This window comes from Acidisoma sp. 7E03 (assembly GCF_054665075.1).
Map to the genome: position 1 here is coordinate 164486 of NZ_BAAFHE010000002.1, position 112848 is coordinate 277333.

Here is a 112848-nt window from a genome sequence, read left to right on the forward strand (position 1 = left end):
CACGATCGAAATCGATCAGAGGATCAGAACTGTTCGAAATATTGGCATCCAGAAGCGCCAGACGCAACGCGTTGTAGATGCGCATCAAGGAAGGCCCGAGGGTGCTCCCGGGCCCAAGTTCCAAAATGCCACTCATGATGTTGAGAAGCTGATCCGCGCGGCTGATCATCTCGGCTTTCTGGGCTGTGTCGCCTGTGTCGATCGCGAGCTTCGCCTTCTGGGCATAGAGCCGGAGGGCGCGCCAACCCGGGCGCAGCCAGGAGACGTCGGCTTCGCCGTCGAACATCGTCGCGCGGTAGGAGACGGTCATGTCCATGATGTCACGCCGATCCCGTGCTGGAGCCGCTGGTAAGGAAGACGTTCAGATAGGACTGGCTGATCTGTGCTTTGGTCGCGGCGGATTCCGCAAGCGTGTACTGACTGATCAAAATCTGAAGCGCCGCGTTGTTCTGCTTCGTTAACTGCGTTATCTGTGAATTGATCGTGGTGACCTGGCTGTTCAGCGAGGTGGTCTGCGCACCGATGCTGCCGCTGCCATGGTCTCCGCCCGTCGCCAGCGTCGTGGTGGTGTTGAGGCTGTCGTAGATCTTGCCGATCAGCGCCTGCACGGCATTGGGGTTGCTGGCATAGGCCGAACTGAACTTGGTGCTGTCGAAGGTGATCTTGCCGTCACTCGTGACGCCGAGACCGATGCTATTCGCGCTGACGCCGCTGGCCGCGGCCCCCGAGACGGCATTGATGAGGTTGTAGGAGATGTTCGTGGCCGTGAAATTGCCCAGCAGAGGTCCTACCTGCGCCTTGGTGGCGGTCGAGCCGCTGCCCGAACCAGGAACGTATTTGGTTTGCGCCTGGATGCTGGAGATCGCGGTGTTGAGCGAGGAGGTGATCGAGGTGATCGCGTTGGTCAGCGCGGCATTGGTTTTGTTGACCTGAATGGTGCTGCTGCCGGAGCTGAGCAGGGACAGGGAAACACCCGGGACGGCATTCGCGAGCGAGTTCGTCGCATTGGAAATGGGCACGCCATTGATCTTCAGGCTGGCATTGCGTGCGCCCTGCGCCTCGGTCCAGGAACCTGTGTTGCTGGAGCTCGGATTGTAGGTAAAGCTCGACAAGCCGCCCGTACCTTTGACGGTGAAAGCCTGTGCACTGCCCGTGCTGCTGCTTTGCAGAACCAGCCGGGCGCCCCCGGTCGTGTTGACGATCGACGCGACGACGCCATCCTTCGCCTTGTTGATGGCGGCCGCGACGCCGTTCAGCGTCAAGCTGCCGGAGCCGACGGAAATCGTCTCGGTCTTGCCGTTCTGGACGAAGGTGAGAGATCCGGCACTGGCGCCGATCGAGGCGGAGGGGCTGCTCTTGATCCCAGAGTAGATGGTCTCGCCTTTGGCGAGCGAGATATTGGTCAGCGCATAGGTTCCGGTGGTCGCGTCATTGCTTGCGGTTGCCGTCACGGTGCTGCTGCTCGTCGACGTCACGCTGCGGCTCGACAGGCTGGCGACGTCGCTGATCTTGGCCAAAGCGGTCGCCAGGCTCGACATATTGCCCTTGATCGTACCCCAGGCGGAAATCTGCGCCGTATCCGTCGTGATCTGGGACTTCAGCGAGGTGATGGGTGCCTGCAGACGCGCCTGGTAGAGCGCAAGCTGGCTTTGGATCGCCGCAGAGCTCAAGGAACTGACCGTCATCAAAACACCTCATCGCCTGGAACGTGCCGGCCGGGACGCAGTGTCCCGGCCGGTGCCGTCATTACGGCAGCAGCGACAGATAGGACTGTTGCAGCGTCGTCGAGCTCTTCAGCGCCGCCACCCCGGCCTGCGCCTGGATCTGCGCCTGGGTGAGCTGGTTGCTGACCTGCGGGATGTTCGCATCCTGCACCACGCCGAGCGCGCTAGTGACGTTCTGGCTGCTCGTGTTGAGGTTGGCGATCGTCGCGGTGAGTCGCTGCTGCGCCGCGCCGAGAACACCGCCCTGGTTGTTCAGACCCTGGAGCGCGAACTTGACGACGTTGATCGCGTTGTTCGCGCCCGTGGAGGTCGTCACGTCGATCTGGGAGAGCGAGGTCAAGGTCGATTTGGCGTTGAGGCCGATGCTGGTACCGCCGGAGAGGCTGAAGGCGGCGCTGCCCTGGAATTCGACCTGGCCCTGGATCAGGCCACTCGCGGTGCCGGCGCCGCTCTTCAGCGTCGTCGCCGTGCCCTGGCCGGAGGCGGTGAGGCTGCCAGAGGAGACGGAGGTGATCTTGATGTTCTTGCCGTTCGCCTGGGTGAGCGTTACCGAGCCGCCGCCGGAGGAGACGGTCGCAGAAATACCCGTCGTGCCGGTCTGGCCGTTGATCTGGGCGGCAAGCGCCGAGACGGTCGCGGCGTTGATGGTCTGCGTCGTGCTGCCGCTGCCCTGGATCTTGAAGGCGAAGCCATTGGTGCCAGCCGTTGCCTTCAGGGTCGCCGTATTGACCGCTTGAGCTTCGACGCCGGTCTTCGAGGACAGGGCGTTGATGCTGGTGGCAAGGTTCGCGGCCGAGCTGTTGGCGGCCACCGTGAGCGAGCCGGTATTGCCGTTGTTGCCCGTGAACTTCACGGTGCCGGCGGTAAAGGCACCGGTGGTGGCGGCGGCCGAGGCAAGGGTGGAGAGCACGCCCTTCTGGGTCTTGAACAGGGTCGCCGAGGCGGTCGACTGGTTGATGCCGATCGCATTGGCCGAGGTATTGGCGATGGAGAGGCTCAGCGTCTGCCCTGAATAGGCCCCGACCTGGAACTGCACGCCGCTGAAGGTGCCATCGAGCAGGTTGACGCCGTTGAACTGGGTCTGCGCGGCCGTGTTGGTGATCTGCGTATTGAGCTGCGTGACCAGCGACTGCAGGGACTGACGGTCCGAAGCGCTCTGCGTGCCGTTCGCGGCCTGCACGGCGATAGAGTTAAGCTGCTGCGTCACGCCGATCTGCTGCTGCAGCGCGCCCTGCGCGGTTTGCAGCAGGCTGATGCCCTGGTTCGCGTTCGATGTCGCCTGGGTCAGGCCATTCAGCTGGGAGGTGAAGCCCTGCGCCGTGATGTAGCCCGCCGGATTGTCGGCCGGAGAATTGATGGAAAGGCCGCTGGACAGCTGCTGTTCCAGATTATTGTTGGTACTCGCCGTATGGGTAATCGAGTTCAGGGCATTCAGGGCGCCCTGGTTCGTCAGGATTGAGCCGATGGCCGACATCGAAAGCTCCTTCGTTCGGGTTGTCGTGCCCATTCATTCGCGGGCGCCGCCGAGACTTTTCCGAAAACCTCCTCTACCGCCCGAGCTGGACAACTGCGCCGGCGGCCGTGACCTCCGCCTGGAAGTGCTTCCCGCTGGAGAGGTTGGTGACGCTAATGCGGTCTCCGAGACGGCCGGCTTGATCCGCCCGGGCATCGAGCGTGACGTCCACGCCGCCGATGATGACGTCCACCATCAGGACCTGTCCGGCTTGCACCAAGAAGGGCCGCTGGATGGCAGTGCCGGTGATGATCGTGCCGGGCGATAAGGTCAGAACCGCCGTGGTGCCCGCCAGGTCGGCCGTGCTGTAGAAGACACGCCGGCCGGCATAGAGTGACAGCGGCTCCTCCTGCAGGGTGAGATCGGCCTCGCTGATGCTTTGCCCCGCCGGTATCGGCCGCGCGGCAACGACGACCGCCATTTTCGCGTCGACCGTGACGCTCACATAGAGCCGCCAGTTCGGCTCTGGGCAGGTTGCCACGGCTTGGAGATAGGGCTGCTGTCCGGTCACGGTGACGGCAAGTGGTCGAGCGCAAGCGGGCATGTGGGCGGCGCCTGCCACCGGGCCCAAGGTGATCGCGGCGTTGGCGGGGGCGGTTGCAGCCACCGCTTGATGCACCGCGGCCGCCACGACTGCCGGATCTTGGAAGCCGGAGGGTGGAGGGATGGGGGCTGCGGCCGATGCGGAGCCTGTCATTGTCGCGGTCAGGCTGGCCAGGATCAGGGCGCCGCGCCCGGGGCACCGCGGCACCGCGGGTGTCATTCCGCCGCCTGCTGACCGCTGCCGCTGCCAGGAGAGAGCTCCAGCCCGGCCCAGGGCGGCACCGCATCCTCCAACGCAGGCAGAGCGAGGCAGGCCTCCCGCGCTTTCTGGCCGGCGGCGATGGTGCCGTGCAGATCCTCGATGGCATGGCGCACGGCCCGCTGCCAGGCGGCATAGCGATTGGGCAGCCGTAGCGCGCCGAGCGTCGGCGGGCAGTCGAGACGTTCGTCGATCAGCAAGTGGCAGCCGGCGGCGGCGGCCAGCAGACAGCGATAGTGATCGGCGACGGCATCGGCATCGCGATCGACCGGGCGAATGCAGAGATGGGGCGCGAGCGCCGCGAGTTCGCTCGCCCAGCCTTGTTCGCTGCCCGGCGGCCGCATGCAGGTGACGGAGCCGCCATAGGTCGCGCCTGGCTTCTCAACCACGATCCACAAGACCTGCTGCATCGTCTCGTTGATGAGATCCACCAGCCAGGGCGGCGTGATGCCTTCGTCCATCCAGAGGATGCGCGGACGGCTGTTGATGCCAGCGCCGGCCGTGAAGTCGCGCCAGAGAGCACGGGAGAGCGCGGGCCGCCATAGCGTGACGGGATTCTGGGGCGGAAGGACCTTGCGCAGCGTCCCGACGAGGCCCGGCGAGGTGGCGTAGAGCGCCTGTGCGGCCGCCAGGGTGGGCTTGGCGTCGGGCGCCGGCGGCCGTGTGTAGATCGCGGCATAGCCATAGGTATCCCCCAGATCCACGGCAGCGGGATTGACCTTGAGCCAGAGCTGCGGCGCGCGTCGGCCGACCTGCCCGGGCATCACGACCTCCGGCGTCCAGCTCGCTTCGATGAGCCCTGCGGTGCGGAGCGCACGGGCGGCATTGAAGATCGCAAGCCCTGCCTCTGGGGGGCCGCTGAGCAGCAGGCTGTGGGGATCCGCCGGCGCCGGCCTAACCAAGCCCGGATAGGGCTCGGCGGCGAGCAGATCGCCGTGCAGTGAAAGCGCTGGGTGGTGATAAGGGTCTTCCCAGGGAAGCGCGTGTGCGATGTCGCTGCCCTTGCGGAACTGGCCTTCGAAGTCGGGCCGGATGGTCTGGCCGGGGATGGCGAAGGAGACGTCCGGCGTCCAGACCAGCGCGTGGCCCGCGGCACGAAGCTGCGCGCCGATATCGATCCATAGAGCATCGCCGGAGAGTTTGGGCAGACGGCAGGCGGCGAGTGCGGCGCTTCGTGCCAGCAGGGCAGGAGGGGCAAGGGCGCTCGCTTCCTGATCCACCGCCAGCCAGCCGCCGGGTCCCGGATCGTCCGCAAGATGGCCACCCCCCATCCGGGCATCGGCGCCGATGACGATGGGACCCTGCACCGTGAAGCGCGTGGCATCGCCGAGCAGAGGGGCGAGACCCCTGGCACTGACGAGCGCGACGCGCGGATCGGCGAGGCGCGCCCGCAGCTCCGGCTGCCAATCGCCGCTGAAGGGCCGCCCCCGTGCGTCCAGCACGAGCACATGAGGGGTCGTGACGCGCTCCAGCGCGAGGGCCAGAGCGTCGCCCGTCTCCTGCCCCTCGGCTGGCGGTACGGCCAGCACCTTGTGTTCCAGTGCCTCGATTTTCTCGATGACCTGGGTGAAGTAGCTCACCACCTGCGGGCCGAGCTTCGCGCCGGCCAGAATGATCGGGCCGGTGAGGACCGAGGTCGAAAGCAGCTCGCGCAGCCAGAGATCGATGTTCGCGATCTCGGCCTCGTCGCACAACAGAATCGTCGTCGTGCCGGGGTCGGCGACCTGCCGCACATGGCGGTAGAGGCCCTGATACTGGCGCGATTCGACGTCCGCTTCCTGGCCGATGCGTGCAAGGTGCCGGGCGATGGCCTCTGCCGCGCGATTGACGAAGATGGTCGAGGGGATGTTGTCCCGCCGGCTGAGAGGGCTGCGGTTGAACACCGCCTCGGGCAGGCGCACGACCTTGGCGTCTGCTTCCGCGAGCCGCAACTGGAGATCGTATTCCTCCGCTCCGGCGGCGGCAGGGTCGAAGCCGCCGATCCGGCGCAGCGTTTCCATGCGGTACCAGACCCAATCGCCGAGATAGGGCGACTGGCGCAGTCGCGTCGCTTCCCAGGCCGGCTTGTGGCGGATCCAGGGACCGGTATCCCGCTGGACGATCTCGTCCGTATAAATGAGGTCTGCTGCGCTCGCCTTGGCTTCGATGGCGAGGCGCAGACAGGCATCGGGGGCCAGGATGTCTCCGGCATTGAGAAGGGCGACATAGTCGAACCCTTCGGGCACCGCGTTCGCCGCGGCGCAGAGACGAGCCGTCAATGCGCCTGCGGCTGGTTCTACGCGAATGGTCGGCAGATCGGGCAAGTCCAGCTCCTCAGCGGTGATGAGTTCGATGGAGCTGGGCGCCAGCCATTGGCCGCGTAGGGACTGCAGGGTTTCACTGACCGCATGCGCGCGGCTTGGTGGCGCCGCGATGAAGACGGCGACGCGAGGGAGCGGACCTTGCGCGGCTTCCACCGCCGCCTGGCGTGCCTCCAGCCGGGCCCGCGCTCCGGCATCGAGGCGTTCCGCGGGCCGCAGGCTGGCCGAGCCCGCCGCAGCGTCCCCTTGTGCCGCCGCACCCTGCTGCGCTGTCCAGGGCATGACGGAGCCCTTGCTTTGCGCGAGTTCCGCCACGAAGCCGACAAGACCGGCGCAGGCAGTCGCGAACTCGTCCCACAGAGCCGGTGCGGTCTCTCGGTCCTGCAGAGCCTGCCAGACCCGCGCCACCAGATTATCCAGTTCAGGCAGCAGCCCTTCGCGTGGCAGCGGCCGGCTGCGGTCGAGCTGGGAGGTAAGAAAGGTTTTAGCCTGAGTAATCCCCCCTGGCTTGCGGTTGACGAGCGGAAGACCGAGCTCCGCCTCGACGCGCCGGATCGCGTGGACCGGTTCCTTCAGCAGCTCCCGATAGGTCAGCCAACTGCGTGGCAGGTGCCGGGCGTTGCGCTCGGCCGACACCATGTAGGACACCCAGAGCAGCAGCGCATGGGCGCGCGAGAGGCCGTTCTTGCGTTGCTGGCTGTCTGCGACCGTCCAAGGGTCGCGACTGATATGGATGACGTGGATGCGGTGGCCCGCCTGCCGCGCCGCTTGTTCGTAGATCGGCAGCAGACGGCAGATATGCGGATGCTTGACGCCCCAAAGCGGCTCTGCCTGAAAGCGACGACGCAGGATCTCATCCAACCGGGAGAGAAAGCCCGCCATATCCGCCCGCTCGTGCCATCCCTCGTCGAGCGGACGCAGGTCCGTCCATTGTCGGCCAAAGCGGTTGAAGAGTTCGACGTCGAATTCGATCAGCTCGGGAATTTCGAAGAAGCCACGCGGGTTGTGTTCGTTCGGATCCGCGTCGTTGTGCAGGGTGACGCCGAGCCTCTGCAGCGTTCCGGAGAGCGCCGAAGTGCCACTGCGGTAGTAGCCGACGACGAAGATCGCATCCGACAAAGGTTCGTCCTCAGATATATTGAAAGAGGCTGAGATTCTGGACGGCGCTGAAGGCCTTTGCCGCCGCCTGAACGGCCGTGATCGTCTGGTTCAGTTCGGTGATCGCGCTCGGCATGTTCGTGCCGATCGCCGTCTGCACCGTCACCTGCAACGCAGTGCTTTGATTGGTGTTGCTGCTGCCGGCATTGCTGATGGCTTGCAGCGTGACGCCATTTTGCGCCTGCGCGGTCAGCAGCGTTTGCTGATATTGCGCGAGTGTTGCCAAGCCGTTGGTCAAGGTCTGCGTCAGCTGCGCCTTGCTGGCCGAGGAACTGACGGCGGTCGAGAGGGAAGAGGAAAGGCCCTGCAGCATGCCGAAGACGCTCTGTGGCCGGCTGGGGCTGATCGTGAAGCTGTCGCCCGCCGCAGGAGTGCCGTTGAGCTGGAAACTTTGTCCGGCAAGCTGAATTGAGGCGCCGTCGGTCGCAGCCCCCGTGGCGATCGTCGTGCCATTCTGCGTCGCCGTATAGGTCAATCCGGTTGCACCGTCTGCGAAGCTGAGGACGATGGCGGCCGAGCCCGCCTGAAAGGCCGCGGCCGTCTGCGGCTGAGTGACGCCCTGCGACAGGAGGGTGCCGGACCCTGCATTGGCGCCGTCTGCGGTCGCGACGCTATAGCCGTCGCCCGCCAGCGCGCTGACGAAAATCGTGCCGGAGGCGAGCGTTCCCGCTGTGGTGTTGGGCGTGATGGCGGCTTGGCTCTGCCCACCATCGCCGAGATAGACCACCTGCCCATTGCTCCCGGTCTGGAAGGGCGTGAGGCTGGTACGCGATCCGCCAAAGAGGAAGCTGCCGTCTGGCGCGGTGCTGTTCGCCAGCCCCACGAGCTGCTGGGAGAAGGACTGGATTTGCGAGGAGAAGGTCTGCAACTGCTGCGGACTGGTGGTGCCGTTCAGCGCCTGTTCGATGACCGCCTGCACGTTGTTGTACAGGGTCGAGACCGAAGCATAGGCATTGGTCACGCTCGCGAGCTTGGTCTGAACCGTGGCCTGTGTCGCATTCTGGTTGGTCAGCGCATCGATCTGGTTCTGCGCGATGGTCGCGGTTTCGAATGCGGAGGGATTCTGGCTCGGCGTCTGAACGGCGAAGCCGCTCGCGATCTGCTGCTCCAGAAGGTTGATGCGAGATTCCTGCAGGCCGAGGGTGGCCGAGAAATTGGTGAAGAGAGAGGCGCTCATGCGTTCCTCGTCCGATGCATGGGGGGCGAAAAGGGCCAGACGCTCCTATTCGCATCGACCCCCTGCAGCTTTGCCTGTGCGGTGGCGGCCACGCGGCTAGCCTCGCGGCCGCGTGCCGGGCAGAACCTGCGCCCGTTCCTGGCGCCGGTCAGCCTGCCGCTCCTCGTTCAGTCTGAGGCCGCGCCGTGCTTCGGCCAGATTGGCGCGATGCTCCTGCGCATGGGCAAAGCCGGCCTGCGCGGTTTGCAGCGCCTCTGTCGCCTGTGCCTCCATCCGCGCGATCTGCCGCACCGCATTGTCCGACGCGGCGATGAAGGCATTCGCCCGCCGTGCGCTGGCCGCGTCGATCACCGCGCCGCTCCGCCAGCTTTGCGCCAGCTTGTCGCGATAGCCGGAAAGAAGATCGCGCTGTCGCGCGGCCTGCTCCAGCAGACCGCTCTGTCGTGCGATCTCGTCCAGAAGGCGCATCTCCTGCGTCGCCGTCAGCAGATCGAGCCGTTCGATGGTCTTGCTCTTCATGGTCCAGCCTCCGCAAAGACCGCCTCTAGCAGACCAAGGCTTTGCAAAAGATTGACTGGCTCGTGCGCATTCTGCCGCACCAGCCGTTCCATCAGGGGGGCCCGGCGGATGGCCTCGTCGAGCACGGGATCCCGGCCCGGCGCATAGGCACCGAGGTCGATGATGTCTTGCTTCTCCTGGCGGCGGGCCCAAAGCAGGCGCACCCGTGACGCGAGACGGAGATGGGCCTTGCTCACCAGCCCAGGCATCGGTCGCGACAGCGAGGCGGCGACATCGATCGGCGGGTAGAGGGCAGCCTCGGACAAGGCGCGTGACAGCACGATGTGCCCATCAAGGATCGAGCGGGCTGTATCGGCGACCGGATCGCCGACGTGATCATCCCCCTCGACGAGCACGGTATAGATTGCGGTGATGGAGCCCTGGCCGTCGGCGCCGTTGCCGGCGCGCTCGACATAGGCGGCCAGGGCACCGAAGACCGAGGGGGGATAGCCTTTGGTGGCCGGCGGCTCGCCCACCGCGAGGCCGATTTCGCGGAGCGCCATGGCGAGGCGCGTGAGCGAATCGACCACGAGCAGGACGTGCCGGCCCTGGGCGCGCCAGAATTCGGCGATGGCGGCCGCGCGATAGGCGCCGTGCACGCGGCCGAGGGCGGTATCGTCCGCGGCCGAGGCGACGACGACGCTTCGCCCGCGTGCGCCGCCCAGGTGATCCTCGATGAATTCGCGGATTTCGCGACCCCGCTCGCCGATCATGCCGACGACGACGACATCTGCCTCGGCATGTTGCGCCATCATGCCGAGCAGCGTGGTTTTGCCGACACCGCTACCGGCAAAGAGGCCGATGCGCATCCCTCGACCCATGGTGGCCAGGCTATTGATGGCGGACACGCCGACGTCGAAGACCCGCGTGATTCGCGCACGCGCCATTGGGTTGATCGGCTGCCCGAGGAGAGGCCAGGGATGGCTGAGATCGGGGGCCGGACCTCCGTCCAGCGGTTGGCCACGCGCGTCCAGAACCCGGCCGAGCAAAGCCTCGCCCATCAAGGGCGCGGCAGACTCGCTCTGGACGTGCACGCGCGCACCGCGGGTGATGCCGCGCATGCCCTGCTCTGGCATGATGAGCAGAGTGCCGGCTTGGAAGCCGACCACTTCCGCGGGCCGGGCGGTGGCATCGCCAGTGTCGATGAGGCAGCGCGCCCCGATCGGCGCGCGAATGCCGCTCGCATGCAGCACTTCGCCATTGGAGCGGACGATGCGGCCGAAGCGGAGCACCGGGTCCCGCGCCAGGGCCGGGCGCAGCCGCGTTTCCGCTTCCGCCCTGAGACGGTCGAGGGAGATCACGCCGCTTCCGTCCGCTCGGCGGCCATCGTCGGCGTCATAGGCGGGCGCCGGGTTGCCGGTGGCAGGTCCATGGCCGGCTCGTCCTCACTGCCGAGCAAGGTCCGCCGTAGAGTCTCGATACGGCTGCCGAGTTGCGCGTCCCACTCGACCTTGTCGATGGGATCGCCGTCCTGGGTCAGCAACTCCACGAGCGTACCGCCGCGTTCGATTTGGGAGTCGGCGAGCAGATGCACCTGCGGCAGGTCGAACTGTGGTGCGATGGTCGCATGGTCCCGCGGATGCAGACGCACGATGATCGTCTGCCCCGCGTGGCGCTCCCGGGTCGCCTCCTCGAGCAGATCGGCGACGAGTGCCTGCACGCTGTCTGACCGCAGGGTCACCTCCTGGCGGACGACGTGCGCGGCCAGCAGGAAGGCCAGTTCCGTCACGAGGGCCGCCAGTTCCTGCTCTTTGCGCGCGAGAGGCGCCGTCAGTTCGGCGGTCGCTGCCGAGAGGGCCGAGACTGCAGCGGCCACCGCCGTTTCCCGTTCGATCCGAGCGGCTTCCGCGGCCACCCGCGCTTGGGCTTCGCCTGCGGCGCGACCTTCCGCCTCGGCCGCGCTGCGCATGGCCGCGACGGCCTCCCGCACGCGGTCATCCATCTCGCGCGCCAGAGCCGCGCTAGCTGCTGCCTCCTCCTCCGTGGCCGTGGGGACAGGTGCATCGGGGATCTTGCGCACGAGGATGAAACTCAAGACTCGTCCTCACGCGCTGGCCGGTGCCTCTGGACGCTGAGCAGCAAAATCCCGGCGCCGAGCTTCATGACTGGCTCCATCACCGCGAAGGCCGCGCGCGCGAGCAAGGCGACGGTCACCATTCCGAGGGTCCAGATGAGGGTCGAGGCAGGGGTGAACGAGTCCGGCTGATGGCCGGCGGCCCAAAGGATGGCGACGGCCAGAACGACCAAGCCCCGGCGGATGACGCGGGTCTTGCTGGGAGAGGCGCTCTTCTTGCCGGCAGGTTTTGCCATGGCGGTTCCTCAATGGATATGGGACCCGCGGCCTGCATGGGCATGCGCCGCGGCGGGTGGCGGCGTGCTCGGCGTGGCCGGGGGCGCCGCAGTTGGATGGTCCGGTGCCGCCGCCGCGGCGGGTGCCGATGCGGGCCCCTGGGGCGCGGGGGTAGGTTCCGCAGGCGGTGTGGCGGGCATGGGCATGGAGGGCGGCGGGGTGATGGCGTCAGGCGCCGCCGTCTCGCTGGTGGACCGCACATCGGGCGCGCGGATGACGATGACGACGCGGCGGTTCTTGGCCCGCCCCGCCTCCGTCGCATTGTCAGCGACCGGCACGTATTCGCCGAAGCCCTGGGCGGAGAGCCGATCGCCATCGATCCCCTGTTGGCTGAAGAGGTCGACCACACTGACCGCGCGTTCGGCCGAGAGAGACCAGTTGGAGGGAAACTGCGCCGTCGCGATCGGCTGGTTATCGGTGTAGCCCTGAAGGTTGATCGAGAAGGGGCGCGGCAAGGTCTTCAGGCTCTGCGCCACATTGTCGAGCAGATCCCTCGCCTGGGGCAGGAGCGTCGCCTGGCCGGAATCGAAGAGGACTGCGGCGTCCAGGCTGATGGTGAGCGTCAGCGGGGTTGCGTCGATCGTGACCTGATGGCCCGAGGTCAGCGGGCTCAGCATGCCCTCCAACTGTTGCTTCACCTTCTCGAGGGCCAGCGCCTCGGCCGCCAGCTGCTGAGACATCGCCTGGCTGAGCATCGGCTTGGTCGGGCGGGGGTTCGGCGGCGGCATGGGCTGCGCCGGTTTGGGAGAAATCTTCTCGGCATGCGGCTTCGGTGGCACCGGAAGCTGCTTCGGCGCCACCTGCTTCGGCTTCGTCACATCATGTGGCGTTCGCGAGGCTGGATGTTCCGTCGGCCGCGGCACGGGCGACGGCTGATGCTGCATCACCCCGTTGTTCGACCCCGTGTTCCGCATGATCGCCGGCGTCACGTTGCGGAAGGCCGCCACCATCCCCTTCGCCTCTTCCTCGAGCTTTGCCCGGTTTCGGGACGAGGAGGCGAACAGAACCACAAAGAGCGCGAAGAGGAGCGTCATGAAGTCGGCGTAGCTGATGACCCAACGTTCGTGGTTCGGGGGCTTCTCGCCATCACCCGCGCTGCTCATGCTGCCTGCTCCGCCGCTTCGCCGAGATCAGCCTCGGCACCTTTGCCCGCAGCCTTCTCCTTCTTCTTGTCTGTCACGAAGCTTTGCAGATTCTGTCGGATGAGTGTGCCCGACTTGCCTTCGGAGAGCAGAAGAAAGCCCTGGATGACGATGTGCCGTTCCTGCTTGCGCGCCTTGGCGTAGGCCGCGATGTGCATGCCGAGAGGCAGGAACACCATATTGGCGAAGCCGACGCCGTAGACCGTCGCGATGAAGGCGGTCGCGATGCCGGCGCCCAGCTCGTCCGGATGGTCGAGCCGCGTCATGACGTGGATCAGTCCGAGCACCGCGCCGAGCACGCCGATGGTGGGGGAATAGCCGCCTGCCGCTTCCCAAAATTCGGCCGCCTTCATGTCAGCGCGATAGTCGTTGTCCGACAGGATGCCGAAGATCGTGTGCAGATCTTCCTGACTGGTATTGTCGATGATCATCTGAAGCCCCTTTTTCTGGAAGGGGTCCGGTGTGCTTTCGAGCACTGCTTCGAGCGCGAGAGACCCCTGCGCGCGGGCGAGGTTCGACCAGTTTCCGATGTTCTCGATAAAGCCTGGAATGTCCGTCTTGGGCGGCTTGAGCAGGGTCATCGCACCCTTGATGCCGACACCGATGCGGCCAAGGCCGAATTGCGTGATCACCGCTCCTGTCGTGCCGCCGAGCACGATCATCGCTGCGGAGACGCCGATCAGCTCTGTCGGACTGTCGCCGTCCATGATGACCGCGAACAGGATGAAGCCGAAGGAGACGACGATCCCGATGATTATCGACATGATGCGGTCACTCCAGATGCGGCGGTGAGCCGGGCGGCAAGATCCTCCAGGGCGCGTTTGCGGATCCGCGAAGCATAGCCCTCGCTGATGTTGAGGATGGCGGCGATTTCCCGGTTGTTCATGTCCTCGTAAAAATGCAGGGCGAGGACGCGGTATTCGAGCGGTGGCAGGGTCTTGAGCGCAGCGGCGATCTGCTTCTTGTCATCGGCACGACTGAGTTGGAGCAGAGGATCTTCCGGTGAATCGCCGGATTGCACGGCGGCCACCTCCACCACTTCCGTGTCAAAGACCGTCTCGCCGCGCTGGATGGCGCCTTCGCGCCGCAGCCCGTCGATCATCGCGCCGCGGATGCGCCGCGCACAGAACGCCTGAAAATCGATGCCGCGCGTCTGGTCAAAGCGCTGCAAGGCTTCGAGCATGCCGACGGCACCAAGTTGTAACAGCTCATCGAGATCCGCCCAGGGCATGCGGGCCTTGAGCATGAGGGCCGTGCGCTTCACCCAATTGCCGTAGAGCTGGCGTAGAGACGCATCATCCGGCAGAAGAGGGCGCTGTTCACTCATCGGTCTGGCCCGGTCCAGCGGTGTAGATGACCTGCAGGGCCGTCGCTTCGGGAATTTCTTCGATCGCGATCACGAGAATGATCGGCATGACGGCGCGCGCGACGACCCGCCTCAAGCTGCCTTGAATGACGAGCACCGGCTTGCGGTTGAGCGCGCTGAGCGCCCGCACCGCATTCTGTGCGGCCTGCCGCAGATGCAGGGTGGTCTCCGCCTCGACTTCGTGGCCGATGCCGGATTCCCGCGATGCGCGCAGGCTTTTGGCGACGAGTTCTTCCAGACCCTGCTGAAGCACCGCAACGCGTAGCGTCAGATCCGGACCGAGAAAGGGGGTGACGAGAAAGCGGCCGAGGCGGATGCGGACGGCCGCGAGCAGGGCCTCCATCTCCTTCGCCGGTCCCGTGGACGCGTCCACCAGCGCCTCGGCGATACGCTCGAAGTCGCGGATGGGAACCTCTTCCTGCAGGAGCGCCTGCAGCACCTGGCGGATGACGCCGAGCGCCAGATTGGTGCGAAGATCTTCAGCCAGGCGGGGCTGGGTCTCGGCCAAGCGGGCGATCAGGCTTTCGACCTGCGGGCGACCGAGCAACTCCGCCCCATGACGTTTCAGCACTTCCGCGAAATGGGTGGCGATCGCGCTGGCCGCGTCCACCACGGTATAGCCGCGCTCCTCTGCCATCGGGATGGCCGATTGCGCGATCCACAGGGCGGGCTGGCCGAAGGCCGGGTCGCGCACGGCGCGACCCACGGCCAGCGGCTCCGTGACGAGACTGCCGGCAATCGCGAGCCACTGGCCCGGCCAGACCTCGCCTTGACCGACGGCGGCGCCGCGCAAGGCGAAGCGATAGCCATGGGGCGTAAGTTCGCTGCTGTCGCGGATATGGACGGCGGGCACCAGAAAGCCCATTTGCCGGCCATAGCGCTGGCGCACCGCGGTGAGCCGGTTGAGCAGCTTGCCTTCGCCCGGCGCCACCAGCGGGGTCAGCGCATAGCCGATGCTCATGCCCACAGGGTCGACGCCGGTGACGTCCCCCACCGTATCGATCTTTGGCTCGACCGGTGCGGCCACCTCGCCTTGCGGTACGGTCGCCGCCGCCCCCTCCTTCGGGGTTGCGCGCATCTGCCGCCAGGCGAGGCCACCGAGTAGGCCACCAATCAGGAGGAATGGCAGATGCGCCATGCCGGGCATGAGGCCGATCGCCGCCATGATGGCGCCGCCGATCGCCTGGGCTTGCGGATAGCGCCCCATCTGAGCGCGGATCTGCTGGCCGAGATCCTCGTGCGATGCGACGCGCGTGACGACGAGACCGGCAGCGATGGAAATGGTGAGCGAGGGGATTTGCGCGGCAACGCCATCGCCCACCGTCAACAGGATATAGGTGCGCGCGGCATCAGCCAGCGGCAGCCCTGCCTGCAGCGTGCCGATGACCAGGCCGCCGATCATGTTGATGGCGAGAATGATCATCGCCGCCACCACGTCTCCGCGAACGAATTTGGAGGCGCCATCCATAGCGCCGAAGAAATCGGCTTCCCGGCGGAGGGAGTCGCGCTTCTTCTCGGCGGCCTGGGGCGTCAGCATGCCCGCATTGATCTCGGCATCGATCGCGAGCTGCCGCCCTGGCAGGCTGTCCAGCATGAAGCGGGCGCTGACTTCGGCGACGCGACTGGCGCCGCGCGTGACGACGACGAAATTGATGATGATGAGAATGAAGAAGACGATGGCACCGACGACGTAGTTGCCGCCAACCACGAATTCGCCGAAGGCTTCGATCACCCGCCCGGCGGCGCCCGGCCCGCTTGCACCGTTGAGGAGGATCGCCCGTGCCGTCGCGACGTTCAGGGCCAGACGCATGAGCGTGGTCGCCAGCAGCACCGACGGGAAGGCAGAGAATTCGGCAGGCGAGGCGATGTAGAGGCTGGCCGCAAGGATGACGAGGCCGGCCGAGATGTTCAGGGCAAAGAGGAAGGAGATGGCGGCGGGCGGCAGCGGTACCACCAGCATGACGAGCACGAGCAGGATGACGAGCGGGCCGGCCAGTTCGACCAGGAGAATCCGCCGTGGCGGACGCAGGGCGAGCGCGTCAGCCATGGAGCAGCGCCGGGATCGCGAGCAGCAACCGCGTCGCGTAGCGCTCCACGCCCGCCATCATGAAGCCGCCGACGAAGGTGCAGAGCAGGGCGACGCCGATGACCTTGACGATGAAGGGCAGCGAAGAATCACGCAATTGGGTCGCCGTCTGCAGAATGCCGACGGCGATGCCGAGCACGAACATGAGCAGGATCACCGGCCCGCAGAGCTGGGCGAAAGCGAGCCAGGCATCACGATCGACGGTGGCTGCGGTCACAGGAAGGCATCCCCCGCCTGATCGCCGTCCTCCACCACCCCGACGACACGCACGCCATAGCGCGTCTCTGAAATCGAGACGATTTCTCCGGCCGCGATCTTCTGTCCATTCGCATAGATGCCGAAGGCTTCGCCGATCGTCTTGTCCAGCCCGACGATCTGCCCTTTGCGGAGATTCTTGAGTTCCTTGACCGAAACGGTGGTGCGGCCGAGTTCGACAGTGAGGACGATGGGCAGCCGCTCGACCAAGGCCTGGCTCGTGATGGCCGGGGCATCGCTTGGCACGGGCTGCATCGGCTCCAATTCGACGCGTTCGCCGCCAGATGTCTCCGCGGAGGCCGCCATTCACAGAAATCCTTGTTGGTAGAACGATGTTAGGCGACGGCCCGTGCACCACGGAGACCGTCCTTCTGCCCGGCTCCATCCGCCTCGAGGGCAGGAAGCGGTGTGACCATGGCGGGCGTGAATCTGTTCCTCCCTCCTTCCTGTCCCTGGGCGTTACCGCCGGTGCCACCGCCGATCTGCGCTTGGCCGAGGCTGAGGCCTGCAGCGGCCAGAGCATGGTGCAGATCCTGGATGGCGCCGTGGATCAGCTGCGCCGTTTGTGGAACCGTCGGCACGAAAACCACGTTAACAGTGGCGTCGCCGGCGAGAGCGACATGCACCGACAGCGAGCCGAGATTGGCAGGGGTGAGATGCAGCACCGTTGAGGACTGCCCGTTCTGTGACAGGGCGATGACCGTCGCGGCCAGTGCGCTCGACGGGGTGGACAGCCCGCTCGGATCCCCGGGTGCGCTCGCGAGTGGCATGCTGCCTGCGGTCGGCACCGCGAGGGCGGAGGCGTGACCGAGTCCCTGCCCGGGGATCGCCCCTCCCATCATCGGCGCGCCGCTGCCGAACAGGCCGGATGAACCCGCGCTGCCAAGCACGGCGCTCTCTGTCAGGCTCTTATGACCGGAGGCAGCGGCCGCAGGGATCCCGAGGCTCGGGATCGCGAGATGCAGAGCGCCATCCGCCGTCGCGGTAACGCCGGACGACGCCGCATCAGCCTGGGGCGCTGCGGTGCGGATCGCAAAGCGAGGCACCGTATCCGCGTCCCTATCCTGCGCGGCAGATGCCAAGCTGGGCATCCTGACGGGACGGCTTTCCGAGGCGCCGGCAGATGCAACGGCTCCGGCGCTCGTCGCCGGTGCCCAGGAGAGGGCGGGTGCGGGTCGCCGGTCAAGCTGGTCAGCGCTTGCCTTCACCGGCCCATCGGAGCCTGTCGTCGCTCCGCCGCCCGCCTCATCCTGCACTGGCGTGGCCAGGGAGCTGGGTGAGGATTGGGCAGGAGCGGCAGGAGCAGAAGCAGGAGCAGGAGCAGGAGCAGGAGCAGGAGCAGGAGCGGCAGGAGTAGGAGGCGCGCCCGGTGCGGCTTGCACTACCGTCGTCCTTGGCGGCGCGTCTGCGTTCCGGGGCAGCGCTGCGGCTCTTGGGACGGCAGCGCTGGCCGTCGGCGACGTCACTGGCTTCGGAGCGGTGGAACCGGCCACAGGGGCGGAGTTCTCGTCGGTCCGGACGGTGGCTGAGGGCGTTTTCGAGGGGATGACAGCCGTGCCAGTTCCCGCGGACCTCGCGACGGATGATACCGGCGCAGACACTTGGTCCGACAAGGACGGTGGCGGCGGGGAAGACACGCCATCGCGCCTTTGGCGCTCCGAGGTCGCGACGTGAGTGCCCTCCGTCACCGGCAGAGGTGACCGCGCATCCTGCGGCGATGCCTCGGTCGTCGTCGTCGACTGGGCGGCCGCCGGTGGCTGAGGCGTGCCGTCATCGGGTTCGCCGCCAAGCGTCGTCCCCGTTGTGCGGCTTAGGATTGGCGCCGTCTGCACGGGGTTAGCACCCGCTTGGGGAACGGCACTGGGCGGGCTCGCCACCGGGGGAGTTGCAGGCTGCGCCTGGAGCGCGCGGCCGAGTGCCGGCGGCTGGACCTGTACGCCGGCTGCTGCAGACGAGGTGGGCTCTGCCTGCTCGCGCGTCGGTGCCGGCGGGCGGTCTGCATCGACGTGTGGGTCCGTTGCCACGGCGACCAGCGGTGCCGCGTCATGGAGCGGAAGGGGATGACCGCGGTGCTCGTCCCGCCTGGGGGCAACCCCGCCATGGCTTCGAACCGGGCCATCGACCGTCGTCTGAAGACCGTCGGTTAGGTCCGGGGTGGGTTGGTGCAGCTCCGCTTGTGGCGCGTCCGCTGGCGGAGGCTCTGCCTGTTGCGGATCCGTCGGGGCTGCCGGCACGGTTTCGGCGAGCAGCGTCGGATCCACCTGCGCCGTCGGACCAACGGTTGGAGCGGCAGATGAGGGCAGCGCCGGCTCCGCGGCCGCGGCTGCGCTTGCGTCGCTCTGCACCGCGGGCCCGCTTCCGGGCGCCTCGGGAGCGGCGGTCGTCTCCGCATCGGCAAGAGCAGACAAGGGGGCGGCGAGAGGCTGCAGTGCCACGAGGGCACTCAAGACCTTTCCGTCATCGGACAACTGGAGCGTGTCAGGGGGCGCCTGCTGGCCCGCTGTGGTGGCCTCTTCAAGCGCTGCCGACCCCGACGTGGTCTCGGGGACAGGCCCGCCTTCCGCTCGCCCCGGTGTCGCGGGCTCGATCGGTGCGGCAGGCCTAGGCGTGGGCAGCACCCCCGCCTCCAGCAATGCTCTTGCCCAATCATCCGTTCGTGTTTGAAGCGCGGCGCCGGAAGACGCGGTCGTCAGGACGATTTGGCTGAGGGCCGGAGGTGTGATCGTCTGCGCCATTAGATCATGTCTTCCGAGGCGCTGATCACGATGCGGCCCTCGCTCGCGAGTTTCAGCGCGGCTGCGACGATCTCGGTCTGTGCCGCCAGAGCGTCCGACCGCCGCAGGGGTGGCCCATTCGCCAGCTCCTCCTTGAGAAGATCGACCATGCGCTTCGACATGTTGGTGAAGAACTTCTCGCGCAGCGGCTCGTCCACCAGACGCAGGGCGATGACCAGTCTCTCGCTGGGCACTTCGCGCAGCAGGATCTGGATGGCGCGATCGCTGAGCTTAAGAAGATCGAGGAAGGTGAAGAGATTTTCGCGGATCTTGTCGGCCGTCTCGCTGTCGCGCTCGGTGATGGCCGCCATCACGCGCTCGGATAGACTCGTCTGCAGCAGATTCAGGATGTCTGCCGCCTGGCGCGGGCCGCCGAGATCGGCGAATTGCCGTGCACCGCCTTCCGCTTGATTGGCGATGATCTCGTCCAGCATTTCCCGGAGTTCCTTAACCGCCCCGGGGGACACGGTATCGAGCAAGGTGTAGCGATAGAGCGCGTCCGTCGCCAGTTCCTCCGGCAGATAGGACAACATCGCGGCGCCAGTCTCATGCGGCACATGGGCCAGCAGAAGCGCCAGGGTCTGCGGCCGCTCGTTGCCCATCTGCATCGCAAGCGTCTGCGCGTCGATCTTCTGGAAGGAGGATTCGCGGTCTGCGCGGGACAGCTGCTCGAGGATGGCGCGTGCCTGCGTCTCACCCAACGCCGCCGTCAGCACCGAGGTGAGGAACTGCATGCCATCCGAGCCGAGATCGGCCATGCCGAAATCCTGCGCGAAGGCGTGGATGATCTCGTCGCGTAGGCTGAAGGTGACCTTGGGCAGGGTCGCCATCGCCAGGGAGATCTTGGTGATGGCCGATTCATCCATGTGGCGCAGGATGTCGACCGCGAGGGGCTCACCGAGTTCCCGCAGAACGACGGCCGCCCGCTCGGCGCCGCTGAGCGGCTGGTCGAGGCTGACCTTCTCACTCATGGCGCTCAGCCCAATCCTGCAGCAGACGGGCGACGCCGGCGACGTTCTTGGCCGCCTCTTCCCGCAGCCCCGTATATTCGACGCGGGATGGCACGATGGGGCCCGCGATCTGCTCGGCGGCCGCGATGGCTGCCGCCGGAATGGCGGAGGACGCGGCCGCCGGCAAAGCCAGCAAGCGGCGCGGCGGCGTCAGGCTGCCGATACGGCGGCCGAGCGGCAAAGCGAGACCGAAGAGCAGCGCCAGCGCCGCGAGCACTTCCAGGATAGCCTGCGACAATGGCCCGATGCTCTGCTGCAACTGGAACGGTTGCGCAAGCGCCGAGGTGCGGCCGAAGGGCGCAACCAGAACATGCACGGCAACCTTCGGATAAGAGAAGGCCGCGGCGATGAGCGCCCTGATCTGCTCCGGATCGGTCCCTTTCAGGGCGGCTTGATCCAGCACTGCCGAGATCGCAAGGCCGCTGACGCGCCATTCCGGTGGATTGATGTCGCTGACACGCGTATCCGTCAGATAGGCCTGAGAGGACGAAGACGTGGTGCGCCGAGGTTCAGGGGGCGTTTCCGGCTTGGTCACCGTCGCCGCCGCGGTCCCGGCCGCGCCGGTGGTTCCGGCCGGCGGCGTCGGCGTCGCGGGCGGCGGCTGTGCCGTGGTCGGCGGAATGGTGGGGGCCGTTGCCGCCGTTGCCGCCGGCGGCTCGTTTGACAAGGCACCCGGAATGCCCATGGCGAGATCTGGCGCACCGATCTGCGTACTGTCCCTGCGATCTTCGCGGGACACCATCTGGCCGGGGCCATAGAGGGTCTCGTGGGTCTGGCTCTGGGTGAAATCGACGTCGGCCGAGGCTGCGATGCGATAGTGCCCAGTTCCGAGGATGGGGGCGAGCAGGCGAGAGACCCTTTGGCTCGCATCACTCTCCACCAGGGCAATGGTGGAGAACTGCGTGGCGGTCGAGGTCTTGCTGTCGTTGACAGGATAGGCGCGGACCCCATTGGTCGTGGTCACGCTGATCTGCGCCGGCTCGAGACCTGGCACCGCGCCGGCGACCAGATGCGCGATCGCGGGTCCGAGCGTCTCCGCATCGGAATCCGCCGCATCGATGATGACCGCCGCGCTCGGTTTCGGCTGATCAGCGAGGAAGGGCGTATCGCGGGGCGTCGCCAAAAAGACCTCCGCGCTGCGCACACCGTTGAGGCCCTCGATCGTCGCCTGAAGCGAGGCCTGTAAGGCCTGTGTCGCCATCGTCGTCTGGGCCAGGTCGGAGGCCGTCATCGGTGCCGACTCAACCTTGTCCCAGGCGCTGGCTGCCGTGGTGCCCGGCAGTTGCTGAGCACCGAGCTGCAGCCGTGCGGCCGCCAGTTGGTCGCTCGGCACCAGGATGATGTTGCCGGCTGCTCGCAATTGGTAGGGAATGCCCAGCTTCTGGAGTGCCGCGATGACCTTGCCGCCCTCCGCCGGGGTGAGGCCTTCGTAGAGGGCGGCATAGCCCGGTCCGCTCATCTCGAGATAGAGCGTGAGGGCCAGAGCGAGCCCGACCACCCCGCCAGCTGCCCAGGCCAGCCGCGGAACACGTGCGGCGAAGCCCTGGATCTGGGCCAGAAATTTCCGCCAGTCGGGCATTAGAACTGCATGCTCATGATCGACTGGTAGGCCGAGACGATCTCATTGCGTACGGCCACGGTGGCGTTCCAGCCAACCTCCGCCCGGTCGCTTGCGACCAAAGCCTGTGCCAGGGTTGCGCCCGGTGCGCCTGTGACGAAGCGGGACTGAGCGCCGGCCGCTTCATTCTGGTCCGCGCTGACGGTGCGGAGGGCCGCATCCACCATGCCCAGAAAGTCGCTGGCCGTGCTCGCGCCCGGCACTGCAGGCGTCGAGCTGCCGGCATCGCCTGCGGTGCCGACGATGGCGGACAGAGAGGGAATTCCGCTGCTCAGCATGACACCGTACCGGTCAGAGCGACGAGACGTCGGCAGGCATGGCATAGAGATGTAAGGTCAATCGCGCCATCGCCGCCCTCCCAAAAACTGCTGCTATATGCGGGAGCGTCTTCTTAAGCCTGCAGAGATGAACAAATGGTTTCCAATGAAAATTCATGCACATTCATGCGATCATTCCGGTTGAAAATCGCCCAAGACCGTGCCTATGAAAGAGGCGGAATGCATGAATATTGCTGAACTATGAATGCCACCGACGGCCACCTAAATTCGGACGGATGATGAGTAAATTGTAAAGCAAGATCGACGCACGATGCCCGGTAAGAGGATATCGGCGGATGGTTCAGGTGCGGACAGAGGCGTGATGATGCAGGTCAGTTTCATCGACTTTTACGGCGGTGTTCTCGATGCCGGGCAGCAGCGTGCTACGCTTGTCGCCAACAACATCGCGAATGCCGATACGCCCGGATTCAAGGCGCGCGACATCGACTTTACCGCTGCCTTGGCAGGCATGCTGGACGGCAGCCTCACCTCGGCCAGTGCAGTGGATCCCCTCTATCGGCAAGCGAGTACCGTCACCCTTGACGGCAACGACGTCTCGCTCGATGGCGAGCGAATCGAGGCTGCACAGAATGCCGAGCGCATGACAGGCGCGGCCATCTTCCTGCATCAATCCACGGCGGATCTCATCGGTGCGCTTCGGCCGAACCCGGGAGGCGTGTGACATGGCGGATATCTATTCGATCGTCGGGTCCTCGCTTGCGGCGCAGAACGCCCGCATCGGCGTCATCGCCTCGAATCTCGCCAATGTGGATTCCGTTGCGATGCCGGGGCAGCAACCCTATCGCGCGCATGAACTTGTCTTCCAGGCGGCCCCGGTCGGCACCCAGGCGACGCAGGAGGTCGCGTTCGAGCCCGGAGCGGGTGCCGGGTCGGACGCAAGTGGCCTCGGCGTTCGTATCGCTGGTACGGTGTTGAGCAATGCGCCGCCGGTGCGCAACTACGAACCCGGCAGTCCTTATGCGGATGCGAGCGGCTATGTCACCGGTTCGAACGTCTCCCAAGTCGGGCAGATGGTCGATCTCATCAATTCCTCCAACAGCTATGCTGCTTCGGTCGCCGTTCTCCAACAGGCGAGCCGCGTCGATCAGCAGATGCTGAACAGCTTTCAGGTGTCCTGATGGTCAGTCTCGCGGTTCCATCCGCCAGCACGGCGGCTTCGATGACCGCCAATACGAGCGGCAGCACGGCCGGCGCAGGCTCGGCCGCCGCCTCTCTTACGCAGACGGATTTTCTGCAGCTGCTGACGGCACAGCTCAAATCGCAATCGCCGACCTCTCCGGCGGATCCGACGCAGCTCGCCTCGGAGTTCGCGCAGATTTCCACCGTCACCGGCATCAACCAGCTGAACGCGACCGTCAGCACGATTCAGACCAGCGCGGCGGCGGCGCAGCTTGCGCAGTCGGCGGTGCTCGTCGGCAAGCAGGTGGCGGTCAATGGCAACGATCTCGTGCCGAATGGCGGTGGCCAGGCGACCGGTGCCTTCAGCCTGGCGGGCGCGGCCAAAACGGTGACGGTGACCATCCTGGCGCCAGACGGGACGGTCGCTGCAACCAAGCATCTCGGCGCCCTGCAGGCAGGCCAGCAGAGCTTCAGCTGGGGCGGTGGCACGGCCGGCACGACCTATAGCTATCAGATCAGCGCCGCGGCGGCCGACGGCTCCGTCGTCTCCGCCACCCCCTACACCGTCTACACGGTGGCCGGCGTCAATGCCGCAGGATCGACCACCAGCCTCAATCTTCAAGAGCAAGCGAGCCCCATTCCCTTGTCCTCCGTTCAATCCGTACTGGGAGCCAGCACGTCATGAGTTTGGACACCGCCTTTTCGGGCCTGACCGCGGCTCAGACCGGTCTCAACGTCGTTTCCAACAACTTGGCGAACGCCAACACGACCGCGTTCAAAGGGCAGCTCGCGCTGTTCTCGACCATCTACCCGGTCAATCAGAGAAACGTGCCGGGGCTCGGCGTGCAATCTTCTGGGATCGACACGAACTTCACCCAGGGAACCGATGTGCAGACGGGGAACAGCCTGGACACGGCGATTCAGGGGGATGGTTTCTTCGTCATCAACAACAACGGGACGACGCAGTATACCCGCGATGGCTCCTTCCAGCTGAATTCCTCTGGTCAGTTGGTGACGGCGACGGGGGCCACGGTGCTCGGCTATGCCGCGAGCTCGACCGGGGGGCAGACGGGGGGATTGCAGGGGATCACCGTCAATACCGGCGCCATTGCGGCGAACGCCACGGCGAAGCTCGGACTCACCGTCAATCTCGACTCCGCCGACAGCACCTTCGCCACGCCGGTGACGCCGGTGCCCGGCGATACCACGACCTATAACGAGACGACCTCCGTCGTCACCTACGATTCCCTCGGCAATGCCAATTCGGTCAATCTCTACTTCCAGCAGGAGGCCCCTGCCACCGCCGGCGGGACACCGAGTTGGAACGTCTATGCCGAGCCAGTGTCTTCCGCGGGCACGGTCATCAGCGCGCCGGCGCTGCTCACCAACCTGACCTTCAGCAGCAGCGGCGCGCTGACCGGTGGCAGCCCGGCGACCCTCGCCGTCAACTGGAACAATGGCTCTGCGGCGTCCTCAGTCGCCTTCAATTTCACAGGCACGACGCTCGGCGCGCAGAGCTTCGCCATCGCCGGCACGACGAATGATGGCTATGCGCCGGGCAATTATACCGGCGCCACCATCTCTGCGAATGGCGAGGTGCAGGCGACCTATAGCAATGGCCAGACCAAGTCCGCCGGAACCCTCGGCCTTGCGAACTTCATCAATCCGCAGGGGCTGCAATCGCTGACGGGCAATCTCTATGGCGAGACGACGACGTCCGGGACGGCGGTCGTCAACGTGCCGGGTGCCGGTCAGGCCGGCACATTGCTGAGCAACAATCTCGAGCGATCGAATGTCTCGACCTCGGATTCACTGGTCGACCTCATCCAGTATCAGCAGGCCTATCAGGCCAATGCGACGGAGCTGCAGGCCGAACAGCAGAACTTCACCAAGCTGACGCAGATCTAAGCCATGAGCATGGACGCCTATTACACCGCCATGGCGGGGTTGCAGGCGATCGGCGCCCGCATGGATGCGCTGTCGGCCAATCTCGCCAATATCCAGACCACCGGCTATCAGGCGGTGCAGGCGATGACCGAGGCGGCACCTTATGTGGGCGGCAACGCCCCTTCTGGGGCCGACGTCGTGGCGCTCACACCCGGCCCGAACACCCAGCCAGGCGCGCTCGTCAAGACCGGAGATCCGCTCAATCTCGGTCTCGGTGGCGACGCCTGGCTCGCTGTGCAGACTCCTCGGGGGCTGGCACTGACGCGGGATGGGGCTCTGCAGCTTTCCGTGGACGGTCTACTGACGGACAGTCGCGGCAACCCCGTTCTGGGTGCCAATGGCGCGCCGGTCAGCCTGCCGGCGCTATCGAGCATGACGATCGGGTCCGATGGGACGATTTCCGGCATCTCGCCGACCCAGCCGGGGCAGACGCAGAGCTACGGACAGATTTTCCTCGTCGCGACGCCCCCCGGAACCCTGACGGCGTTGGGCGGGGCTCTCTTCGCGCCCCCTGATCCCAACCGGCTGCAACCTGCGACGAAAGGCAGCGTCGCACAGGGCTATCTCAATGGCAGCAATGTCGATCCCGTGCGCGGCATGGTCGATATGATCGATGCCAACCGCTCCTATCAGCTGCAGACGCAGCTCATGAAGAGCTATGCCTCGGATAGCTCGGCTCTCAACACCCTGCTCGCTCAAGGATAACCGGCATGGACCACGCGCTCGATACGATGGCGACGGGGCTGCAAGCCAGCCAGCTGATGATGGACACCATCGCCGACAACCTCTCCAATGTGAACACCACCGGCTTCAAGGCCGAGACGCCGCTGTTCCAGACATTGCTGTATCAAAACGGGATTCAGCCGGGCGCCCAGTCCACGGGACAGACGGTCTATCCGTCCGGCCTCGAACTCGGCACCGGGGTGAAGGCGGCGGCCATCGCGGCCGTGCTGACCCAAGGCTCTCTCACTAGCACGGGGAACCCGCTGAATCTTGCGATCAACGGGTCCGGATATTTTCAGATCGTTCTGCCGAGCGGGGAGACTGCCTATACCCGCGATGGCAGCTTCCAGCTCAACCAGAGCGGACAGCTCGTGACTTCGAGTGGCTATCAGGTTCTGCCGAACATCACCATCCCGTCCAATGCGACGAGTGTAACGATCGGCACGGATGGCACGGTCTCCGTCACCTTGCCAGGTTCCCAGACGGCGAGCCAGCTTGGCCAGCTTCAGCTGGCAAGCTTCGTCAATCCCCAAGGGCTGCAGCCGCTGGGTGACAACCTGTTCGCCGCCACGACCTCGAGCGGCACGGCGACGGCGGGCGCGCCGCAAAGCAACGGCCTCGGCTCGATCAATCAGAACTACCTCGAAGCCTCCAACGTCGACGTGGTGCGCGCCATGGTCAACATGATTTCGGCCGAACGCGCCTACCAGCTCGGCACGCAGGTGGTCGGCGCCGTCGACAATCAGCTCTCCTATCTGGCGCAAGCCGCGGCTGGCGCGTGAAGGCTCTGAGCGGTGTCGTCCGGCCACGTCTCCTTGTGGCGGCCTATGGTCGCGTTCTGCGGCGCAGCCCTCCTGGCAGGATGCGCGACGCAGGCGCCGAGCAACCGGTCTCTCGTGCCGGCGACGCAGTTTCCGATCGCCGCGTCTCGCGGGCCGGTGGCGGAGAACGGTTCCATTTTCCCTGTCGGCAGTTCAGGCTCGCTCTACGAGCCCAAACGCGACTGGCGGCCGGGCGATTTGGTGGCGATCGACATCGTCACGACCACGACGGCTTCGAACAACGACGCGACCACGCTCAGCCGTAGCGGCACGGTGTCGAACTCCGTTACCAGCTTCTTTGGTGTGCCGCTCAACTTCGGCAGCCTGGCAGGGACGCCCTTCTCGCCGACCATCACCACCTCTTCCGCCAATAAATATACCGGGACGGGTACGGAAGCCGCGAGCAATGCAATTTCCGGCTCGATCGAGGCGGTGGTCACCCGCGTCGATCCCAATGGAATCCTGGCGCTCGAAGGACGGACGAACGTCAACATCAACGGAAACGTTACGGCCATCGTGGTAACCGGCTACGCGAGCCCGCAGGATATTACCGCAAACGCGACGATCAGCTCGAACAACGTCGCCGGAATGAATGTTCAGTATGTCGGGAATGGTCCCGTCAACGATGCGCATCAGGTGCCGCTATTACAACAAGTCCTCGACAAAATCTGGCCTTTCTGACCGGCATGGCACTGGCGTTGATGCTGCTCGGGCGAATGCCCGCGCAGGCGGCGCCCGTCACCACCGTCGGCTCCCTCGTCAAGGTTGCGGGCGCGCCCTCCAACCAGCTCTACGGCTATGGGCTGGTGGTCGGGCTCGCCGGAACGGGAGACCAGACAACCCAGGTGCCCTATACGCAGCAGACGATCCTCAACATGCTGCGCAACATGGGCATCACGCTGACCAACGTCAATTTCATGCAGCCGAACGACGTCGCCTCCGTCATGGTGACGGCCGAGGTGCCGCCCTTCACGGCGGCGGGGCAGCATGTGGACGTGGTGGTTTCCGCTGTCGGGAATGCCGCCTCTCTCCATGGCGGAGTCTTGCTTCCCACTCCGCTGCGCGGCGGCAACGGCCAGGTCTTCGCCCAGGCGCAGGGTCCGCTTCTGGTCAGCGGCTTTGCCGCCAGTTCCAATGGCAATAGCACGACGACCAACGTGCCAACGGTCGGCTCCGTGCCTGGGGGCGCCATCATGTCGGTGGCGATTCCGGCGAGCTATGCACGCGCCGGCCAGACGCAGCTCATTCTCGATTCACCCGGCTACCAGCAGGCCCAAACGATCGCGGACGTGATCAATCGGCGCTTCGGCTACGGCACGGCGAGTGCCGTGTCGCCTGGCGAGGTGGATCTGCAGAATGGGGACGCCAGCAGCGTCGGCTTCATCGCGCAGGTCTTGTCGTTGCCGATCGTGCCGGTCAGCGAAGAGCCGACCATCGTGGTGGATGCTCAAAGTGGCACCATCGTCATGAATGCGGGTGTCGAACTCGGGCCGGCTGTGGTCTCGCACGGCAATCTGACCGTGAGCATTCAGAACCAGAATGCGGTGAGCCAGCCGGGACCCTTCAGCAATGGCACCACGCAGGCAGTGCAGAACACCGTGGTGCAGGCAGGACAGGGCAAGGCGAACGTCGTCTATCTGCCAAAGCGCGCCACCTTGGCGGAGGTCGCCCAGGCGCTCAATGCAGTGGGTGCGACGCCGACGGACCTCATCGCCATCATCGAAGCGCTCAAACTGGCGGGTGCGATCAACGGCAAGGTCAAGGTCTTCTGATGACGGCCGTGCAGCCAGCTGGTGCGTCCGCTACGTCGCTGCAAAGCCAGGCTGGGGTGGCGCCTATGGATGCGCGGGCCGCGCAGGCCCGCCGCATGGTTGGCATGCTGTGGTACAACATGCTCTCCGAGATGAGCAAAAACGGCTTGGACTCAGCGTCGCTCGGACCTGGGGGCGACACTTACGGCGGCATGTTCCTGTGGGAGATTGCGCAGTCCGACTTCGGGAAATACAGCGGTGGTCTGGTGGACGCGGTCTTGCGCCAGCTCGATCATGGCGCCGCGGCGCCAGCCCTCGATCACCCGCTTCTGCCTCTGGCTTTGGGGCATGGTGCACCGGGTACGGCCACTGCTACTTCCGCGCAGGAGGATGGACTCAAGATCGCGCCTCCCGATATCGAGACGATCCGCAGCGCCGAGGATCTCACTCGTGCTGCTTGGCCTGCCATCAAGATCGCGGCTTCGCTGCTCGACGTGCCCGCCATCGGCGTGCTGGCTCAGACGGCGCTGGAGACCGGTTGGGGCTCGGCCTCTCCCGGCAACAACCTTTTCGGCATCAAGTCCGATGGCAGCGAGGCTTCCAGCCTGCGGGCGACCCATGAAGTGGTGAACGGCGTGCTGGTGCCGCAGACTGCGCAGTTCCGCGATTATGCAAATGCGCAAGGCGGCATTGCCGATTACGTGCGCCTCATTCGTGAAAATTTTCCAAACGTCCTGGGCCAGAAGACGGTCGAAGGTTTCGCTCATGCCTTGCAGGCTGGGGGCTACGCGACTGACACGGCCTATGCCGCGAAAATCGTGTCCATCGCTCGGTCATCTCTCATGAGTAAAATGTTAAGCGCGATCGGCGAGAATGACGCGCTGATGGCACCCTGATCCACGTCAGGTCCGCCTGGCTGCCTTCGAATGAAGGGATGTGGTGAAGGGAGGCTGCGTATGAGCGGTTTGATCGGGGCGATCGACATTGCCCAGACAGGTGTCCAGGCTTTTGAGCAGGGCATCGCGACGGTGTCGCAGAACGTTGCCAATCAGACGACGGTTGGCTATGCGGTGCAGAGCGTCGCGACGACGACTCTCGTCAACCATACGCCGGGTAGCCCGGGCAATGGTGTCCAATCCGCGATCAGCCGGGCGGCGGACGCTTTTGCCGCAGGCGTCCTGCGCAATGCCACCAGCGCGGCGCAAGCGGCCAGCGTGTCCTCCACGGCGCTCACCAACATCTCCAATGCCGTCACCAACAACGGTAACGTCCAGAGCCGGATCAACCAGTTCTTTCTGGACATGAGCACGCTGGCGGGAAGCCCGACGAGCGCTGCCCAGCGGCAAACCGTCCTTTCGGATGCTCAGACGGTGTCGGGCGCCTTCCAAAGCGCCACTGCCTCCATCCAGACGGTTCAGAGTGGCGCGGTCACCGCTCTGCAGGGCAACGTCTCCCAGGTCAACGGGCTGCTCGCCCAACTCGCCTCGATCAACAAAGGTCTCGTGACCAGCCCCAACAATCCCGGCCTCCTGGATCAGCAGGAGGCGGCGCTCGGTAGCCTCTCCAACCTCCTGCCGGTCAACGTCGTGTCTCTGGGGGGCAGCGGCCAGGTGATGGTCGCCGCAGGGGGCACCGTGCTGCTGAACCAGGCTGGCGCGCAAAGCCTGACGCTGAATGCCGGCACCCCGAGCACGGCGCCAAGCATAACCGTGGGCACGGGCAAATCGCCCCTGACGGTCGAGGCTGAGGATGGGCAAATCGGCGCCAATCTTGCGGCCTGGCAATCGGGCGCCGCGGCGCAGCAGAGCCTCAACGGTCTCGCAGTCGTCTTCGCAAGCGAAGTCAATACCGCTCAAGCGCAGGGTTTGACGCCGAGCGGCGCACAAGGGGCGGCTTTGTTTTCGATTCCTGCACCGAGCGTCACCGCGGCCGTCAGCAATGGCGGTACGGCGGCCGTGACCGCGCAAATCAGCGATCCCGCAAGCCTCCCCGCGGATGGTGGCCCCTTCACGCTCACCTATAGCAGCAGTGGTGGCTGGACCGCCCTCGATCAGGCGAGCCAGCAAAGCTACACGCTCGGCACCGGCAGCAGCCTGAGCTTCGCCGGGATGACCCTGTCGGTCTCCGGCGCACCTGCCAACGGAGACAGCTTCCAACTCGATCCCGCGCCTGCCGCGGCTTCGGCCATCTCCGTCGCGACTGCCGACGTCAACGCCATTGCGGCGGCCGATCCCTATGTCGGGACCCCTGGGCAGCTGCAAGCCAACGGAACCGTGGTCAACAGCAACGGGGGCACGCTGAGCACGGGTAGCAGCAGCGTGACGGCAAGTCCGGCCAGTGGGGCGACGACGATCCCGGCGAGCTACTTCGGCCAGAGCCTGCAACTGGTCTTCACCTCGGCGACGAATTTCAACGTGACGACGACGGCCGACCCGTCAACGGTGATCACGAGCGGCAGTCTCAGCGGCACCAATCCGACGACGACGCTCGCCATCGCCTATCCCAGCACTAGCGCTGCGGCAGGAACCTATTGGCAACTGCCCGTGTCAGGATCGCCCGTCGCGGGGGATGTGCTGACGTTGACGACGGGCGGCTCCGGCAGCGGCAGCAACGCGACGCGCATGCAGTCGCTGTGGACGGCTGGCCAAGGCACCAGCCAAGGCTCGATGCAACAGGCTTTTGTCAATCTGACGAGCGACCTCGGTACCCAAGCGAATCAGGCGACGCAAATCAAGGCGGCGACCACGGCCCAGGTGACGACGGCGACGACCAATCTGCAAGCGGTTGCCGGTGTCGATCTCAACCAGCAGGCGGTGTTGCTCACGCAGTATCAGCAAGCCTTCCAGGCGAGTGCGCAGGTGATCGCCAGTGTCAGAACGATGTTTCAGAGCCTGCTCCAGGCGGTGCAATGAGGCGGCGCGAGCGGTGGCCAAGCGGCTGGACGGGATGAGAAGACGATGAAAAAAATCCTGCCTCTTCTCCTGACGGCCATCATCGCCATTCTGATCGGGGCGGGTGGCGCCATCGGCTTCATGAAGTTCATCGGCGGCGCCGCACCCCATGGAGGGGCGGCTGCGCCGGCCAAGGTGGAGGTCAAGAAGGAACCGGAGAAGAAGATCCTCTTTGCCGACCTTTCAGACGTCACCGTCAGCCTGCCGCCGCAGCCGGGTGCCGCGGCAACCTCCTATGTCAGCTTTTCCATCAAATTCTCCACCTTCGATCAGGCCGCCATCCTCTCTTTCGCGGAACTCCAGCCCATCATCAAATCGGCCATCATCACGCGGCTGATGAACGAGACGACGCAGAGCCTGCAGGACCAGCGCAGCCGCGTCGATCTGACCAAGAGCTGCTTGACCATCGTCAACACCGTCATGGTGCAGAATGGCAGTCTCAGCACGGCGCCCTTCACTGCGGCTTACATCACCAATCTGGTGACGCAGGATTGAGCATGGCGGGAAGCGAGGCCAGCGCCGCTCTCTCGTCCGTCCTTTCGCTCGCGGCGGTGTTGGCTGTCCTCGGCGTGGCCTTCCTCCTCGCGCGGCGTCTGCAACGAAACGGACGGCTGGCAAGCGGTGTCTTCGGCAAGGGCGGGGAGGGGCCGGCGATCCGCCTGCTGTCGAGCCGCGTCCTTGGCGCGCAGACGTCCTTGCAACTGGTCGAGGTGGACGGGCGGCGTTTCCTCATCGGCGTCAACCGGTCGGGCCTCACGCGGCTTGGCGTCTGGCCTTCGCCCGCGCCGTCTGCCGAGACCGCAGCGTCGATCTCCGAGCGCAGAGCATGAGGCGGCCGCTGCCCGTGTCTCGCTTGGGTTGTCTGGCCAAGCTGGGTCGGATCATCTGCGTCGGCCTGACGGCGCTGCTGCTCCTGCTGCCGCTCATCCCCGCTCAGGCGCAGGCACTGTCCCAGACGACGGAGCAGAGTCAGGCGGCGCAGACGCCTGCGGCTGAACCGGCGCCCTCCTTTCCGACGGTAGACGGCATTCCCCTGCTAACGGCGACGCCCAACGGCAAGGGCGATACCTACTCGCTCAACGTCCAAACTCTACTGATCATCACCGGGCTCGCCTTCCTGCCCGGCATCCTGCTGCTGATGACCGCCTTCACCCGGATCATCATCGTGCTCTCGATCTTTCGGCAGGCGCTCGGCCTGCAGAGCACGCCGCCCAACATGGTGCTGGCCGCCCTGGCCTTGGCGCTGACCGTCTTCGTCATGCGCGGCGTGATCGCGGAGGAGCAGAGAGAGGTCATCCAGCCCTATCTTGCCGGAGAGATGAACTTTCAGTCTGCGGTGCAGGCAGCGGTACCGCCCATCCAGAAATTCATGTTGGACCAGACGAGAAAGCAGCCGCTGCATCTCTTCGTCGATCTCAGTGGCCGACGTTTCGCGAGCCCGCAGGACGTCCCGCTGACCATCCTGGTGCCGGCCTTCGCCACCTCCGAGCTCGAAACTGCCTTTCAAATCGGCTTTCTGATCTACGTCCCCTTCGTCCTGGTCGACCTCGCCGTCGCCTCCATCCTCATGTCTCTCGGCATGATCATGGTCTCGCCAACGTTGATCTCTCTCCCTCTCAAGCTGCTGATGTTCGTCTCCATCCATGGCTGGACGCTGCTACTTGGGTCAGTCGCGCATAGTTTCCTCGGGGTGGGAGGCTGACCGATGCCGCTCTATCTGACGCTGTTCAGCCAGGCCCTTGCGACTATGCTGGCTGCGGTCACGCCCATCATCGTCCTGCTGTTGGTGACGGCGATCCTCATTGCCGCCGTGCAGGCCGTGCTCCAGTTGGAAGACATGGCGCTCAGCCTCCTGCCGCGCACCCTCCTCGTCATCTTGCTCGCGCTCACCGGCGCCTTCGGCGCCTTCACGCGGATGAGCCACCTGGCCGCGGTCTGGATCGGGAATGCAGGCGCGTTCGTGCATCAGACATGGAACTGACCGCGCATCAGGTGCTGACCTGGCTCGGGGCCTTCCTCTGGCCCTTCCTGCGACTGACCGGACTGTTCCTGACCGCCCCGCTGTTTAACTCGGCGCTCATTCCGGCACAGGTGAAAGCCGCGATGGTCCTGGGCTGTGCCGCCGCCTTGGCAGTCTGGTTGCCCGACCTGCCGCCCTTCCCGGGCGCGCCGGCGCCGGCGATCCTGCAGGGCTTGATTCAGATCGCGGTCGGCGCCACCATCGGTCTCACCGGGCAGATCGTGATAAGTGCGATTGCAGCCGTAGGAGAGATCGCCGGGCTCTCGATCGGCCTCAGCTTCGCCGTCCTCCAGTTCCGGGAGGCGGAGGGACAGACGCAAGCGCTGTATGACCTCATGTTCTGGCTCGGGCTGATCGGCTTCGTGATGCTGGGCGGTCCGCTCTGGCTCTTCGCGGCGGTCGCGCACTCCTTTCAAGGGGGCACCGCTGGTCTTGCCTTCACTGGCTGGGCGCAGCTGGCGCAGTTCGGTGGCGTGATCATCGCGAGTGGGGTGACCCTGGTCGCTCCCGTTCTCGCCATGGCACTCTGCGTCAATCTCACCGTCGGACTAATGACGGTCTTTGCCCCGCAGCTCAATCTTCTCACCATCGGCTTTCCCGCCCTCATCCTGGCAGGGCTCGCAACCCTGGCGGCCTCGCTGGTAGCCTTTCAGGGAGCCGTTCAGCGCCTCTCGGATGTCGCCGCGCGCGCCGTCGCGGCGATGCTGGGTCATGGCTGAAGGATCGGACGAAGAACGGAAGCACGCGCCAACGGAGCGGCGCCTGCGCCAGGCGGCGGAGCGGGGCGATGTTCTCCGCTCCGTCGACCTGCCGCGTGCTGCCACCATCATTCTGGTGGTGACGGCGGCGCTTAACCTCGCGGCCGTCGTGGGCGGCGACATTCGGCTGGTGGTGCAAACGGCGCTCACCCAAGCCGGTAGCGGCAATCTCACCCTCGCCCGCGGCTGGGCGATCGCCGTGATGAGTCATCTTTTTCCGATCCTGGGTTTGATCGCCGGCTTGTCGATTCTCGTCGGCGGGCTCTTCGGTGGCTGGACCTTTTCCGTCGCGGCACTGATGCCGAAGTTCGAGAAAATTCTGTCCTTCGCCGGGCTGGGCGAGCTCTTCGCCGCCTCTGGTCTGACGGAGACGGCCAAATCCCTGATCAAGTTCGTGGCCATTGGCGCCATTGCGGCAGTGAGCCTGCAGTCGGAGCAGGTTGCCTTCGTCTCGCTGGCCGCCTACCGGCAGGGTGTGGGTCAAGCGGTTATCGCCACGTCCCTGCACGTGCTTACCAATGTCGCTGTCGTTCTGGCCTTCATTGCGGCTGCGGACCTGGCGTTGCAGATCTGGCTGTTCCGGCGGCGCCACCGCATGTCCGACCAGGAGTTGCGGGACGAGATGAAGGAGGCGGTGGGCAATCCCCACATCAAACAGCGGCAGCGCGCGGCCGCGCGCCGGATTGCCCGCAGCCGGCAGATGCGGCGGCTCCCCGAAGCCTCGGTCGTCGTCACCAATCCCACGCATATCGCCGTGGCCCTGCGCTTCCGGCGCGGGCAGGATGCGGTGCCCGTTCTGCTCGCCAAAGGCGCTGATCTCTTGGCGTTGGAGATTCTGTCCAAGGCACGTAGCTACGGCATTCCCATCGTCGAGGCGCCACCCCTCGCGCGCGCCGTCTACCGTTACGTGGAGCCGGACGAGCACATTCCCGTCGCCCTCTACCGTGCCTGTGCGGAAGTGCTCGCCTATGTGTGGCGGCTGCAGCAGTGGCGCGCGCAGCGCGGGGAAGGGGAGAAGCCACGGCCACCGCGGCTGAGCGACATCGACATGGCCAAGGCTGCGGAAGACGCCGCATCTTCGGCTGGATCGGCGGCCGCATGAACTGCGCGCCTGCGCCCGGCAGGTCGATTTCGGTGAATCGATCATTTTTCGGAAAACTCTGCGGCAGCGCCTCGAAGATAGAGTTGGATATCTGAACACCGAGAGGAGACCACCGTGCGGAGGAATGAGGAATCCGATTGCCGCCCGCTCTCTGACGCTCAGACGGGTGGCGCCGATTCTCCCGTCATGGTCGCGGAAAGCGACGCGGCGGAGGACGGTGCCCGGCGGAAACGCCAGACGATCACGCAATTCCCCATGCAAATTCTCGTGCCGGAAGAGACGAGGGATGCTCTGCGACAGAGGTCAGCGGAGACCGGCGCCTCGATCCGTCATATCATCCTGCGCTCCCTGGCCGCGGATGGCTTCCCCGTCCCGAAGCTGAGCCGCTGGCGCGATTGAGTGGCGCTTCGCGCCACCGTCTGGCGCGGCTTCAGCTTCCGTCAAGGCGTCTTCGCTAGGCTGCAGCTGCGGCGGGCGATACCCGGACGCTGCGTCGTGTGGAGACGACATGACACGTCCTACCATCCTCCAATTGTGTGTCTTCGCCATGTGCTTGGCCGGAGCGCCGGTTGCCGCCGCCGCGATGGATACCACTTGTGGCCAGGCGATCGAGCGGATCCACTATCACCCGACGATCGAAGCCAACAGCGTCCTTGCGGTCGTCGTCGGGACGTGGCGCAGCATGGACCAGCAGACCATGGCGAGCGGCCATCCGCCGATCACCGACCGGATGCTGGCCTCGTCCCAGGCGGTGAACGGCCTCGTGCGTCAGTGTGAGGACAATCCGGGACAAAGCCTCGAGGCGGCGGCCAGCGCCATCTACCGTCTGGCCCGGCAGGATCTGGACGGGTACTGACCCGTCATCGCTCCTACCGTCAGGCGGCTGGCGGCGGGTCTGCCTCCGTCGTCTCCAGCGCAAGAATCCAGTCGCGGAAGAGCCGCGCCTGCCGCCGCAGCGGATGCGCCGCTGGCATGATGAGATAGAAAATTCCGATGATCTCCAGTGGGCTCGGGAAGGGACGGACGAGACGCCCGGTCTCCAGCAAGGACGCCACCAGCGACGCATGGGCTAAGGTGACGCCGAGTCCCTGTTCGGCGAAGGCAAGAGCCGTAGGCAGGGATTCCACCTCGATGAGCGGTGTCGCCGGGCGCGTGGTGATGCCCGAGAGCCGAAACCATTCCGCCCAGTTCTCTCCATCGCCTGGCTGGTGCAGAAGGCGCTGATGAAGGATGTCCTCCGGCTTGTGGAGCGCCGCAGCAAGGGCGGGTCCGCAGACGGGAAAGATGGTGTCACCCACGAGAACGATGGCATCGACGCCGGCGGCGCGGTCGCGCTCCTGGCTGATTTCGAGGTCGTATTCGTCCCAATCCGTGTCCACCCCGCCGATGGTGGGCGAGACATGCAGCGCGATATCGGGAAATTCGGCAAGGAATCCGCCCAGACGCGGCGCCAGCCAGTAGGCAGCGAATCCCGGGTCAACGCGGAGACGGACGCGCCCCTCTTCGCCAGGTCCGAAAATATCCGAAGTGCCGAATTTCAGACGGTCGAGGCTTTCGCGCACCACCCGCAGATAGGCCTCACCCGCATCCGTCAGGCGCACGGCGCGGGGTAGCCGGGTGAAGAGCCGCTCCCCCAACTGTTCCTCAAGCATCCGGATGTGCTGGCTGACCCCGGCCTGGGTCAGAGTCAATTCCTGTGCCGCCTTGGTGAAACTGAGCAGGCGTGCGGATGCCTCGAAGCTGCGAATCCAGTTGAGATTGAGGCTGCGCCGCAAGAGGGTGCTCCGCTCCGCTACAGGCCGCGAGAACAGGCGGCGGCGGGCAGATAGCCACGGCAGCCCGCTTCTGCGCAAGAGGGGAGGCTAGCGGAGCGGCCCGCCCCGATCAGCTTGCTTTGGCAATGGGGGTGGCGCTTGGCGTGCGATAGCCCTGCGGGTGGCTTTCCCGCCACGCGAACGCAGTCCGCACCAAATCGTCGAGCTTTGTATAAGCAGGCACCCAACCGGTTTCGGCACGCAGCGTGTCGGCACCCGCGACCAGGATCGCAGGGTCGCCGGCCCGGCGTGGCGCGAGGGTGGCGGGGACCGGCCGCCCGGCGATCCGGCCGACCGAGGCGATGATGTCCTTCACCGAATGGCCGCGCCCAGTTCCGACATTGTAGCGCACGCTGCGGTGATCGAGTGCGTCCAGGACGCGGATATGCGCATCCGCCAGATCCTCGACATGGACATAGTCGCGGATGCAGGTGCCATCCGGCGTCTCGTAATCATCCCCGAAGATGGCGAGGGGCGGGCGGCGGCCGAGGACGGCATCGATTGCGAGCGGGATGAGATGGGTCTCGGGATCGTGATCTTCACCGAGCCGGCCGCGCGCGTCGGCGCCTGCGGCATTGAAGTAGCGCAGGCAGGCGCTACGCAGCCCATGCAGCGCGTCGGCCCAGTGCAGCGCCCGCTCGATCATCGCCTTGCTCTCTCCATAGGGCGAGTGCGGATCGATCCGGCAACTGGCGTCGATCGGGATGCGATCTGGCGTGCCGAACAGGTTGGCGGTCGACGAGAGCACGAAGCGCGGAATCCGGTGACGGACGCAGGCTTCCACGAGACGAATGCCAAACAGGCCATTTTCAAGGAGGTAGCGGAAGGGCTGGCGCATGCTCTCGCCCACGAGCGACAGCGACGCGAAATGGAACACGGCATCCCAGGGACCGTCAGCGAGCAGAGCGTCCACCGCCGCTTGATCGCCGAGATCGGCGACCACCAGCCGTGCGCCGGGCAGAACCGCTTCGGCATGGCCGAGCGAGAGATTGTCGAGCACGACAACCTCCGCCTGCTGATCCAGCAGGGCAGCAACGACGTGGCTGCCGACGAACCCCGCTCCACCGGTCACGAGGTAGCGCTTGCGTGCCATGGGGTCTCAGTCCTCCAGGAATTCACGACCTATGTAGCGATGCGCCCAGGGGCCAGCAAATCCATGGAAGGATCAGCGGGGCCACTCCTTTCGGTGATCGCCTCCGCCGAAAGGAGGGGATCAGGCGACACCCGTTCGGCTGGGGCGTGCGGCGGTTGCAGCCTGGGCCGCGCGCCGGACGTTCTCCAGCCGTACGGGAATGCCGTTCGCGTCGAAGAATGCGAGCCAGTGATACTGCTCCGGCGAGAGTTGGTCGTTTTCCGACTTCACCTCCACGAAGCTGTACTCCTCGTCGCGCCACAGCAAGAGATCGGGGAAGCCACGGCTGTGATGGCGGTAATCCTGCGCCATGCGCCGCAACACGGCGGCAAGCGCCGCGGGTTCCAGCCGAGCAAGGGCGAGATCCAGAACGTCACCCAGTTCCGCGCTCCAGCTCAGGAAGGGATTGGCGATGCCCGCCTTCTCATCCAGGCGTTGCGCGACCAGTCGCCGGCTATGCCGGCGATCGGCGATGGCGATGAGGCGCGCCTCGATCGCCTCCTGCCGGCGCGCATAGAAGCCGCGGTCGTAGAGATCGGCCGGCGCCACCTGCAGCGGCGAATGGAACGTGCCCATGCTGGGATCGTAAATGATGTCCCACAGCACGCTGCCGAAGAGCGCGTTCCACAGCCAGTTCTCGCTGTGGATGCCGCTCCAGCCTGTGCGCGCGTAATGGGACAGTGTTGCCTGCTCTACGCTGCCGTCCGTGGTGGTGAGACGGGTGACGCGGCCATCCTTCTGTCGGGCGCGGGCCGGGCTACGGCCCGCATGGCCCGCCATGCGGCGCAGGAGTTCCGAGGCGACGTAGGCTTCGTGCGGGCTCGTCGGGTCCGCCGTCATCCTGGACAGTAGCGCCTGGGCTTCCTCTGTCGCACCTTGCTTGATGAGAAGCCGGGCCAAGCGTTCCCGGGCAGGCGCTTGTGGGCTGGTCCGATACAGGGCGATGGCCTCGCACACTGCCCCCGCACGTTCCAGCCGTCGCCCAAGCCGTTCGACCAGGCGGTCGAGGATAAGCTGGCCTGCCGTCAAGGCTTCTCTCTGCACGCCCTGCGCTTGCCACCAGAGCAGAGTGTCCTCGGCGGGCTGCATGTCCCGCAGGTTGCGAAAGCGCTCGTAAAGACAGGCCATGCGGTAGGCATCGAGCGCAGCCCTGCGATTCGGAAAAATAGGGGCGAGTTGCGCGGTCGCGATCGCCTCGGGAACCACGTAGCCGAGTTCCTTGACGACCAAGTCGGACAGATTGTCGCGTAACGCACCGAAAAAGAGGAAGCGCAGAAAGGGCCAGGGGTCCTCGGGATGCAGCCGGATCACCGGATGATCCCGCAGCAGCTCTGCCCGCCACGGGGGGTGATCCGGCCATGCCGCGAGGTGGCCGAGGAGGTCTGCCCGCCGGAGACCCTGTGGCGCGACACCACGAGGCAGCCGTGCCTGCAACTCGGAGAGGGTGAAGCAAGCCAGCGCTTCCTCTTCCTCGGCGCCGCAGGCCAGCACCAACCCCTCCGCCTGAAGGCTGCCCACGGCCTCGGCGACGGACGGGATTTCCGAGTAGACGAGCTTGTCGAGGCGGAAGAAAGGGCCTCGGCGGTTGACGAGGCGCGCATAGAGCTGGCGGGCCGGACGCTCCAGCTGTGTCACGCGGCGCATATGGGTCTGCTCGGTCTCGTCCAGCAGGAAGCCGTAGCGTTCCGTCACCCCAGCCAGGACCTGCGTGAAGTGGTCCAGATAATAGGGTGGTGGCATGGCGAGGGTCGCCGCACGAGCCTCGGTTTGGTCCGGCGCCTTTTGCTCAGGTTGCATCATGATCGTCCGCCCTCATCCCAGCGCCCTTAGCCTGCTCTTCATCCTGCGAGGGTCCATCCTCAAGGCTATTGCGGGAGAACTCGCGGCCGTCTGTGTCCTCGCCGCCGGTGTGGTGCTGTTGCATGCTTGGCGGCCGGACCTGTTCTCAGGCCTCTCATTGCCGGCCTTTACCGTCCTAGGGCTTGCTCTCTCCATCTTCCTCGGGTTCCGCAACAATGTCTGTTATCAGCGCTGGTGGGAAGCGCGCCGGCAGTGGGGGCAGCTCATCGCGGAGGCGAGGTCCTTTCTGCGGGACGCGGCGGCGCTGCTGCCGGAGGATGCCGAGGTGGCACGCCGCATGGGCTACCGCACGGTTGCCTTCGCTCATGCCCTGCGAAGCCAGTTGCGCAAGCAGGACCCCATTGCTGCCGAGGCATGGCTGCCAGCGATGGAGTGGCAGGCGCTGAAGGGTTGGCGAGGCATGGCGGATGGCGTTCTGCGCTATCAATCCGCGGAGCTTGCCGCCGCTCTCCGGCGGGGGCGGCTGAGCGACATTCTCTATCGCCTCTTCTCGGATCGGTTGAAGGCGATGACGGACATCCAGGCGGCGTGCGAGCGGTTGGACAGTACGCCCACACCCTTCGCCTATACGCTGCTGCTGCATCGCACGGCCTGGCTCTTTTGCCTGCTGCTGCCCTTTGGTCTCGTCACGTCGCTGGGAGTCGCGACCCCCGTTGTGGCGGTGATCGTCGCTTACGCCTTCTTCGGCCTCGACAGCTTGGGTCAGGAGCTGCAGGCGCCTTTCGCGGAAACGGACAATGCTATTCCCCTCGATGCGCTGGTGCGCATCATCGAAATCTCGGTGCTCGAGGTGGTGGGCGGAAAAGCGGTGCCGGAGCCACTGACGCCGGAGAATTATCTCTTGCTATAGGCGAATCGCGGAGCCTGGTCCGAGCGACTGGACGGAACGCTTTCGCCCACTGCGACGGTCGGTCCTGGTCGGGGCCGCCTTGGGTACGCTGACAGGCTGAGACCGCAACGGTAGGCCGCGCTCAGCCTGTCCTCATCCTGAAACGGATCAGACGTCCTTCTTGAGCGAGGGGCTCGCCTTGAAGCGGACGGTCTTGCCGGCCTTCACCTTCACCGGCTCACCGGTGCGCGGGTTCAGAGCCTTGCGGGCCTTCGTCTTCTTCACCGTGAAGGTGCCAAAGGACGGGAGGGTGAAGCCACCCGTCGTCTTCAGCTGATGCACGATGGCATCGACCAGGGCGGTCGCGGCGCGGTTCGCGGCGACGCCCGTGCAGTCGAGGGATTCCTGAAGAACGGAGGCAAGGAAAGCTTTGCTCATAACTCGTGTCCTGGGTTCAATGGACGCCGCCCGTAATGCAGATTCTCAGTCTTCGCAAGCCCCGTCGGCGAGTCTCAAGACACTTACCCTGCAAAACCGGTCTGAGGAAAACTGAGGGCGGCTGGGCCGGTTGTCGCCCCTCAACCGGATGCGGTGCTACGGCACACCCGTCCGATGCGGCGAGCCCTCGGGAGGGTTTCACCGGCAAGGCAGGATCAATTTGCTAAAACAATAAAAAACCCCGCCTCCAGCGGAGGCGGGGTGGAGATCGACGGCCGCGCGTCAGCGGCCGGCTTCGGCCTCGTAGTCCGAAATGGCGGCAACCTTTGCCGCGGAGGCGGAGGTCTCGTCGAACCGGTGTGCAAGCCATTCCTTGACCAGAGCACGGGCGAGCTCAAGGCCGATCACCCGTTCCCCCAGGCACAGCACTTGGGCGTTGTTGCTCAGAACTGCCCGCTGGACGGAGTAGACGTCGTGTGCCGTCACGGCGCGGATGCCGGGCACCTTGTTGGCGCTGATGGCGACGCCGAGGCCCGTGCCACAGATCAGCAGAGCGCGGTCGGCCTTGCCTTCCTGAACCATCCGGGCAGCCGTGACCGCGATATGCGGATAGGCGGTCGTTTCGTTATGGGCGACGCCGACGTCGATGACCGCGGCGACGCGGGGATCCTTGCGCAGGTCGGCGCCGAGCGCGTCACGGAATCGGATGCCGGCGTCATCGCATCCAAGGACGATGGTGAAGGGTGTGTCAGACATCGGTCTCTCCAATCTGTTTCATGACGACGCGGCTGCAGAGCGCGAAGGAGACGGCGCCGGCATCGCGATGGCCCCGGCTCCGTTCGGCGAGCGGCCGCGCACGGCCGAGGCGCGGTAGCAGCGCCGCCGTCTCCTCGGCACCGCGGGTCGCGGCCTCCGCGGCTTGTGCCCAGGCCACGGCAACTGGGGTGCCCTGCGCCAAAGCCGCACAAAGGCAGGTGACGAAGGGATGAAAAGCGTCGACGAGCGTCTTGTCCCCGGGCTTGGCACCCCCGAGCGACTGCACGGCCTGCAAGGCCTGTTCGGCCGCACGGCCGAGAGCTGCGGCATCGGGTGCGGTCTCGTCGCCCAACTGGCGGCTGGCGGCGGCAAGGCCAAGGCCCCAGATCGCGCCTGAGGTGCCGCCGGCACGATCGGCCCAGGCGCTTCCGGCGGCCGCGAGCACGCTTGCCGCGCCGGCTCCCGCCTCGGCGGCGGCACGAGCCGCCTCTGCCGCGGCAGCCGAGCCGCGGGCCATGCCCTGGCCGTGGTCGCCGTCCCCGGCTTCCGCATCGATACGGCCGAGTTCGGCTTCCGCTTCCTTGAGGGCATGGGCGAGCGCGGTGAAGGCCTCGGCGATACGTTGCCCGATAGCCTGCGAGGCGGGGCTGCCCGGAGTGAAGGTGGCCGTCGGCTCTTCCTCGGCCGCGGCGTTCTGAGCCACGGGCCCTGCTTCGATCGTCCCGCGGCTGAAGGCCACCGTATCGCAGGGGGCGCACCAGAAGCGCTCCAACTCCTCGTCCAGCCAGGTTAGGGTGAGGGAGCAACCTTCCATGTCAAGGCTGGTCACGTATTCGCCGACGAGGGGTGCCACGATCGTGCAGCCTGCGGCGCGCAGAGCCGCCGAGACCGAGGCCCAGAGGACGAAGAGCTCCTCCTGCTTGGTGCTGCCGAGGCCGTTGAGGATGGCAGCGACGCGCGAGCCCCCGCCGACAGGCGCTTCCGCCAGCAACCGATCGACCAAAATGCGCGCGAGTTCAGCGGCGGTCACGATGGGCTGTTCGGCGATGCCGGGTTCGCCATGAATGCCGAGGCCGATCGCCATTTGGCCCGTGGGCACGGTAAAGAGTGGCGCACTTACACCGGGCAGGGTGCAGCCACCGAAAGCGACGCCGAAGGAGCGTGTGCGGTCATTGGCGCGGCGCGCGACGGCTTCCACCGTATCGAGGTCGAGACCAGCCTCGGCTGCGGCACCCGCGATCTTGAAGACGGCGACGTCACCGGCGACGCCGCGGCGCTTGCCAGCTTCCTCGACCGACGCGCTTGCCACATCATCGGTAACGGCGAGGGTGCGCGCGTCGATCCCGCGACTGCGCAGCCGCTCTGCCGCCGCGCCGAAATTCAGAACGTCACCGGCATAGTTGCCGTAGCCGAGCAGCACACCGGCACCGCGCTCGGCGCGAGCGGCGACGTCATGCACCAGCCGGGTGGAGGGGGAGGCAAACACGTCGCCCGCCACGGCGGCATCGGCGAAGCCGGGCCCGACATAGCCGGCAAAGGCGGGGTAGTGGCCACTACCGCCGCCGATGACCAGGGCGACCTTGCCCTTGGGCGTGGCGGAGGCTCGCAGCACCCCGCCTGGCGTTGGCCGCACCAGGCGTGCATGCACCTCGCAGAAGCCGTGCAGAGCCCGGGCCGCGAAATCTTCAGGGTCGTCGAAAAGATGGGTCATGGCATGTCCAACCCGTATGACGAAGGGAGGCGCCGCGAGGCGCCTCCCGCGACCGTCACTGCTTCAGCGTGAAAGGTGCGACGAAATCATCCACATTCGCCTTGGTGATGAGGATGCAGTCGAAGAGCTGCTTCTCGGCGGTGGCACCCGTCTTGCCGGTCTTGATGAAGCTATCCGCCTCGTCCACCGCCTTCTTCGAGAAGATGGCGACCGGCTGGAGCACCGTGTACTGCATCTCCCCGGCCTTGATGGCGGCCACCGCATCCGGCGAACCGTCGAAGCCGCCGACCTTGATCTTGTCGAGCTTGCCGGCTTCCTTGAGCGCCGCGATGGCGCCCAGCGCCATCTCGTCATTGCCGCTGATCACGCCGATGATGTCCGGATGGGCCTGCAGCATGCTCTGCATCTTGTCATGGCCCTGGGTGCGGTCCCAGTTCGCGACCTGGGAAGCGACCTTCACGAGGCCCGGATACTGGCTCAGCACCGTTTCATAGCCATTGGAGCGGGTGGCGGCATTGTTGTCGGAGGGGGCGCCGAGCAGTTCGGCATAATTGCCCTGCTGGCCAACGTCCTTCACCCATTCCTGGGCACCGAGAGCCGCACCTTGCGCGTTGTTCGACACGAGCTGTGCCTTCGCCAGACCCTGCTGGTTGATTTCAGCATTGACGAGGAAGACGGGAATGCCAGCGGCAACCGCCTTCTTTACGGCACCGATGGAGCCCGATGCATTGGCCGGATCGAGGATGATGGCCACCGACTTGTTGGTGATGGCGGTGTCGATCAGGTTGCTCTCGGTATTGGTGTCACCTTTGGAGGCAGAGACCGCGGCCTTGTAGCCCAGCTTCTCGGCTTCGGCGGCGGCCACCTGGCCTTCGGTGAGCCAGTAGGGGTTCGCCGGATCGTTGACGATGATGGACATCAGGCCGCCTGCGGCATGGGCCGCCGTCGGCGCCAGCATCGTGCCGGCGAGAACCGGCGCCGTCAGCGCGAAAGCGCTCGCCATCAGGGCCTTGGTCAACTTGGACATAGAGGTTTCCTCTTTTCGTTGAAGGATGGAACGACGCAAGAGCCAGTGCCTCAGCCGGCCTTGGCGGCAGGCTGAGACGTGGAGCCGCCGGCGGCCGCGGGCTTGGCGCGGCGCCGGTATTGGACGGCATTCAGCAACACCGCGAGGACGATGACCCCTCCGGTGAAGACCGTTTGCCAATAGGAGGAGATGCCGATGATCACGAGACCGTCGGACAGGAAGCCGATGACGAAGGCGCCGAGCAGGGTGCCGCGAATATTGCCGCGCCCGCCGGTCAATGCCGCGCCGCCGATCACGACGGCGGCGATCGCCGTCAGTTCGTAGGAGGTGCCAGCCGTCGGGCCCGCAGACGTCAGCTGCGAGGACAGGATGAGGCCTGCGATGGCGGCGCAGAAGCCCGACAGCACATAGACGGAGATCTGCACGCGCTTGGTGGGCACGCCGGACAGTTCGGCGGCACGCTCATTGCCGCCCGAGGCATAGAGCCAGCGGCCGAAGGCCGTGCGGTTGAGGATCAGGCTGCCGATGATCGCGAGCACGATCATCACCAGCACGCCGATGGGCACGCCGCCAAGCCGGTTGAAGCCCAGCCAGTTGAAGCCCGTATTGCCGAGATCGGCTTCGCCGCTGAGATTGTTGTAGGTGAGGCCGTTGGTGATGAGCAGCGCGATACCGCGGACGACATACATGACGCCGAGGGTCGCCACGAAGGCCGGCACCTTGAAGCGCGCGATGAGCACGCCGTTCACCAGCCCCACGAAAGCGCCCATAGCGCAGGCGACGACGACGACGACCCAGACGGCAGGAAACAGCTTCACACCGAGGAAGTGCAGGGTGACGCCCTGCATCAGAAAGCCAGCGACGATGCCCGAAAGGCCGAGGGTGGAGCCCACCGACAGGTCGATCCCCCCGTTCAGGATGACGAGCAGCATGCCGAGGGCAAGAATGGCGTAGATCGCGACGTGCGAGGCCATCGTCAGGAAGTTGCCGACCGAGAAGTAGTAGGGCGACAGGAAGGAGAAGACGATGATGATGGCGATCAGCGCAAAGAAGGCGCGGCCCTTGAGCAGAATCTGCCCGAGATCGAAGCCATCGGCAAAGAGACCGGAGCGACTGCGCTGAAGCGTCTGGCTGGACTGTGTCATGGTGAGTTCCGCTGCTTCTCTGCGATCAGGCGACCACGGCTTCGCCGGAGGCGGCCATGATTTCTTCCTTGGAGACGGTGGAGTCGAATTCGGCAGCGATACGCCCGCGGCTCATGACGATGATGCGGTGCGCGATGCTGAGGCATTCGCCAACTTCGGAGGTGGAATAGACGACGGCGAGGCCGGCTTTGGCGCGTTCCGCAAGCAGGCGGAAGACCTCGGCTTTCGCTCCGATATCGATGCCGCGGCTTGGCTCGTCCAGCATGATGACGTCGGGGTCGGTCGCCAGCATCTTGCCGATGACGACCTTCTGCTGATTGCCGCCGGAGAGAGAGCCGATAGCGGCATCGCCGCCCGAGGTCTTCACCGTCACGGCCTTGATCGAATTCTGGATGAGCGTCCGCTCCAAGCCGGTCGACAGGAAGAGGCCGCGCACGAAGCGCGTGATACTGGCCAGCGACAGATTTTCGCCGACGCTCATGGTCTGTACCAGCCCGTCTCGCTGCCGGTCCTCCGGCACCAGGGCGAGGCCGGCCTCGATCCGCTGGGCGATGGTGAGGTGCGAGACGTCCTGGCCCTTGAGCAGAACCTGCCCGCTCGCCGGCGGCACCCGACCTGCCGCGCATTCCAGCAATTCGGTCCGCCCGGCGCCCATCAGCCCATAGATGCAGACGATCTCGCCTGCCCGCACGTCGAGCGACAGGTGGTCGACGACGAGGCTGCCATCACCGGTCAAACCGGCGACGCTGAGATCGTTGATCGAGAGGGCGACGTCACCAAAGGCGTAGCCATCGGGAGGCGAGCCAAGATCGAAATTTTCACCCACCATGTTGCGGACGATCCATTCGAGATCGATGTCCTTCCGCTCTGCCGTCGCCGTGATGTTCCCATCGCGAAGCACCACCGCAAAATCGGTGATCTGCAGCGCCTCTTCGAGGTGGTGGGAGATATAGACGATGGAGACACCCCGGCTGGTGAGGTCGCGGATGACCTTGAACAGCACCTCGACCTCTGTCGCGCTGAGGGCGGAGGTCGGTTCATCCATGATGAGGATGCGGGAGTTCACCGACAGCGCGCGGGCGATCTCCACGATCTGCTGCTGCCCGAGCCTCAACTCCTCGACCAGGGTCAGCGGGTCGATATCTTCTTCCAGCTCTTCCATGAGGGCGCGCGCCTGGCGCGCTTCTTCGGCGAAATCCACCCCGGTTGGGGTCATGATCTCGCGGCCCATGAAGATATTGTCGCGTACACTGAGATTGGGTGCGAGGCTCAGCTCCTGGTGGATGATGGAAATGCCGCGCGCCCGCGCGTCATTCGTGTCCACGAAGCGGACTTCTTCGCCATCCAGCCAAATCTTCCCTGAGGTCGGGTTCACGATGCCCGACAGAATTTTCATCAGCGTGGATTTTCCGGCCCCGTTCTCGCCGAAGAGCGTCGTGACGCGCCCGCGATGGATGTCGAAGTTCACTCCCTTCAGCGCATGCGTGTTACCGTAGGATTTGACGACGTTCCGGGCAGACAGAACGACCTCGTCCGCAGCGCGGGCATCTCCGCTCATGCTATTTCACCTCGACCTGGACCGGCGTGATGAGCCAGCTGTTCGGCACCACGTACTGGAATGCGCCGACCACGCTGATCGTCTTTCCGGTCAGGGTCTTGGTGTCGATCTTGGCGAGCACCTGCTTCTTGATCTCGTTGTTGAGCGCGGAACCGGCGTTCTGATAGTCGATCTGATTGGTGAACTGGCCGAAGGTCACGGTGCCGGTCGCGTCACGCACCGCCGTGCCGTTGATGGCTGGGCCCATCTGCACGCGCACAATCACGTTGTTCGGTACACCCGGAATGGTCACGTAATAGACGCCGAAGGTCTCCTTGCCGGCGACGCCGGTGAACTTGACGGAATATTCGGTCCCGATCGTCCCCGGGACGCCGTACTTCTTGGCGGCATCATCCGCGTTCTGTGCGATCGCCGTCGCGAGCGTTGCCGCATCCACTGCCCGCTTCTCGATCTCCGACTGGAGTTTCGGAAAGGTCGTCTTCCCGTAGGCCACTGGGTCGAAGGCGCCCGGAGGTGCGGCCGCTTCCGATCCGAGCTTCACCACCTTCACGTTGAAGGCCATGGCGACGATCAGAATGACGGCGGCGCCACCCGCCAGAAGAGGGGTGCGAACGGCGGGGCGGTGGGTGGAGGAGGGAGCGGTCTTGGCGCTCATGGCAACAGGTTTCCTCTCAATAGTCTTGGCTTACGCGCGCGCGCCTTGCAGCGCGCGCCGGTCATCGGCGGGAACCTGGTCGTCCGTCCCAGTCTATGAGGCGCGGGCGGTTCGGCTGCCCGCCGTGTCGCCCTGCTCAGGCCGCGAGACGCGTCGTCAGTCCACGCGCGATCGCCTGCAGGATCATGTCGCAAGAGCAGGCGCCGGCATCGAGCGTGCCGCGCGAGCGTTCGCCGAGGCGGCTCGCCCGTCCGACCTTCGCGATCATGTCCCGCGTCGCCTCGAGGCCGGCGGCAGAAGCGGTGCTGAGGGCCGCCAAGGAGTCCGCGAAGCTGCGGCCCTCGCTTTGGGCCTTTTCGAAGGCGGTTTGCGCCGGTACGAGTACGTCGACCAAAGTCTTATCGCCGGGCTTCGCTTCGCCGAGGCCTTGGACGGCGGCGAGGCCCGCTGTCATCATCTGCGAGAACGCAGCGGCGTCGATTTCGGCACGGGTCTCGATCACCTCGGCCATATCCGTGAAGAACGTGCCATAGAGCGGACCCATGGAGCCGCCGATGTCGCTCAGCAACGTGTCACCCAGAATGTTCAGGCCTTCGGCAAAGGAAAACTCGCCTTTCGCGCGCAGTTTCTCACCTGCGAGCCGGAAACCCTTGCCCATGTTCACGCCATGATCGCCGTCGCCGGTCTGGCCGTCGATCTCGCTCAGCCGCCCCTGTTCGCGAACGATCACTTCGACGAGATCGAAGAGGATCGGGGCCGCCTCGGCCTGTGTCACGCTGGTTTTCACAGACCGAGTTCCCGGCGTGCGTGATGTTGCTGACCCATGGGCGTCCTCCGAACCTTACCGCATTGATTGATTGGCATTTTGCCATATGCTGCGCAAATGTCAACCATACGGAGCACATGCGCAGCAAGTGCGCCTTGTCTACGGTGAAGGCGGAGGGCATCAGTGGGGCGTAAGAGCCGGAATCACCCTCCACGCCGCAATCTTTGGCGCGGCATATGGAAACCTAAGCGATGTGCTTGGGCGTTCTTGGGAGCGACAGCCTGAATTTTTGCTCTGCACAATGAGCCGATGTGCGCCGCTAAGCGGCGCCATGGGATCAGTGGAGGCGATGGAGGCCAGCGTCGACCGCTGTGCAGCGCCACAGGCTCGCCCTGAGCTCGGCCGAGGAAAAGAACTGGCCGCTCTCCGCAAGGGCGATCACCAGGCGGTTGGCGCTGTCGCAGCCTGCGATCGTGGCGAACTCCACAGTGAGAGTCGCCAGCATGTCGAAGGCTTCCTCGTGGCGCTCCTGCTGTTGCAAACGCAGAACAGCGAGCAGGCAGGCTTCGTCGGCGCTCACCTGCGGGTTGCACACGCAATGAACCGCGAGGTTGCGCCGCGCGCCATAGGCGAGAGCCTGCATGAAGCGATCCAGCTGTCGGGTGCCCTCGGGCGCGCCGAGGCTGTGGAAGACCTGGCTGATCTGCGGCACCGTGTCCTGCTTGCGGCATTGACCCAAGACCCAGGCGCGCATCGTCCAGAGCAGAGCGTGATCCAGAGCCGGAAGATCGTCACAACGACTGGCCAGAGTTCCGAAACCCATGGGCGTGTCTTTCCTGTTGGGAGGGATGATCCAAGAAGGGGGCGGGCGAGGGATGCGCCTCTGGCCAGGGTGGAGGCAGCCAGTGGCCGGCCGCCGCAAGCACTGCGCCGAGCAGCGTGACGGCGTCGCTGATGCAATCGCGCGCCGCGTGGTGGGCGTCGAGGCGCGACAGTTCCATCGCCACACGCGAAGCGTCACTGGCCTGCGCCGCCGAAGTTGCGCGCACAAGAATCCGCTCCTCGGTGGTGATACCGAGATGGCCGGGGTTCGCGAGATCCAAGCCGGCGCCCCGCTGGGCCCGCACCATGGCGTCGGCATGGCGCAGGCAGCGGAGAGGCGCCTCGAAATCACCGCGCCCCCAGGCTGTTTCACGTCCGGGGGTCTGTGCGAAGGGTGAAGGACGCCGCTGGCGCAGCCGCCTGATCGCCCACAGGGCAAGCTGTTCGGGGCGGCTCGAGGTATCCGCCGGGTCACGCATCATCACGTCTCGCGGAGCCGCCGACGCTGGGTCGGTGGTCCCAATGAGGAACGGAGGGGGTAAGACAGCCGATCATCGGCCATTTCTCCTTCACCAGTCCGCGCGATGCGGGGCTTATACATGCGAACGAGTTTCAATCGCATCCTATGTCTCTGGTTCGGTGCGGTCAATGGATGCAAATGAGAATGAATTTCAATTAATAGGCGAGTGGGAGGCATGGATTCCTGGAAAAGGTAGGCCCACCCCATAGACCAGAGTGCAGCCAATGTGGCGCCTCTTCCGGCCAATTGCTTTGGCCGGAAGCCCATGCCAAAACTCCTTCGCGCTCGCAGAAAATGAGCACAGGCACTGGCGTTCGGTTCTCACGTACCGCTGGCAAGGATATGACCATGGCCAATGACAAAATGAAGTCGCAGATGGCGCAGAAGGGGGGCTTCATTGCCGCCCTCGATCAAAGTGGAGGATCGACGCCAGGGGCGCTTCGCCAATATGGCATTCCCGAGACCGCCTATAGCGGTGATGCCGAAATGTTCCAGCTCATGCATGAGATGCGTGTGCGCATCATGTCCGCTCCGGCCTTTACCGGGGACAAGGTGATCGGTGCCATCCTCTTCGAGAAGACCATGGATGGGGAGGCCGAGGGCAAGCCGGTCCCCTCTTTCCTGTGGGAAGATCGCGGCGTGGTCCCCTTTCTGAAGGTGGACAAGGGGCTGGAGGCTGAGGCCGACGGGGTGAGCCTGATGAAGCCGATGCCCGGCCTGGATGCACTGCTCGATCGTGCCGCAGAGCTTGGCGTCTACGGCACCAAGATGCGGTCGACGATCCATCTGCCCTCGCCCACGGGGATTGCGGCCATCGTGCAGCAGCAGTTCGAAATTGCGGCTCAGATCTCTCGTCATGGCCTGATGCCGATCATCGAGCCGGAAGTGCTGATCAAGAGCCCGGACAAGCCGGGCGCAGAGGAACTGCTTCGCGCCGAAATTCTCAAGGCGCTGGAAGCGTTGCCGGCGGGTGAACAGGTCATGCTCAAGCTGACGATCCCGAGCGTGCCGGATTTCTATCAGCCGTTGGTCTCGCACCCGAAGGTTGAGCGGGTCGTCGCCCTATCCGGCGGGTATTCCCAGGATGAGGCCTGCAAGCGCCTGGCTAAGAACCACGGCATGATCGCGAGCTTCTCCCGCGCTTTGACCGAGGGGCTCACTAAGTCCATGAGCGATGCCGAGTTCAACGCGGCCATCGGCGAATCCATCGACAAGATCTACAAGGCCTCGACACAGAAGGCCTGAGCCCGGATGTCGTAGGGACGAGAAGGGGGCTTTCGCCCCCTTTTTGTGTCCGGATCCAAGATATCCGGTCAGGCGACCAGATAGCCACCGTCTACCGGCAGGATCACGCCGGTCATGAAGCCTGCCGCAGGGCTACAAAGAAAGGCGACCGTCTCAGCCACGTCTTTCGGTGCGCCCCATCGGCCGAGGGGCGTGCGCTCCAGAATAGGCTGCGCCCGGGCTGGATCGTCCTGCAGCGCCTGGGTCAGCGGCGTTGCGATCCAGCCGGGGGCCACCGCATTCACGCGAATCCCCTCCGCCGCATAAGCAAGAGCCAGGGATTTGGTGAGCTGTGCCACGCCGCCCTTGCTTGCGGCATAGCCGGGCGCCAAGGCGCCGCCGAAGTAGCTCAACATCGAAGCGGTGTTGACGATGCATCCGTGTGCTTCCGCCAGCTTCACCCGTGCTGCGGTGCAGACGCGCATCGTCCCGGTAAGGTTGACGTCGATAACCTGTTCGAAGATCTCAGGTCGATGTTCCTCGCCCCGGCGAATGATGCCCGCGCAATTGACGAGGATGTCGAGCCTGTCGAAGCCCTGCACCAGAGTGTTCACCGCGGCACCGTCTGTGACGTCGAGATGCCGCAGCGAGACCTGTGGAGGCGCAGGCCCCTCTCCAAGCTCCAATCCCGCGGCCGTCACGGTGGCGCCGAGTTCGGTAAGACAGGCCACAATCGCGGCGCCAATTCCTGTCGTACCGCCCGTGACGAGCGCGACCTTGCCCTGGAAGAGGCCGGTCTGAAAGGTCATGGGCGAAGCCATTGGTCTTTGCTTAACGGATGAACTGCTCGACATATTCGGCGCCGAGCCCGACTGCCGCGTAATGGGCGCGGCACATCTCGATCTTGGTGAAGACGTCTTCGTAGCCGGTATGGTTGCCCCAGGGGTCGACGTAATACATGCAGCCGTTGACCTGGAAGTAGGTGATCATTTCATCCACGCCCTCGTCTACGACGAGCGTGTGGATCTCTCCCGGCGGTTCGAAGGCATAGGACCCTTCGGTCGCCACCCAATCATGTTCCAGATAGCGCCAACTACCCTTGAGCACGAAGGCATGGACGGGGCCAGGGTGCCGATGGCGGCTCAGTACCCCCGATTTGCGCACCCGCAGCAGGTTCATCCAGTAGCCGGCCGATCGGTTGAGGCAGAGCGGCCTGAAGGAGACCTGCTCCGCCTGGGGCACCCAGACGCGCTCGTCTTCCGGGATGGCAGGCGCGACCAGAAGATCGGGCACCATGCCGGCGGGCTGCGGCTTTTGATAGGGCATCCTGCGCAGCCGCTCGCCCTCGGCCGCAGAATGACGTAGCGCGTCCTCGTCCGAACGGCCGCGGTCTTGATGTGCTGAGTCCGTCATTCGGCGTTTCCCCTTGGCACGATGCTCGCGTGGGGGCCGCACTGCTGTCAACGCGGGTGCGCGCACGCCTACGCGAGCGAAGCAGCGCCCCGGCGGCGCCGCTCCGTTCGGAGGATTACGCAGGGCGGCGGGTCGGGGGCGCCATGAACTCGGGACCGATCGGGGCCGGCACCGTGCTGTCCAAAATCCGGTCGATTTCGGCTTGAGTCTCCGCATCGAGCCTCCACCCGTCGACCTCGGCGATCGCATCCAACTGCGCCGGCCGCCGCGCACCCCAAAGGGCAATGGTCGGGCCTTGGTCGAGCACCCATCGCACCGCGAGCGACAGCACCGTCTTGCCGAAGCGGTCCCGCGCCAAGCTATCGAGGGCGCGCACCGCCGCCACATAGTCCGGCAGCGTGTCGGGCTGGAATTTCGGATCGTTGCGCCGGAGGTCATCCCCTTCGAAGCGCGTCTCGGCGGTGATCCGCCCGCTGAGAAGGCCGCGGCACAAGGCGCCGTAGCTGAGAACGGTCAATCCTTTTGCGGTGGCATAGGGCAGCACATCGGCCTCGATCCCGCGCTCGAAGAGATTGTAGGGCGGCTGATCGGCGTCCAGCCGCACGAATTCGGAGAAGGTCTCCATCTGTTCGGGGGAGAAGTTGCTCACCCCGATGGCCCGGATCTTTCCCTGTTCCTGCAGTTTTCGTAGCGTTTCCGCAGTCTCGTCAAACGGCGTTTCGAAATCCGGCCAGTGCACCTGGTACAGGTCGATTACATCTGTCTGCAGCCGACGCAGACTATCCTCGATCTCTTGCGCGATGCGGCCCCTGCGGGAATCCCGGAAGACCTTCCCATCTTTCCAAGCGAGGCCCAGCTTGGTCGCGATCTGCGCCTTCTGGCGCAAACCGCCCTCGGCCAGTGCCCGGCCGACGATCTCTTCGGAATGGCCGAACCCGTAGACGGGCGCGGTATCGATGAGCGTTACGCCCCGTTCGATGGCGGAGCGGATCGTCGCGATCGCCTCGCGTTCGTCCGATCCGCCCCACATCCAGCCCCCGATCGCCCAGGTGCCCAAGCCGATCCGGGAGGTTCTGACGCCGCTGCGCCCAATCTCGATGGTTTCCAAAGGTATGTCCTTCCGTCTCGTGGGAGTGCACCCTGGATATAAGCGGTTCTTGTGCCGACCTAGATGTACTATAGTGTGCGTGGTTCACTGCACCGTTGATTGATGTTCATCCATGCCTCTGCTGTCGCGCGCGACCCTGGCGGACCTCAACGTCTTCACCACGGTGGTTCGCCATCGAGGGTTCGGCCGCGCGGCGATTGAACTGGGTGTCACCCCGTCGGCCGTCAGCCATGCCTTGCGGCGGTTGGAGACCGCACTGCAGGTCAAACTGCTGAATCGCACAAGCCGGTCGGTCTCGCCCACCGTTACCGGATGGGAGCTCGCCCAGCGGCTGGAACAGGGCTTCGAGACGATTGCCGAAGCCTTGGAGCGTGCGGCGGCGGATCAGGCCGCCGCCCTCGGCCCGCTCCGTCTTAACGTCTCAGCCGGTGGTGCGCGGCTCCTGCTCCAGCCGGTGCTGCCTCTCTTCGCCGCTCGCTTCCCGGAGACGCGGCTTACCGTCAGCGTGGAGAACCGCCCGGTGGACATCGTGGCGGAAGGCTTCGATGCCGGCATTCGCTTCGCCGATGCGGTGCCGCAGGACATGGTTGGCGTTGTATTGACTCCACCGCTGCGTTGGGTCCTCGCGGCGAGCCCGGGTTACCTGGAGCGGCATGGGCGGCCCGCCGCACCCGCCGATCTCCGCCGGCACCAGTGCCTCAAGCTCCTCCTCGGCAACAACGCGGTCTATCGCTGGGAACTGGGAGAGGGCGCGGAGATGCTGCGCCTCGAGGTGCCCGGAACCCTGACCTTCAACGACACCGAGACGATGCTTTCCGCGATGCGCGCGCATCTCGGCATCGGCTATGTGCTGGAAGCCCTGATCACGGGGGAACTGCGGGCGGGGCAGCTGGACCTCGTCCTACCGAATTGGGCCTCTCCCGGCGCAGGCTTCTGCCTCTATTACCCGAGCCGACGGCAGAGCCATCCGGCCTTGCGTCAGCTCATTGGGCTGATGCGGCGGCAATGGGAGGAGCGGCCGCCGTGAGGGGGGCGGCCAGCCAGCTAAGCAGATTGCGCCACAGTGTGGCGTAGCCCGGCCAGGCAAGGAACTGGTTGGGCACCCAATGAGGCCCGACGTCCGAGGTCCAGGCCGCAGTGCGACCGCGGCCATGGTGGCCGGTGACGAGCAGAGGGAAGCCACCTTGCTCGGCGGGCAGGCGGGCCAGGACTTCGGCTCCCGGCCGCACCTCCACCTCGTTCGCGCCCAGCAGAAGCGGCCAGTCTCCTGTGATGCCCCGGAGGATAGGATGACCAGGCGCCAGGATGTCCGGGCGGAACCCTTCCGGCACCTCGATGCGATCATCATAGGGCAGGCAGGTCACCGGCAGCGCCTCCTCCACCGGCGTCCGGCGCCAGCGCGCACGGCCGTCGATTCCCTGGAAGCTCATATAGCCGCCGATCATGGCGAGCCCGCCGCCGGCGGCCGTCCAGTCGCGGATGAGTTTGAGACGGTTCGGAATTGGGCGGCCGTGCAGCCAGACGCTCGGCGGCAGCAGCAGGGTATTGGCGCCGATGTCGGAGAGAAGAATGACTTGGTAGGCGGCAAGGCCGGCCGCGTCGAAGGGAAAGCCCTCGGCCGCTTGATGAGAGGGCATATAGGTCAGGTCAAAGATGCTGTCTCGCAGCGCAGTAACGAGCGGTTCCGCGCCGAGATGAAAGGTGACACTGCCGAACTGATCGAAGCCCTTGGAATGGGTAGCCGAGGTGACCCAGCTTTCGCCGACCAGCAGCACCTTCGTCTTCGTCACGCCACGTTCCTCGCTCACTTAATCGTTCCACGAGCAGACCATCTTGCGCTCTTTGTCAACTGGGCGCCGCTTCGCGGTCAGCGCTTTTGGACCTTGATCTGCGCCGCTTCCGGCCCGGCCCCTTGTGCAAGCGCCGGAGGATGGCCAAAAAAGCATTCGGGATGGCAGACGAGGGCTTCACGCACTCCTGCATCGTCCGGGGCGACGGCACCCGCCGCTCGCCCGCGTGAGAGGGATGTGCATGGCATCGGTGATCGTCGCAGCGCCAGTGTTGGAAGCGCGGGTCCGGCAAAAGCTGCAGGAGGCAGGGGCCGACGCCGCCTCCGCCGAATCTGCGGTGCGTGCCCTCATGCACGCCTCGCTGCATGGCGTGGATAGTCACGGCGTGCGTCTCGTCGGCTACTACGATGGGTCGTTGCGGAGTGGCGAGATCAATGGTCGGCCGCAGGTGACGCTCCGGCGCACAGCCGCGGCCACGGCCATGCTGGACGGAGACGGCGGCCTCGGCCACCACACGAGCTATCGCGCCATGGAAGCGGCCGTCGCCATTGCGCGCGAGGCTGGGATCGGTGCAGTCGGGGCGACCGGGTCCACGCATTTCGGTGCAGCCGGCGCCTATGCACTCGCGGCCGCCGAAGCCGGCATGATCGGCCTCGCCACCACCAACGCGGAAAGCCTGGTCGCCCTTTTCGGCAGTGCCGCGCCGTTCCACGGCACCAACCCCTTCGCGGTCGCGGCTCCCGTTCCAGGTGACAAGCCCTGGCTGATGGACATGGCAACCTCCGCCATTCCCTTCAATCGCGTGCTGCTCTACCGGTCGCTGGGCCAGCCGCTGCCAGAGGCTATTGCTGCCAATGAGGCCGGCCTGCCGGTGCGGGACCCGCATGAAGCGACGATGCTGATGCCGATGGGCGGCACCGATTACGGCTTCAAGGGCGCGGCCCTCGCCGGCCTCGCGACGCTGCTTTCGGCCATTCTCACGGGCGCCAGCCTGGATCACGAGATGGTCTCGCTCGGCGTGAGCCCTGAGCCGCGGCCGCCCAATCTCGGCCATTTCTTCCTCGCGATCGACCCTGAGCGCTTCGGGGGGGCCAGCGTGATGGCCGATGGCATGCGGCGCTATCTCGACGCCTTGCGTAGCGTGCCGCCCCGCGTGGGTGGTGCGGCGCCGATGGCGCCAGGCGATCGGGAATGGCGCGTCGCCGAGGCCCGTGCGCGCGACGGCATTCCTGTTGATCCCGATACCGCGCGCCTGCTGGGGTTCGTCTGATGCCCGACCGGTCAGTGCGCTCGATCTGGACTTACCCTTGGGACGTGCAGGATATCGGTGCCGCGGCGGTGGCCACCGAACTCCGGGACCGCGCCGGCCTCAACCGCATCAGCCTGGCTGCAAGCTACCATGCCGGCCGCTTCCTGCAGCCGCGCAGCCCCCGCCGCACCACCTATAGTCCGGAAGACGGCACGCTCTATTTTCGTCCCGACAGCGCGCGTTGGGAAAAGAGCCGCCTGCAACCGAAAGTCTCCTCGCTCGTCGCCCAAGAGGACGTGCTGCGCACGATGCGGCGGATGAGCGACGAGACCGGTCTCGCCGTCGGCGCCTGGACGGTGTGTCTGCACAACACCCGCCTAGGCGACGCCTATCCGGACGTCGCGACCGTCAGCGTTTTTGGCGAGCGCTACTCCTACGCGCTGTGCCCGGCCAACCCGGATGCCCGACGCTATGTCTGCACCTTGGTCGAGGATCTGACCGATGGCTGCCGGGTCGACGCCGTGGAGCTCGAAACCATCGGCTTCATGGGTTATGCGCATGGGCTGCATCACGAGAAGGATGGGGTCGGCCTCTCGGCGGAGGACGATCTTCTACTGTCGCTCTGCTTCTGTCCGCACTGCCGTGCCGGAGCCGCGCAGGCGGGTGTCGATGTCGAGGCTGCGGCGGAGACGGCACGCATCTGGCTGCGGGAGAGCTTCGATCAGGCCGTTCCGTCTCCACGCTTGCCGACACTCCTGACGGACGGGCTGAGCGCTTTTGCGCCATGGCCCGCCTTGCACGCCTTCCTCCTGTGGCGCCAGGTGCCGGTGATGAGCCTGATCGCGGCGGTGCGCCAGTCAGCGCACCCTGATTCCGCGGTCTATGTCATCGACCTCGCGGCGGGCTGGCTCGGCGGGATTGACTTGGCAGGATTGCGCTCAGTGTGTGACGGGCTGATCCTCTGTGCCTATGACATCGACGTGCCAGCGATAACCCGCCAGACGGCGGAGGCGCGCCATTTGCTGGGGCCCGACCGCTATCTCGGCACGGCCTTGCGGGTCTTCTATCCCGAAGTCTCGTCCAGTGGCCAGTTGGAGGCACGCGTAAAAGCTGCGGCGGAAGCGGGCGCGACGGGCGTGAACTTCTACAATTACGGCCTGATCCCTTCTTCGCGGCTCGACTGGGTGCGGCAAGCGGGTGCAGCGTTGTGACGCTGAGGACCGCGCAATGCTTTGATCCCGGGCCGTCATGCTTGTCTCAGCAATTCGACCGACCCACCGGCGGCAGCCGTATTGATGCTGACGGCCCGTTCCATCACGAAGGCTTCCAGCGGGTAGCGTCCTTCGCTGTCTGCTACGAAGACGGGGCGGATGGCGCCGTCCCGCGCGGCGAGGCGGTCGAGCAGCGCCGCTAGGCGGGCTGCGTCGCCGGTAAAGAGCACGGCGTCGAAGCCGTCATCCTCCGAAAGAGTCACCGCAACCCCATGCGCGCGAGCGGATGCCCTTTGGGCTTCGTGCCCCGCATCATCCGGTGCGGCGCAAAGCAGGCGGCGGCGCGGCTGAAGCAGATAGCGGTTCTCCTCGCCGGCAGGCCCGGGCAATCTTTGGGTTGGCGGCAGAGCCAGCGGTGGCGCCACGGCCAGGAAGCGCCTCAAATAGAGTGGACCGCCAGCCTTGGGGCCGGTGCCTGAGAGCCCGTGGCCACCGAAGGGCTGAACGCCCACGGTGGCTCCGATGATATTGCGGTTGACGTAGACGTTGCCGGCTGCGAGCGCTGCCACCATCTCCTCAACCCGGCGGTCGACCCTGGATTGGACACCGGCGGTCAATGCAAAGCCTGTGGCGTTGATGGCAGCTACCAGCGCATCCCGCTGCGGCTCCTCGTAGGTCATCACATGCAGCACGGGCCCGAAGACTTCGCGTCGCAGATCAGCAACTTGGCTGATCCGGATGAGCGTGGGGGAAACGAAGGTTCCGCAGGTGGGCCCTTTGGTTGCGCGTTCTACGACGAAACCTGCGGCCCTCATTTGGGCCACATAGGCCTCGATGTCCTCTTGCGCTGCGGCGGAGATGACGGGCCCAATGTCGGTGGCCAGCTGCCAGGGGTCACCCACCGCAAGCTCGGCCATCGCGCCACGCAGCATGGGGAGCAGCTGGTCCGCGACGTCTTTCTGCAGGCACAGCAGACGCAAAGCGGAACAGCGTTGGCCCGCACTATCGAAGGCGGATGCGATGACGTCGGCTACAACCTGTTCCGGCAAGGCTGAGGAATCGACGACCATGGCGTTGAGACCGCCGGTCTCGGCAATTAGGGGCACTGGCCGTCCATCCGGGTTCAGGCGCTTGGCGAGGGTCCGCTCGATCTGCTTGGCGACGGCGCCTGAGCCGGTGAAGACGACGCCGCGGATGCGCGGATCGGCGACGAGCGCCGCACCCACATCGCCGGCCCCTGGCACGAGCTGTAACACATCGGGGGGGATGCCGGCCTCATGCAGTAAAGCGACGACGGCTGCGGCCGTCAGCGGCGTCTCTTCGGCCGGTTTGGCGAGAACGGCATTGCCGGTCACCAGGGCTGCGGCCACCTGGCCCGTGAAGATGGCAAGCGGAAAGTTCCAGGGGCTGATGCAGGCGACGGGGCCGAGCCGGTGGCCGGCAGTCTCCGGCGCCTCTGCGCGTGCCGCATAGTAGCGCAGGAAATCCACGGCCTCCCGCACCTCGCCGACGGCATTGCCGAGCGTCTTACCGGCCTCGCGGATGATCAGCGGCAGCAGCTGCGGCAGGGCTGTCTCGAAATGATCGGCGGCGGTCCGCAGCAGGGCCGAGCGTGTCGCCGTGGGCCGCGCGGCCCACGCATCCGCCGCAGCCTGTGCGCGCGCAACGGTCGCCGAAACGGCAGCCGGCGTCATGAAATGGACTCTGCCAAGGATGTCGGCGTGATCGGCGGGATTGCGGATCGTTACCGTCGCCTCGGCATCCGGCATGGGTGGCAGCCGCATGGCCTGAAAAGCGGCGTCGAGAGCGCTCAACGTCGTGACGTCTGCCAAGTCGAGGCCTCGGGAATTCGCACGACCTGCGCCGTAGAGGTCCCGCGGCAGCGGAATACCCGGATGCGGCGCGCCCGGATCGGCTTTGGTGAGAACCTCCTCCGCCGGTTCCCGTGTCAACGCTTCCACGGGTATCGAAGGATCCTGCAGCCGGTGCACGAAGGAGCCGTTGGCGCCGTTTTCAAGCAGCCGGCGCACGAGATAGGCGAGCAGCGTCTCGTGCGTGCCGACGGGCGCGTAGATGCGGCAGGCGGGGGCCAAGCCCTGCATGAAGGCCGTGCGATAGAGCTGCTCGCCCATGCCGTAGAGGCACTGGAATTCCATCGCCCCATCATCAGGAGCTGATCCTGCCATGGCGCCGATGGCGGCGAGGGTCTGCGCATTATGGGTCGCGAATTGTGGAAAGACCGCATCGGGCGCGGCAAGCAGCTTGCGGGCGCAGGCAAGGTAGGACAGGTCGGTATGGGTCTTGCGGGTGAAGACGGGATAATCCGCCTGGCCTTCCTGCTGAGCACGCTTGATCTCGCTATCCCAATAGGCGCCTTTCACCAGCCGCAGCATGAGACGATGGCCAGTCGTGCGGGCAAGCTGGATGATCCAGTCCAACACGAAGGATGCGCGCTTCTGGTAGGCCTGCACCACGAAGCCGATACCGTTCCAGCCCGTAAAGCGCGGATCGCAGCAGAGCGCTTCCAGAAGATCGAGCGACAGATCCAGCCGCTCGCTCTCTTCGGCGTCGATGCTGACGCCGATGTCAGCCGCGCGCGCCTGTTCCACCAGTGCGCCGAGGCGCGGCAGCAGCTCGGCCATCACCCGACGCCGCTGAGCGAGGGCATACCGCGGATGCAGGGCCGAAAGCTTGATGGAGATGCCTGGGCCAGCATGGATGCCACGGCCCGTCGCGGCCGCCCCTATGGCGCGGATGGCTGTCTCGTAGTCCCTGAAATAGCGGTCGGCGTCGGCGGCCGTCAGCGCGGCTTCCCCCAGCATGTCGAAGGAGAAGCGAAAGCCCGCCGGCTCCAGGCGTTTTGCCGCTCGGAGGGCACTGTCGATCGTCTCGCCACACACGAAGATTTCGCCCATACGGCCGATCAGGTGGGTCATCACCTGGCGGATGAGAGTGTCGCGGCTTCGGGCGACGGGTCCGCCGCCGCTTCCATGGCGCAGCAGGCGCGCGGTGAGGTCAAGACCGAAGCTCGCAGCATTCACGGCCATCGAAGGACGGCCGAGATGGCTGCGCCAATCACCGCTGAGCAGCGTGTCACGGATGAGCGCATCGGCCGTCGGGCCATCGGGGATGCGCAACAGTGCCTCCGCGAGACGCATCAGCATCAGTCCCTCGGTGGTCGACAGGTCATATTCGTGCATGAGTGAGAGGAGTGGGCTCGCCGGCTTTTGCTGGCGTAGCGCCATCACCAGGCGGCGGGCGGTCGCTTCCGCCAACGGCGCTTCCGCGTCGCTCAGCCGCGCGTCCGGCAGGAGCGCGGTGACACAGGCTTGTTCTGGCGCACGGCTCTGGGCACGCAGCCGTGCACGCAAGGCGTCGGGCGAGGGAAGAGGCGTGCCAAAAATGGAACCGCGAGGCGACATGGGCGGATCGACCTTTCTCCGGAGGATGACGCGGTGTCTCGCATGCGCCGGGCAATGTGCTGCGCGTGCAGGCGGGGCGTCCCCTGGTCTTTGCATAGAGTAGCATGGCCGACGCGCGGGACGCTCGATCATGCGTTCCGAGCACTCGCGGCGCGCCCCGACTTGGCGATGGAGCGGCTGAACGGTCGCGGAAAGCGATGCGATGTAGAAGTTGCGTGAAACGTTTGTTAAGCAGGGTGAAGATGTGAACAGGACAATGGCATGGCCGATGCGCCGCTGCTGATCGAGAGCATTCTGGGCCGCGCAGACGCGCCGGATATGGCGGCGCGGCTGCATCATCTCGGTCATGACGGCGGCCGGATCGAGCGGCTGGTCATTCCCCCGGCCGATCTGCCACGGCGGCGCTTCCATGCGGAAACCGATCTCGGCACAGCATGTTTCTTGTCCCTGCCGCGCGAAACGCCCCTCTTCGACGGCGCCGTGCTGCATCTCTCCGAAATGCGCGCCATCCTTCTGCATGTCGGTGCGCAGGACTGGCTGCAGCTGGAGCCCCTGGGCGATGGCGCGCTGGAACTCGGCTATCACGCCGGCAATCTGCACTGGCGGGTGCGCTTTGCCGATGGGCTTTTGCTCGTCGCACTGGATGGGCCGCGCGAGACCTATGTCGCGCGGTTAAGGGAGCTGGAAGCCCAAGGCAAGGTCCGCATCCTGCCATGACGGGAGAGGCCTTTTGTCTGCTGGCTGCGCTGCAATTCGCCGACGGGCAGTTCCCTGGAGGCGCTTTCGCCTTCTCTTGGGGCGTCGAAAGCCTCATGGCGGATGGGCGGCTCGCGCGCGGCGACTGGCCGTCCTTTCTGCTCGGCCAGATGGAAGGCCGCTGGGCGCGGTTCGACCGGCCGCTCATCGCGGCTGCGCATGCGGCGGCAGGTGATGCCGCCGCTCTTCTGGGACTGGACGATCTGGCCGAGGCGCATACCCTGCCGGCTGCGGCGCGAACGGGCTCTCGCCGTGCGGGTGCCGCTCTTCTCGGCAGCCATGCCAGGCTCGGTACGCCGGGGGCGTCTGCCTACCGGGCAAGGGTGATCGGGGGCGAGGCGCCCGGTCATCTCCCCATCGTGCAGGGGCTGGTGCTGTCCGGCGCTGGCCTGGAACTGCGGCACACACTCGGCGTTGCAGCGCATGGCACGGCTCAGGCTCTGGGCTCGGCTGCGATCCGCCTTGGCCTGATCAGCGCCCAGGATTCGCAAAGCGCCCTGCAAGCCTTGCGTCCGCATCTCTCAGCGTTGCTCGAAGCCCCGATGCCACAACTGGATGAAGTCGGCAGTTTCACGCCCTGCGCCGATATCGCCATGATGCGTCACCCGCTGCAGCCGCAGCAGCTTTTCGCCAATTAGGGAGGCCGGTCTGCGATGAACCTCACGCCCACCGAGATGGAACGGCTGACGATCTTCATGGCGGCCGAACATGCAAGGCGGCTGCGCGCCCATGGCGTGAGGCTGTCTCATCCCGAGGCGGTTGCCTTCATCGCCGATGAGATGCTTTTCGCCGCCCGGCGCGGCATGCCCTATGAGGCGATCGTCGACATGGCGACCCGGCTGCTTTGCGTCGCCGATGTCGAGCCCGGCGTGCCCAGCATGGTCGAGTTTGTTGCGGTCGAGGCGAGCTTTCCCGAGGGTACCAAGCTCGTCATCGTCTTCCGCCCGATCGCCGACGGGCAGGAGGTGGAGGGCGCCGAAATTCCGGGTGAGATCCTGACGGAGGAGGGCGAGATCATCCTGAACGATGGCCGCGCTCGTGTGACCGTCTCCGTGCTGAACACTGGGGACAGGGACATTCAGGTGCGTAGCCATAGCCACTTCTTCGAAGTCAATCCGGCACTCGATTTCGACCGCAAGGCTGCTTTCGGCTACCGGTTGGACGTGGCGTCCGGCTCCGGCATCCGCTTCGAGCCCGGCATTCGACGGGACGTGACTCTGGTCGCCATGGCCGGTGATCGCGTGGTGCAGGGGCAAGGGGGTCTCACGCGCGGGCCTCTGGACGATCCGGCCGTGCGGGAAGCGGCCATCGCCGCCGCGACCGCGCGCGGCTACAAGGGAGTATAGATCATGGCCGTCCTCTCCCGCCGCGACTATGCCGCGACCTTCGGCCCCACCAAGGGTGACCGCATCAGGTTGGGCGACACCGGGCTCATCGCCGAAATCGAGCACGATTATACGCGCTATGGCGATGAGCTGACGACCGGCGCGGGCAAGGTGATGCGCGACGGCGAAGGATTCCAGACGACCGGCACGCAGGCGTCCGGCGCGCTCGACGTCGTCATCCAGAACGCCACCATCATCGACGCTGTCGCTGGCATCGTGAAAGCCGATATTGGCATCCGGGACGGGCGGATCGTAGGTATCGGGAAGGCTGGCAATCCGGACATCATGGAGGGTGTCGATCCCGCATTGCGGTGTGGGCCCAACACGGCGGTGCATCACGGCGAAGCCTATGTCGTGACGGCAGGGGCGGTGGAAGCGCATGCGCACTTCCTGTGCCCGCAGCAGAGTGACCACGCGCTGGCCGGCGGTACGACGACGATGATCGGCATGTCGCCCGGGCCTTATTTCGACGTCTCCTGCTCCGGCCCCAACGTGCTCGGCCAACTCATCCAGGCGGCGGAGTTTTCGCCGCTCAACTTCGGCTTTCTCGGTCGCGGATGTTCCGATCCGGGAGCCGTGGAGGAGTCCGTCTCGGGCGGGGCGCTGGGCGTCAAGATCCACGAGGATTTCGGCGCCTCCGGTGCCGTAATCGACGGCGTGCTAATCGCGGCCGACCGCAATGACTTCGGCGTCAGCCTGCATACCGACACGATCAACGAATTCGGCTTCTGCGAAGATACGCTGCGCGCCATCGCCGGCCGTTCGCTGCACATGTTCCACACCGAGGGTGCGGGCGGGGGCCATGCCCCCGACCTGCTTCGGGTGAATGGCGAGCCCTACGTGATGCCATCCTCCACCAATCCGACCAATCCCTTCACGCCCTACGCGCTGAACGAGGGATTGCCGATGACCATGCTGGCCCATGCCATGAACTGGCGCCTGCCGGAGGATCTGGCCTTCGCCGAATCCCGCGTGCGGCCGCAGACCATGGCGGCCGAGGATTTCCTGCACGATATGGGGGCCATCTCCATCTTCGCGACGGACAGCCAGGGCATGGGGCGCCTCGCCGAGAACGTCGCCAAATGCTGGCAGCTAGCGGCCGTCATGAAGCGCCGTGTCGGACGTCTGCCGGAAGAGACGACGGCGACGGCAGATAACGAACGGATCAAGCGCTACATCGCCAAGCTCACCATCAATCCCGCCATTGCGGCGGGCATCGCCGGGCATGTCGGCAGCATCCAGCCGGGCCGCATGGCCGATCTCGTCTTCTGGCCGCGCGCGAGCTTCGGCATCAAGCCGCGGGCGGTGATGAAGAGCGGCTACATCGTCTGGGCGACGGCGGGGGACGGCAATGGCAGCATGCTGGACAGCGAGCCCAATATCCAGCGGCCGATGTGGGGCAGCATGGGCCTCTCGCCTGCCAGGCTTGGCGTCACCTTCGTCTCGAGGTTGGCCATCGAGGCGGATCGCCACCGCAAGCTCGGCCTCGCCAAAGCCTTCGCGCAGATCGACAATGTCCGTCATCTCGGCAAGAAGGACATGGTGCGGAACGATGCTCTGCCGACGATCGAAGTGGACTCGGAAAGCTTCGAGGTGCGCGCCGACGGGCGGCTGCTCGCCTGCGCGGCCGCGACCGAGGTGCCGCTGAACCGGAGCTATATGCTGCGATGACGGAGATGACCACTCGCGGCGCCGCGCGCGTCGGCATCGGTGGCCCGGTGGGTTCCGGCAAGACCGCGCTGCTCGAATGCCTCTTGCCCGTCTTGCTCGCCCGGGGTCTGGAGGTCGCTGTCGTCACCAATGATCTCGTGACGCATGAGGATGCGGAACGCCTGCGGCGCGCCGGCATCCTGGCGCCGGAACGCATCCTCGCGGTTGAAGCCGGGGCTTGCCCGCATACGGTGATCCGCGAAGATCCGACGCTGAACATGGAAGCGGCGGCCGCGCTCGACCGGCAGTTCCCGGCACTCGATCTCATTCTCATCGAGAGTGGCGGCGACAATCTCGCTTCCACCTTTTCCCTCGATCTCGTCGATTACTGGATCTTCGTGATCGATGTGGCGGGTGGGGACGATATCCCCCGCAAGCGCGGACCCGGCGTGATCCAGGCCGATCTTCTTGTCGTCAACAAGATCGATCTCGCGCCCTATGTCGGTGTCGATCTGCAGCGGATGGAGGAAGAGGCGCGGGCCGTGCGGCGGGGCCGTGCCACGCTGCTGACCAATTGCCGGATCAGCGCGGGGGTGGATGCGGTTGCCGATACCATCTGCGGCGCGGTTCTCTACAAGGCTTGAGGCGTGGACGGCGGCTGCCAGCTCGATCTTACCTTCGGCCCCGGAACGGCCGGGCGCACGCAGCTGACCCGACGCCATATCGCCTATCCCTATCACGCGGCGGCGCCGGTTTCGGATGCGGCCGGTGTTGCGTGCCTCGTGCTGCAATCCGTCTCCGGCGGGCTCTATGGCGGCGAGCGCCTGACGCAGCGCATCGGGGTGGAGGCCGGGGCACGGGCTGCCCTCGTGCAGCCGGCGGCGACGGTGGTGCGGCGGATGGCCGAGGGCCAGGAGGCACGGCAGGCGATCCATCTTGCAGTGGCGCGCGGTGCCAGTTTTGCCTACCTCGCGCGGCCGCTCGTCTTCCTGCCGGGCGCCGCGCTGACCCAGGAGATCACCGTCACCTGGGCGCCGGGGGCTCGGCTGCTGCTGCGCGATGGCTTTCTGGCCCATGCGCCGGGGGAGCGCGGCCGCGACTGGCGCTTCACAAGTCGCCTTACCATACGCGCGCCCGATGGACGGTTGCTGAGCGCGGAACGGATGGCCGTCGATCGCGCCACCCTCGAAGCCGGGCGGCCAGGGGCCGCGGGCGGGGCTGGCGCCTTCGGTAAGCTCTGGCTACTCGGGACCCCCCAGACGGAGGCCGAGGCAATCGGTCGCCGCATCATGGCGGACTGGCCGGCCGAGGGCGCGGTCTATGCCGCGGCCTCGGCGCTCCCGGGTGGCTGCGGGGTCGGCATTGCGATCGCGGCCGCTGACGGCGGCGCGCTGGACGCGGCGCTCGAGGCGATGACCCGGCTCTTCGGTTGATGAAGCGCCGGGTGATTTGCCCCCGGGCGCACGCTTGTTCCATGATGCTGCATCAATACGCCTAGGGGGGAGAGATGACCGACGAAGCCCTGACCGTCCCTGGTCTCTCCGCCCCCGTGACGATTGCCGTCGATCGCTGGGGCATTCCGCATATCCGCGCCGAAAACCTCACCGATCTCTTCTTCGCGCAGGGCTTCAACGCGGCACGGGACCGGCTATGGCAGATCGACCTTTGGCGCAAGCGCGGCCTCGGTCTGCTCGCCGAAGATTTCGGCCCTGGCTATCTGGAGCAGGACCGCGCGGCCCGCCTCTTCCTCTACCGCGGAGATATGGCGGCCGAATGGGCGACCTATGCCCCCGATGCGCAGGATATCTGCGAAGCCTTCGTGCGCGGCATCAACGCCTATGTCGACCTCGTGGCGCGTGAGCCAGCGCGCCTGCCGCCGGAATTCGTCGCACTCGGCACCCAACCGGCAAAGTGGAAGGCGGAAGACGTCGTACGGATCCGTAGTCATGCCCTGATGCGCAACCTGCTCTCGGAAGTCGTCCGTGCCCGGGTGATGGCGGGGGCTGGGGCGGAGGCCGATCTGCTGCGGCAAAATCTCGATCCGCCGCTCACGGTCGAGGCGCCGGACGGGCTGGATCATGCCTCGGTTCCGCTGGCCGTGCTCGATCTCTTCAAGCTGGCCGCCGTCCCCGTCCGCTTCACCGCGGATCGCCTGGCAGCGACGCTCGCGGAGGCGCCACGCTGGCGGAAGGTCACACCTCTGGGCGAGGTGGTGCGGGACGCGGAGGGGCAGGGGTCCAACAACTGGGTGATTGCCGGGAGGCTGACCGAGACGGGGCGGCCGATTCTCGCCAATGATCCACACCGCGCCCATGCCGTGCCCTCGCTCCGCTACATCGTCCACCTCACCTGCCCGGAGTTCGATGGCATCGGCGCGGGGGAGCCGAGCGCCCCCGGCATCATGGCCGGCCATAACGGCATCATCGGCTTTGGTCTCACTCTCTTCTTCGGTCCTGATGGCGAAGACCTTTATGTCTATGAGACCCACCCGGACGATCCTGACCTCTATCGCTATGGCGAAGGGTGGGAGCGAATGCGTGTGGTGGAGGAGCAGGCGGCCGTTCGCGGGGAGGCCGCGCAGACCCTGCGGCTGAAATTCACCCGCCACGGGCCCGTTCTGCTGGAGGAAGCGGGCGCGCACCGGGCCTATGCGCTCCGCACCGTCTGGTCGGAACCAGGGGCGGCGGCTTATCTCGTCAGCCTGTCCTCCATGCGCCGCCGCAATCACGCGGATTTCGCGGCGGACATGACGCGCTGGGTCGTGCCGGCGGTGAACCAGGTCTATGCCGATACCGCTGGCAACATCGCCTGGATGGCGGCGGGCTACAGCCCCATCCGCCCGAATTGGAGCGGCCTGCTACCGGTTCCGGGCGATGGCCGCTACGAGTGGCAGGGTTTCTACCGTGCGGGCGATCTGCCCCATGTGCTGAACCCGGAGCAAGGCTTCGTCGCGACCGCGAACGAGCAGAATGTGCCGCCGGACTGGCCGCTTCCCGCCGCCGCCATTGGACATGAATGGATCGAGCCGTCGCGCGCCCGCCGCATCGCGGAGGTCTTTGCCGCTACGCTGCGCCACTCGGTCCAGACCTCCTGCGCCTTGCAGGTGGACGTCACCTCTCTGCCCGCCCGCCGCCTGGCGCGGCTGGCGGCGCAGCTGCCGCGCGACGAGGAAACGGTGGCGGCGGCCTGCCGCTTGCTCGCAGCGTTCGACGGCACCCTCCATGCCGAGAGCGCGGCCGCAGCCCTTTCGGAACTGTGGTGGACGAAGCATCTTCGTCCGGCCGTTGTCGCTGTAGCGGTCGATGATGCGGAATTGCGAGCTGCCATCGGCATCGGCGATGCAGAGGCAATCCTAGCCCGCCTGGAAGCGCCAGAAACGTTTTTTGAGCATCCTTCCGATGACCGGAGAGATGAACTGCTGCGTCGCACCTTGCGAAGCGCCTACGAAGAGTGCGTAGAGCGCATGGGGTCGGATCCTGCGACTTGGCGTTGGGGCAGGGTGCATCAGGCCTATTTCGAACATGCGCTGGCGGGGAGCCGCGGCGCGGAATGGGACATCGGCCCCATGCCGATGGGCGGCAGCGAATCGTCTCCGATGAATGCGGCTTACCGGCTGACGGATTATCGTGTCACGCTCGGCGCCTCCTTCCGCATGGTGCTCGACATCGGTGAGTGGGATTGCAGCCGCTGCATCAACACGCCCGGCCAGTCGGGTGATCCACGCACGCCGCATTACGGAGACTTGGCCGAGCTGTGGGCGTACGGACAGTTTATCCCAATGCTATACAGCAGGGATGCGGTTGATGCCGCCACTGAAATGCGCATCACCCTCCTGTCCGCGCGCTGATGCCGGCAAAAGAGGCGAGCCATTCGCGTGTTGCCTCGTCCTCAAGAAGCAGTGATTGCTGCTGAAACCTATGTCGAACCATGACCGCCCTGTGAGCAATTTGTCATCGAGACGCCCTTCGTTCTAAGGGAGACTCCGTTTTATCCCTGATTCGGAGTGATGCTCATGAGCAAACCTTCGGCCGGCGGCACCTCGGCGGTGCACGCGGCCCCCCTGCGTCGTGACGCAAAAATCATCGGCCTTCTTTTTGCCAGTACTACCAGCATGATTGGTTCGGGCTGGCTTTTCGGTGCCTTCCACGCTGCGAAAATCGCGGGCCCGCTCGCCGTTTGGAGCTGGGTGGTGGGCGCCGTCATCATCATGCTCATCGCGCTCTGCTTCGCCGAGCTCTCCTCGATGTTTCCCAAGAGCGGCGCGCTCGTCCATATGAGCCACGCGAGCCATGGAGACGGCCTCGGCCGTATCTGGGGATGGATGCTCTTTCTCGCCTATGTGCCCGTGCCGGCGGTGGAGACCGAAGCGGTTGTCACGTACGCGAACAACTACATCCCCGGTCTTATCGTGCCGGGCGGCAGCGGCGTCCTCACGGGCCTCGGCTTCGTCGTCTGCGCCCTCCTGCTCCTTGTCATGGCCGCACTCAATCTGCTCGCCATCCGCCTGCTGCTGAGCGTGAACTCGACGATCACCTGGTGGAAGGTCGCGGTTCCCGTGGTTACGGCCATTACCTTGATCATCGTCTCTATGGGGCATCCGAGTGCCGCGCACGCCGATCCCGGCGGCTATAGCGCCACGGGCATCTTCCTGGCTCTGCCCGCCGCAGGCATCGTCTTCAGCTTCTTGGGCTTCCGCACGGCGATTGACCTGGGCGGCGAAACTGCCAATCCCGGCCGCAATATTCCGCTCGCCGTGATCGGCTCGGTCATTCTCGGCGCCGTCGTCTACGTCCTGCTGCAGATCGGCTTCCTCTCCGCGCTCACGCCGGCCGACCTCGCCCACGGCTGGGCCAACCTGAACTTCCCCGGCGCGATGGGCCCCTTCGCCGGCCTGGCATCGATCCTCGGCCTCGGCTGGCTTGCCTTCATTCTCTACGTCGATGCCTATGTCTCGCCGGGCGGCACCGGCCTCATGTACATCACCGGCGGGTCCCGCATCCTCTACGCCATGGGCGAAATGCGCGGCGGCCCGGCATGGCTCACCGTGCTCAATGGCGCCCGGGTGCCCTGGCTCGCGGTCGCCGTCATGTGGATCGTCGGCGTCATCTTCCTGCTGCCCTTCCCCGCTTGGCAGTTGCTCGTCAACTACATCACCTCCATCACCGTCCTGACCTACGGCCTAGGGCCGATCGCACTCCTCGTCCTGCGCCGCAACCTGCCGGGAACGCGCCGGTCCTTCCATCTGCCGGTCGCGAACGTCATCGCCCCGGCCGCCTTCATCTGCAGCAACCTGCTCGTGCTCTGGACCGGCTTTCTTACCAACACCGTCCTCATGGTGATCGTGCTCGTGGGCTTCCTCGCCTATGCGGGCTGGTTCCACCTCGTTGCGCGTCGTCCGGCGGCGGAGTTCGGCTGGCGCGAAATCTTCTGGCTGCTGCCCTGGTTCGGCGGCGTCTGGGTGATCTCCGCTCTGTCCGACATCGGCGGTGGCCTCGGCATCCTCAGCTTCTGGCCCGGAGTCATCGTCACCGTCGTGTGGAGCCTCGTCGTCATTGCGCTGGCTCTACGTAGCGCTCTGGTGGCGGAGGATACGGTGTCGATCATGTCCCGCATGACCGACATCAGCACCACCAAGGATCTGATCTGACCTTGAGGAGGCCCGCCGCGCCTGGCGGGCCTCGACGCTGCCGCGTCAACGCGGCGGCGGTCGCAGCAAGCGATCAGTCGGCTTCGGACGAAGCCCATGTCGCCAATCGACAACTCTCCCGCGTTTCCACGACGATAGCATTCGAAAGCTGATATGCGTCTCATTCATGACGCTCTCTGAGGCATGAGGGGCCGCGCGCCACCGTCTCAGCCTGAGCGTGACACCTCATCTTGGGAGCTGACTATGCGCAAGCCCTTCTCTGCGATTGACCGGCGTCAGTTCCTGGGGGCGGCGGCCCTGGCAGGCACGGCCGCCGGCCTCTCCTCCATTCCCTTCCTCGGTGCGCGGGCGGCCGACGCCGCGCCGAAACAAGGCGGGCACCTCCGCCTCGGCATGGGCGGCGGCAGCACCACCGACAGCCTCAATCCAACGACCTATCTGCAATGGGTGCCGGTCAACATCGGCTACCAGATCATGAACGGGCTCATCGAAATCGACGAGCACAACAAGGCGACTCCCGAGTTGCTGATGAACTGGGAGGCGAAGCCGGGTGCGGCGGAGTGGGTTTTCGACGTGCGGCGCGACATCACCTTCTCCAACGGCAAGACGCTGGACGCCGACGACATCCTCTATTCCATCAATCTGCACCGCGGGAATTCCGCGTCTCCGGCCAAGCCCTTTCTCACCGGCATCTCCGAGATCAAGAAGCTCTCCGCCAATCAGATCCAGATCACCATGAGCCAGGGCAATGCCGATCTGCCCTTTCTGCTTTCGGACTACCACATCCTGGTCGTGCCGAACGGCTTCACCGACTGGAAGAACCCGATCGGAACCGCAGGCTACGTGCTCGATCATTACGAAGCGGGAGTGCGCTGCATCACGAAGAAGACGCGGCCCTATTGGAAGGCCGGTTGCGGCAACGTGGACAGCATCGAGACGCTGATCATCAACGATGTCTCGGCCCGAACCGCGGCCCTTCTGTCCGGCCAGGTGGACGCCATCAACCGGCTCGATGCCCGCACCGTCGATCTGCTCAAGAAGCGGCCGAAGGTGCATGTCATCGAGAGCGCCGCGGGGCAGCACGGCGTTTTCGTGATGAACTGCACGGATGCGCCCTTCAAGGACAACAACGTCCGGATGGCCATGAAATACGGCATTAACCGACAGCAGATTCTGGATACCGTCCTGCGCGGCTACGGCCGTCTCGGCAACGATCAGCCGATCCCCGTGACGAACGAGTTCTATAACGCGGAACTGCCGCAGCACGCCTATGATGTCGACAAGGCAAAGTTCTATCTCAAGAAGGCCGGTCTCAGCTCGCTCTCGGTCGATCTCGACGTCTCGGATGTCGCGTTCACCGGGGCGACGGACGCGGCTCAGCTGTTCCAGCAGGCAGCAGCCCCGGCCGGCATCACCATCAACATCAAGCAGCAGCCGGCCGATGCCTATTGGGACAATATTTGGATGAAGAAGCCCTTCTGCGCGTCCTACTGGGGTGGACGGCCGACGGCAGATCAGATGCTGACCATCGCCTATAAATCGGATGCACCCTGGAACGACACCTTCTGGAAGAACGCCGATTTCGACAAGCTGTTGCTCGAGGCCCGGGTGGAGCTCGACCACGACAAGCGCAAGGAGATGTACGGCCAGATGCAGGCCATGATCTCCGAGACCGGCGGCGCTCTCATTCCGATCTTCATCGACTATCTGGAGGCGGGATCGAACAAGGTGCAAGGCATGAAGCCCAATCCGATGTTCGATTTCATGGGCCAGCGTATCGGCGAGAAGGTCTGGCTGAGCTAGCGCGCCGGCACCGGGGATGGCGATCCTGCGCTTCGTCGCGGAGCGTGCGGCTTTGGGGCTTCTGACCCTCCTGGCCGTCTCGATCCTGCTTTATCTAGGCACGCAGTTGCTGCCAGGAGACGTCGCGACTGCGCTTCTCGGGCAGTCGGCGACGCCCGATGCGGTAGCGGCGCTGCGTGCCAAGCTCGGCCTCAATGAACCCGCCTATCTGCGGTATCTCCACTGGCTCTGGGGCGTGCTGCAGGGTGATCTCGGCCAGTCCCTCACCACCGGCACGCCCATCGCCGGTGTGCTGCTACCGCGGCTCTGGAACACGCTGTTTCTGGCAGCCTTCGCGGCCATTATCGCCGTTCCGCTGGCCGTCGGCCTCGGCATTCTGTCGGCCATCCGCGAGAACGGCATCCTGGACCGCACGGCGAATATTCTGAGTCTCGCCGCCATTTCCTTTCCTGAGTTCTTCGTCAGCTACATCCTGATCGTCATCTTCGCCTCGCAGCTCGGCTGGCTGCCGAGCCTCGCGACCGTCTATCCCGGCCTCGGCTTCTGGGACCGGCTGAACGCCACCACCCTGCCGGCGCTCACTCTCACCCTGGTCGTCGTCGCCCATATGCTGCGGATGACGCGAACGGCGACGCTGGCGGTCATGTCGGCCCCCTATGTCGAGACCGCCTTCCTCAAGGGCCTGTCGCGCCGCCGCGTGGTGCTGGCTCATGCCCTGCCCAACGCGCTGGCGCCGATCATCAACGTGGTCGCGATCAATCTCGCCTATCTCGTCGTCGGCGTCGTCGTGGTCGAAGTCGTCTTCGTCTATCCCGGTGTCGGCCAGCTCATGGTCGATGCGGTCTCGAAGCGAGACCTCCCCGTGGTGCAGGCCTGCGGCCTCGTCTTCGCCATCGTCTTCATCGGCCTCAACACGCTCGCCGACATTCTCTCGGCGCTGGCTAATCCGCGGCTGCGCCGGCGGTGAAGGGCATTTGCGCATGAGTGAGAGAAAGCGACGCCGCCCGGCAAAGGCTGTGCCCGTCACTGCCTGGATCGGCGGGATGATCCTGCTGGCGACGCTCGCTATGATCCTCTTCGCACCCTGGCTCGCCCCTTATCCGCAGACGAAAATCGTCGGCAGCGTTTGGGATGCGCCGAGTGCGGCACATCTCCTCGGCACCGACAGCATCGGGCGCGACATGCTCTCCCGTCTCATCTTTGGCGGCCGCACCTCCGTCAGCATCGCCCTGATCGCGACCTTTTTCACGATGATGATCGGCGTAGGCTTGGGCTTCCTGGCGGCCGCAACCAACAAGGTCGTGGACAATATCCTATCGCGCATCGTCGACATCCTCCTCGCCATGCCGATCCTCATCTTCGGTCTCATGGTCTTCGCGGTGTTGGGCACTTCCATCCCGATCATGATCGCGACCATCGCCATCCTCGAATCGACGCGGGTGTTCCGTCTGGCACGCGCCGTCGCCATGAACATCGCGGTGATGGATTACGTCCAAGTGGCGCGGCTGCGCGGCGAGGGCTTGGGTTGGATCATTTTCCGCGAAATCCTGCCGAACGCGCTGCCGCCGCTGCTGGCCGAATTCGGCCTGCGCTTCTGCTTCACTTTTCTCTTCATCGCTTCGCTGAGTTTTCTCGGCCTCGGCATCCAACCGCCCTATGCCGATTGGGGCAGCATGGTGCATGAGAATGCACAATCCATCAGCTTCGGCGGCTATGCGCCGCTCTACCCGGCCGCGGCCATCGCCATCGTTACTATCGGGGTCAATCTGGTGGTCGACTGGCTGCTGTCGCTGCACGCCATGCCGGCCGGCGCACGAGCGGAGGTGTGAGCATGTCCGAGGATCTCCTCCTCCGCATCCGCGGCCTGCGGATCGAAGCCGCCAATGGCGCGGTCCTTACCCACGACATCGACCTGGATTTGCATCGCGGCGAGGTTCTCGGCCTGATCGGAGAGTCGGGTGCCGGCAAATCGACCCTCGGCCTCGCACCGCTCATCTACGCCCGCCCCGGCTGCCGCATCACGGGCGGCGAGATCCGCCTCGGCGATCAGGATTTACGCAAGCTGAACGCGAAGGGGCGGGAAGGGATTCGCGGCCTGCGCGTCGCTTATGTCGCACAAAGTGCCGCCGCCGCCTTCAACCCCGCCAAGATCTTGCTCGCTCAGGTGACGGAAGGACCGATCCGGCATGGCTTGATGAGCCGGCGGGAGGCGGAGGCTCGCGCCGTGGAGCTCTTCAGGGCGCTCGATCTGCCGGAACCTGATCGGTTCGGCGCGCGCTACCCGCACGAGGCGTCGGGCGGGCAGTTGCAGCGGGCCATGGCGGCCATGGCCATGGCCTGCCAGCCTGATCTTCTGGTGCTGGACGAGCCGACCACGGCGCTCGACGTCACCACCCAGATCGAGGTCCTAGCGAAGCTGCGTGAACTCATCCGCGAGCATCGGACGGCGGCGCTCTACGTTACACATGATCTCTCCGTCGTTGCCCAAATCGCCGACCGCATCATGGTGCTGCGCCACGGCCGCATGGTGGAGACCGGCAGCACCCAGCAGGTGCTGATGGCGCCGCGGGAGGATTATACGCGCGCGCTCGTCGCGGAGCGTCAGGCGGTGATGCAGGCGCATGGCGTGGCGGAAGCCGCGCGAGGGGAAACCGTCCTGGCGGTCGATTCCGTCTCCGTCTCCTTTGGTCCGGTCAAGGCGGCGCAAGGCGTGGCGTTCACCGTGGCGCGGGGCGAGACGGTGGCGGTGGTGGGCGAATCGGGCTCAGGCAAATCGACCCTGGCCTATGCCGCGGTGGGGCAGATCGTGCCGGGCTCGGGTGGCTTCCGCTTTGCCGGCACGCCATTGCCCGCTTCGTACAAGGCCCGCAGTCTCGAGCAGCGGCGACGCATCCAGCTCATCTATCAGCTGCCGGACATCGCGCTCAATCCGCGTCAGACGATCGGCGCGATCCTTGGCCGCCCCGTCGCCTTCTTCGACAAGGCGAATGCAGGCACCGTGCGCGGCCGCGTCGCTGAATTGCTGACTCGTGTTGGCCTGCCCGAGGATTTCGCCGGGCGCTATCCAGGCCAATTGTCGGGCGGGCAGAAGCAGCGTATCTGCATCGCCCGCGCGCTCGCGGCGCGGCCCGATCTCGTGATTTGCGACGAGGTGACCTCGGCGCTCGATCCGCTGGTCGCGGAAGAGATCCTGAAGCTCCTCAAGGCGCTGCAGGACGAGCTCGGCGTCTCCTATCTCTTCATCACGCACGACCTCGGCACCGTGAAGCGCATCGCGCATCGCACCGTCGTCATGCTGAAGGGCCGCATGGTGGCCGAGGGGCCGACGGCGGAGATTTTCGACAATCCGCCCGATGACTATACCCGACGGCTGCTGCTCTCCGTGCCTGAGATGCGGACTGATTGGCTGGACGAGGCGTTGGCCCGCCGGGACGTCTGGCGAGGGCAAGGGGAAACGGCGTTCGCATGAGGGTGACCGAGCATCTCTGGATTCCGCTGGCCGATGGGACGCGCCTCGCCGCGCGGCTGTGGCTGCCGGATGATCCAGCACCCGTGCCGGCCATCCTCGAATATATCCCCTATCGCAAGCGGGACGGCACGCGCGGGCGGGATGAGCCGATGCATGGGTTTTTCGCAGCCCATGGCTATGCCGCGATCCGCGTCGACATGCGCGGCGCCGGTGAATCCGATGGCTTCCTGGAGGACGAATATCTCGTCCAGGAACAGGATGACGCGCTGGACGTGATCGACTGGATCAGCCGCCAGAGCTGGTGCAGCGGCCGTGTCGGCATGATGGGCAAGAGCTGGGGCGGCTTCAACTGCCTGCAGGTGGCAGCGCGCCGGCCGCCGGCCTTGGGCGCCATTCTCACCGTCTGCTCCACGACCGACCGTTTCGCGAACGACATCCACTACATGGGCGGCGGCCTGCTGAACGACAATCACTGGTGGGGCGCGATCATGCTGGCTTTTCAGGCCCGGCCGGCCGATCCCCTTCTGCGCGGGGAGGATTGGCGCGCGCAATGGCTGGAGCGGCTGCAGCGGATGCCCTTCTGGCCGGCGCTCTGGCTCGCCCATCAGCGGCGGGACGGCTATTGGCGCCATGGCTCGGTCTGCGAGGACTGGTCGGCGATCCAGTGCCCGGTCATGGCCGTCGGCGGCTGGGCCGATTCCTACACCAATGCCGTGCCGGAACTGCTCGAACATTTGACGGTGCCGCGCCTCGGCCTCATCGGGCCCTGGGCGCATATCTATCCGCAGGATGGCGTGCCGGGCCCGGCCATCGGCTTCCTGCAGGAAGCGGTGCGCTGGTGGGATCATTGGCTGAAGGGCGAGGATCGCGGCATCATGGCCGAGCCGATGCTGCGCGCCTTCGTCGAAGACGCGCAGAGCCCGGTCTCTTCGACCAAAGTTCAGGCGGAAGGACGATGGCGCGGCGAGCCCACTTGGCCTAGCCCGCATGTCCAAGACATGCTTCTGCCACTCAGCGCAGACGGCCGCTTGGGCGGCGGCATCTCCGGCCTCCGCAGCATCCGGTCGCCCCTCTGGGCGGGCACCGGCTGCGGCGAGTGGATGGGCACCGGGGTTGCCGGGGACATGCCGGGCGATCAGCGTGGGGATGATGGGTTCTCGCTGCTCTTCGACAGCGCGCCGCTGGCCGAGCCGTTGGAGGTCTTGGGCAATCCGATCCTCACGCTGAGGCTCGCGGCGGACAAGCCGCTCGGCCAGATCGCGGTGCGGCTGTGTGACGTGGCGCCGGACGGCGCAAGTCAGCGGGTGAGCTATGCCGTGCTCAACCTCGCCCATTGGGCGGGTTCGGCCGTGCCCGCGCCGCTCGAACCCGGCCATTTCTATGACGTGCCGGTGCGGCTGAAGGTCTGCGGCCATCGCTTCGCACCCGGCTGTCGCCTCCGCATCGCCCTCTCCACCGCCTACTGGCCAATTCTCTGGCCCGCTCCGGATCCCGCCACCCTCACCGTCGATTGCGCGGCCAGCCGGCTCGCCTTGCCGGTGCGTCAGGCGGTGAACGAGGCCCCGCTTGCTCTGCCGCCGCCCGCCCATGGCCCCTCTGCACCCGTCACCAAGCTCGCCGACAGCCGCGCCACGCGGCGCGTGAGCCTCGACAGCCTCACCGGCACCGCAACCTATGAGACCATCGGTGAGGGTGGATTGTTCGGCGAAGGGGTGGAGCGGTTCGACGACATCGACCTCAGCGTCGATCATGCGCTCAGCCGTCGGCTCACCGTCCAGGCCGACGACCCCTTCTCCGCACGCTCCGCCATCACGCAGAGCTTCGAGCTTGGCCGCGATGGGTGGCGCATCCGCATCGAAACCGAGACGGAGATGACCGGGACGGCGACGCAGTTCCGCATGACGGGCAAGCTCCGCGCTTTCGAGAATGGCGTGCGCGTGGCCGAGCGTGATTGGGACGAGCGTTTTCCCCGCGACTGTCTCTGAGACCTCAGCCCATCCGCCCGGTGGCCGGGGGGAAGGGCATGCGCATGGCGGCGCGGGCCGCGAGCGGGTTCTGGCCGAAGCGCTGGCGGAAAGCGCGGGCGAAGGCCGAAGCCGACCCGAAGCCGTGCGCCATCGCGACTTCGGCGACGCTCGCCGCGCTCTGTTCCAGCATGCGCTTGGCGGCGGCCAGCCTCAGGTCGAGATAATAGGCATGGGGCGATTGGCCGAGCTGGGCGCGAAAACGCGCCTGCAGCGTGCGCAGCAGCACACCGGCCCCATCCGCGATCTCGGTCAGTGGCAGCGGCTCCTCGAGATGGCTCTGCATGAGGGTGATGGCGGTCGCGAGCGCCGGGTCATCCGCCAGTAGCCGACCTAGCGACACCACCGGCTGAGGGGCCGAGCTTGCCTGCGTCTGGTCATAGATGAAGACGCTCGCGACGTTGAGTGCCAGCGGTAGGCCATGCTCGCGTCGCAGCATCGTCAGCATCATGTCGAGCGCGGGGGCCGCGCCCCCGGCCGTCCAGCGGTTGCGGTCCATCACGAAGCGGTCCTTGGCGACCGCGATCTTGGGAAAGCTTTCCGCAAATTCCTGCAGGTCTTCCCAATGGGTCGTCGCGGAGAAGCCATCCAGCAGCCCGGCGCGGGCCAGCAGCCAGGACCCTGCCTCGATCCCGGCGATGGCGGGCCGGGGGCGCGCTGCCCGGCGGAGATCCGCCGAGAGCTTGCGGTCGGTGGCCCGCGCGTTGAAGGAACCGAGAACGAAGAGCGCGGCGCGCTCCCCCTCCGCGACGAAAGGGCCGTCGACGCCGACCCGCACGCCAGAGGTGCTGATCGGCGCGCCGCCGTCGCGGGACAGCAGCCGCCAGCGATAGAGGGGCGCGGCCGCCACACGGTTCGCCGCGCGCAGCGGCTCGATCACGGCTGCGAGGCACATGAGCGAGAACTGCTCCAGCACGAGGACATCGACCAACCGCGGACTCATGCGAAGCCCTTCGCATTCAGGATGAACAACTTCGTGTTTCGTATAGCAGAGGCAGCGGTGCGACGGCACGCTTCCGTCTCTTCGCCAAGAGGTCGTGCATGAACTGGGAGGCTTTCATCACCTGCGCCGTGACCGGCGTGGGAGACAGCGCGGGCAAGAACCCGCATGTGCCGATCACGCCCCAGGCGATCGCCGAGGCTGCCATCGAGGCAGCGAAGGCGGGTGCTGCGATCGCCCATATTCATGTCCGGGATCCAGAAACCGGGCGCGGCGCGCGAGACGTGGCCTTGTATGCCGAGGTGGTGCGGCGCATCCGCGCGGCCGATGTCGACGTCATCATCAACCTGACTGCCGGCATGGGTGGGGATCTCGTGCTCGGCGGCGTGGAGGACCCGCTGCCGCTCAACCCTCGTGGCACGGACATGGTGGGGGCGGAGGAGCGGCTCGCCCATGTCACCGCGCTCTTGCCAGAGATCTGCACTCTCGACTGCGGATCGATGAACTTTGCCGAGGGCGACTACGTGATGACGAATACGCCGGGCATGCTGCGGGCCATGGCGGCGCGCGTGCAGGCGCTGGGCGTGCGGCCGGAAATCGAGGTTTTCGATACCGGGCACCTCGTTCTCTGCAAACAGCTGATTCGCGAAGGGCTGATCGAGGATCCGGTGCTTATCCAGCTCTGCATGGGCATCCCCTACGGTGCGCCGGATGATCCGCAGACGTTGATGGCCATGGTGGCCAATCTGCCGCCAGGTGCGATCTTCTCCGCCTTTTCCATCGGCCGGATGCAGCTGCCTTATGCCGCGATGGCCCTGCTCGCCGGTGGCAACATTCGTGTCGGGCTCGAAGACAATATCTGGCTCGCGCGCGGTGTGCCCGCGACCAACGGCCAACTGGTGGAGCGGGCGGCGCGCACGGCGGAGAGCATGGGCGCCCGCATCCTGGGACCCGCGGAGGTGCGGGCCAAGCTCAAGCTCGAAAAGCGCCTGGGAAGCATGGGATGAGCGCGATCCGGCAATGCGCCGTCGTCGGTGGCGGTGTCATCGGTGGCGGCTGGGCCGCACGCTTCCTGCTCTCGGGCTATGATGTGACGGTCTTCGACCCGCATCCCGAAGCCGAACGTCGTCTGCGTGAGATGGTCGCCCTCGCAGAGCGCGCGTGGAAGAAGCTCATCGCCGCACCTCTCCCGCCCATGGGCCAGCTGCGTTTCGCCGCGAGCCTGGCGGAGGCGGTTGCGGAGGCTGACCTGATTCAAGAAAGCGCTCCCGAAGTCGAAAGCATCAAGCAGAGGCTTCTGGGTGAGATCGATGCGGCGGCAAAACCTGGTGCGCTCGTCTGCTCCTCCACCTCCGGCCTGCTGCCGACGCGCATCTCCGCGGAGATGCGTCATCCGGAGCGATTCCTCGTCGCCCATCCCTTCAACCCGGTTTATCTCCTGCCGCTCGTCGAACTGTGCGGCGGGGAGAAGACCAGGCCCGAAAGCATCGAACGGGCGGGGGATTTCTTTACCGCCATCGGCATGCAGCCGCTGCATGTGCGCAAGGAGATCGACGGCTTTATCGCCGATCGTCTGCTCGAAGCCCTGTGGCGCGAGGCGCTCTGGCTCGTGCATGATGGCGTTGCCACGGTCGCCGAGGTGGATGATGCCATCCGCTACGGCGCCGGCCTGCGCTGGGCCTTCATGGGCACCTTTCAGATTTATCGCCTGGCTGGAGGTGAGGCAGGGATGCGCCATTTCATGGCGCAGTTCGGGCCTGCCCTGAAACTGCCCTGGACCAAGCTGATGGAGGTGCCGGAGTTCACGGAGGAACTGGTCGATCTTGTCGCGCGCCAGTCCGATGACCAGTCCGGCCACTGGGGCTTCCGCGCCCTGGAGGCGAAGCGCGACGATTGTCTCATCAGCATTATGCGCGCTCTCAAGGCACAGGAGTTTGGCGCCGGCGCCACACTCGCTGGCTTCGAGACGCAGTTGCGGCAAGGAAGCGCCGATGGGGCGCCGCTGCGGCTGTGCGAAGGCCGAGTGCCGGAGGCGTGGATCGACTATAATGGCCACGTCAATGACAGCCGCTACGTTCAGATCTGCGGTGATGCGACCGATGTGCTGCTCGCCCGCATCGGTATGGATGCGGCGATGCTCGCCCGCGGCTTCAGCTACTACACGGTGGAAAGCCACATCCGTCATCTCGGCGAGTTGAAGCGCGACGATGTCTATACCGTGACGACGCAAATCCTGGCGCTCGACGAGAAGCGCTTGCACCTGTTCCACCGCATCATGCGTGCGGACGGCGCGGAGGTTGCGACCGGGGAGCAGATGCTGCTGCATGTGGATGCCAAGGCGCATCGCGCGACGGCGGCGGCACCCGAGGTGCAGCAGGCACTGGCGAAGCTTCTGGAGACGCAAGGCGCGCTGCCTTGGCCCTCGGAGGCCGGGCACAGCGTCGGAATGAAATGAGGAAACAGCAAGCGGAGTGAGCGATGTCCGTCATCGAAAGGCCTGACCTGCCGCCTGTGGTGCCCACTCTGCCGGCATCGCTCTACCGCGACCCCGCTCTCTTCGAACGCGAGCGACGTGACATCTTCGCCCGCGAATGGCTGCTCTTCGGCCGCAGCGACCAGCTCCCGAACCCGGGTGATTTCCTGACCGGCACCATCATCGGCTATCCGATCATTCTGGTACGACAGAATGACGGCAGTCTGCGGGGTTTTCATAACGTGTGTCGCCATCGTGCGGCGATGCTCACGCAGGAACCATGCGGCCACATGAAGGGGGACGTGGTGCGTTGCCCCTATCACAGCTGGACCTACGACCTCGACGGCACGCTGATCCGTGCGGCTGCGTTCGGTGCTGGCAAAGGCGCCGTTGACCCCGATCAGTGGTCGCTCTTTCCCATCTCGGCCGATGAGTGGCGTGGCCTGGTCTTCATCCGCATTGTCACCGAGGGCCCCAGTCTCGTCGACTGGCTGGGTCCCATCGTGCCGCTTGCGGCGCACTATCCCCTGGAGCGCCAAAAGTACTTCTCGGAGAAGAACCGGGACGTCGCGGTGGATTGGAAAGCCTACGGCGAGAACTATCTCGAATGCTATCACTGCCCCAGCATGCATCCGGGGCTGTGCGAAAGCCTCGACATCAGCCGCTATACGATCGATTCCTATCCCGAGCACGGCCTGTTCCACCTCTACGGGCCGAAGCGTGATGGCGGCATGACGGATGGGCTCTACTTCTACCGCTTTCCCTCCCTCATGCTGAATTTCTACGAATGGGGGAGTTCCATCGCAACCGTGGAACCTCTGGGCGCCGGTCGGCTGCGTCATATCAACTGGTATCTCTTCTCCGACATCAACCCGGAGAAGGCCGAGGAGAATGCGCGCTCTGCCGCCTGGTCGGCTCAGATCATCACGGAAGACCTCGAGATCGTCACCGGCGTACAGCGCAACCTCGAAACCGGCATCTATGATCGCGGCATCCTGTCCCCCCGGCAGGAGCAGGCGGTGAAGGCGTTCCAGGACATGGTGCGTGCTGCCCTTCCTGGGCTGGAGGGTTAGGACGATGCCGGATGGGATGACCGCCGCCGCACGCAGCTACGATGCCGTCGTCATTGGCAGCGGGCATAACGGCCTCGTCTGCGCGAATTATCTGGCGCGCCGAGGCTTGAAGGTTGCGGTGCTGGAGCGTCGTGCGGTCATCGGCGGAGCTGCGGTGACGGAGGAGATCGCACCCGGCTACCGCGCGTCGATCTTCTCCTATCTCATGAGCCTGCTGCATCCCCGCATCATCCGAGATTTTGAATTGCCCCGGCACGGCCTGACCGTGCTGCCCTGTTCCGACATGATCTCTTCCGTCTCTTACGATGATTACATCCTCTTCTCGGAGGACATGAAGAAGACGCAGGAAAGCTTTGCCAAATTCTCGAAGCACGATGCCGACATCTATCCGGTCTTCGATGCCTATCTGCAGGAGGCGACGAAGATCGTCCGCTCCCTGCTCTGGGAGACGCCGGTCGATCCGGCGCGGCGCGACTGGAAGAGCTTTCGCGAATCGGCCGGATTGCTTTGGAAATACCGCAAGATCGGGCGGAAGATGTATCGCCTGGTCGATCTCCTGACCATGAGCGCCTATGACTATCTCTGCGAATGGTTCGAAGACGACAGGGTGATGGCGTGTCTCGCCTATTACGCCTCCATCGGCACGTTCGCGGGTCCCAAAAGTCCTGGCTCTGCCTATGTCATCATGCATCACATCATGGGTGAGCATGAAGGGGCGGGCGGCTGGGGATTCATCAAGGGCGGCATGGGTGCCATCACCCAAGCGCTTGCCGCGTCGGCGCGCGAAAAAGGGGTGGAGATCTTCACCGAAAGCCCCGTTGCGGAAATCCGCGTAGCAGGCGGTCGGGCGCGGGAAGTCGTGACGACCTCCGGTGATGTTTTTCGTGCGAAGGTCATCGCCTCCGGTATCAACGCCAAGACTGTCTACCTCGACATGCTGCCCGAAAGCGCAGTCCCAGCCGAAGTACGGCGCGAGGCACGTGGCTATCGCACCTTCTCCACCGCCTTCAAGATGAACATTGCCTGCGAACGGCCCCCGCAATATCGGATTCTGGAGAAGGCGAAGGCGGATGGCTCGCTCGGCAGCTTTCCCTATCCCACCTATTGCCACATCGCGCCGGATATCGATTATCTCGAGCGCGCCTATGACGATGCCAAGCACGGCCGGTATTCAACCGAACCCTTCATGACGCTTTGCACCCCGACCATCGTCGACGATACGCTGGCGCCGCCAGGCAAGCACATCGTCAACGTCTTCGGTGGCCACGCACCCTACGCGCTGAAGAACGGAGACTGGGCAACCGAGAAGGAGAACTTCAAGAAGACCGTGCTCAAGGCGATCGACAACTACGCACCTGGCTTTTCGGGGGACATCATCGCCGAGCAGACCCTGGTGCCGCCTGATTTGGAGCGCATCGTCGGACTGCCGCAGGGCCACATCTTCCATGGCGAACTCGCCGCGGACCAGCTCTTCTTTCAGCGCCCTGTCTCGGGCTATGCCGATTACCGCACGCCGGTGAAGGGGCTCTACCTCTGTGGCTCGTCCAACCACCCGGGCGGTGGCGTCTCCGGCATTCCGGGTCACAACGCCGCACGTGAGATCCTGAGGGACCTCAAGGCGCGGCGGCTCTAGCCATCAGGCGGCAGAGCCCGCCAGCCAGCCGAGAAGGTTGCGCCAGAGGGTGGCGTAGCCGGGCCAGGCGATGAAGTCGTTGGGCACCCAATGGGGCCCGATGTCGGAGGTCCAGACGGCGGTGCGGCCGTGGCCATGACCTCCGGTGACGAGGAGAGGAAACCCCCCCTCTGTGGCCGGCAGACGCGCCAGCACCTCGGCCCCGGGCCGCACCTCCACCTCGTTCGCCCCGAGCAGCAGCGGCCATTCCTCCTCGATCCCCGCGAGAATGGGATGTGCGGGAGCGACGACCTCGGCCCGGAAGCCGTCGGGCACCTCGATCCGGTCGTCATAGGGCAGGCAGGTGACGGGCAGCGCCTCCTCGACCGGCGTGCGGCGCCAGCGGGCGCGGCCATCGATGCCTTGGAAGCTGAAATAGCCGCCGATCATGGCAAGGCCGCCGCCTGCGGCCGTCCAGTCGCGGATGAGTTTGAGACGGTTCGGCACGGGGCGTCCGTTCAGCCAAACGCTTTGTGGCAGCAGCAGCGTATTGGCGCCGATGTCGGAGAGGAGGATGACCCGATAGGAGGCGAGACCTTCGGCATCGAACGGGAAGCCCTCGGCTGCCTCATGGGCCGGCATGTAGGTCAGCTCGAAGCGCGTGTCGCGCAGGGCGGCCACCAGCGGCTCCGCGCCGAGATGAAAAGTCACGCTTCCGAACTGATCAAACCCCTTGAAGTGGGTCGCGGAGCTCACCCAGCTTTCGCCGACCAGCAGCACCTTCGTCTTTGTCACGATCACATCTTTCCTTAAGCAGAGCCGCGGACCCACGGGCACCGGTCCGTTGAACCCGTGGCGCTCGCCGGCGCAGGCGGCGAGGCCAGAAGGCGCACACCCGACGATACCGCAGGTTTGGGTTCCTCGAAACGGTTCGTCAAGAGCCTGCGAAGCGGGTGCAGCGGCGCGGCTGCTCAGTCAGCATGCTGATCGCTTTGTCGCGGCACCAGGGTGAGCGGCCAAAGCTCGCGTGCCATCGCGCCCTCTCCTGCCAGACGGGCGAGCAAGATCTCCGCCAGTCGACGGCCGAGGGCCGCCGTGTCCAGGCTGAAGCAGGTCAACGCAGGCACGAGGAACTCCGTCATGGGTGTGTCATGAACCCCACCGATGACGGCAACATCCGCGCCGCAGCGCAAGCCCAGTTCTGCAAGGCGACGATAGATGCCGACGGCCATGCCGCTGTCGATGGCGAGAATGGCCGTGGGTCTCGGCTCCAGCGCTAGCAAGCGGGTGGCGATGGCATAGCCCCCGGCAGGGGTTACCTCGCCCTCTGCGACAAGGCTGCGATCGAAAGGGAGGGCGGCGCGCTTCAGGGCAGCGCGGTAGCCGGCCAGGAAGAAGCGCTTTTGCATGAGGCTGTCGGCGGGCATGCCGATGGCGATCCTGCGATGACCGGAGACGACGAAACGGGCGGTGGCCGAGGCTCCCGCCGTTTCGAAATCCAGGTCGAGCCAGGGATGGTCCCCGCCGGACAGGCTGCGCCCCAATGTGGCGAAGGGGAGGCCGGCCTCGGCCAGATAGTCGAGCCGGGGATCGTGTGCACGCGTCCAGGGCAGGATCAATGCATCCACCTGCCGGCGTTGAACGATCCGTCGCAACCGCGCCAGCGGGTCGGCGCCGCTGTCCGGCTGGTCCGGCATGATGACGAGGTCATAGTCATGGGCGCTCAGCACCTGCTGGGTGCCGCCGAACAGCGATAGGAAGAAGGGTTCGCCGTATGCCTCGCGACCCTGCGGGATTTCCCACAACAAGCCGATCGTATGCGTTGTGCCCTTGCGCAGGCTGCGCCCGGATTGCTGGGCGACATAGCCCATGGCCGCCGCCGCGGCGATGACCCGCTGCCGCGTCTCGGGATTGACGTCGGGGCGGTTGTTCAGGGCGCGCGAAATGGTGCCGATGGACACGCCGAGATGGGCGGCCAGATCCCGGATACCGGCTGCGACGGGAAGGGGCGATGCGGGTGAAACACTGGGGCTTTTAGGTTTGGGCACAAGGCACCTTAGCTTTGACTTGACTTCTTCACCATCCTGAACATACCGTCGTAAACGTTTACGGACTAGCCTCCACCCCAAGGGGAGAAGAGGCGGCCACGGGAGAGGAGACGCGACGGGATGAGCCTGCGCGCGGTGCTGGTTGGCTGTGGCGCGATGAGCGCCGGCTGGATCGAGGCGGCCAAGAGCTGTGCGGATCTGGAAATCGTCGGTTTCGTTGATCTCGATCGCGCGCGGGCCGAAGAGGCCGCGGCGCTTTGGGGCAAGCCCGCGGAAACGGGGGCCGATGCGCCGGCGATGATCGACGGACTGCGGCCCGATATTCTCTTCGATGTCGCGGTTCCGGTGGCGCGCCATGCGCTCGTCTCCCATGCTCTCTCGCGCGGATGCCACGTACTGACGGAAAAGCCGATGGCCGAGACTTTGGAGCAGGCAACCGATCTCCTGGACCGAGCGAAGGCTGCGGGACGCATTCATGCCGTCGTGCAGAACCGCCGCTACATCGCCCCCATCCGCCGCATTCGCCGGCTGCTCGATTCGGCGGCACTCGGCCCGGTGACCAGCCTGCATTGTGATTTCTTCCTCGGCCCACATTTCGGCGGCTTCCGTGAGGAGATGCGTCACGTTCTGCTTCTTGATATGGCAATTCACACCTTCGATGCCGCGCGCTGCCTGTCTGGGCGCGACGCGGAGGCCGTCTACGCCCGCGAATGGAATCCAGTCGGCTCCTGGTTCGCGCATGATGCCGCGGCCGCCGCCATCTTTGAGATGACGGGCGGCGCCTTCTTCACCTATCGCGGCAGCTGGGTGGCGCAAGGCCTCGGCACCTCTTGGGAGAGTTCGTGGCGGATTCTCTGCGAGAACGGCAGCCTGATGTGGGATGGTCACGATGACATCCGTGCGGAGCGCGTCGGGCCGCCGCGGCAGCGGCTTTTCGATACGGCCAGTGAAATCGAGATTCCGCCGCTCGCCGCGGGTGATGTCATCGGCGGCCACCGCGGCGTGATGCAGGATTTTCTGGCGGCCGTGCGCGGCGGAGCTGCGCCCGAGACGCGGGGTGAAGACAATATCAAGAGCTTTGCCATGGTCATGGGCGCCATCCGCAGTGCGGAAGGTGGTGCCCGCGTGGCGATCACGAGCTAGGAGACGGCAGATGGATTTGCGCATCGGCACGATGGTGAGATGCAATGGCGGAGTGGCCGCGAGCTATGTTCAGCAGATTCTGCCGCATGGTTTCGAGAGCATCGAACCGTTCTTTTGGCAGACGCTGGGGGGCGCCGATCTGCCGCGCTTGGCCGAAGACCTCCGTGAAGCCATCGGAGACCGCGACGTCACGATGTCGACCCTCGGGATGTTCGGTAACCCGCTGGAGGAGGATGACCTCGGTCGTGAAACGCTGGATGGATGGCGGCAGCTCATCGACCATGCTCATCTCTTCGGCGCCACCACCATCGCGGGCTTCACGGGTCGTCTCCGGGGTCGCCCCATCGAGGATAGCGTGCCGCGCTACCGCGCGGTGTGGGGTGAGCTTGCCCACCGGGCAGCCGATTGTGGTCTGCGCATCGCCTTCGAGAATTGCGCCATGGACGGCAACTGGGCAGCGGGAGACTGGAACATTGCGCACAATCCCGATGCCTGGGAGATGATGTTCAACGAGCTGCCGCATGAGAATTTGGGCCTCGAATGGGAGCCCTGTCATCAGATGGTCTATCTCATCGATCCGCTGCCGCAGATTGCGCAGTGGGCTTCCCGCATCTTTCACGTCCACGGCAAGGATGCGACCATCCGGTGGGATGTCATCCGTCGTCATGGCATCTTCGGCAAGCATCCCTTCGTCTACATGCGCACGCCGGGCTTCGGCGATTCGAACTGGACGGACATCATCTCGGAACTGCGCCGGGTGGGCTATCGCGGTGCCATCGACATCGAGGGCTGGCATGACCCTGTCTATCGCGATGCCTTGGAGATGACGGGCCAAGTCGCGGCGCTACAGCATCTCCAGCGCTGCCGCGGCGGGGATTTCGTGCCTAATCCGATCTGACCGGAAGCGCCCGCAAGAGGCGCCAGGATCATTCAATCAAAAGGAGGAAGCCCATGTCTCGCCTGCAACGCCTTGGCGCTGGACTTGCCTGCGTCGCCGCCTTTGGCCTGGTTGCCACCGCCCGGGCGCAGGCCGCGCACGTCACCCTCAATGTCTGGACGGTCGATTTCGAGAACCAGTACATGTTTCCGCTGGCGAAGCAGTACGAGGCGCTCCATCCCGATGTCACCATTCACGTCAAGCACGTCCAGTTTCAGGACATCAACAACGATCTTGCGCGGGCGGCCATTACCGGCGGCGGCCCCGACATCTCCTACATCGACAATCCCTATATCGACCTCTTTCGGTCGAAGGGCATGCTGCTCAACCTGGCGCCGATGATCGCCCAGTCGAAGACGGTCGACCTCTCGCAGTTCTATCCAGGCCCCCTTTCTGCCGTGAAATATGGCGATGCCGTGTATGGCCTGCCGCGCGGCGCCAATACGCTTGCCCTCTACTACAATGCCGATATGTTCAAGGCGGCCGGGCTCGACCCGAACAAGCCGCCGCAGACCTGGGCAGAGCTCTATGATGATGCGAAGAAGCTGACGGACCCGGCGAAGCACGTCTACGGCCTGGCTTTTTCCGCGGTTGCGTCGGAAGAAGGAACCTTCCAATTCCTGCCGTGGATTCAGATGGCAGGTGGCGACTACAACAGGCTCGATACGCCGGGTGACGTCAAGGCGCTCGAGTTCTGGCAGAAGCTGATCGATGAGAAGCTTGCGTCGCCCGATACGCTGGTGCGCAGTCAATACGACTCCACCGCGACCTTTAATGCCGGCAATGCGGCCATGGCGATTTCCGGGCCCTGGGAGCTGCCCCGCATGGCGCACGACGCCAAATTCGAGTACCGCGTCGCTTTGCTTCCTACCATGACCGCCGGAAGCCCGCACGTCTCCGCGCTGGGCGAAGGCGACAACGTTATCCTTGCGCGCTCGAAGCATCCGAAGGAGGCCTTCGCCTTCCTCGAATACCTCAACAGCCAGATGCCGCATGTCTGGAACGACTCGGGCTTCCTGCCCGCATCGCACGTGACGGTGGACCACCCGAAATGGCCGGTTGAATATGGCATCTTTCTGCAGGCGCTTCAGACTGCGCGGGTACGGGGCCCCAATCCGCATTGGGCCGATATCTCCCAGGCTATTCAAAACGCGATCCAGGCTGCATTGACGCATCAGGCGACCGCGGCCCAGGCCCTGGCCACGGCGCAGAAGGCCGTCGATGCCGTGGCGACCCAGTGAGCTTCGTTCGGGTCAAGCGGTGAGCAGCAGGATGCGCGCGGCCTGGAGGGACGGGGCGGGTTTCGATGTCACGCTCGTCACCTTGGCTCTCGTCTATCTCTTTCTCTTTGCAGCGTTGCCGATGCTCTACACCGTCCTCATGTCGGTGCAGAAGATCGACATGTTCACTCTGGGCACGCTCGCGCGGCCCTTCGTCGGCTTACGCAACTATGCGCATGTGTTGGCGATGCCGATCGCTTGGCGCGTGGCGGAGAACACGGCGATTTTTGTCGCTCTCTCCGTCGTCTTTCAACTCGTCCTCGGGTTGGGGCTCGCGATCTATTTTCGGCAGGATTTTCCGGGGGCTGCGACGCTTCGCGGCTTGTTCCTTGCCGGCTGGGTCATGCCTGCTCTGGTCGTCGGCGCCATCTGGCGCTGGCTCCTGGCCGGTGATTTCGGTGTGGTCAACTATCTGCTCAATCTGATCGGCATCGTGCACGGCCATATCTTCTGGATCGCCAACCCGGATGTCGCGCTCTATTCGCTTGTCATTGCCAACGTCTGGCTCGGCATTCCGTTCAACATGCTGCTGCTATCCGTGGGGCTTGCCGCCATTCCGGCCGATGTCTACGAGGCTGCGGCGCTGGATGGCGCGGGGCCGCTGCGGCGCTTTCTGTTCGTCACTCTGCCGATGATGCGCGCGACGCTCGGCGCCGTACTGTCCTTGAGCATCATCTTCACCCTGCAACAATACGATCTGGTGGCGGCACTCACCCAAGGAGGGCCCTCCAATGCCTCCAACGTCGCGCAATACTGGTCCTGGCAGCTGTCGTTCGAGACCTATGACATTGCGGGTGGCAGTGTCGTCGCTGTCTTCATGATCCTCGTCGTCATTGTCGTTGCACTGCTCTATGTCCGCTCCACCCGTGGGGAGCAGCAGGCATGAAGGCGATGCGGCGGCCGCTTCTGCTCGGTCTCGGGCTGATCTTCACCGGCCTCTATCTGTTTCCGCTCTACTGGATGTACGTCAGCGCGCTCAAGCCGGGCCAGGAGCTGTTCGTCTATCCGCCGCATCTGGTACCGCACAGCCTCGTCTGGAGCGTCGGCCGTGTCTTCGTGCAGCACGAGATGGCGACCTATCTAGGCAATTCCTTCCTCATCGCGGCTGGCGTCACCCTCATCTGCGTGGTGATCGGCACGGGCTGCGCGCGGGTGCTCGCGCGCTATCGCACGCGCTGGGTCGATGCGGCGCTCTTCGCCATCCTGATGATGCAGGTGCTGCCGTCCTCGTTGATGGTGACGCCCCTCTTCGTGGGTTTCAGCGAGGTGGGCTTGCTGCAAATGCCGCGTCTCGCTGTTATTCTGGCGCAAGTGGCCAAGGTTATGCCCTTCTACATCGTGCTGACGCGCGCCAATCTGGGCCAGATTCCGCTCGAACTGGAACAGGCGGCCCTGGTGGATGGCGCCTCCCGGATCGGGGCCTTCTTCCGCATCGTACTGCCGCTCGCCCGCAACGGCATTCTCGTCACGGGCATCCTCGTCTTCCTGCAGAGCTTCGGGGAATATGTCTATGCGCGGTCGATGATCGCGGAGGATGATTTGCAGACGGCGACGGTGGGCCTCTCGGCCTTTCTCGGCCCCAATACCAGTGATTGGAATGGCATGATGACCTATTCCGCTATCTATGTGACGCCGATCCTGCTCCTCTTCGTGCTGCTGCAGCGGCGGATCGTCAGCGGTCTCACGGCGGGCGCGTTGAAGTGACGGTGGCCGCCCAATCCGTGTTAGGCTGAGCCATAGGCAGAGACCGGCAAAGAACCGGCAGCAAGACGGGAGAAAGACGCATGGCGCTTCGCACCATCAAGGGGCCGGGCATTTTCCTGGCTCAGTTTGCGGCGGATGCCGCGCCTTACAACAGCCTGCCGGAGATTGCCCGCTGGGCGGCCGGCCACGGCTATGCGGGCATCCAGATTCCCTCCTGGGATGGGCGGCTGTTCGACCTTGCCCGGGCGGCCGAAAGCCGGGACTATTGCGACGAGGTACGAGGGATCGCCGCAGAGGCGGGGGTCGCGATCACCGAACTTTCGACGCATCTGCAAGGCCAGCTCGTGGCCGTGCATCCGGCCTATGACATCCCTTTCGATGGCTTCGCGCCGCCCGCTCTGCGCGGTCAGCCGCAAGCACGGCAGGAATGGGCGGTGGAGCAGCTGCGGCTTGCCGCACGTGCCTCCCGCAACCTTGGCCTGACGGCCCATGCCACCTTCTCTGGCGCGCTGGCCTGGCCCTTCCTCTACCCATGGCCGCAGCGGCCCGCCGGCTTGGTGGAAGAAGCCTTCGACGAGCTCGCCCGGCGCTGGCGCCCGATTCTCGACGCCTTCGAGGAGGCGGGTGTGGATCTCTGCTACGAGATCCACCCCGGAGAAGATCTGCATGACGGCGCGACCTACGAGATGTTTCTTGAGCGTGTCGGCAACCACCCGCGGGCCAATCTGCTCTACGACCCCAGCCACTTCGTGCTGCAGCAGCTCGATTATCTCGCCTATATCGACATCTATCATGAGCGCATCCGCATGTTTCACGCAAAGGATGCGGAGTTCAACCCGACCGGCCGCCAAGGCGTCTATTCTGGCTTCCAGCCCTGGGTGCAGCGCGCCGGGCGCTTCCGCTCCTTAGGGGACGGCCAAGTCGATTTCGGCGCGATCTTCTCGAAACTCTCTCAATATGGCTTCGATGGCTGGGCCGTGCTGGAATGGGAATGCTGCATCAAGGACAGCGAGCAGGGGGCGGCGGAAGGCGCACCCTTCATCGCCAGCCACATCATTCAAGTGGCGTCCCGAGCTTTTGATGATTTCGCAGCGAGCGGGGTGGATGCGGCGACGAACCGGCGCATCCTGGGGCTGTGAGGGAGGGCGGCCTCGCTGGGCGAGGCTGCCCCACGCTCATCGGTTCGTCGCGCGCAGTTGCGGGTTCAAGGCGTAGGTCGCCGTTGCTGCGCCTTCAGCGAGGATGTGGCCCCGCATCGCCCCACGCAGTGCGTCTCCATCAAAGGCGCCCTGCAGCCCGAGAGAAGCGATGTCCAGCGCAAAGATCTGCACCGTGTACCGATGCGGCTGTTCGTCGTTGACCGGAGGGCAGGGGCCGTCATAGCCCCCATAGGTGCCGCTCAAGGCAGGGTTGGTGGCCAGGAAGGCGCTATAGACATTCGCCCCTCTGCGCCCGTGGTCGGTCTGCCCCACCGCTTTGCCGTGCGACGTCAGCTGCTGGCTGTCTTCCCCCGGTGCGAGCGCGGTGACGGCCGGGGGAATGTCGTCCAGCACCCAGTGATAGACCTTGATGCGCGGCGCATCAGCGGGGATGACAATGCCGGGCTTGTTGATCTGGTCCAACGCACGCGGCACGTCGCGGTCCGTCATCAGCAAGGCATAGGAGCGCGTGCCGCGGGGTCCCGCACTCCAGGTGATGCCGGGGCTGACGTCCAGGCCCGCGGCTCCCGCCGGTGGGCAAAAGGCGGCGGCGTCGGGGAGACGGCCGTGGCGATCGAGGCCCGCGATCGTAACCCGCAGAGGCTCCGTCGCGGAAGCGGTGATGATGAGACCGCCGAGTATGACGGCAGCCAAAGAAACGTAACTTGGGATTGCCATGTCTCTTCTCCTTCCTTGCACTGCGAGGAAGGATAGGCCGCGGCATTCGGCCGTGGCTGCCCGATCCGATCAGTCTTGCGCCCGATCCGATCGGCTGGAAGAGGGATGACGCTTCTGCAGCCGGATGGCGGCGGGCGTCTCTCCGAAACGGCGCTGAAAGTGGCGCCCGAAATGCGACCGTGACCGATAGCCGGTCGCGGCGAGGGCTTCCGCGACATCGGCATCCCGTTCGTGCAGGACGATGAAGGCCGCTTGCATCCGCTCGGCCCGGAGCAGATCCTGAAAGCGCGTTCCTTCGGCACGCAAACGACGCCGCAGCGTTGCTTCCGACAGAGAGAGTGCGGCCGCGGCCTTGGCTGCCGTCCATGGCAGGTGAAGTCGATGCCGCAGGAGCAGGCGCACCGCCTCGGCCACCGAATCCGCCATATATTTGGGATGGAACTGGAAGGCGCCTTGCTCGGCCAGCACCAGAAGGATTTCGAGAATACGGTGATCGCGCACCTTCCGTGACATCGGCGCGGGGTGTGACAGGGCCTCGGCACAATGCAGAATGGCGGAGCAGAGCACGGCTGTGAGGGTGGGTTCACGGCGCGTGCTCGGGCGCCCGGCATACTGCGGCCAAAGGCGGGCCCCTTCGATCACGAGTTCCCTTGGAAAACGGATGAATAGCGCACGATACACGCCGCTCTGCGGGTCCGGCTCGTTGACGACGTCGACCCGCGCTTTTGCGGGCAGGATGAAGGCGTCACCTGCCCGGTAGAGCCGGCGCTCCGCTCCGGCCAGGACTTCCTTGCAGCCGTCGATGACGATGACGAGACCTGCCTCCGGTAACACCAGTTCACCGATATTCTCACGGTGCCGGGTCACGAAGGCGGAAAGGATGGCCGGTTGCCCTTGGTCCAGCGCATCGCGCGTATCACGTCGTGCGAGGACGCGCAGGGCCCGCAGGATCTGCTGGCGCCCGTCTTCTGGGGATGAGGGCGCGGTCACGTGCTCTGGCCGATGCGCAGCTCGAAGCCGATGTCGACGCTGCGGCGTCCTGCATCCTCCCCCCGGATGCGGGCCAGCAGTTTCGTCGCCGCCAACTGACCCATGCCCTGGCGGGGGGAGACGATCGTCGTCAGCGCTGGCTGGACCAGCCGGCCAATGGCGAATCCATTGAACCCGGCGATCGCCACGCGCTCGGGCACGGCGATGCCTTCCTGCTGGGCGCCCAGAATGGCGCCGACGGCCAGATCGTCATTGGCAAAGAAGATCGCGTCCAGATCTGGTGCGGCTTGCAGCGTGCGCATCAGGGCCTCGGCGCCTACCTGAACGCTCGACTTCTCGTCATGGGTGAAGGGCGGCCGCTGCCGCAGCCCATGCCGCGCCAAGCACCGATCCAGCCCCTTGAAGCGGTGCATGGCGCGGTAATCAGCGGTCAGCCGTCCGCCGATGAAGCCGATCTCCCGATAGCCCCGTGCGATCAGATGCTCGCCCATGGTTTCCCCGGCCTTGTAATGGGAGAGGCCGACGTTCATGTCGATCGGGCGGGTGCCGTGCTCCATGATTTCGACGACGGGGCGGTTCCAGCCTTTCAGAAGGGCGCGCGTGCCTTCGGTGTGCTTGAGGCCGGCGAGGATGACGCCGGCCGGCGCCCAGCCCAGCAGGGTCGTGACCAGACCCTGCTCGCGCTCCAGATCGTATTGTGTGTTGCCCAGCAGCATCTGGTAGCCGGCAACCTCGAGAACATCCTGAATCCCCTGGATGACCTCGATGAAGACGGTGTTGGACAGGGACGGCACGATGACCAGCACCGCCCGGCTTTCGGCGCTCGCGAGCGCCCCGGCCACGCGGTTTGGAACATAGCCCAATTCGCGAATGGCCGCCGAGACCTTGGCCCGCAGCGGTTCCGTCACGATGGCGGGCGTATTGATGACGCGCGAGACGGTGATGGCTGAGACGCCCGCGCGTTCGGCGACGTCTTTCAGCGTGACGGTGTTGGGGCGGGCCGGCTTGCGGCCGCCGGGGTTGCGAAGGTCGTCCATGGGCAGAGGCTAGCCGATCGTCACGGCGGGCGCCACGGATCGGCGCCTGTTACCGCTACCAAAATCCTCTGAGCATGGTCTGTTTGCGCTAACAGAAATTTGTGACCTCCGACTGATTGCGCTAACAGACGCATCTGTGTATAGAGTCGGCAACGGCGGCAGCCATTCAAGAAGAGCCGTTCAGGAGGACGTCGGGTGTCAGCACTCGCCCAGAAGCCTGCCATGGCGCACGTCTCAGGGATGTATGAGGCGCGCCATCTGATGAAGCGCTACGGAAGCGTGCTGGTGCTGCGCGATGTGAGCATCACCATGCGCCCGGGGCGCGTGCATACGGTGATGGGTGAAAACGGCGCAGGCAAATCCACGGCTTTCAAGATTCTCTCTGGCCTCGTGCGGCCGACCGCCGGCTCCCTGCATCTCGACGGGCAGGAAATCGCTCTCTCCTCTCCGGCGGCCGCGCATCACGCGGGCATCTATCTCGTGCCGCAGGAGCCGGCCGTGATGCCGGAACTGTCGGTCACGGAGACGATGTTCGTCGGCCAGTTGCCGACGCGCGGCCGCTTCCCGCGGCGCATCGACTGGAAGGCAGCGCGTCTGCGCGCGATGGAAGCCCTCGCGACGCTCAAGCTCGACATCGATCCGGATCAGCCGGCGCGCCAGTTGAGCATCGCCCAGCAGCAGCAATTGGAATGCGCCAAGGCGTTGCTGCGCGGCTGTCGCGTGATCCTTTTCGACGAGCCGACTTCGCCGCTGACCACCCATGAGGTTGAGCGTCTTTTCGCCACCATGCGCCGCCTCACCGCGGAGGGATACACGCTCGGCTTCATCAGTCACCGGATGGATGAAGTTCTCGACATCTCGGATGATATCAGCGTCCTGCGTGACGGAGCTCTGGTCGACAGTGCAGAGAAGAAGGACTTTGATCGGGTACGACTGATGTCGCAAATGGTCGGGCGGGAGATGCGGGTGATCCCGCGCCGTCAGCTCAGCCACGCGACGGAAACGCCGGTTCTCCACGTCGAAGGGCTTGCGAGCGCACCGCGCTTCCGTGACGTGAGCTTCACCTTGCACAAGGGCGAGATTTTGGGCTTCGCCGGCCTCGTTGGCGCCGGGCGCACCGAAATTGCGGAGACCATCTTCGGCGTGCGACCGCGCGATGGCGGAAGCATCAAGCTGGATGGCGAAGATATCGCGGATCTCGGCACGCATGAGATCATCCGCAAAGGCTTGGTCTATGCGCCGGAAGATCGTGCGAAGCATGGCGCTGTTCTGCAGATGACGATCACGGAAAACCTCACCTCCGGCTTGTTGGAGCGTGTGCGTTCGACCTTCGGCCTGCTCAGCCAGGCGGATGAGGATCGCATCGGCGCCGAGACTGTCGCGCGCTATCGCGTCCGTTGCGCGGGGATCGACCAGAAGATGCGGCAGCTTTCCGGCGGCAACCAGCAGAAGGTCGTCTTCGGCAAATGGATGGGGACAACCCCTTTGGTCGCGATCCTCGACGAGCCGACCCGGGGTGTCGATGTCGGCGCCAAGGACGAGATCTATGAGCTGATCGACGGCCTCGCGCGCGATGGCATGGGCATCATCGTCATTTCCTCCGAGCTGGAGGAGCTGGTACGTCTCTGCGACCGTATTCTCTCTGTCTATGAGGGACGCATCGTCGCCGAACTTCGCGGCGACGAGATTACTCAGGATCGTGTCTCCGCCTCCTATCTCACGACGGCCGAGGCCGCCGGCCGATGAAAGCGATGATGACTCAGCAGCCCCCATTTGCCCTGGAAAGCAGTACGCGCAGCCCGCGCTCCCGCGCAGGGCGGCGGGAGACGCGCGAAATCACGCTCATCGTTGCGACCATCGTGACCTTGGCCGTGGTTGGGCTTTACAGCCATCGCTTCGTCTCGCTCGAAAACATCCGCTTCATGGTGCTCAACTCGGTTGTCCTGTCGCTCGTGGCGCTGGGCCAAACCTGGGTCATCGCGACGAAGGGGATCGACTTGTCGGTGGCGCCCATCATGGGATTGACGGCCGTGGTCACTGGCTTGCTCGCGCAAACGAGCGGCCTGCCCCTCTACCAGGCCTTCGCCCTGGCTTTGGCCATCGGCGTCGTCCTCGGCACGGTGAACGGATTTCTCGTCGCGCGCATCACCATCCCACCCATCATCGTCACCCTCGGCACCTACAGCATCTATAGCGGCCTGATGTTCATCTATTCGAACGGCACGCAGGTAACGGCGGTTCCCCCGGCCTATGCAACCTTCGGCAACGGTCTCCTCGCCGCATGGCTGCCTTTGCCCATTCCGGTGCTGCTGCTGATCGCGGCGGTGGCGGCTTGCGGGTTCGTGCTCAATCACACGATCTTCGGTCGCGCCGTGCTCGCCATCGGGAACAATGCGACCGCCGCGTACAACGCGGGTGTGCCGGTCATGAAGACGCAGGTTCTCGTCTACGTCATTTCAGGGGTGCTCGCCGCGCTGGCTGGTCTCGTCTTCGTCTCCTACACAGGATCGGCGACGGTGACGACCGGCACCGGCGACCACGTCGAACTGCAGTCCATCGCGGTCACGTTGATCGGTGGCACCGCCATCGCCGGCGGCCGGGGCAACATGCTCGGCACCGTGCTGGGCGGGCTTTTTCTCAGCGTCATCCTTACCGCGCTCGTTTTCCTGCACGTGCCGCCGATCTGGTACTCGGCCGGTGAAGGCGCGATGATCCTGTTGACCGTGACACTCGGCATGCGGCAGGCAGCCGCCGGAAAGGCTGCGCGATGAAAGATCTCGCCAATACCGTGACGGCGCGGCGCACGGGTTCCCGCTTCCCCCTCGGCGGTTGGGAACGCGCCCTGCTGCTGCTGCTCGTCCTGGAGATCATCGGCTTCTCGTTGGGAATTCCTGGGTTCTACGACGGGCTCGGTGCGCTCCTCGGCCTCACCCAGAACTTCCTGCCCTTCGGGATCGTCGCTCTCGGTCTCGGCGTCGTCATCCTGACCGGTGGGATCGATCTTTCGGTGGGGGCCGTTGCCGGCCTCGGTGCCATCGTCATGGCCGAGCTTTGGCAGGGCCTGCATTTCTCCATCTGGCTCGCGGCCCTCTGCGGCATCCTGCTCGGCGCGGTGCTCGGTCTCATCAACGGCGTCATCATCACGCGCTTCCGTACGGAGCCGCTGATCGCGACTCTCGCCACCAGCTTCATCTTCGGCAGCATCGGCACCGCACTCGCGGGCGCCTCGCCCCCCTCCGGCTTCCCAGACAGTTTCAATGCGCTCGGGCAGGGATTGATCGGCAATGTGCTGCCCTATCAGCTTCTGCTCTTCGCGGTGCTGGCCGTCGTCTTCAGCCTGCTGATGTCGCGGAGTGCCTATGGGCGGAAGATCGTGATGCTGGGCTACAACCCGGATGCTGCACGTTATTCCGGCATTCCGGTCGCCCGCCTCACCGCCAGCGCCTATGTCATCAGCGGCGGGATGGCGGCGCTCGCCGGCATCGTGCTCGCCTCTTACTACAGTGCCGTGCGGCCGGACATGGGCGACATCCTGCTCTTGACCACCATCACCATGGTCGTGCTCGGCGGTGTCAGCATCTTCGGCGGCGAAGGCAGCATGGCAGGCGTCGTCATCGCCGTCCTGCTGCTCGGCATGCTGCGGCAGGGCATGTTGATCGCCGGATTCTCCGACATGGTGACGACGATGCTGACTGGGGCAATCCTGCTCGCGGCCATTGCTTTGCGCAATCTCCTGTCCGGACGAGGGACGGGACTGGCGCTGCTATTCCTCCGTTTTCGCAACCGCGGAGGCGGCAAGGTACCGGGAACGGCCGGATGATGCGCCGCTCCTGCTCTTCGCACTCGACCCACGAACAAAAAAACTCAGGGACAGTTATGAAATATTCCAAGAAGGTGGCCGCTCTGGCGGCCGCGATGCTCGGCTTCTCGGTGGCGGCCCATGCGGCGGACATCGATACCGCGAAGCGCATTCGCGTCGCCATGGTGCCCAAGCTGATCGGCCTTTCGGTCTTCAAGGCCAATGAGAAGGGTGCACAGGAAGCCTCGAAGAAACTCAACATCGACTTTCTCTACACCGGGCCGGTGACGGCCTCTGCGCAGGGCCAGGTCGACGTCTTCAACAGCCTGATCGCGCGTCGCTTCAACGTCATCACCACGACGTCGAACAACCCCACGGAACTGGCGCCGGCGCTGCGGCGGGCCATGAAGATGGGCATCAAGGTCGTGTCTTATGACAGCGACGTGGCGCCCGATGCGCGTGATTTCTTCATCCAGAACACCGCCTATCCGGCCTTCGGCAAGGCCCTGGTCGACTCGGTGGCCAAGTATACCGGCCCGAATGCGAAGATCGCGATCCTCTCCTCCACGCCGGATGCCACGATCCAGAACGCCTGGATCGATGCGCTGAAGACGTATATGAAGGCGACCTACCCCAATATGACGATCGTGACGACGCAGTATGGCCAGTCGAGCCCGTCGCAGTCGCTCACCGCCGGCCTCAACATCCTGCAGGCCAATCCCGGCGTCACCGGCATCATCGCGCCGGATGGTGCGGCGGAAGTGGGTGCGGCGGCGGCCGTGCAGAAGCTGGGGTTGACCGGCAAGGTCTTCGTCACGGGCTGCTCGGATCCCGATTCGATCCGCCAATACGTCAAGGCCGGCATCATCAAGGAGAGCCCGCTGTGGGATGAGGTGAAGGAAGGCGAACTGGTGATGTATGTCGCGCGTCTCGCCTACAACAACGCCATCACAAAGAACAGCACCTTCACCGCGGGTGATCTCGGCACCTTCACCGCCAAGGACGGTGTCATCATCTTCAGCGAACCGCTGATTTTCAACGCCCAGAATATCGATCAGTATCAGTTCTAATCCGTCGTCCCCGGGCTCCGCTGTCGAGAGGCGGAGCCCGTATTCGGGTGCCGACGAGAGTTTTGCAGGAAGGAACGAGCATGAAGCGTATCATCTTCACCGGCGGCAGCGGCAAGGCTGGCCGCCATGTCGTGCAATATCTCGTCGATGCCGGCTACCGGGTCCTCAACATCGACACCAAGCCGCTGAACAACCCCGCGGTACGCACGCTGATCACCGACATCACCGATTCCGGTCAGGTGTTCAACGCGCTGTCGAGCTACACAGGTCTACACGAGTTCGATCCGGACCTGCGCCCCGAGCCGATCGACGCGGTGGTGCATTTCGCGGCTATCCCGCGCATCATGATCACGCCTGACAACGAGGTCTATCGCATCAACGTGATGGGCACGTACAACGTCATTGAGGCGGCGGTGAAGCTCGGCATCAAGAAGGTGATCATCGCCTCGAGCGAGACTACCTACGGTATCGTTTTCGCCAATGGCCATCGCGACCCGCAGTATTTCCCTTTGGACGAGGAATACCCGGTTGACCCGATGGACAGCTACGCGCTGTCGAAGATCGTCAACGAAAAGACGGCGCAAGCCTTCGCACTCCGCAGCGGCATCGACATCTATGCCATCCGCATCGGCAACGTCATCGAGCCGCATGAATACGAGCTCTTTCCGAGCTGGTTCGCGAAGCCCGATTTCCGCCGTCGTATCGCCTGGAGCTATATCGACGCGCGTGATCTCGGCCAGATCGTCGCCCGCGGTATCGAGAAGGACGGCTTGGGCTTCCAGATCTTCAACGCCGTGAACAACGATACCTCCTCCGATCTTCCGACCGCGGAACTGCTGCGCCGCTATTATCCGAACGTGCCGGTGAAGGGCGAACTCGGCGAGTATGAGAGCCTGCTGTCCAACAAGAAGACCCGCGCCGTGCTCGGCTTCGAGGAGGCGCACAACTGGCGCAAATACGTGAAACTCCCGCAGTAGGAGGCGCGTCATGTCTCAGCAGACACTCGTGATCATCCATACCGGCCCGGTGACGGTACAGCCGCTGAACGCGCTGGTGCCTGATCTCCTGCCCGGCGTACGCGTCGTCAACTTGGTGGATGACAGCCTACTCAAGGATACGATGGCGGCCGGCGCAGTCACGCCTGCCGTCACGCGACGCCTGACGCAATACATGATGATTGCGCAGGATATGGGTGCGGATCTTATCCTCAATGCCTGCTCCTCGGTGCGCGAAGCGGCGGATGTCGGCGCAAAGCTCGTCTCAGTACCGGTCGCCAAGATCGATACGGCCATGGCGCGGCAGGCCGTATCCTCCGCCCAGCGTATCGGGGTGGCGGCCACGGTTCAGACGACACTCGATCCCACGGCACGGCTGATCGAACAGACGGCGCAGGAGATGGGCCGGACGGTGACCGTGCGGCGCGAGCTTTGCGCCGGCGCCTTCGACGCTCTCCTCGCCGGCGATGGCGCGCGCCATGACGGGATCGTCGCCGACCATCTGCGTGGTCTCGCCGCTGACGTCGATCTCATCGTGCTCGCCCAGGTTTCCATGGGGCGTGTGGCCGAGGCTTTGGGCGACCAGATTCCGGTGCCGGTACTGACGAGCCCGCGCCTTGGCATGCAGGCGGTGGCGGAGACGATGGCCGCTCTTGCCTTGCCGCGCGCGGCGTGAGAACGCTCGGGCATCAGGAGGGAAGTCGTGAGCGGGAGTTGCGCATGAGTGCCGAACAGACGACGTCCATGTCACCAGGGGCGGATGGCATTGGAAAGGCCGCCGTCATCGGCCTCGGCTCGATGGGCTTCGGCATGGCGCAATCGCTGCTGCGCGCGGGCTTTGCGGTTACCGGCTTCGATGTCGCGCAGGCGGCGCTCGACCGTCTGGCGGAAGCGGGCGGCATGCCGGCGGCAAGTCCCGCCGAAGCCGCCAGGAGCGCCGATGTCGTGGTCTCCGTCGTCGTCAACGCGGCGCAGACCGAGGCCATCCTCTTCGGCGAAGGGGGGTGCGCCGCGGCGATGGCGCCGGGGGCCGTCTTCATCTCCTCCGCCACCATGGCCCCGGACGTGGTGCGGGGCCTGGCGGCGCGGCTCGAAGCCATGGGGCTGCACTACCTGGATGCGCCGATGAGCGGTGGCGCGGCGAAGGCGGCAGAAGGTCAACTCACCATGCTCGCCTCCGGCTCACCCGCGGCCTTTGCCAAGGCGCGGCCAATGCTCGCTGCCATGACCGGCAAGCTTTACGAGCTTGGCGACGCGCCGGGGCAGGGGGCTGCCTTCAAGATGGTCAACCAGTTGCTCGCGGGCGTGCACATCGCGGCGGCCGCGGAAGCGATGGCTTTTGCAGCGGCCCAGGGGCTCGACCTCGCGCGGGTGTATGATGTCATCACGCAATCCGCCGGCAATTCCTGGATGTTCGAGAACCGCATGGCGCACGTTCTAGCCGGGGATTACAGCCCGAAAAGCTCCGTCAGCATCTTCACGAAGGATCTCGGCATCGTGCTGGATATGGCGCGGAGCGCCAATTTCCCGGTGCCCATCGCAGGCAGCGCCTTGCAGATGTTTCTCATGACGGCGGCCGCCGGCATGGCGAGGGATGATGACTCCTCTGTCACGCGTCTCTACGCCCGGCTCGCAGGTCTTGCCCTTCCGGGAGACGCGGCATGACCCTCGCGCTCGGCTGTATCGCGGACGACTATACCGGCGCCTCCGATCTCGCCAACGCCCTGGCGACGAACGGATTGCGCGTGGTGCAGACGATTGGCGTACCGTCGGAAACGCTCGCACTTCCGGACGTCGATGCCGTGGTCGTCGCCCTCAAGAGCCGCTCCATCCCCGCCGCTGACGCGGTCGAGAAGTCGGTCGCGGCCTATAGTTGGCTCTCGGCCCGCGGCGCGCGGCACATCCTGTTCAAGATCTGCTCGACCTTCGATTCCACCGCCGAGGGCAATATCGGGCCGGTGACGGATGCGCTGCGCGCGGCGGCCGGCGGCGGGATTACGCTCGTCAATCCTGGCTTTCCCGGCACTGGCCGCCGCGTCTTTCAAGGCCACCTCTTCGTTCATGACGAGCTGCTGAGTGAAAGTCCGCTCAAGGATCACCCGCTCAACCCGATGCATGACGCAAACCTCGTGCGCGTCCTCGCGCGGCAGTCAGCAGCTTCAGTCGGCCTCGTACCATTGCACGTCGTGGAAGAGGGCGCCGATGCGGTGCGGGCGGCGCTCGCGCACTGTGCGTCGCGCGGCCAGGCAGCCGCCATCGTCGATGCGGTCAACGATGGGCAGTTCGAAATCCTGGGTGACGTGGCGCTCGATCAGCCGGTGTCGACCGGCGCATCCGGACTCGGCATCGGTCTCGCCCGTGCCCTCGTCCGCCAAGGTGTGGGAGGCGAGCATTCGGCAGCGGCGTGGGAGCCTCTGCCCCCGCATGCGCCGCATGCGGCGATCCTTGCCGGCAGCTGCTCGAAAGCGACGCTCGGCCAGATCGCCGAAGCTGAAGCGCACATGCCGGTCCTGCATCTCGACGTCGAGGGTTTGGCTACCGGCCGCGATGTCGTTTCCGAAGCACTCGCCTGGGCAGGCCCAAAGCTCGAGACAGGTCCGGTGTTGATTGCGAGCAGCCGCAGTCCGGCCGAGGTTGCCGGCTTGCAGCAGCGCCTCGGCGGCACCGCATTGGGCAGCCGCATCGAAGCCGCGCTCGCCGCCATCGCGGAAGGGCTGACGCAGGCCGGTGTCGGTCGTCTCATCGTGGCGGGCGGCGAAACCTCGGGTGCCGTGGTCAACCGCCTCGGTTTGCAGGGCTTCCGCATCGGCCGGGAGATCGCGCCCGGCGTGCCGGCGCTCGGCGTCATCGGCGCGCATCATCCTGGGCTGCGCATGGCGCTCAAGTCGGGGAATTTCGGCGGCCCGCGCTTCTTTGAGGAAGCGCTGGCGGCGCTCGCCTGATCCACGGGCGCTGCGCCGTGGGCAGCCCGCCTGCGGCCATGTGCTCAGGCTTCGCCCGCGGGGGATGCCGCCGCGCGGCGGGACATCCAGGCCGGCGGGCGCGGCATGCGGAACGGCAGCATGAGCTGGGTGCCAAGGGCCGCGAATCGGTCGAGATCGACGCTTTCGTGCATCGCCTGCGTGGGGTGGCCCTGCAGTCGGGTCTCCAGCAGCGAGCGGGCGTAAAACGGCGCGTCGGTGAGTGTACGGAGAACGCGCGCGGCGCGGTCCTCCGCGCGGGTGGTGCGCGGCAGGCGCCAGCCGCTGCGCGGCAGGGTCACCTCTGGTGGCGGCGCGAGGGACGAGACCACGCCGTCTGGCCGCACAAGCACGGCGATCGTGGCTGGGTCACCCGCCTTTGGCACCGTATCGTAGAAGATCGCGGTGTCGTCGCCAGGCAGCGCCGCGCGGGACCAGTCCCAGCGGCGAAAGCTCGTCTCCAGCGGCGTATCGCCGTCATTGCTGTCCAGATAGCCGCGGCCTGACCACGAGAGGTCGGGTTGCGTCAGCATCACCTCCACGTGCGCCAGCGGCGCCATCGGCCGCCAGCGATGCCGTCCTTTATCCTCGAGCGATGCGGCGAAGCCGGTGAGGGCGGCGGGGGAGACACGCACCTCACCGCGGATCGGGCGTGGTACGGGAACGCCCATCTCCCGGATGGTGAAGACGAGCGTCGTGCCGTCCCAGCGGAGGTGGCTTGGACCCAGCGTCAGCACCTGCGCGTCCTGCACGAGGGCTGAGCGGCCGCGCTCGGTCATCGCCCAGCGGCCTCTAGGGCCATAGATCACAACGTTGAGGGCGGCGTGTGCCAGGGGATCGGCCTGTCGGCCGCCCCGGCGGTGGAAGGCGTAATAGGGCGAGAAGACGCTGCCCAGGAAGGCGATGAGCGTGATGCCGTGGCGCCCGTCCGCACTCAGCGCATCGACGTACCACCAGACGTAGCCGTTCAGCGGTACCGCGCAGTCGAAGCGAGGTCCGCCATCAAGGCCGACGCCGCCATGCGCCCGGAAAGCGCTGCCATAGGCACTCCAGGACCCGGATGCGTGCTGCCCCCCGCCAGGTACAGGCCCGGAAGCTTCGTGCGCGCCCCGGGTCGGCGGAAGGAGGCCTGCCAGCCGTGGGCGTTCGGCCCGTAGAGAGCGCCCCCCGTCCCCGGAAACAGGGTGTGGAACTGCGCCGGCCCCGTCGTCACGGCCGCCTCCATGCTGCGGTCGAATGTCAGGCCGCAGCGGCGCAACTGCGCCATCATCCGCTCGGCACACTGCACCGTCTCCTTCTCATCGGGTTTGCAGCCGTCGCCGGTCGCCGGAGCGTTGACGAGGCAGAGCAGCCGTTCCGGCGTGTTCATGGTAGTTGTTTCGACATCGGTGCGGTCCTGCGCACAGACATACACCGTGGGCACCGCCGGCAACCGCCCTTGTTTCAGGGCTTGGAACTCGGCTGGATAGTCTTCGGAAAAGAACACGGTATGGCGGAGCAGCGGGAAACCCTGCGGCACCGCCGCGAGCGCCCATGTCACGGCGGAAAGGGACCGCGCATCGGGCGGCGTCGGTTTCACGCCGCTCGGCAGATCGCCAAAGAAACCGGCCGCCAAGGCATGGCTGTCGGCGTTGCACAGGATGGCCTCGGCCGGGATAGCCTCGCCATCCGCCAGAACGACGCCGCTGGCCCGCCCGCCCGTCGTGATTATTCGCCGCACAGCAGTGCCATAGCGGAAGCACGCCCCGTGCTGCGCCGCAAGGTCGGCGAGGACTGCGGCCAGCCGGTGCATGCCGCCTTCGATCAGCCACACCCCTTCGCTTTCCACATGCGCCACCAGCATCAGCGTCGCTGGCGCCTCATAAGGCGAGGAGCCGCAATAGGTGGCGTAGCGGCCGAAGAGCTGCCGCAGCCGCGGATCCTGGAAATGCTCCGCTAGGGCGCGGTCGAGCGTGGTGAAGGGGCTGATGCCCATCAGCGCGCGGGGGCCCGCCTTGGCCAGAAGGTCGACTACGCTCGGCCGGTCTTCGCGGATAAAGCTGTCTTTCAAGGTGGTCCAGATGCGGGCAGCGCGGGCGGCGAAGCGTTCGAAGCCGCGCGCGGCGGTAGCGCCCGCAAAACGGCCGATCGCATCGGTGGAGGCGCGGCGGTCCGCGAAGAGATCGAGCCGGCTGCCGTCGGGCCAGCCATGGCGGGCCAGCACCTGCGTGGGGGTGAGGGAGAGGTGCGCCTCCAACCGCGCGCCGGCGGCGGCGAAAATCTCTTCGAAGACCCAGCGCATGGTGAAGACGGTGGGCCCGGCATCGATGCGGGCGGCCCCCACGGCAACCTCCCGCATCTTGCCGCCCGGGCCCGCTTCCTTCTCCAGCACCAGCACGTCCAACCCCCGCGCCGCCAGCAGCAGGGCCGCCACGAGGCCGCCGACCCCCGCTCCGATGATGACGACGCGCTGGGTCATGAGCCCGACCTCAGATCTTAGTTGACGCAGATGTCTATAATGGTTGACAGTATTAATTGACAATAAAAGATGACGTTCGGGAGGTGCTAAGCCATGCAATCCCTACCGCAAATCGAAGGGGCGCTTGAGGCGGCTCTCGCGACGGTGAATGCAGGCTGTCCGCCCGGCTTATCCGCAGCCTTGCGCCACGCAGTGTTTCCAGGCGGCATGCGGGTGCGACCGCGCCTCTGTCTGGCCGTGGCCGAAGCATGCGGCGGTGCCGATCCTCGGGTCACGGAAGGGGCGGCTGCCGCCATCGAGCTGCTGCATTGTGGCTCCCTGGTGCATGACGATCTGCCCTGTTTCGATGATGCCCCCATTCGCCGTGGTCTCCCGTCCGTGCACCAGCAGTTTGGTGAGGCGCTGGCGGTTCTGGCGGGGGACGGGCTGATCGTGCTCGCGGTTGAAACCCTGGTGCGCGCGGCGGCGGGTTCGCCCCATCTCGGGCATCTGGTTCTGCTCTTGACCGAGGCCGCCGGCATGCCCGGCGGCTTGATCGCGGGACAGGCCTGGGAATCCGAGCCGGTGGTTCCGCTCGTCGCCTATCAGCGGGCCAAGACCGCGTCGCTCTTCACCCTGGCCACCATGGCGGGTGCGCTCGCCGCCAACCGGCCGGCAGAGCCCTGGCGGCTGCTCGGCGAGCGGCTGGGGGAGGCCTATCAGATCGCCGATGATCTGCGGGACGTGACCATGAGTGCCGAGGAGCTCGGCAAGCCGGCGGGCCAGGATGCGGCGCTTGGCAGGCCCAGTGCCGCCGCGCAGCACGGCATGGTCGGCGCGATCGACAAGGTGGAAGGCCTGGTGCGTGGGGCCATGAACGCCGTACCGCCCTGCCAGGCGCCCGGTTTGCTGAAAGCCCTCATCCTCGCCGAACTCGGCCGTCTTCTGCCCAAGGAACACGTGCTGCACGCGGTGGTGTGACCGTGGCTGGGGCAGCGATGGCGACGTCTCTCGCTGCCTGGGCGCAAGATTGGGTAGCGCGCATTCAGGCGCGGGCCGGGTTTCGCCGCGCCGCGGCCGCCTTTCCGCTGACCCGCCCCGTCGCCCGTCATCAGGCGCGCGCGCTCTTCGACCTCTGCGCCGGCTTCGTCTATTCGCAGGTCCTGCTGGCGACGGTCCGCCTGGGCTTGCCCGAACGGCTGCTGCATGGCCCTCGCTCGGCGGCCGCGCTGGCGCTGGATCTGGAGATGACAGAGCCGGCGATGGAACGGCTGCTCCTGGCGGCGGCCTCGCTCCGGCTCCTGGCGCGGCGGGGGCAGGATGCCGCCGGCCGCCCGCTCTATGGGCTGGGCTCCCTCGGCGCCGCGCTCATCGACAACCCCGGCGTGACGGCGATGATCGAGCATCACGCTCTGGTCTATGCCGATCTGCGGGATCCCGTAGCGCTGCTGCGCGGCACGGTGCCGGAGACGGCGCTTGGTCACTACTGGCCCTATGCGGCGAAGACACGTGTCGATGCGCGGACGGCCGAAAGCTATTCCGCTCTCATGGCGGTCAGCCAGCGGCTGGTCTCGCAGGAGGTGCTGGCGGCTTATCCGATGCGGCGGCACCGGCATCTCCTGGATGTCGGCGGCGGCAGCGGTGCCTTCGTGCAGGCGGCGGCCGCAGAGGCGCCGGCGTTGCGCGTGACCCTTTTTGATCTCCCGGCGGTCGCCGCAGTCGCCCGTGCCCGCCTCGATACGACGGCGATCGCGGCACGTTGCACGGTGGTGGGTGGTGACTTCACGCGCGAGTCTCTGCCTGCGGGCGCCGATCTGGTGAGCCTCGTCCGGGTGCTGCACGACCATGAGGACAGCACCGCCGAAGACCTGCTGAGGAGCATCCGGGCCGCCCTTGCGCCGGGCGGCCGCCTCCTCATTGCCGAACCGATGGCGGGTACCCGCGGCGCCGAGCCCGTGGGTGACGCTTATTTCGGCTTCTATTTCCTCGCCATGGGTGGGGGCCGTGCCCGCACCCCGGTGCGTATCCAGCAGATGCTGCGACAGGCGGGCTTCTCCCGGTCGCGGGTGCTGCGCAATCGCATGCCAATGATCACCAGGATCATCGTCGCGGAGTAATCACGCGATGACTGGCGGCACTGTCTATTTATGTTGACTAACTTATCTGTAATGATAACGTGACACTTGACGATCGGCTAAAGCGAGAGAGTCGCAGGCCGTTCTCGGGGGTGAAGCGACCATGCAGACGGTTGCGGTAGTCATGGACGGTCCGGGAGAGGCGGCGCTTCGCAGCGTCTCCCTGACAGAACCAGGAGCAGAGGATGTCGTGGTTGACATCCAGTGGAGCAGCATCAGTGCTGGGACCGAGCGGTTGCTCTGGTCCGGCCGCATGCCGCCGTTTCCCGGCATGGGCTATCCGCTTGTGCCCGGCTACGAGTCCGTGGGCCATGTCGTCGATGCTGGGGCCCGATCGGGCTTGCGTGGCGGTGAATTCGTTTTCGTTCCCGGTGCGCGCTGTTTCACGGAGGTGCGCGGCCTGTTCGGTGGCGCTGCCGCCCGGCTCGTGGTGCCCGGCTCGCGCGTCTCCCCGATTGATGCAGCACTGGGGGAGCAGGGGGCGCTTCTGTCGCTTGCCGCGACGGCCTATCACGCCATGGCTGGCGCCACCCCGCCTGACCTTATCATCGGCCACGGTGTCCTCGGCCGTCTCCTCTCGCGCATCACCATCGCCCTCGGTCATCCGCCGCCAGCGATCTGGGAACGCGAAGCTTCCCGGCGCTTCGGCGTCGGTGTGACCACCGAGGAGGCGGATGTTCGACGCGATTATGCCGCCATCTATGATGCGAGCGGTGACGCGACACTTCTCGATCGCCTGGTGGCGCGCTTGGCGCGGGGCGGAGAGATCGTGCTGGCCGGCTTCTACCACGCGCCGCTCAGCTTCACCTTTCCACCGGCATTCATGCGCGAGGCACGCTTTCGTATCGCCGCGGAATTCCGGCCGGGCGATCTTGCGGCGGTGCTAGCGCTGATCGCCGGCGGCGCCCTGTCGCTTGACAATTTGATCACGCATCGCCGCCCGGCGAGCGAGGCGAAGGCGGCCTATGCCACGGCCTTCGATGATCCCGACTGCCTGAAAATGATCATGGACTGGAGACGTCTTTCATGACCACCGAGACCCAGATCATCGCCATCTACGGCAAGGGCGGCATCGGCAAGAGCTTTACGCTCGCCAACCTGTCCTACACCATGGCGGAACAGGGCAAGCGGGTGCTGCTGATCGGCTGCGACCCGAAGAGCGACACCACGTCGCTGCTCTTCGGCGGACGGTCCTGCCCGACGATCATCGAAACCTCCTCGCGCAAGAAGGCGGCCGGAGAGAAGGTCTCGATCGGCGATGTCTGCTTCAAGCGCGACGGCGTCTTCGCCATGGAGCTTGGCGGGCCCGAGGTCGGACGCGGCTGCGGCGGGCGGGGCATCATTCACGGCTTCGAACTGCTCGAAAAGCTCGGCTTCCACGACTGGGGTTTCGACTACGTCCTGCTCGACTTTCTGGGAGACGTGGTGTGCGGCGGCTTCGGCCTGCCCATCGCCCGCGACATGTGCCAGAAGGTCATCGTCGTCGGATCGAACGACCTGCAGTCCCTCTATGTCGCCAACAACGTCTGCTCGGCCGTTGACTATTTCGCGAAGCTCGGCGGCAACGTCGGGGTCGCGGGTCTCGTCATCAACAAGGATGACGGCACCGGGGAGGCGCAGGCCTTCGCGAAAGCCGCCGGAATCCCGGTCTTGGCCGCCATTCCCGCGCATGAGGATATCCGCCGCAAGAGCGCGAATTACGAAATCGTCGGCAGCAAAGGCTCGCGCTGGGAGCCGATGTTCTCGGCCCTGGCCGAGGAGGTGGCGCTGGCGCCGCCGCGCCGGCCGAGCCCGCTGACGCAGGACGGCCTGCTCGCCCTGTTCAAAGGCGAAGCCGTTGGCCGCGGTGTCACGCTGCAGCCGGCGACGATGGAGGAGATGGGCGGCTTCGCCGCAGCGTCGCGGCCGTCCCTCGAAGTCGTCTACGAGGGCGTGTGACGATGGATGGCATGCAGCCCCCTCCCATCCCGCCTGATACCGGCAGTGGCTGCCATGGCGGGCGGGAGACGATGCAGGCGGCGGCCGTTGCCGCGGGCAAGGGCGCGGTGCTGGAGCAGCTCATCGCCGATTATCCCCGTGGTCCGCACGATCAGCCGCAATCCATGTGCCCCGCCTTCGGCTCTCTGCGCGTCGGCTTGCGGATGCGCCGCGTCGCGACCTTGCTCTCAGGTTCCGCCTGCTGTGTCTATGGCCTGACCTTCACCGCGCGCTTCTACGGGGCGCGGCGGAGCGTCGGCTACGTGCCATTCAACTCCGAAACGCTGGTGCGCGGTCAACTCTACGAGGACATTCGTGCGGCCGTCTTCGAGACGGCAAAGCCCGCCGATTACGACGCGGTGGTCGTCATCAACCTCTGCGTACCCACCGCCTCCGGCGTGCCGCTGGACCTGCTGCCTAAGCAGATCGACGGCGTGCGTATCATCGGCATCGACGTGCCGGGATTCGGTGTGCCGACGCATGCCGAGGCGAAGGACGTTCTGGCGGCCGCGATGCTGCGCGTGGCAAGGGCGGAAGTCGAAGCAGGGCCAGTGCCGCGGCCCCGTGGGCCGCAAGCCGAACTGCCCAACGTCGCCCTGATCGGAGAACTCTTCCCGGCCGATCCCATGAGCATCGGCGGCCTGCTCGCGCCCATGGGCCTTGGCGTGGCGCCAGGTGTTCCCGCCCGCGAATGGCGCAATCTCTACGGCGCGCTCGATTGCGACGCCGCAGCGGCGATCCATCCCTTCTACACCGCGACCATCCGCGAATTTGAGGCGGCTGGCCGGCCGATCGTGGGTTCAGGGCCCGTGGGCGTCGAAGGCACCGATGCCTGGCTCACCGCGATCGGCCGTGCCGCGGGTCTCTCGGGAAGCCGTGTCGAGGCCGCTCGGCAGGCGGCTCTTCCGGCATTGGCTGGCATCTTGGCCGCCAATCGGATCGACGCGCGCATCACCGTCTCGGGCTATGAAGGCTCCGAACTGCTCGTCGCCCGTCTGCTGGTGGAAGCCGGTGCGGAGGTGCCCTATGTCGGCACCGCCTGCCCACGCACCGCCTGGAACGAGGACGACCGCGCCTGGCTCGTGGCCCGCGGCGCGCATGTGCAGTTTCGTGCGTCTCTCGAGCAGGATGTGGCGGCGATGCGGGAAGTGCAGCCCGATCTCGCCATCGGGACGACGCCCGTCGTGCAGAAGGCGAAGGAACGCGGCATTCCAGCCGTCTACTTCACGAACATCATCTCATCGCGGCCGCTCTTCGGCCTGCCCGGGGCGGCCGCATTGGCAAGCTCCATCGCAGCGCAGACCCGGGGGCGGGAACGCTTCGCCCGGATGGTGAGCTTTTTCGGCGCGGCGCCGGAGCCTGTTCCGCAGGTGGCTGCTGCCGCCACGCCGGCGCGGCTCGACAGCCTTGCCGCGTCGATGGGGAGCTGAGCGCATGCTGGTTCTCGATCATGATCGCGCCGGCGGCTATTGGGGGGCGGTCTACACCTTCACCGCGCTGCGCGGCCTCCGCGTCATCGTCGACGGTCCGGTCGGCTGCGAAAACCTGCCGGTGACGGCGGTGCTGCACTACACCGATGCGCTGCCGCCGCATGAACTGCCGGTCTCGGTGACGGGGCTTGCGGAAGATCAGCTGTCGCGGGACGGCACCGAAGATTCGCTCAAGCAGGCGAACAGCGTCGGTGACACCCGGATGCCCGGCGTCGTGGTAACGGGCAGTATCGCCGAGATGATCGGCGGTGGTGTCACGCCCGAAGGCTCTGGCTTGCTGCGCTTCATTCCTCGCACCATCGACGAGGATCAGTGGCAATGCGC

At 65.6% G+C, this 112848-nt stretch carries 106 protein-coding genes (2 of these 106 only partly in view); 60 read left to right on the plus strand and 46 right to left on the minus strand.

Features of this window, described 5'->3' with window-relative positions:
- From ACYQ6W_RS03625 to ACYQ6W_RS03720, 20 genes are all read right to left on the minus strand, one after another.
- Positions 1 to 316 carry the 5' portion of a flagellar protein FliS gene (locus ACYQ6W_RS03625; protein WP_459673629.1) on the minus strand. 62 nt of this gene lie to the left of the window's left edge, so 316 of the gene's 378 nt are visible here — the first part of the coding sequence; the start codon lies at positions 314 to 316; its stop codon lies beyond the left edge, outside the window.
- A 4-nt stretch (positions 317 to 320) separates the two neighbouring features.
- Positions 321 to 1685 (minus strand): flagellar filament capping protein FliD, encoded by a 1365-nt coding sequence (gene fliD, locus ACYQ6W_RS03630; RefSeq protein ID WP_459673630.1) that lies wholly within the window; start codon positions 1683 to 1685, stop codon positions 321 to 323.
- Between the two features lie 61 nt (positions 1686 to 1746).
- The gene (locus tag ACYQ6W_RS03635; protein ID WP_459673631.1) at positions 1747 to 3198 is read right to left on the minus strand and encodes a flagellin N-terminal helical domain-containing protein; all 1452 of its coding nucleotides are present in this window, start codon (positions 3196 to 3198) and stop codon (positions 1747 to 1749) included.
- Positions 3199 to 3271: 73 nt separating this feature from the next.
- Positions 3272 to 3934, minus strand: coding sequence for a flagellar basal body P-ring formation chaperone FlgA (gene flgA / locus ACYQ6W_RS03640; RefSeq protein ID WP_459673632.1), 663 nt, complete (start codon positions 3932 to 3934; stop codon positions 3272 to 3274).
- Between the two features lie 62 nt (positions 3935 to 3996).
- Positions 3997 to 7458 carry a hypothetical protein gene (locus ACYQ6W_RS03645; RefSeq protein WP_459673634.1) on the minus strand — a complete coding sequence of 1154 codons (3462 nt, stop codon included), beginning with the start codon at positions 7456 to 7458 and terminating at the stop codon, positions 3997 to 3999.
- Positions 7459 to 7468: 10 nt separating this feature from the next.
- Positions 7469 to 8674 (minus strand): flagellar hook-associated protein FlgL, encoded by a 1206-nt coding sequence (gene flgL / locus ACYQ6W_RS03650; RefSeq protein WP_459673635.1) that lies wholly within the window; start codon positions 8672 to 8674, stop codon positions 7469 to 7471.
- A 96-nt stretch (positions 8675 to 8770) separates the two neighbouring features.
- Positions 8771 to 9193, minus strand: coding sequence for a hypothetical protein (locus ACYQ6W_RS03655; RefSeq protein ID WP_459673637.1), 423 nt, complete (start codon positions 9191 to 9193; stop codon positions 8771 to 8773).
- Complete coding sequence (locus ACYQ6W_RS03660; RefSeq protein ID WP_459673638.1) at positions 9190 to 10533, minus strand: FliI/YscN family ATPase; 1344 nt, start codon at positions 10531 to 10533, stop codon at positions 9190 to 9192. The genes ACYQ6W_RS03655 and ACYQ6W_RS03660 overlap by 4 nt, the downstream gene beginning before the upstream one ends.
- On the minus strand, positions 10530 to 11267 hold the full coding sequence (locus tag ACYQ6W_RS03665; protein WP_459673640.1) for a FliH/SctL family protein: 738 nt from the start codon (positions 11265 to 11267) through the stop codon (positions 10530 to 10532). Before ACYQ6W_RS03665 ends, ACYQ6W_RS03660 begins: the two co-directional genes overlap by 4 nt.
- Entirely contained in the window at positions 11264 to 11542 is a 279-nt protein-coding gene (locus tag ACYQ6W_RS03670) for a hypothetical protein (RefSeq protein WP_459673641.1), read from the minus strand. Before ACYQ6W_RS03670 ends, ACYQ6W_RS03665 begins: the two co-directional genes overlap by 4 nt.
- Positions 11543 to 11551: 9 nt before the next feature.
- Positions 11552 to 12685 carry an OmpA family protein gene (locus ACYQ6W_RS03675; RefSeq protein WP_459673642.1) on the minus strand — a complete coding sequence of 378 codons (1134 nt, stop codon included), beginning with the start codon at positions 12683 to 12685 and terminating at the stop codon, positions 11552 to 11554.
- Entirely contained in the window at positions 12682 to 13488 is an 807-nt protein-coding gene (locus tag ACYQ6W_RS03680; protein ID WP_459673643.1) for a MotA/TolQ/ExbB proton channel family protein, read from the minus strand. The genes ACYQ6W_RS03675 and ACYQ6W_RS03680 overlap by 4 nt, the downstream gene beginning before the upstream one ends.
- Entirely contained in the window at positions 13479 to 14051 is a 573-nt protein-coding gene (locus ACYQ6W_RS03685) for a sigma-70 family RNA polymerase sigma factor (RefSeq protein WP_459673644.1), read from the minus strand. Before ACYQ6W_RS03685 ends, ACYQ6W_RS03680 begins: the two co-directional genes overlap by 10 nt.
- Positions 14044 to 16137 carry a flagellar biosynthesis protein FlhA gene (locus tag ACYQ6W_RS03690; protein WP_459673645.1) on the minus strand — a complete coding sequence of 698 codons (2094 nt, stop codon included), beginning with the start codon at positions 16135 to 16137 and terminating at the stop codon, positions 14044 to 14046. The genes ACYQ6W_RS03685 and ACYQ6W_RS03690 overlap by 8 nt, the downstream gene beginning before the upstream one ends.
- Complete coding sequence (locus ACYQ6W_RS03695; protein WP_459673646.1) at positions 16130 to 16393, minus strand: flagellar biosynthetic protein FliQ; 264 nt, start codon at positions 16391 to 16393, stop codon at positions 16130 to 16132. Before ACYQ6W_RS03695 ends, ACYQ6W_RS03690 begins: the two co-directional genes overlap by 8 nt.
- Positions 16390 to 16737 (minus strand): FliM/FliN family flagellar motor switch protein, encoded by a 348-nt coding sequence (locus ACYQ6W_RS03700; protein ID WP_459673647.1) that lies wholly within the window; start codon positions 16735 to 16737, stop codon positions 16390 to 16392. The genes ACYQ6W_RS03695 and ACYQ6W_RS03700 overlap by 4 nt, the downstream gene beginning before the upstream one ends.
- 29 nt (positions 16738 to 16766) lie before the next feature.
- Positions 16767 to 17513, minus strand: a complete 747-nt coding sequence (locus ACYQ6W_RS03705; protein WP_459673648.1) for a flagellar hook-length control protein FliK — start codon at positions 17511 to 17513, stop codon at positions 16767 to 16769.
- 1652 nt (positions 17514 to 19165) lie between these two features.
- Positions 19166 to 20176 (minus strand): flagellar motor switch protein FliG, encoded by a 1011-nt coding sequence (gene fliG / locus ACYQ6W_RS03710; RefSeq protein ID WP_459673649.1) that lies wholly within the window; start codon positions 20174 to 20176, stop codon positions 19166 to 19168.
- Positions 20169 to 21794: a flagellar M-ring protein FliF C-terminal domain-containing protein gene (locus ACYQ6W_RS03715; RefSeq protein ID WP_459673650.1), complete on the minus strand. Its 1626-nt coding sequence runs from the start codon at positions 21792 to 21794 to the stop codon at positions 20169 to 20171. The genes fliG and ACYQ6W_RS03715 overlap by 8 nt, the downstream gene beginning before the upstream one ends.
- A complete protein-coding gene (locus ACYQ6W_RS03720) occupies positions 21794 to 22111 on the minus strand; it encodes a flagellar hook-basal body complex protein FliE (RefSeq protein WP_459673651.1) in 318 nt (105 codons plus the stop codon). The genes ACYQ6W_RS03715 and ACYQ6W_RS03720 overlap by 1 nt, the downstream gene beginning before the upstream one ends.
- Positions 22112 to 22472: 361 nt before the next feature.
- On the opposite strand from ACYQ6W_RS03720, the gene ACYQ6W_RS03725 reads away from it, so the two are divergent.
- From ACYQ6W_RS03725 to ACYQ6W_RS03810, 18 genes are all read left to right on the plus strand, one after another.
- A complete protein-coding gene (locus tag ACYQ6W_RS03725) occupies positions 22473 to 22832 on the plus strand; it encodes a flagellar basal body rod protein FlgB (protein ID WP_459674042.1) in 360 nt (119 codons plus the stop codon).
- 1 nt (position 22833) lies between these two features.
- Entirely contained in the window at positions 22834 to 23289 is a 456-nt protein-coding gene (locus tag ACYQ6W_RS03730; protein WP_459673652.1) for a flagellar basal body rod protein FlgC, read from the plus strand.
- Entirely contained in the window at positions 23289 to 23975 is a 687-nt protein-coding gene (locus ACYQ6W_RS03735) for a flagellar hook assembly protein FlgD (protein ID WP_459673653.1), read from the plus strand. The genes ACYQ6W_RS03730 and ACYQ6W_RS03735 overlap by 1 nt, the downstream gene beginning before the upstream one ends.
- A complete protein-coding gene (locus tag ACYQ6W_RS03740; RefSeq protein WP_459673654.1) occupies positions 23972 to 25198 on the plus strand; it encodes a flagellar hook protein FlgE in 1227 nt (408 codons plus the stop codon). Before ACYQ6W_RS03735 ends, ACYQ6W_RS03740 begins: the two co-directional genes overlap by 4 nt.
- Positions 25199 to 25201: 3 nt before the next feature.
- A complete protein-coding gene (locus ACYQ6W_RS03745) occupies positions 25202 to 25942 on the plus strand; it encodes a flagellar hook-basal body complex protein (RefSeq protein ID WP_459673655.1) in 741 nt (246 codons plus the stop codon).
- Between the two features lie 5 nt (positions 25943 to 25947).
- Positions 25948 to 26742, plus strand: a complete 795-nt coding sequence (flgG, locus tag ACYQ6W_RS03750) for a flagellar basal-body rod protein FlgG (RefSeq protein ID WP_459673656.1) — start codon at positions 25948 to 25950, stop codon at positions 26740 to 26742.
- A 45-nt stretch (positions 26743 to 26787) separates the two neighbouring features.
- Positions 26788 to 27462 carry a flagellar basal body L-ring protein FlgH gene (locus ACYQ6W_RS03755; protein ID WP_459673657.1) on the plus strand — a complete coding sequence of 225 codons (675 nt, stop codon included), beginning with the start codon at positions 26788 to 26790 and terminating at the stop codon, positions 27460 to 27462.
- Between the two features lie 5 nt (positions 27463 to 27467).
- Positions 27468 to 28553 carry a flagellar basal body P-ring protein FlgI gene (locus tag ACYQ6W_RS03760; protein WP_459673658.1) on the plus strand — a complete coding sequence of 362 codons (1086 nt, stop codon included), beginning with the start codon at positions 27468 to 27470 and terminating at the stop codon, positions 28551 to 28553.
- Between the two features lie 65 nt (positions 28554 to 28618).
- Positions 28619 to 29428, plus strand: coding sequence for a glycoside hydrolase family 73 protein (locus ACYQ6W_RS03765; protein WP_459673659.1), 810 nt, complete (start codon positions 28619 to 28621; stop codon positions 29426 to 29428).
- Positions 29429 to 29488: 60 nt separating this feature from the next.
- Positions 29489 to 31444, plus strand: coding sequence for a FlgK family flagellar hook-associated protein (locus ACYQ6W_RS03770; protein WP_459673660.1), 1956 nt, complete (start codon positions 29489 to 29491; stop codon positions 31442 to 31444).
- 45 nt (positions 31445 to 31489) lie between these two features.
- The gene (locus tag ACYQ6W_RS03775; protein WP_459673661.1) at positions 31490 to 31978 is read left to right on the plus strand and encodes a flagellar basal body-associated FliL family protein; all 489 of its coding nucleotides are present in this window, start codon (positions 31490 to 31492) and stop codon (positions 31976 to 31978) included.
- A gap of 2 nt (positions 31979 to 31980) precedes the next feature.
- Positions 31981 to 32313, plus strand: a complete 333-nt coding sequence (locus ACYQ6W_RS03780) for a FliO/MopB family protein (protein ID WP_459673662.1) — start codon at positions 31981 to 31983, stop codon at positions 32311 to 32313.
- Between the two features lie 14 nt (positions 32314 to 32327).
- Positions 32328 to 33185, plus strand: a complete 858-nt coding sequence (fliP, locus tag ACYQ6W_RS03785; RefSeq protein ID WP_459673664.1) for a flagellar type III secretion system pore protein FliP — start codon at positions 32328 to 32330, stop codon at positions 33183 to 33185.
- A 3-nt stretch (positions 33186 to 33188) separates the two neighbouring features.
- Positions 33189 to 33464: a flagellar biosynthetic protein FliQ gene (locus tag ACYQ6W_RS03790; protein WP_459673666.1), complete on the plus strand. Its 276-nt coding sequence runs from the start codon at positions 33189 to 33191 to the stop codon at positions 33462 to 33464.
- Entirely contained in the window at positions 33455 to 34222 is a 768-nt protein-coding gene (locus tag ACYQ6W_RS03795) for a flagellar biosynthetic protein FliR (RefSeq protein WP_459673667.1), read from the plus strand. Before ACYQ6W_RS03790 ends, ACYQ6W_RS03795 begins: the two co-directional genes overlap by 10 nt.
- Positions 34215 to 35363 carry an EscU/YscU/HrcU family type III secretion system export apparatus switch protein gene (locus ACYQ6W_RS03800; protein WP_459673668.1) on the plus strand — a complete coding sequence of 383 codons (1149 nt, stop codon included), beginning with the start codon at positions 34215 to 34217 and terminating at the stop codon, positions 35361 to 35363. Before ACYQ6W_RS03795 ends, ACYQ6W_RS03800 begins: the two co-directional genes overlap by 8 nt.
- 114 nt (positions 35364 to 35477) lie before the next feature.
- Positions 35478 to 35762: a hypothetical protein gene (locus ACYQ6W_RS03805; protein ID WP_459673669.1), complete on the plus strand. Its 285-nt coding sequence runs from the start codon at positions 35478 to 35480 to the stop codon at positions 35760 to 35762.
- A gap of 109 nt (positions 35763 to 35871) precedes the next feature.
- Positions 35872 to 36219, plus strand: a complete 348-nt coding sequence (locus ACYQ6W_RS03810; protein ID WP_459673670.1) for a hypothetical protein — start codon at positions 35872 to 35874, stop codon at positions 36217 to 36219.
- 19 nt (positions 36220 to 36238) lie between these two features.
- Here the strand turns inward: ACYQ6W_RS03810 and ACYQ6W_RS03815 are convergent, their stop codons facing one another.
- The 3 genes from ACYQ6W_RS03815 to ACYQ6W_RS03825 form a co-directional block, all read right to left on the minus strand.
- Positions 36239 to 37138, minus strand: a complete 900-nt coding sequence (locus ACYQ6W_RS03815; protein ID WP_459673671.1) for a LysR substrate-binding domain-containing protein — start codon at positions 37136 to 37138, stop codon at positions 36239 to 36241.
- A 109-nt stretch (positions 37139 to 37247) separates the two neighbouring features.
- A complete protein-coding gene (gene galE, locus ACYQ6W_RS03820; protein ID WP_459673672.1) occupies positions 37248 to 38270 on the minus strand; it encodes a UDP-glucose 4-epimerase GalE in 1023 nt (340 codons plus the stop codon).
- Between the two features lie 120 nt (positions 38271 to 38390).
- Positions 38391 to 40109 carry a VRR-NUC domain-containing protein gene (locus ACYQ6W_RS03825; RefSeq protein ID WP_459673675.1) on the minus strand — a complete coding sequence of 573 codons (1719 nt, stop codon included), beginning with the start codon at positions 40107 to 40109 and terminating at the stop codon, positions 38391 to 38393.
- Here ACYQ6W_RS03825 and ACYQ6W_RS03830 point away from each other — a divergent pair.
- On the plus strand, positions 40108 to 41019 hold the full coding sequence (locus ACYQ6W_RS03830) for a bestrophin family protein (protein WP_459673676.1): 912 nt from the start codon (positions 40108 to 40110) through the stop codon (positions 41017 to 41019). The genes ACYQ6W_RS03825 and ACYQ6W_RS03830 overlap by 2 nt on opposite strands.
- A 147-nt stretch (positions 41020 to 41166) precedes the next feature.
- Here ACYQ6W_RS03830 and ACYQ6W_RS03835 read toward each other — a convergent pair whose 3' ends face one another.
- The 10 genes from ACYQ6W_RS03835 to ACYQ6W_RS03880 form a co-directional block, all read right to left on the minus strand.
- Positions 41167 to 41436 carry an HU family DNA-binding protein gene (locus ACYQ6W_RS03835; RefSeq protein ID WP_459673677.1) on the minus strand — a complete coding sequence of 90 codons (270 nt, stop codon included), beginning with the start codon at positions 41434 to 41436 and terminating at the stop codon, positions 41167 to 41169.
- Positions 41437 to 41718: 282 nt separating this feature from the next.
- Positions 41719 to 42192 (minus strand): ribose-5-phosphate isomerase, encoded by a 474-nt coding sequence (locus tag ACYQ6W_RS03840; RefSeq protein ID WP_459673678.1) that lies wholly within the window; start codon positions 42190 to 42192, stop codon positions 41719 to 41721.
- Positions 42185 to 43903, minus strand: a complete 1719-nt coding sequence (locus ACYQ6W_RS03845; protein WP_459673679.1) for a dihydroxyacetone kinase family protein — start codon at positions 43901 to 43903, stop codon at positions 42185 to 42187. Before ACYQ6W_RS03845 ends, ACYQ6W_RS03840 begins: the two co-directional genes overlap by 8 nt.
- Positions 43904 to 43958: 55 nt before the next feature.
- Entirely contained in the window at positions 43959 to 44930 is a 972-nt protein-coding gene (locus tag ACYQ6W_RS03850) for a substrate-binding domain-containing protein (RefSeq protein WP_459673680.1), read from the minus strand.
- 50 nt (positions 44931 to 44980) lie between these two features.
- Positions 44981 to 46075, minus strand: a complete 1095-nt coding sequence (locus tag ACYQ6W_RS03855; protein ID WP_459673681.1) for an ABC transporter permease — start codon at positions 46073 to 46075, stop codon at positions 44981 to 44983.
- A 25-nt stretch (positions 46076 to 46100) separates the two neighbouring features.
- Entirely contained in the window at positions 46101 to 47633 is a 1533-nt protein-coding gene (locus tag ACYQ6W_RS03860; protein ID WP_459673682.1) for a sugar ABC transporter ATP-binding protein, read from the minus strand.
- 1 nt (position 47634) lies between these two features.
- The gene (locus tag ACYQ6W_RS03865) at positions 47635 to 48288 is read right to left on the minus strand and encodes a DUF2291 family protein (RefSeq protein WP_459673683.1); all 654 of its coding nucleotides are present in this window, start codon (positions 48286 to 48288) and stop codon (positions 47635 to 47637) included.
- Positions 48289 to 48424: 136 nt separating this feature from the next.
- Positions 48425 to 49075, minus strand: a complete 651-nt coding sequence (dhaL, locus tag ACYQ6W_RS03870; RefSeq protein ID WP_459673684.1) for a dihydroxyacetone kinase subunit DhaL — start codon at positions 49073 to 49075, stop codon at positions 48425 to 48427.
- A 316-nt stretch (positions 49076 to 49391) separates the two neighbouring features.
- Positions 49392 to 49877, minus strand: coding sequence for a hypothetical protein (locus tag ACYQ6W_RS03875; protein ID WP_459673685.1), 486 nt, complete (start codon positions 49875 to 49877; stop codon positions 49392 to 49394).
- Positions 49846 to 50358: a hypothetical protein gene (locus ACYQ6W_RS03880; protein ID WP_459673686.1), complete on the minus strand. Its 513-nt coding sequence runs from the start codon at positions 50356 to 50358 to the stop codon at positions 49846 to 49848. The genes ACYQ6W_RS03875 and ACYQ6W_RS03880 overlap by 32 nt, the downstream gene beginning before the upstream one ends.
- Before the next feature lie 386 nt (positions 50359 to 50744).
- Between ACYQ6W_RS03880 and ACYQ6W_RS03885 the strand changes: the two genes are divergently transcribed.
- A complete protein-coding gene (locus tag ACYQ6W_RS03885) occupies positions 50745 to 51641 on the plus strand; it encodes a fructose bisphosphate aldolase (RefSeq protein ID WP_459674044.1) in 897 nt (298 codons plus the stop codon).
- A gap of 68 nt (positions 51642 to 51709) precedes the next feature.
- Here ACYQ6W_RS03885 and ACYQ6W_RS03890 read toward each other — a convergent pair whose 3' ends face one another.
- The 3 genes from ACYQ6W_RS03890 to ACYQ6W_RS03900 all read right to left on the minus strand — a co-directional run bounded on the left by ACYQ6W_RS03890 (position 51710) and on the right by ACYQ6W_RS03900 (position 54147).
- Positions 51710 to 52429, minus strand: a complete 720-nt coding sequence (locus tag ACYQ6W_RS03890; RefSeq protein ID WP_459673687.1) for an SDR family NAD(P)-dependent oxidoreductase — start codon at positions 52427 to 52429, stop codon at positions 51710 to 51712.
- Between the two features lie 22 nt (positions 52430 to 52451).
- Positions 52452 to 53033, minus strand: coding sequence for a 2,4'-dihydroxyacetophenone dioxygenase family protein (locus tag ACYQ6W_RS03895; protein ID WP_459673688.1), 582 nt, complete (start codon positions 53031 to 53033; stop codon positions 52452 to 52454).
- A 115-nt stretch (positions 53034 to 53148) separates the two neighbouring features.
- Positions 53149 to 54147, minus strand: coding sequence for an aldo/keto reductase (locus ACYQ6W_RS03900; protein WP_459674045.1), 999 nt, complete (start codon positions 54145 to 54147; stop codon positions 53149 to 53151).
- A 106-nt stretch (positions 54148 to 54253) separates the two neighbouring features.
- Between ACYQ6W_RS03900 and ACYQ6W_RS03905 the strand changes: the two genes are divergently transcribed.
- On the plus strand, positions 54254 to 55168 hold the full coding sequence (locus tag ACYQ6W_RS03905) for a LysR family transcriptional regulator (protein WP_459673690.1): 915 nt from the start codon (positions 54254 to 54256) through the stop codon (positions 55166 to 55168).
- Here the strand turns inward: ACYQ6W_RS03905 and ACYQ6W_RS03910 are convergent.
- Positions 55125 to 55949, minus strand: a complete 825-nt coding sequence (locus ACYQ6W_RS03910; protein WP_459673691.1) for a glutamine amidotransferase — start codon at positions 55947 to 55949, stop codon at positions 55125 to 55127. The two genes, ACYQ6W_RS03905 and ACYQ6W_RS03910, sit on opposite strands and share 44 nt — an antisense overlap.
- 223 nt (positions 55950 to 56172) lie before the next feature.
- On the opposite strand from ACYQ6W_RS03910, the gene ACYQ6W_RS03915 reads away from it, so the two are divergent.
- Together ACYQ6W_RS03915 and ACYQ6W_RS03920 are read left to right on the plus strand one after the other, a co-directional pair.
- The gene (locus ACYQ6W_RS03915) at positions 56173 to 57201 is read left to right on the plus strand and encodes an Ldh family oxidoreductase (protein ID WP_459673692.1); all 1029 of its coding nucleotides are present in this window, start codon (positions 56173 to 56175) and stop codon (positions 57199 to 57201) included.
- On the plus strand, positions 57201 to 58391 hold the full coding sequence (locus ACYQ6W_RS03920) for a hypothetical protein (protein ID WP_459673693.1): 1191 nt from the start codon (positions 57201 to 57203) through the stop codon (positions 58389 to 58391). The genes ACYQ6W_RS03915 and ACYQ6W_RS03920 overlap by 1 nt, the downstream gene beginning before the upstream one ends.
- A gap of 35 nt (positions 58392 to 58426) precedes the next feature.
- Here ACYQ6W_RS03920 and putA read toward each other — a convergent pair whose 3' ends face one another.
- A complete protein-coding gene (gene putA, locus ACYQ6W_RS03925; RefSeq protein ID WP_459673695.1) occupies positions 58427 to 61813 on the minus strand; it encodes a bifunctional proline dehydrogenase/L-glutamate gamma-semialdehyde dehydrogenase PutA in 3387 nt (1128 codons plus the stop codon).
- Positions 61814 to 62074: 261 nt separating this feature from the next.
- Here putA and ACYQ6W_RS03930 point away from each other — a divergent pair, with 261 nt between their 5' ends.
- The 13 genes from ACYQ6W_RS03930 (at position 62075) to ACYQ6W_RS03990 (ending at position 78508) form a co-directional block, all read left to right on the plus strand.
- Positions 62075 to 62530, plus strand: coding sequence for an urease accessory protein UreE (locus ACYQ6W_RS03930; RefSeq protein WP_459673696.1), 456 nt, complete (start codon positions 62075 to 62077; stop codon positions 62528 to 62530).
- Positions 62527 to 63207 carry an urease accessory protein UreF gene (locus ACYQ6W_RS03935; RefSeq protein WP_459673698.1) on the plus strand — a complete coding sequence of 227 codons (681 nt, stop codon included), beginning with the start codon at positions 62527 to 62529 and terminating at the stop codon, positions 63205 to 63207. The genes ACYQ6W_RS03930 and ACYQ6W_RS03935 overlap by 4 nt, the downstream gene beginning before the upstream one ends.
- A gap of 15 nt (positions 63208 to 63222) precedes the next feature.
- Positions 63223 to 63915 carry an urease subunit beta gene (locus ACYQ6W_RS03940; RefSeq protein ID WP_459673699.1) on the plus strand — a complete coding sequence of 231 codons (693 nt, stop codon included), beginning with the start codon at positions 63223 to 63225 and terminating at the stop codon, positions 63913 to 63915.
- Between the two features lie 3 nt (positions 63916 to 63918).
- Positions 63919 to 65625, plus strand: coding sequence for an urease subunit alpha (ureC, locus tag ACYQ6W_RS03945; protein ID WP_459673700.1), 1707 nt, complete (start codon positions 63919 to 63921; stop codon positions 65623 to 65625).
- A complete protein-coding gene (ureG, locus tag ACYQ6W_RS03950; protein ID WP_459673701.1) occupies positions 65622 to 66248 on the plus strand; it encodes an urease accessory protein UreG in 627 nt (208 codons plus the stop codon). The genes ureC and ureG overlap by 4 nt, the downstream gene beginning before the upstream one ends.
- Positions 66249 to 66251: 3 nt before the next feature.
- On the plus strand, positions 66252 to 67037 hold the full coding sequence (locus ACYQ6W_RS03955) for an urease accessory protein UreD (protein WP_459673702.1): 786 nt from the start codon (positions 66252 to 66254) through the stop codon (positions 67035 to 67037).
- A gap of 74 nt (positions 67038 to 67111) precedes the next feature.
- A complete protein-coding gene (locus ACYQ6W_RS03960) occupies positions 67112 to 69451 on the plus strand; it encodes a penicillin acylase family protein (RefSeq protein ID WP_459673703.1) in 2340 nt (779 codons plus the stop codon).
- Positions 69452 to 69616: 165 nt separating this feature from the next.
- Positions 69617 to 71251, plus strand: a complete 1635-nt coding sequence (locus ACYQ6W_RS03965; protein ID WP_459673704.1) for an APC family permease — start codon at positions 69617 to 69619, stop codon at positions 71249 to 71251.
- A 243-nt stretch (positions 71252 to 71494) separates the two neighbouring features.
- Positions 71495 to 73054 (plus strand): ABC transporter substrate-binding protein, encoded by a 1560-nt coding sequence (locus tag ACYQ6W_RS03970; protein ID WP_459673705.1) that lies wholly within the window; start codon positions 71495 to 71497, stop codon positions 73052 to 73054.
- Positions 73055 to 73070: 16 nt separating this feature from the next.
- The gene (locus ACYQ6W_RS03975) at positions 73071 to 74021 is read left to right on the plus strand and encodes an ABC transporter permease (RefSeq protein WP_459673706.1); all 951 of its coding nucleotides are present in this window, start codon (positions 73071 to 73073) and stop codon (positions 74019 to 74021) included.
- Positions 74022 to 74034: 13 nt separating this feature from the next.
- The gene (locus tag ACYQ6W_RS03980; RefSeq protein ID WP_459673707.1) at positions 74035 to 74883 is read left to right on the plus strand and encodes an ABC transporter permease; all 849 of its coding nucleotides are present in this window, start codon (positions 74035 to 74037) and stop codon (positions 74881 to 74883) included.
- A gap of 2 nt (positions 74884 to 74885) precedes the next feature.
- The gene (locus ACYQ6W_RS03985) at positions 74886 to 76523 is read left to right on the plus strand and encodes an ABC transporter ATP-binding protein (RefSeq protein WP_459673708.1); all 1638 of its coding nucleotides are present in this window, start codon (positions 74886 to 74888) and stop codon (positions 76521 to 76523) included.
- Positions 76520 to 78508: a CocE/NonD family hydrolase gene (locus ACYQ6W_RS03990; protein WP_459673709.1), complete on the plus strand. Its 1989-nt coding sequence runs from the start codon at positions 76520 to 76522 to the stop codon at positions 78506 to 78508. The genes ACYQ6W_RS03985 and ACYQ6W_RS03990 overlap by 4 nt, the downstream gene beginning before the upstream one ends.
- Positions 78509 to 78512: 4 nt before the next feature.
- On the opposite strand, the gene ACYQ6W_RS03995 is transcribed toward ACYQ6W_RS03990, so the two are convergent.
- Positions 78513 to 79490, minus strand: coding sequence for a GlxA family transcriptional regulator (locus tag ACYQ6W_RS03995; RefSeq protein WP_459673710.1), 978 nt, complete (start codon positions 79488 to 79490; stop codon positions 78513 to 78515).
- A gap of 98 nt (positions 79491 to 79588) precedes the next feature.
- Between ACYQ6W_RS03995 and ACYQ6W_RS04000 the strand changes: the two genes are divergently transcribed.
- From ACYQ6W_RS04000 to ACYQ6W_RS04015, 4 genes are read left to right on the plus strand one after another with little or no spacing between them, the layout of a single operon-like run.
- Complete coding sequence (locus ACYQ6W_RS04000; protein ID WP_459673711.1) at positions 79589 to 80494, plus strand: beta-keto acid cleavage family enzyme; 906 nt, start codon at positions 79589 to 79591, stop codon at positions 80492 to 80494.
- A complete protein-coding gene (locus ACYQ6W_RS04005) occupies positions 80491 to 81942 on the plus strand; it encodes a carnitine 3-dehydrogenase (RefSeq protein WP_459673712.1) in 1452 nt (483 codons plus the stop codon). Before ACYQ6W_RS04000 ends, ACYQ6W_RS04005 begins: the two co-directional genes overlap by 4 nt.
- Positions 81943 to 81965: 23 nt before the next feature.
- Positions 81966 to 83033 carry an aromatic ring-hydroxylating oxygenase subunit alpha gene (locus tag ACYQ6W_RS04010; RefSeq protein ID WP_459673714.1) on the plus strand — a complete coding sequence of 356 codons (1068 nt, stop codon included), beginning with the start codon at positions 81966 to 81968 and terminating at the stop codon, positions 83031 to 83033.
- Between the two features lie 4 nt (positions 83034 to 83037).
- Positions 83038 to 84666, plus strand: a complete 1629-nt coding sequence (locus ACYQ6W_RS04015; protein WP_459673715.1) for a phytoene desaturase family protein — start codon at positions 83038 to 83040, stop codon at positions 84664 to 84666.
- A gap of 3 nt (positions 84667 to 84669) precedes the next feature.
- Here the strand turns inward: ACYQ6W_RS04015 and ACYQ6W_RS04020 are convergent, their stop codons facing one another.
- Complete coding sequence (locus ACYQ6W_RS04020; protein ID WP_459673716.1) at positions 84670 to 85440, minus strand: glutamine amidotransferase; 771 nt, start codon at positions 85438 to 85440, stop codon at positions 84670 to 84672.
- 176 nt (positions 85441 to 85616) lie between these two features.
- The gene (locus ACYQ6W_RS04025) at positions 85617 to 86693 is read right to left on the minus strand and encodes a LacI family DNA-binding transcriptional regulator (RefSeq protein WP_459673717.1); all 1077 of its coding nucleotides are present in this window, start codon (positions 86691 to 86693) and stop codon (positions 85617 to 85619) included.
- Between the two features lie 120 nt (positions 86694 to 86813).
- Between ACYQ6W_RS04025 and ACYQ6W_RS04030 the strand changes: the two genes are divergently transcribed.
- The 6 genes from ACYQ6W_RS04030 to ACYQ6W_RS04055 all read left to right on the plus strand — a co-directional run bounded on the left by ACYQ6W_RS04030 (position 86814) and on the right by ACYQ6W_RS04055 (position 92896).
- Entirely contained in the window at positions 86814 to 87836 is a 1023-nt protein-coding gene (locus ACYQ6W_RS04030; RefSeq protein ID WP_459673718.1) for a Gfo/Idh/MocA family protein, read from the plus strand.
- Positions 87837 to 87846: 10 nt separating this feature from the next.
- Positions 87847 to 88734 carry a sugar phosphate isomerase/epimerase family protein gene (locus ACYQ6W_RS04035; protein WP_459673720.1) on the plus strand — a complete coding sequence of 296 codons (888 nt, stop codon included), beginning with the start codon at positions 87847 to 87849 and terminating at the stop codon, positions 88732 to 88734.
- Positions 88735 to 88787: 53 nt separating this feature from the next.
- A complete protein-coding gene (locus tag ACYQ6W_RS04040) occupies positions 88788 to 90014 on the plus strand; it encodes an ABC transporter substrate-binding protein (protein ID WP_459673721.1) in 1227 nt (408 codons plus the stop codon).
- Between the two features lie 31 nt (positions 90015 to 90045).
- Entirely contained in the window at positions 90046 to 90939 is an 894-nt protein-coding gene (locus ACYQ6W_RS04045; RefSeq protein ID WP_459673723.1) for a carbohydrate ABC transporter permease, read from the plus strand.
- On the plus strand, positions 90936 to 91757 hold the full coding sequence (locus ACYQ6W_RS04050) for a carbohydrate ABC transporter permease (protein ID WP_459673724.1): 822 nt from the start codon (positions 90936 to 90938) through the stop codon (positions 91755 to 91757). The genes ACYQ6W_RS04045 and ACYQ6W_RS04050 overlap by 4 nt, the downstream gene beginning before the upstream one ends.
- Positions 91758 to 91837: 80 nt before the next feature.
- Entirely contained in the window at positions 91838 to 92896 is a 1059-nt protein-coding gene (locus tag ACYQ6W_RS04055) for a sugar phosphate isomerase/epimerase family protein (protein WP_459673725.1), read from the plus strand.
- A 36-nt stretch (positions 92897 to 92932) separates the two neighbouring features.
- Here the strand turns inward: ACYQ6W_RS04055 and ACYQ6W_RS04060 are convergent, their stop codons facing one another.
- From ACYQ6W_RS04060 to ACYQ6W_RS04070, 3 genes are all read right to left on the minus strand, one after another.
- Positions 92933 to 93634 carry a YbhB/YbcL family Raf kinase inhibitor-like protein gene (locus ACYQ6W_RS04060; protein ID WP_459673726.1) on the minus strand — a complete coding sequence of 234 codons (702 nt, stop codon included), beginning with the start codon at positions 93632 to 93634 and terminating at the stop codon, positions 92933 to 92935.
- A 69-nt stretch (positions 93635 to 93703) separates the two neighbouring features.
- A complete protein-coding gene (locus ACYQ6W_RS04065) occupies positions 93704 to 94624 on the minus strand; it encodes a helix-turn-helix domain-containing protein (RefSeq protein WP_459673728.1) in 921 nt (306 codons plus the stop codon).
- Positions 94621 to 95661, minus strand: coding sequence for a LacI family DNA-binding transcriptional regulator (locus ACYQ6W_RS04070; protein WP_459673729.1), 1041 nt, complete (start codon positions 95659 to 95661; stop codon positions 94621 to 94623). Before ACYQ6W_RS04070 ends, ACYQ6W_RS04065 begins: the two co-directional genes overlap by 4 nt.
- A gap of 195 nt (positions 95662 to 95856) precedes the next feature.
- On the opposite strand from ACYQ6W_RS04070, the gene ACYQ6W_RS04075 reads away from it, so the two are divergent.
- The 8 genes from ACYQ6W_RS04075 (at position 95857) to otnK (ending at position 104467) form a co-directional block, all read left to right on the plus strand.
- Positions 95857 to 97407 (plus strand): sugar ABC transporter ATP-binding protein, encoded by a 1551-nt coding sequence (locus tag ACYQ6W_RS04075; RefSeq protein ID WP_459673730.1) that lies wholly within the window; start codon positions 95857 to 95859, stop codon positions 97405 to 97407.
- 8 nt (positions 97408 to 97415) lie between these two features.
- Complete coding sequence (locus ACYQ6W_RS04080; protein WP_459673731.1) at positions 97416 to 98432, plus strand: ABC transporter permease; 1017 nt, start codon at positions 97416 to 97418, stop codon at positions 98430 to 98432.
- Entirely contained in the window at positions 98429 to 99481 is a 1053-nt protein-coding gene (locus ACYQ6W_RS04085) for an ABC transporter permease (RefSeq protein WP_459673732.1), read from the plus strand. The genes ACYQ6W_RS04080 and ACYQ6W_RS04085 overlap by 4 nt, the downstream gene beginning before the upstream one ends.
- Before the next feature lie 56 nt (positions 99482 to 99537).
- On the plus strand, positions 99538 to 100530 hold the full coding sequence (locus ACYQ6W_RS04090; RefSeq protein WP_459673734.1) for an autoinducer 2 ABC transporter substrate-binding protein: 993 nt from the start codon (positions 99538 to 99540) through the stop codon (positions 100528 to 100530).
- Between the two features lie 80 nt (positions 100531 to 100610).
- Complete coding sequence (locus ACYQ6W_RS04095; protein WP_459673735.1) at positions 100611 to 101507, plus strand: NAD-dependent epimerase/dehydratase family protein; 897 nt, start codon at positions 100611 to 100613, stop codon at positions 101505 to 101507.
- A gap of 10 nt (positions 101508 to 101517) precedes the next feature.
- Entirely contained in the window at positions 101518 to 102201 is a 684-nt protein-coding gene (locus tag ACYQ6W_RS04100; RefSeq protein WP_459673736.1) for an aspartate/glutamate racemase family protein, read from the plus strand.
- Between the two features lie 44 nt (positions 102202 to 102245).
- On the plus strand, positions 102246 to 103190 hold the full coding sequence (gene ltnD / locus ACYQ6W_RS04105) for an L-threonate dehydrogenase (protein ID WP_459673738.1): 945 nt from the start codon (positions 102246 to 102248) through the stop codon (positions 103188 to 103190).
- A complete protein-coding gene (gene otnK, locus ACYQ6W_RS04110; protein WP_459673740.1) occupies positions 103187 to 104467 on the plus strand; it encodes a 3-oxo-tetronate kinase in 1281 nt (426 codons plus the stop codon). The genes ltnD and otnK overlap by 4 nt, the downstream gene beginning before the upstream one ends.
- 44 nt (positions 104468 to 104511) lie before the next feature.
- Here otnK and ACYQ6W_RS04115 read toward each other — a convergent pair whose 3' ends face one another.
- Both ACYQ6W_RS04115 and crtD read right to left on the minus strand, forming a co-directional pair.
- Complete coding sequence (locus ACYQ6W_RS04115) at positions 104512 to 105264, minus strand: carotenoid 1,2-hydratase (protein ID WP_459673741.1); 753 nt, start codon at positions 105262 to 105264, stop codon at positions 104512 to 104514.
- Between the two features lie 188 nt (positions 105265 to 105452).
- Positions 105453 to 106943, minus strand: a complete 1491-nt coding sequence (crtD, locus tag ACYQ6W_RS04120; RefSeq protein ID WP_459673742.1) for a 1-hydroxycarotenoid 3,4-desaturase CrtD — start codon at positions 106941 to 106943, stop codon at positions 105453 to 105455.
- 93 nt (positions 106944 to 107036) lie between these two features.
- Between crtD and ACYQ6W_RS04125 the strand changes: the two genes are divergently transcribed.
- From ACYQ6W_RS04125 to bchZ, 6 genes are all read left to right on the plus strand, one after another.
- The gene (locus tag ACYQ6W_RS04125) at positions 107037 to 107903 is read left to right on the plus strand and encodes a polyprenyl synthetase family protein (RefSeq protein ID WP_459673743.1); all 867 of its coding nucleotides are present in this window, start codon (positions 107037 to 107039) and stop codon (positions 107901 to 107903) included.
- Between the two features lie 17 nt (positions 107904 to 107920).
- On the plus strand, positions 107921 to 109039 hold the full coding sequence (locus ACYQ6W_RS04130; protein WP_459673744.1) for a methyltransferase: 1119 nt from the start codon (positions 107921 to 107923) through the stop codon (positions 109037 to 109039).
- Between the two features lie 121 nt (positions 109040 to 109160).
- Entirely contained in the window at positions 109161 to 110087 is a 927-nt protein-coding gene (gene bchC / locus ACYQ6W_RS04135) for a chlorophyll synthesis pathway protein BchC (RefSeq protein WP_459673745.1), read from the plus strand.
- Positions 110084 to 110995: a chlorophyllide a reductase iron protein subunit X gene (locus tag ACYQ6W_RS04140; RefSeq protein WP_459673746.1), complete on the plus strand. Its 912-nt coding sequence runs from the start codon at positions 110084 to 110086 to the stop codon at positions 110993 to 110995. Before bchC ends, ACYQ6W_RS04140 begins: the two co-directional genes overlap by 4 nt.
- An 11-nt stretch (positions 110996 to 111006) precedes the next feature.
- A complete protein-coding gene (gene bchY / locus ACYQ6W_RS04145; protein WP_459673747.1) occupies positions 111007 to 112464 on the plus strand; it encodes a chlorophyllide a reductase subunit Y in 1458 nt (485 codons plus the stop codon).
- A gap of 4 nt (positions 112465 to 112468) precedes the next feature.
- Positions 112469 to 112848 carry the start of a chlorophyllide a reductase subunit Z gene (gene bchZ, locus ACYQ6W_RS04150; protein ID WP_459673748.1) on the plus strand. Its footprint extends 1084 nt past the window's final position, so the window shows 380 of its 1464 coding nt (coding positions 1-380); the start codon lies at positions 112469 to 112471; its stop codon lies beyond the right edge, outside the window.

Bases quoted from the DNA above. Each gene is read 5' to 3' on its own strand.
- ACYQ6W_RS03765 (WP_459673659.1), top strand. From the start codon at position 28,619: ATGGATGCGCGGGCCGCGCAGGCCCGCCGCATGGTTGGCATGCTGTGG.
- ACYQ6W_RS03670 (WP_459673641.1), bottom strand. From the start codon at position 11,542: ATGGCAAAACCTGCCGGCAAGAAGAGCGCCTCTCCCAGCAAGACCCGC.
- ACYQ6W_RS03655 (WP_459673637.1), bottom strand. From the start codon at position 9,193: ATGAAGAGCAAGACCATCGAACGGCTCGATCTGCTGACGGCGACGCAG.
- flgA (WP_459673632.1), bottom strand. From the start codon at position 3,934: ATGACAGGCTCCGCATCGGCCGCAGCCCCCATCCCTCCACCCTCCGGC.
- ACYQ6W_RS03865 (WP_459673683.1), bottom strand. From the start codon at position 48,288: ATGAGCGCCAAGACCGCTCCCTCCTCCACCCACCGCCCCGCCGTTCGC.
- ACYQ6W_RS04000 (WP_459673711.1), top strand. From the start codon at position 79,589: ATGAACTGGGAGGCTTTCATCACCTGCGCCGTGACCGGCGTGGGAGAC.
- ACYQ6W_RS03915 (WP_459673692.1), top strand. From the start codon at position 56,173: ATGGCATCGGTGATCGTCGCAGCGCCAGTGTTGGAAGCGCGGGTCCGG.
- ACYQ6W_RS04055 (WP_459673725.1), top strand. From the start codon at position 91,838: ATGGCGCTTCGCACCATCAAGGGGCCGGGCATTTTCCTGGCTCAGTTT.
- ACYQ6W_RS03830 (WP_459673676.1), top strand. From the start codon at position 40,108: ATGATCGTCCGCCCTCATCCCAGCGCCCTTAGCCTGCTCTTCATCCTG.
- ACYQ6W_RS03940 (WP_459673699.1), top strand. From the start codon at position 63,223: ATGAACCTCACGCCCACCGAGATGGAACGGCTGACGATCTTCATGGCG.
- ACYQ6W_RS03725 (WP_459674042.1), top strand. From the start codon at position 22,473: ATGATGCAGGTCAGTTTCATCGACTTTTACGGCGGTGTTCTCGATGCC.
- ACYQ6W_RS03825 (WP_459673675.1), bottom strand. From the start codon at position 40,109: ATGATGCAACCTGAGCAAAAGGCGCCGGACCAAACCGAGGCTCGTGCG.
- ACYQ6W_RS03775 (WP_459673661.1), top strand. From the start codon at position 31,490: ATGAAAAAAATCCTGCCTCTTCTCCTGACGGCCATCATCGCCATTCTG.
- ACYQ6W_RS04035 (WP_459673720.1), top strand. From the start codon at position 87,847: ATGGATTTGCGCATCGGCACGATGGTGAGATGCAATGGCGGAGTGGCC.
- ACYQ6W_RS04140 (WP_459673746.1), top strand. From the start codon at position 110,084: ATGACCACCGAGACCCAGATCATCGCCATCTACGGCAAGGGCGGCATC.
- ACYQ6W_RS03635 (WP_459673631.1), bottom strand. From the start codon at position 3,198: ATGTCGGCCATCGGCTCAATCCTGACGAACCAGGGCGCCCTGAATGCC.
- ACYQ6W_RS04015 (WP_459673715.1), top strand. From the start codon at position 83,038: ATGCCGGATGGGATGACCGCCGCCGCACGCAGCTACGATGCCGTCGTC.
- ACYQ6W_RS03720 (WP_459673651.1), bottom strand. From the start codon at position 22,111: ATGCTGAGCAGCGGAATTCCCTCTCTGTCCGCCATCGTCGGCACCGCA.
- ACYQ6W_RS03790 (WP_459673666.1), top strand. From the start codon at position 33,189: ATGCCGCTCTATCTGACGCTGTTCAGCCAGGCCCTTGCGACTATGCTG.
- ACYQ6W_RS03810 (WP_459673670.1), top strand. From the start codon at position 35,872: ATGACACGTCCTACCATCCTCCAATTGTGTGTCTTCGCCATGTGCTTG.
- ACYQ6W_RS03700 (WP_459673647.1), bottom strand. From the start codon at position 16,737: ATGGCGGCCTCCGCGGAGACATCTGGCGGCGAACGCGTCGAATTGGAG.
- ACYQ6W_RS04130 (WP_459673744.1), top strand. From the start codon at position 107,921: ATGGCGACGTCTCTCGCTGCCTGGGCGCAAGATTGGGTAGCGCGCATT.
- ACYQ6W_RS03770 (WP_459673660.1), top strand. From the start codon at position 29,489: ATGAGCGGTTTGATCGGGGCGATCGACATTGCCCAGACAGGTGTCCAG.
- ACYQ6W_RS04005 (WP_459673712.1), top strand. From the start codon at position 80,491: ATGAGCGCGATCCGGCAATGCGCCGTCGTCGGTGGCGGTGTCATCGGT.
- ACYQ6W_RS03880 (WP_459673686.1), bottom strand. From the start codon at position 50,358: ATGATGCGTGACCCGGCGGATACCTCGAGCCGCCCCGAACAGCTTGCC.
- galE (WP_459673672.1), bottom strand. From the start codon at position 38,270: ATGGCACGCAAGCGCTACCTCGTGACCGGTGGAGCGGGGTTCGTCGGC.
- ACYQ6W_RS03835 (WP_459673677.1), bottom strand. From the start codon at position 41,436: ATGAGCAAAGCTTTCCTTGCCTCCGTTCTTCAGGAATCCCTCGACTGC.
- ACYQ6W_RS03675 (WP_459673642.1), bottom strand. From the start codon at position 12,685: ATGAGCAGCGCGGGTGATGGCGAGAAGCCCCCGAACCACGAACGTTGG.
- ACYQ6W_RS04090 (WP_459673734.1), top strand. From the start codon at position 99,538: ATGAAATATTCCAAGAAGGTGGCCGCTCTGGCGGCCGCGATGCTCGGC.
- ACYQ6W_RS04095 (WP_459673735.1), top strand. From the start codon at position 100,611: ATGAAGCGTATCATCTTCACCGGCGGCAGCGGCAAGGCTGGCCGCCAT.
- ACYQ6W_RS03885 (WP_459674044.1), top strand. From the start codon at position 50,745: ATGGCCAATGACAAAATGAAGTCGCAGATGGCGCAGAAGGGGGGCTTC.
- ACYQ6W_RS03875 (WP_459673685.1), bottom strand. From the start codon at position 49,877: ATGGGTTTCGGAACTCTGGCCAGTCGTTGTGACGATCTTCCGGCTCTG.
- ACYQ6W_RS03845 (WP_459673679.1), bottom strand. From the start codon at position 43,903: ATGACCCATCTTTTCGACGACCCTGAAGATTTCGCGGCCCGGGCTCTG.
- ACYQ6W_RS03735 (WP_459673653.1), top strand. From the start codon at position 23,289: ATGGTCAGTCTCGCGGTTCCATCCGCCAGCACGGCGGCTTCGATGACC.
- ACYQ6W_RS03740 (WP_459673654.1), top strand. From the start codon at position 23,972: ATGAGTTTGGACACCGCCTTTTCGGGCCTGACCGCGGCTCAGACCGGT.
- ACYQ6W_RS03980 (WP_459673707.1), top strand. From the start codon at position 74,035: ATGAGTGAGAGAAAGCGACGCCGCCCGGCAAAGGCTGTGCCCGTCACT.
- ACYQ6W_RS04080 (WP_459673731.1), top strand. From the start codon at position 97,416: ATGACTCAGCAGCCCCCATTTGCCCTGGAAAGCAGTACGCGCAGCCCG.
- ureC (WP_459673700.1), top strand. From the start codon at position 63,919: ATGGCCGTCCTCTCCCGCCGCGACTATGCCGCGACCTTCGGCCCCACC.
- ACYQ6W_RS03905 (WP_459673690.1), top strand. From the start codon at position 54,254: ATGCCTCTGCTGTCGCGCGCGACCCTGGCGGACCTCAACGTCTTCACC.
- ACYQ6W_RS03860 (WP_459673682.1), bottom strand. From the start codon at position 47,633: ATGAGCGGAGATGCCCGCGCTGCGGACGAGGTCGTTCTGTCTGCCCGG.
- ACYQ6W_RS03840 (WP_459673678.1), bottom strand. From the start codon at position 42,192: ATGTCTGACACACCCTTCACCATCGTCCTTGGATGCGATGACGCCGGC.
- ACYQ6W_RS03920 (WP_459673693.1), top strand. From the start codon at position 57,201: ATGCCCGACCGGTCAGTGCGCTCGATCTGGACTTACCCTTGGGACGTG.
- ACYQ6W_RS03755 (WP_459673657.1), top strand. From the start codon at position 26,788: ATGGTCGCGTTCTGCGGCGCAGCCCTCCTGGCAGGATGCGCGACGCAG.
- ACYQ6W_RS04060 (WP_459673726.1), bottom strand. From the start codon at position 93,634: ATGGCAATCCCAAGTTACGTTTCTTTGGCTGCCGTCATACTCGGCGGT.
- ACYQ6W_RS04010 (WP_459673714.1), top strand. From the start codon at position 81,966: ATGTCCGTCATCGAAAGGCCTGACCTGCCGCCTGTGGTGCCCACTCTG.
- ACYQ6W_RS03850 (WP_459673680.1), bottom strand. From the start codon at position 44,930: ATGTCCAAGTTGACCAAGGCCCTGATGGCGAGCGCTTTCGCGCTGACG.
- ACYQ6W_RS04115 (WP_459673741.1), bottom strand. From the start codon at position 105,264: ATGACCGAGCGCGGCCGCTCAGCCCTCGTGCAGGACGCGCAGGTGCTG.
- ACYQ6W_RS03935 (WP_459673698.1), top strand. From the start codon at position 62,527: ATGACGGGAGAGGCCTTTTGTCTGCTGGCTGCGCTGCAATTCGCCGAC.
- crtD (WP_459673742.1), bottom strand. From the start codon at position 106,943: ATGACCCAGCGCGTCGTCATCATCGGAGCGGGGGTCGGCGGCCTCGTG.
- ACYQ6W_RS03760 (WP_459673658.1), top strand. From the start codon at position 27,468: ATGGCACTGGCGTTGATGCTGCTCGGGCGAATGCCCGCGCAGGCGGCG.
- ACYQ6W_RS03960 (WP_459673703.1), top strand. From the start codon at position 67,112: ATGACCGACGAAGCCCTGACCGTCCCTGGTCTCTCCGCCCCCGTGACG.
- ACYQ6W_RS03930 (WP_459673696.1), top strand. From the start codon at position 62,075: ATGGCCGATGCGCCGCTGCTGATCGAGAGCATTCTGGGCCGCGCAGAC.
- flgL (WP_459673635.1), bottom strand. From the start codon at position 8,674: ATGAGCGCCTCTCTCTTCACCAATTTCTCGGCCACCCTCGGCCTGCAG.
- ACYQ6W_RS03795 (WP_459673667.1), top strand. From the start codon at position 33,455: ATGGAACTGACCGCGCATCAGGTGCTGACCTGGCTCGGGGCCTTCCTC.
- ACYQ6W_RS03895 (WP_459673688.1), bottom strand. From the start codon at position 53,033: ATGACGGACTCAGCACATCAAGACCGCGGCCGTTCGGACGAGGACGCG.
- ACYQ6W_RS04085 (WP_459673732.1), top strand. From the start codon at position 98,429: ATGAAAGATCTCGCCAATACCGTGACGGCGCGGCGCACGGGTTCCCGC.
- ACYQ6W_RS04040 (WP_459673721.1), top strand. From the start codon at position 88,788: ATGTCTCGCCTGCAACGCCTTGGCGCTGGACTTGCCTGCGTCGCCGCC.
- ACYQ6W_RS03685 (WP_459673644.1), bottom strand. From the start codon at position 14,051: ATGAGTGAACAGCGCCCTCTTCTGCCGGATGATGCGTCTCTACGCCAG.
- ACYQ6W_RS03855 (WP_459673681.1), bottom strand. From the start codon at position 46,075: ATGACACAGTCCAGCCAGACGCTTCAGCGCAGTCGCTCCGGTCTCTTT.
- ACYQ6W_RS03780 (WP_459673662.1), top strand. From the start codon at position 31,981: ATGGCGGGAAGCGAGGCCAGCGCCGCTCTCTCGTCCGTCCTTTCGCTC.
- ACYQ6W_RS03990 (WP_459673709.1), top strand. From the start codon at position 76,520: ATGAGGGTGACCGAGCATCTCTGGATTCCGCTGGCCGATGGGACGCGC.
- ACYQ6W_RS04030 (WP_459673718.1), top strand. From the start codon at position 86,814: ATGAGCCTGCGCGCGGTGCTGGTTGGCTGTGGCGCGATGAGCGCCGGC.
- ACYQ6W_RS03745 (WP_459673655.1), top strand. From the start codon at position 25,202: ATGAGCATGGACGCCTATTACACCGCCATGGCGGGGTTGCAGGCGATC.
- fliD (WP_459673630.1), bottom strand. From the start codon at position 1,685: ATGACGGTCAGTTCCTTGAGCTCTGCGGCGATCCAAAGCCAGCTTGCG.
- ACYQ6W_RS03975 (WP_459673706.1), top strand. From the start codon at position 73,071: ATGGCGATCCTGCGCTTCGTCGCGGAGCGTGCGGCTTTGGGGCTTCTG.
- ACYQ6W_RS04100 (WP_459673736.1), top strand. From the start codon at position 101,518: ATGTCTCAGCAGACACTCGTGATCATCCATACCGGCCCGGTGACGGTA.
- ltnD (WP_459673738.1), top strand. From the start codon at position 102,246: ATGAGTGCCGAACAGACGACGTCCATGTCACCAGGGGCGGATGGCATT.
- ACYQ6W_RS03995 (WP_459673710.1), bottom strand. From the start codon at position 79,490: ATGAGTCCGCGGTTGGTCGATGTCCTCGTGCTGGAGCAGTTCTCGCTC.
- ACYQ6W_RS03730 (WP_459673652.1), top strand. From the start codon at position 22,834: ATGGCGGATATCTATTCGATCGTCGGGTCCTCGCTTGCGGCGCAGAAC.
- ACYQ6W_RS03690 (WP_459673645.1), bottom strand. From the start codon at position 16,137: ATGGCTGACGCGCTCGCCCTGCGTCCGCCACGGCGGATTCTCCTGGTC.
- ACYQ6W_RS03970 (WP_459673705.1), top strand. From the start codon at position 71,495: ATGCGCAAGCCCTTCTCTGCGATTGACCGGCGTCAGTTCCTGGGGGCG.
- ACYQ6W_RS03680 (WP_459673643.1), bottom strand. From the start codon at position 13,488: ATGTCGATAATCATCGGGATCGTCGTCTCCTTCGGCTTCATCCTGTTC.
- fliG (WP_459673649.1), bottom strand. From the start codon at position 20,176: ATGAGTGAGAAGGTCAGCCTCGACCAGCCGCTCAGCGGCGCCGAGCGG.
- ACYQ6W_RS03890 (WP_459673687.1), bottom strand. From the start codon at position 52,429: ATGACCTTTCAGACCGGCCTCTTCCAGGGCAAGGTCGCGCTCGTCACG.
- ACYQ6W_RS03965 (WP_459673704.1), top strand. From the start codon at position 69,617: ATGAGCAAACCTTCGGCCGGCGGCACCTCGGCGGTGCACGCGGCCCCC.
- flgG (WP_459673656.1), top strand. From the start codon at position 25,948: ATGGACCACGCGCTCGATACGATGGCGACGGGGCTGCAAGCCAGCCAG.
- ACYQ6W_RS04070 (WP_459673729.1), bottom strand. From the start codon at position 95,661: ATGGACGACCTTCGCAACCCCGGCGGCCGCAAGCCGGCCCGCCCCAAC.
- putA (WP_459673695.1), bottom strand. From the start codon at position 61,813: ATGTCGCCTCGCGGTTCCATTTTTGGCACGCCTCTTCCCTCGCCCGAC.
- ACYQ6W_RS03985 (WP_459673708.1), top strand. From the start codon at position 74,886: ATGTCCGAGGATCTCCTCCTCCGCATCCGCGGCCTGCGGATCGAAGCC.
- ACYQ6W_RS03715 (WP_459673650.1), bottom strand. From the start codon at position 21,794: ATGCCCGACTGGCGGAAATTTCTGGCCCAGATCCAGGGCTTCGCCGCA.
- bchY (WP_459673747.1), top strand. From the start codon at position 111,007: ATGCAGCCCCCTCCCATCCCGCCTGATACCGGCAGTGGCTGCCATGGC.
- otnK (WP_459673740.1), top strand. From the start codon at position 103,187: ATGACCCTCGCGCTCGGCTGTATCGCGGACGACTATACCGGCGCCTCC.
- ACYQ6W_RS03800 (WP_459673668.1), top strand. From the start codon at position 34,215: ATGGCTGAAGGATCGGACGAAGAACGGAAGCACGCGCCAACGGAGCGG.
- ACYQ6W_RS04045 (WP_459673723.1), top strand. From the start codon at position 90,046: ATGCGCGCGGCCTGGAGGGACGGGGCGGGTTTCGATGTCACGCTCGTC.
- ACYQ6W_RS04125 (WP_459673743.1), top strand. From the start codon at position 107,037: ATGCAATCCCTACCGCAAATCGAAGGGGCGCTTGAGGCGGCTCTCGCG.
- ureG (WP_459673701.1), top strand. From the start codon at position 65,622: ATGACGGAGATGACCACTCGCGGCGCCGCGCGCGTCGGCATCGGTGGC.
- bchC (WP_459673745.1), top strand. From the start codon at position 109,161: ATGCAGACGGTTGCGGTAGTCATGGACGGTCCGGGAGAGGCGGCGCTT.
- ACYQ6W_RS04050 (WP_459673724.1), top strand. From the start codon at position 90,936: ATGAAGGCGATGCGGCGGCCGCTTCTGCTCGGTCTCGGGCTGATCTTC.